103 protein-coding genes, 1 tRNA gene and 2 riboswitches (1 of these 106 only partly in view) are annotated in these 113,781 nt (G+C 63.7%); of the genes, 66 read left to right on the top strand and 38 right to left on the bottom strand.

Translation table 11 applies throughout. From position 1 onward, the window contains the following. The 4 genes from FJ946_RS17940 to FJ946_RS17925 form a co-directional block, all read right to left on the bottom strand. Positions 1-3,277: the 5' portion of a cobaltochelatase subunit CobN gene (locus FJ946_RS17940; RefSeq protein WP_140564187.1), read on the bottom strand. 467 nt of this gene lie to the left of the window's left edge; the window shows 3,277 of its 3,744 coding nt (coding positions 1-3,277); its start codon is at positions 3,275-3,277; the stop codon falls past the left edge of the window. A 16-nt stretch (positions 3,278-3,293) separates the two neighbouring features. After that, positions 3,294-4,346 (bottom strand): cobalamin biosynthesis protein CobW, encoded by a 1,053-nt coding sequence (cobW, locus tag FJ946_RS17935; RefSeq protein ID WP_140495572.1) that lies wholly within the window; start codon positions 4,344-4,346, stop codon positions 3,294-3,296. Between the two features lie 2 nt (positions 4,347-4,348). After that, positions 4,349-4,795 carry a DUF1636 family protein gene (locus FJ946_RS17930; RefSeq protein WP_140495573.1) on the bottom strand — a complete coding sequence of 149 codons (447 nt, stop codon included), beginning with the start codon at positions 4,793-4,795 and terminating at the stop codon, positions 4,349-4,351. A 37-nt stretch (positions 4,796-4,832) separates the two neighbouring features. Further along, a riboswitch (cobalamin riboswitch) is annotated at positions 4,833-5,037 on the bottom strand. 29 nt (positions 5,038-5,066) lie between these two features. Further along, positions 5,067-6,266, bottom strand: a complete 1,200-nt coding sequence (locus FJ946_RS17925) for a winged helix-turn-helix domain-containing protein (protein WP_140564186.1) — start codon at positions 6,264-6,266, stop codon at positions 5,067-5,069. Between the two features lie 333 nt (positions 6,267-6,599). Here FJ946_RS17925 and FJ946_RS17920 point away from each other — a divergent pair, with 333 nt between their 5' ends. The 24 genes from FJ946_RS17920 to FJ946_RS17805 all read left to right on the top strand — a co-directional run bounded on the left by FJ946_RS17920 (position 6,600) and on the right by FJ946_RS17805 (position 32,247). Beyond that, positions 6,600-6,965 carry an NADH-quinone oxidoreductase subunit A gene (locus FJ946_RS17920; protein WP_140495575.1) on the top strand — a complete coding sequence of 122 codons (366 nt, stop codon included), beginning with the start codon at positions 6,600-6,602 and terminating at the stop codon, positions 6,963-6,965. After that, positions 6,956-7,537 carry an NADH-quinone oxidoreductase subunit B gene (locus FJ946_RS17915; RefSeq protein ID WP_140495576.1) on the top strand — a complete coding sequence of 194 codons (582 nt, stop codon included), beginning with the start codon at positions 6,956-6,958 and terminating at the stop codon, positions 7,535-7,537. The genes FJ946_RS17920 and FJ946_RS17915 overlap by 10 nt, the downstream gene beginning before the upstream one ends. 4 nt (positions 7,538-7,541) lie before the next feature. Beyond that, positions 7,542-8,144 (top strand): NADH-quinone oxidoreductase subunit C, encoded by a 603-nt coding sequence (locus FJ946_RS17910; RefSeq protein WP_140495577.1) that lies wholly within the window; start codon positions 7,542-7,544, stop codon positions 8,142-8,144. A 34-nt stretch (positions 8,145-8,178) separates the two neighbouring features. Then, positions 8,179-8,556 (top strand): four helix bundle protein, encoded by a 378-nt coding sequence (locus FJ946_RS17905; protein WP_032919635.1) that lies wholly within the window; start codon positions 8,179-8,181, stop codon positions 8,554-8,556. Positions 8,557-8,622: 66 nt separating this feature from the next. After that, positions 8,623-9,813, top strand: a complete 1,191-nt coding sequence (locus FJ946_RS17900; protein ID WP_140495578.1) for an NADH-quinone oxidoreductase subunit D — start codon at positions 8,623-8,625, stop codon at positions 9,811-9,813. Further along, positions 9,814-11,091, top strand: a complete 1,278-nt coding sequence (locus FJ946_RS17895; protein WP_140495579.1) for an NADH-quinone oxidoreductase subunit E — start codon at positions 9,814-9,816, stop codon at positions 11,089-11,091. A 10-nt stretch (positions 11,092-11,101) separates the two neighbouring features. Continuing rightward, positions 11,102-12,406: an NADH-quinone oxidoreductase subunit NuoF gene (gene nuoF, locus FJ946_RS17890; RefSeq protein ID WP_140521143.1), complete on the top strand. Its 1,305-nt coding sequence runs from the start codon at positions 11,102-11,104 to the stop codon at positions 12,404-12,406. A 76-nt stretch (positions 12,407-12,482) separates the two neighbouring features. Further along, the gene (locus FJ946_RS17885) at positions 12,483-13,178 is read left to right on the top strand and encodes an NADH-ubiquinone dehydrogenase (protein WP_140521142.1); all 696 of its coding nucleotides are present in this window, start codon (positions 12,483-12,485) and stop codon (positions 13,176-13,178) included. Positions 13,179-13,251: 73 nt separating this feature from the next. Then, the gene (gene nuoG / locus FJ946_RS17880; RefSeq protein WP_140564185.1) at positions 13,252-15,333 is read left to right on the top strand and encodes an NADH-quinone oxidoreductase subunit NuoG; all 2,082 of its coding nucleotides are present in this window, start codon (positions 13,252-13,254) and stop codon (positions 15,331-15,333) included. A 2-nt stretch (positions 15,334-15,335) separates the two neighbouring features. Next, complete coding sequence (nuoH, locus tag FJ946_RS17875) at positions 15,336-16,379, top strand: NADH-quinone oxidoreductase subunit NuoH (protein WP_140495583.1); 1,044 nt, start codon at positions 15,336-15,338, stop codon at positions 16,377-16,379. Beyond that, positions 16,379-16,870 carry an NADH-quinone oxidoreductase subunit NuoI gene (gene nuoI / locus FJ946_RS17870; RefSeq protein WP_140495584.1) on the top strand — a complete coding sequence of 164 codons (492 nt, stop codon included), beginning with the start codon at positions 16,379-16,381 and terminating at the stop codon, positions 16,868-16,870. Before nuoH ends, nuoI begins: the two co-directional genes overlap by 1 nt. 226 nt (positions 16,871-17,096) lie before the next feature. After that, the gene (locus tag FJ946_RS17865; protein WP_140495585.1) at positions 17,097-17,717 is read left to right on the top strand and encodes an NADH-quinone oxidoreductase subunit J; all 621 of its coding nucleotides are present in this window, start codon (positions 17,097-17,099) and stop codon (positions 17,715-17,717) included. Between the two features lies 1 nt (position 17,718). Continuing rightward, positions 17,719-18,027 (top strand): NADH-quinone oxidoreductase subunit NuoK, encoded by a 309-nt coding sequence (gene nuoK, locus FJ946_RS17860; RefSeq protein ID WP_019858930.1) that lies wholly within the window; start codon positions 17,719-17,721, stop codon positions 18,025-18,027. 10 nt (positions 18,028-18,037) lie between these two features. After that, positions 18,038-20,011, top strand: coding sequence for an NADH-quinone oxidoreductase subunit L (nuoL, locus tag FJ946_RS17855; protein WP_140516407.1), 1,974 nt, complete (start codon positions 18,038-18,040; stop codon positions 20,009-20,011). Beyond that, a complete protein-coding gene (locus FJ946_RS17850) occupies positions 20,011-21,516 on the top strand; it encodes an NADH-quinone oxidoreductase subunit M (protein ID WP_140495587.1) in 1,506 nt (501 codons plus the stop codon). The genes nuoL and FJ946_RS17850 overlap by 1 nt, the downstream gene beginning before the upstream one ends. 19 nt (positions 21,517-21,535) lie before the next feature. After that, positions 21,536-22,972: an NADH-quinone oxidoreductase subunit NuoN gene (nuoN, locus tag FJ946_RS17845; RefSeq protein WP_140495588.1), complete on the top strand. Its 1,437-nt coding sequence runs from the start codon at positions 21,536-21,538 to the stop codon at positions 22,970-22,972. Between the two features lie 4 nt (positions 22,973-22,976). Then, a complete protein-coding gene (locus FJ946_RS17840; protein ID WP_140495589.1) occupies positions 22,977-23,798 on the top strand; it encodes a biotin--[acetyl-CoA-carboxylase] ligase in 822 nt (273 codons plus the stop codon). Positions 23,799-23,892: 94 nt separating this feature from the next. Then, positions 23,893-25,563 (top strand): ribonuclease J, encoded by a 1,671-nt coding sequence (locus FJ946_RS17835; RefSeq protein ID WP_140495590.1) that lies wholly within the window; start codon positions 23,893-23,895, stop codon positions 25,561-25,563. 109 nt (positions 25,564-25,672) lie between these two features. Beyond that, complete coding sequence (mce, locus tag FJ946_RS17830) at positions 25,673-26,077, top strand: methylmalonyl-CoA epimerase (RefSeq protein WP_140495591.1); 405 nt, start codon at positions 25,673-25,675, stop codon at positions 26,075-26,077. Further along, positions 26,074-26,358, top strand: a complete 285-nt coding sequence (locus FJ946_RS17825) for a DUF1467 family protein (protein WP_140495592.1) — start codon at positions 26,074-26,076, stop codon at positions 26,356-26,358. The genes mce and FJ946_RS17825 overlap by 4 nt, the downstream gene beginning before the upstream one ends. 631 nt (positions 26,359-26,989) lie before the next feature. After that, the gene (proS, locus tag FJ946_RS17820; RefSeq protein ID WP_140495593.1) at positions 26,990-28,318 is read left to right on the top strand and encodes a proline--tRNA ligase; all 1,329 of its coding nucleotides are present in this window, start codon (positions 26,990-26,992) and stop codon (positions 28,316-28,318) included. Then, a complete protein-coding gene (locus FJ946_RS17815) occupies positions 28,315-29,601 on the top strand; it encodes a lipoprotein-releasing ABC transporter permease subunit (protein WP_140516404.1) in 1,287 nt (428 codons plus the stop codon). The genes proS and FJ946_RS17815 overlap by 4 nt, the downstream gene beginning before the upstream one ends. Continuing rightward, the gene (locus FJ946_RS17810; RefSeq protein ID WP_181165304.1) at positions 29,598-30,281 is read left to right on the top strand and encodes an ABC transporter ATP-binding protein; all 684 of its coding nucleotides are present in this window, start codon (positions 29,598-29,600) and stop codon (positions 30,279-30,281) included. The genes FJ946_RS17815 and FJ946_RS17810 overlap by 4 nt, the downstream gene beginning before the upstream one ends. Before the next feature lie 718 nt (positions 30,282-30,999). Continuing rightward, complete coding sequence (locus FJ946_RS17805; RefSeq protein ID WP_140564184.1) at positions 31,000-32,247, top strand: site-2 protease family protein; 1,248 nt, start codon at positions 31,000-31,002, stop codon at positions 32,245-32,247. Between the two features lie 16 nt (positions 32,248-32,263). Here FJ946_RS17805 and lipB read toward each other — a convergent pair whose 3' ends face one another. Next, positions 32,264-33,007, bottom strand: a complete 744-nt coding sequence (gene lipB / locus FJ946_RS17800; RefSeq protein ID WP_140564183.1) for a lipoyl(octanoyl) transferase LipB — start codon at positions 33,005-33,007, stop codon at positions 32,264-32,266. A 180-nt stretch (positions 33,008-33,187) separates the two neighbouring features. Between lipB and FJ946_RS17795 the strand changes: the two genes are divergently transcribed. From FJ946_RS17795 to FJ946_RS17785, 3 genes are all read left to right on the top strand, one after another. Further along, positions 33,188-33,272, top strand: a tRNA-Leu gene (locus FJ946_RS17795). A gap of 195 nt (positions 33,273-33,467) precedes the next feature. After that, the gene (mgtE, locus tag FJ946_RS17790; protein WP_140495597.1) at positions 33,468-34,886 is read left to right on the top strand and encodes a magnesium transporter; all 1,419 of its coding nucleotides are present in this window, start codon (positions 33,468-33,470) and stop codon (positions 34,884-34,886) included. A 125-nt stretch (positions 34,887-35,011) separates the two neighbouring features. Then, a complete protein-coding gene (locus FJ946_RS17785; RefSeq protein ID WP_006203215.1) occupies positions 35,012-35,398 on the top strand; it encodes a MerR family DNA-binding transcriptional regulator in 387 nt (128 codons plus the stop codon). Between the two features lie 299 nt (positions 35,399-35,697). Here the strand turns inward: FJ946_RS17785 and FJ946_RS17775 are convergent, their stop codons facing one another. After that, positions 35,698-36,174 (bottom strand): isoprenylcysteine carboxylmethyltransferase family protein, encoded by a 477-nt coding sequence (locus FJ946_RS17775; protein ID WP_140516398.1) that lies wholly within the window; start codon positions 36,172-36,174, stop codon positions 35,698-35,700. Next, positions 36,171-37,175, bottom strand: coding sequence for a DUF1624 domain-containing protein (locus FJ946_RS17770; protein ID WP_140555007.1), 1,005 nt, complete (start codon positions 37,173-37,175; stop codon positions 36,171-36,173). Before FJ946_RS17770 ends, FJ946_RS17775 begins: the two co-directional genes overlap by 4 nt. A gap of 231 nt (positions 37,176-37,406) precedes the next feature. On the opposite strand from FJ946_RS17770, the gene FJ946_RS17765 reads away from it, so the two are divergent. After that, positions 37,407-38,606: an MFS transporter gene (locus tag FJ946_RS17765; RefSeq protein WP_140564182.1), complete on the top strand. Its 1,200-nt coding sequence runs from the start codon at positions 37,407-37,409 to the stop codon at positions 38,604-38,606. A gap of 3 nt (positions 38,607-38,609) precedes the next feature. Here the strand turns inward: FJ946_RS17765 and FJ946_RS17760 are convergent, their stop codons facing one another. After that, a complete protein-coding gene (locus FJ946_RS17760; protein ID WP_140564181.1) occupies positions 38,610-39,779 on the bottom strand; it encodes an aromatic ring-hydroxylating dioxygenase subunit alpha in 1,170 nt (389 codons plus the stop codon). A gap of 134 nt (positions 39,780-39,913) precedes the next feature. After that, positions 39,914-40,110: riboswitch (cobalamin riboswitch) on the top strand. A 35-nt stretch (positions 40,111-40,145) separates the two neighbouring features. Here FJ946_RS17760 and FJ946_RS17755 point away from each other — a divergent pair. The 4 genes from FJ946_RS17755 to cobO are packed head-to-tail and all read left to right on the top strand — an operon-like array spanning position 40,146 to position 42,262. Continuing rightward, positions 40,146-40,325, top strand: a complete 180-nt coding sequence (locus tag FJ946_RS17755; RefSeq protein WP_140495602.1) for a CbtB domain-containing protein — start codon at positions 40,146-40,148, stop codon at positions 40,323-40,325. A 15-nt stretch (positions 40,326-40,340) separates the two neighbouring features. Then, positions 40,341-41,138, top strand: coding sequence for a CbtA family protein (locus FJ946_RS17750; protein ID WP_140555010.1), 798 nt, complete (start codon positions 40,341-40,343; stop codon positions 41,136-41,138). Next, the gene (cobU, locus tag FJ946_RS17745) at positions 41,131-41,646 is read left to right on the top strand and encodes a bifunctional adenosylcobinamide kinase/adenosylcobinamide-phosphate guanylyltransferase (RefSeq protein WP_140564180.1); all 516 of its coding nucleotides are present in this window, start codon (positions 41,131-41,133) and stop codon (positions 41,644-41,646) included. Before FJ946_RS17750 ends, cobU begins: the two co-directional genes overlap by 8 nt. A 1-nt stretch (position 41,647) precedes the next feature. Further along, entirely contained in the window at positions 41,648-42,262 is a 615-nt protein-coding gene (cobO, locus tag FJ946_RS17740; protein WP_140555012.1) for a cob(I)yrinic acid a,c-diamide adenosyltransferase, read from the top strand. 333 nt (positions 42,263-42,595) lie between these two features. Here the strand turns inward: cobO and cbiB are convergent, their stop codons facing one another. Next, positions 42,596-43,564 carry an adenosylcobinamide-phosphate synthase CbiB gene (gene cbiB, locus FJ946_RS17735; RefSeq protein WP_140555013.1) on the bottom strand — a complete coding sequence of 323 codons (969 nt, stop codon included), beginning with the start codon at positions 43,562-43,564 and terminating at the stop codon, positions 42,596-42,598. Here cbiB and cobD point away from each other — a divergent pair. Together cobD and FJ946_RS17725 are read left to right on the top strand one after the other, a co-directional pair. Next, positions 43,563-44,609, top strand: coding sequence for a threonine-phosphate decarboxylase CobD (gene cobD / locus FJ946_RS17730; RefSeq protein ID WP_140564179.1), 1,047 nt, complete (start codon positions 43,563-43,565; stop codon positions 44,607-44,609). The genes cbiB and cobD overlap by 2 nt on opposite strands. Further along, positions 44,606-45,115, top strand: a complete 510-nt coding sequence (locus FJ946_RS17725; RefSeq protein ID WP_140564178.1) for a tyrosine phosphatase family protein — start codon at positions 44,606-44,608, stop codon at positions 45,113-45,115. Before cobD ends, FJ946_RS17725 begins: the two co-directional genes overlap by 4 nt. A 2-nt stretch (positions 45,116-45,117) precedes the next feature. On the opposite strand, the gene FJ946_RS17720 is transcribed toward FJ946_RS17725, so the two are convergent. Continuing rightward, a complete protein-coding gene (locus tag FJ946_RS17720; protein ID WP_140564177.1) occupies positions 45,118-45,921 on the bottom strand; it encodes a creatininase family protein in 804 nt (267 codons plus the stop codon). Between the two features lie 54 nt (positions 45,922-45,975). Beyond that, positions 45,976-46,359 (bottom strand): RidA family protein, encoded by a 384-nt coding sequence (locus tag FJ946_RS17715; protein WP_140495610.1) that lies wholly within the window; start codon positions 46,357-46,359, stop codon positions 45,976-45,978. Positions 46,360-46,628: 269 nt separating this feature from the next. Between FJ946_RS17715 and FJ946_RS17710 the strand changes: the two genes are divergently transcribed. The 7 genes from FJ946_RS17710 (at position 46,629) to FJ946_RS17675 (ending at position 53,465) form a co-directional block, all read left to right on the top strand. After that, positions 46,629-47,633, top strand: a complete 1,005-nt coding sequence (locus tag FJ946_RS17710) for an ABC transporter substrate-binding protein (RefSeq protein ID WP_140495611.1) — start codon at positions 46,629-46,631, stop codon at positions 47,631-47,633. Positions 47,634-47,644: 11 nt separating this feature from the next. After that, positions 47,645-48,466 (top strand): ABC transporter ATP-binding protein, encoded by an 822-nt coding sequence (locus FJ946_RS17705; protein ID WP_140564176.1) that lies wholly within the window; start codon positions 47,645-47,647, stop codon positions 48,464-48,466. Then, positions 48,453-49,301 carry an ABC transporter permease gene (locus tag FJ946_RS17700; RefSeq protein ID WP_140516383.1) on the top strand — a complete coding sequence of 283 codons (849 nt, stop codon included), beginning with the start codon at positions 48,453-48,455 and terminating at the stop codon, positions 49,299-49,301. The genes FJ946_RS17705 and FJ946_RS17700 overlap by 14 nt, the downstream gene beginning before the upstream one ends. A 4-nt stretch (positions 49,302-49,305) precedes the next feature. Then, positions 49,306-50,607 carry a cytosine deaminase gene (locus FJ946_RS17695; RefSeq protein WP_140564175.1) on the top strand — a complete coding sequence of 434 codons (1,302 nt, stop codon included), beginning with the start codon at positions 49,306-49,308 and terminating at the stop codon, positions 50,605-50,607. Continuing rightward, positions 50,607-52,010, top strand: coding sequence for an FAD-binding oxidoreductase (locus tag FJ946_RS17690; RefSeq protein WP_140564174.1), 1,404 nt, complete (start codon positions 50,607-50,609; stop codon positions 52,008-52,010). Before FJ946_RS17695 ends, FJ946_RS17690 begins: the two co-directional genes overlap by 1 nt. Positions 52,011-52,296: 286 nt before the next feature. Then, on the top strand, positions 52,297-52,878 hold the full coding sequence (locus FJ946_RS17680) for an NAD(P)H-dependent oxidoreductase (RefSeq protein WP_140564172.1): 582 nt from the start codon (positions 52,297-52,299) through the stop codon (positions 52,876-52,878). Further along, a complete protein-coding gene (locus FJ946_RS17675; protein ID WP_140521127.1) occupies positions 52,878-53,465 on the top strand; it encodes an NAD(P)H-dependent oxidoreductase in 588 nt (195 codons plus the stop codon). The genes FJ946_RS17680 and FJ946_RS17675 overlap by 1 nt, the downstream gene beginning before the upstream one ends. 46 nt (positions 53,466-53,511) lie before the next feature. Here FJ946_RS17675 and FJ946_RS17670 read toward each other — a convergent pair whose 3' ends face one another. The 4 genes from FJ946_RS17670 to FJ946_RS17655 are packed head-to-tail and all read right to left on the bottom strand — an operon-like array spanning position 53,512 to position 60,175. Then, positions 53,512-55,971, bottom strand: coding sequence for an FAD-dependent oxidoreductase (locus FJ946_RS17670; RefSeq protein WP_140564171.1), 2,460 nt, complete (start codon positions 55,969-55,971; stop codon positions 53,512-53,514). Further along, positions 55,968-57,149: a pyridoxal phosphate-dependent aminotransferase gene (locus tag FJ946_RS17665; protein WP_140495619.1), complete on the bottom strand. Its 1,182-nt coding sequence runs from the start codon at positions 57,147-57,149 to the stop codon at positions 55,968-55,970. Before FJ946_RS17665 ends, FJ946_RS17670 begins: the two co-directional genes overlap by 4 nt. Further along, complete coding sequence (locus FJ946_RS17660) at positions 57,149-59,602, bottom strand: FAD-dependent oxidoreductase (RefSeq protein WP_140564170.1); 2,454 nt, start codon at positions 59,600-59,602, stop codon at positions 57,149-57,151. Before FJ946_RS17660 ends, FJ946_RS17665 begins: the two co-directional genes overlap by 1 nt. A 30-nt stretch (positions 59,603-59,632) precedes the next feature. After that, a complete protein-coding gene (locus tag FJ946_RS17655) occupies positions 59,633-60,175 on the bottom strand; it encodes an XRE family transcriptional regulator (RefSeq protein WP_181167629.1) in 543 nt (180 codons plus the stop codon). 224 nt (positions 60,176-60,399) lie between these two features. Between FJ946_RS17655 and FJ946_RS17650 the strand changes: the two genes are divergently transcribed. Next, the gene (locus FJ946_RS17650; RefSeq protein ID WP_181167630.1) at positions 60,400-61,104 is read left to right on the top strand and encodes a nitroreductase; all 705 of its coding nucleotides are present in this window, start codon (positions 60,400-60,402) and stop codon (positions 61,102-61,104) included. Positions 61,105-61,128: 24 nt separating this feature from the next. Here the strand turns inward: FJ946_RS17650 and FJ946_RS17645 are convergent, their stop codons facing one another. From FJ946_RS17645 to FJ946_RS17625, 5 genes are all read right to left on the bottom strand, one after another. Beyond that, positions 61,129-62,571 (bottom strand): MFS transporter, encoded by a 1,443-nt coding sequence (locus tag FJ946_RS17645; RefSeq protein ID WP_140564168.1) that lies wholly within the window; start codon positions 62,569-62,571, stop codon positions 61,129-61,131. A 159-nt stretch (positions 62,572-62,730) separates the two neighbouring features. Beyond that, positions 62,731-63,318 carry a sarcosine oxidase subunit gamma gene (locus tag FJ946_RS17640; RefSeq protein WP_140564167.1) on the bottom strand — a complete coding sequence of 196 codons (588 nt, stop codon included), beginning with the start codon at positions 63,316-63,318 and terminating at the stop codon, positions 62,731-62,733. Then, complete coding sequence (locus FJ946_RS17635; protein WP_140564166.1) at positions 63,311-66,304, bottom strand: sarcosine oxidase subunit alpha; 2,994 nt, start codon at positions 66,302-66,304, stop codon at positions 63,311-63,313. The genes FJ946_RS17640 and FJ946_RS17635 overlap by 8 nt, the downstream gene beginning before the upstream one ends. Further along, on the bottom strand, positions 66,301-66,597 hold the full coding sequence (locus tag FJ946_RS17630) for a sarcosine oxidase subunit delta (protein WP_140564165.1): 297 nt from the start codon (positions 66,595-66,597) through the stop codon (positions 66,301-66,303). Before FJ946_RS17630 ends, FJ946_RS17635 begins: the two co-directional genes overlap by 4 nt. A 54-nt stretch (positions 66,598-66,651) precedes the next feature. Further along, entirely contained in the window at positions 66,652-67,911 is a 1,260-nt protein-coding gene (locus tag FJ946_RS17625; RefSeq protein ID WP_140495627.1) for a sarcosine oxidase subunit beta, read from the bottom strand. A 452-nt stretch (positions 67,912-68,363) separates the two neighbouring features. On the opposite strand from FJ946_RS17625, the gene FJ946_RS17620 reads away from it, so the two are divergent. The 15 genes from FJ946_RS17620 (at position 68,364) to FJ946_RS17550 (ending at position 86,292) form a co-directional block, all read left to right on the top strand. Continuing rightward, on the top strand, positions 68,364-70,853 hold the full coding sequence (locus FJ946_RS17620) for a mechanosensitive ion channel family protein (protein WP_140564164.1): 2,490 nt from the start codon (positions 68,364-68,366) through the stop codon (positions 70,851-70,853). Between the two features lie 152 nt (positions 70,854-71,005). Then, positions 71,006-71,269 carry a hypothetical protein gene (locus tag FJ946_RS17615; RefSeq protein WP_140495629.1) on the top strand — a complete coding sequence of 88 codons (264 nt, stop codon included), beginning with the start codon at positions 71,006-71,008 and terminating at the stop codon, positions 71,267-71,269. A gap of 206 nt (positions 71,270-71,475) precedes the next feature. Then, positions 71,476-72,909, top strand: coding sequence for a UbiA family prenyltransferase (locus FJ946_RS17610; RefSeq protein ID WP_140564163.1), 1,434 nt, complete (start codon positions 71,476-71,478; stop codon positions 72,907-72,909). A 2-nt stretch (positions 72,910-72,911) separates the two neighbouring features. Then, positions 72,912-74,264: an FAD-binding oxidoreductase gene (locus FJ946_RS17605; protein WP_140564162.1), complete on the top strand. Its 1,353-nt coding sequence runs from the start codon at positions 72,912-72,914 to the stop codon at positions 74,262-74,264. 123 nt (positions 74,265-74,387) lie between these two features. Next, positions 74,388-74,837: an EamA family transporter gene (locus FJ946_RS17600; RefSeq protein ID WP_140521117.1), complete on the top strand. Its 450-nt coding sequence runs from the start codon at positions 74,388-74,390 to the stop codon at positions 74,835-74,837. Continuing rightward, positions 74,834-75,841 carry an NAD(P)-dependent oxidoreductase gene (locus FJ946_RS17595; RefSeq protein ID WP_140564161.1) on the top strand — a complete coding sequence of 336 codons (1,008 nt, stop codon included), beginning with the start codon at positions 74,834-74,836 and terminating at the stop codon, positions 75,839-75,841. The genes FJ946_RS17600 and FJ946_RS17595 overlap by 4 nt, the downstream gene beginning before the upstream one ends. Before the next feature lie 104 nt (positions 75,842-75,945). Further along, positions 75,946-77,376 carry an aspartate aminotransferase family protein gene (locus FJ946_RS17590; protein WP_181167642.1) on the top strand — a complete coding sequence of 477 codons (1,431 nt, stop codon included), beginning with the start codon at positions 75,946-75,948 and terminating at the stop codon, positions 77,374-77,376. A gap of 11 nt (positions 77,377-77,387) precedes the next feature. Continuing rightward, positions 77,388-78,620, top strand: a complete 1,233-nt coding sequence (locus tag FJ946_RS17585) for a hypothetical protein (RefSeq protein ID WP_140564222.1) — start codon at positions 77,388-77,390, stop codon at positions 78,618-78,620. Then, a complete protein-coding gene (locus FJ946_RS17580; RefSeq protein ID WP_140495635.1) occupies positions 78,617-79,375 on the top strand; it encodes an FkbM family methyltransferase in 759 nt (252 codons plus the stop codon). The genes FJ946_RS17585 and FJ946_RS17580 overlap by 4 nt, the downstream gene beginning before the upstream one ends. A 148-nt stretch (positions 79,376-79,523) precedes the next feature. Continuing rightward, the gene (locus FJ946_RS17575) at positions 79,524-82,085 is read left to right on the top strand and encodes an FAD-dependent oxidoreductase (protein WP_140564159.1); all 2,562 of its coding nucleotides are present in this window, start codon (positions 79,524-79,526) and stop codon (positions 82,083-82,085) included. 100 nt (positions 82,086-82,185) lie between these two features. After that, positions 82,186-83,031, top strand: coding sequence for a DUF1194 domain-containing protein (locus FJ946_RS17570; protein ID WP_140564158.1), 846 nt, complete (start codon positions 82,186-82,188; stop codon positions 83,029-83,031). 210 nt (positions 83,032-83,241) lie between these two features. Further along, the gene (locus FJ946_RS17565; protein ID WP_140495638.1) at positions 83,242-83,586 is read left to right on the top strand and encodes a peptidase inhibitor family I36 protein; all 345 of its coding nucleotides are present in this window, start codon (positions 83,242-83,244) and stop codon (positions 83,584-83,586) included. A 140-nt stretch (positions 83,587-83,726) separates the two neighbouring features. Continuing rightward, positions 83,727-84,671, top strand: coding sequence for an ABC transporter substrate-binding protein (locus FJ946_RS17560; RefSeq protein ID WP_140555034.1), 945 nt, complete (start codon positions 83,727-83,729; stop codon positions 84,669-84,671). 62 nt (positions 84,672-84,733) lie between these two features. After that, positions 84,734-85,510, top strand: coding sequence for an ABC transporter permease (locus FJ946_RS17555; protein WP_140564157.1), 777 nt, complete (start codon positions 84,734-84,736; stop codon positions 85,508-85,510). Continuing rightward, the gene (locus tag FJ946_RS17550; RefSeq protein ID WP_140559610.1) at positions 85,507-86,292 is read left to right on the top strand and encodes an ABC transporter ATP-binding protein; all 786 of its coding nucleotides are present in this window, start codon (positions 85,507-85,509) and stop codon (positions 86,290-86,292) included. Before FJ946_RS17555 ends, FJ946_RS17550 begins: the two co-directional genes overlap by 4 nt. A gap of 9 nt (positions 86,293-86,301) precedes the next feature. Here FJ946_RS17550 and FJ946_RS17545 read toward each other — a convergent pair whose 3' ends face one another. The 3 genes from FJ946_RS17545 to FJ946_RS17535 form a co-directional block, all read right to left on the bottom strand. Further along, on the bottom strand, positions 86,302-87,303 hold the full coding sequence (locus FJ946_RS17545) for a GlxA family transcriptional regulator (RefSeq protein ID WP_140495642.1): 1,002 nt from the start codon (positions 87,301-87,303) through the stop codon (positions 86,302-86,304). 272 nt (positions 87,304-87,575) lie between these two features. Then, positions 87,576-87,710, bottom strand: coding sequence for a hypothetical protein (locus FJ946_RS31460; RefSeq protein ID WP_127853696.1), 135 nt, complete (start codon positions 87,708-87,710; stop codon positions 87,576-87,578). A 358-nt stretch (positions 87,711-88,068) separates the two neighbouring features. After that, positions 88,069-88,254 carry a hypothetical protein gene (locus FJ946_RS17535; protein WP_140495643.1) on the bottom strand — a complete coding sequence of 62 codons (186 nt, stop codon included), beginning with the start codon at positions 88,252-88,254 and terminating at the stop codon, positions 88,069-88,071. Positions 88,255-88,471: 217 nt separating this feature from the next. Here FJ946_RS17535 and FJ946_RS17530 point away from each other — a divergent pair, with 217 nt between their 5' ends. After that, positions 88,472-89,371, top strand: a complete 900-nt coding sequence (locus FJ946_RS17530) for a LysR substrate-binding domain-containing protein (protein WP_140564156.1) — start codon at positions 88,472-88,474, stop codon at positions 89,369-89,371. On the opposite strand, the gene FJ946_RS17525 is transcribed toward FJ946_RS17530, so the two are convergent. The 11 genes from FJ946_RS17525 to FJ946_RS17470 form a co-directional block, all read right to left on the bottom strand. Beyond that, positions 89,372-90,352: an alpha/beta hydrolase gene (locus tag FJ946_RS17525; RefSeq protein ID WP_140564155.1), complete on the bottom strand. Its 981-nt coding sequence runs from the start codon at positions 90,350-90,352 to the stop codon at positions 89,372-89,374. 247 nt (positions 90,353-90,599) lie between these two features. Continuing rightward, positions 90,600-90,785 (bottom strand): hypothetical protein, encoded by a 186-nt coding sequence (locus tag FJ946_RS30800; protein WP_181167631.1) that lies wholly within the window; start codon positions 90,783-90,785, stop codon positions 90,600-90,602. A 223-nt stretch (positions 90,786-91,008) separates the two neighbouring features. Further along, on the bottom strand, positions 91,009-93,159 hold the full coding sequence (locus FJ946_RS17515) for an ASKHA domain-containing protein (RefSeq protein ID WP_140564221.1): 2,151 nt from the start codon (positions 93,157-93,159) through the stop codon (positions 91,009-91,011). After that, on the bottom strand, positions 93,110-94,084 hold the full coding sequence (locus tag FJ946_RS17510) for a methyltetrahydrofolate cobalamin methyltransferase (RefSeq protein WP_140564154.1): 975 nt from the start codon (positions 94,082-94,084) through the stop codon (positions 93,110-93,112). Before FJ946_RS17510 ends, FJ946_RS17515 begins: the two co-directional genes overlap by 50 nt. Before the next feature lie 81 nt (positions 94,085-94,165). Beyond that, the gene (locus FJ946_RS17505) at positions 94,166-95,257 is read right to left on the bottom strand and encodes a methylenetetrahydrofolate reductase (protein WP_140551353.1); all 1,092 of its coding nucleotides are present in this window, start codon (positions 95,255-95,257) and stop codon (positions 94,166-94,168) included. Beyond that, positions 95,254-95,877, bottom strand: coding sequence for a methylenetetrahydrofolate reductase C-terminal domain-containing protein (locus FJ946_RS17500; protein WP_140564153.1), 624 nt, complete (start codon positions 95,875-95,877; stop codon positions 95,254-95,256). The genes FJ946_RS17505 and FJ946_RS17500 overlap by 4 nt, the downstream gene beginning before the upstream one ends. Then, positions 95,870-96,172, bottom strand: a complete 303-nt coding sequence (locus tag FJ946_RS17495; protein ID WP_140551355.1) for a virulence factor — start codon at positions 96,170-96,172, stop codon at positions 95,870-95,872. The genes FJ946_RS17500 and FJ946_RS17495 overlap by 8 nt, the downstream gene beginning before the upstream one ends. A 202-nt stretch (positions 96,173-96,374) precedes the next feature. Beyond that, complete coding sequence (locus FJ946_RS17490; RefSeq protein ID WP_140564152.1) at positions 96,375-97,157, bottom strand: formyl transferase; 783 nt, start codon at positions 97,155-97,157, stop codon at positions 96,375-96,377. 93 nt (positions 97,158-97,250) lie between these two features. Next, entirely contained in the window at positions 97,251-97,826 is a 576-nt protein-coding gene (locus tag FJ946_RS17485) for a DUF4893 domain-containing protein (RefSeq protein ID WP_140559617.1), read from the bottom strand. Between the two features lie 249 nt (positions 97,827-98,075). Beyond that, positions 98,076-98,702, bottom strand: a complete 627-nt coding sequence (locus FJ946_RS17480; protein WP_140564151.1) for a DUF1638 domain-containing protein — start codon at positions 98,700-98,702, stop codon at positions 98,076-98,078. 285 nt (positions 98,703-98,987) lie between these two features. Continuing rightward, positions 98,988-99,686, bottom strand: a complete 699-nt coding sequence (locus tag FJ946_RS17470; RefSeq protein ID WP_140495658.1) for a B12-binding domain-containing protein — start codon at positions 99,684-99,686, stop codon at positions 98,988-98,990. A gap of 289 nt (positions 99,687-99,975) precedes the next feature. Between FJ946_RS17470 and FJ946_RS17465 the strand changes: the two genes are divergently transcribed. The 6 genes from FJ946_RS17465 to FJ946_RS30795 all read left to right on the top strand — a co-directional run bounded on the left by FJ946_RS17465 (position 99,976) and on the right by FJ946_RS30795 (position 106,466). After that, positions 99,976-101,550, top strand: coding sequence for a trimethylamine methyltransferase family protein (locus FJ946_RS17465; protein ID WP_140559618.1), 1,575 nt, complete (start codon positions 99,976-99,978; stop codon positions 101,548-101,550). A gap of 89 nt (positions 101,551-101,639) precedes the next feature. Continuing rightward, on the top strand, positions 101,640-102,329 hold the full coding sequence (locus FJ946_RS17460; RefSeq protein WP_140564150.1) for a 4Fe-4S dicluster domain-containing protein: 690 nt from the start codon (positions 101,640-101,642) through the stop codon (positions 102,327-102,329). A gap of 105 nt (positions 102,330-102,434) precedes the next feature. Next, positions 102,435-103,172, top strand: coding sequence for a dienelactone hydrolase family protein (locus tag FJ946_RS17455; RefSeq protein ID WP_140516327.1), 738 nt, complete (start codon positions 102,435-102,437; stop codon positions 103,170-103,172). Between the two features lie 147 nt (positions 103,173-103,319). Then, on the top strand, positions 103,320-103,880 hold the full coding sequence (locus FJ946_RS17450) for an RNA polymerase sigma factor (protein ID WP_140564149.1): 561 nt from the start codon (positions 103,320-103,322) through the stop codon (positions 103,878-103,880). 2 nt (positions 103,881-103,882) lie between these two features. Beyond that, positions 103,883-105,997 carry a VWA domain-containing protein gene (locus tag FJ946_RS17445; protein ID WP_140564148.1) on the top strand — a complete coding sequence of 705 codons (2,115 nt, stop codon included), beginning with the start codon at positions 103,883-103,885 and terminating at the stop codon, positions 105,995-105,997. A gap of 205 nt (positions 105,998-106,202) precedes the next feature. Continuing rightward, positions 106,203-106,466, top strand: a complete 264-nt coding sequence (locus tag FJ946_RS30795; RefSeq protein ID WP_181167632.1) for a hypothetical protein — start codon at positions 106,203-106,205, stop codon at positions 106,464-106,466. Between the two features lie 15 nt (positions 106,467-106,481). Here FJ946_RS30795 and bmt read toward each other — a convergent pair whose 3' ends face one another. Together bmt and FJ946_RS17430 are read right to left on the bottom strand one after the other, a co-directional pair. Beyond that, entirely contained in the window at positions 106,482-107,504 is a 1,023-nt protein-coding gene (bmt, locus tag FJ946_RS17435) for a betaine--homocysteine S-methyltransferase (protein WP_181167633.1), read from the bottom strand. Positions 107,505-107,619: 115 nt separating this feature from the next. Next, complete coding sequence (locus FJ946_RS17430; protein ID WP_140495665.1) at positions 107,620-108,477, bottom strand: helix-turn-helix transcriptional regulator; 858 nt, start codon at positions 108,475-108,477, stop codon at positions 107,620-107,622. 229 nt (positions 108,478-108,706) lie between these two features. Here FJ946_RS17430 and FJ946_RS17425 point away from each other — a divergent pair, with 229 nt between their 5' ends. Both FJ946_RS17425 and FJ946_RS17420 read left to right on the top strand, forming a co-directional pair. Continuing rightward, entirely contained in the window at positions 108,707-109,714 is a 1,008-nt protein-coding gene (locus tag FJ946_RS17425) for a fatty acid desaturase (protein ID WP_140564146.1), read from the top strand. 91 nt (positions 109,715-109,805) lie between these two features. Further along, entirely contained in the window at positions 109,806-110,636 is an 831-nt protein-coding gene (locus FJ946_RS17420) for a PhnD/SsuA/transferrin family substrate-binding protein (RefSeq protein WP_140555052.1), read from the top strand. Here FJ946_RS17420 and FJ946_RS17415 read toward each other — a convergent pair. Beyond that, positions 110,601-111,956 (bottom strand): Xaa-Pro peptidase family protein, encoded by a 1,356-nt coding sequence (locus tag FJ946_RS17415; protein ID WP_140564145.1) that lies wholly within the window; start codon positions 111,954-111,956, stop codon positions 110,601-110,603. The two genes, FJ946_RS17420 and FJ946_RS17415, sit on opposite strands and share 36 nt — an antisense overlap. Before the next feature lie 9 nt (positions 111,957-111,965). After that, positions 111,966-113,781, bottom strand: a 1,816-nt coding sequence (locus FJ946_RS17410) for an FAD-dependent oxidoreductase (protein ID WP_140732253.1), incomplete at its 5' end; no start/stop codon positions are given.

The following is a 113,781-nucleotide window of genomic DNA, read 5'->3' as shown; positions in this document are numbered from 1 at the left end:
CGGCGGAGCCTTCGAGGATGTCGCGGCCGGGATCGTCGCCGGTGTGGACGAGAAGATCGGCCTCGGCGATGCGGTTCTCGAAAGCGCCGGGCGCGGCGATCCCTTCACCGCCGGCGCCGCCATAGGCATGCGATGTGGCATCGAGATAGGCGCGGCCGATTTCCTCGCGCGCCGCCCAGTCGCCGCTCGACAGGATTTCCTCGACGCCAGCGCCGTAAGTGCCAGGCGAGGTGCCAAAGATGCGCGGGCTGATCTTGCCCTCGGCGCGGGTCCTTGCGGCGAGCGGATTTTCCGAATCGTCCTCGTCGCGCGCGGCAACGGCGTTGGCAGCGGCATCGATCAGCGCGATCTGGGTCGGGAACATGTCGCGGAACAGGCCCGATATGCGCCAGGTGACGTCGACGCGCGGGTGGCCAAGCGCTGCCGGCGCCAACACCTCGATGCCGGTGACGCGGCCTGTGGCGGCATCCCATTGCGGGCGGCAGCCCATCAGCGAAAGCCCCTGCGCGATCTCCTCGCCGCCGGTGCGCAAAGACGCCGAACCCCAGAGGTCGATGATCAGCGAGCGCGGCCAGTCGCCATGCGATTGCATATAGGCGCGCACCACTTCCTCGGCGGCAGCCTTGCCGATGTCGTAAGCCGTCGGCGTCGGCATGGCGCGCGGGTCCGACGTGAACAGGTTGCGGCCGGTGGGCAGAACGTCGGAACGCCCGCGCGCGGGCGCGCCGGCCGGGCCCGCGGTGACATGACGACCGTCGAGCGCGGCAAGAAGGGCGGCCTTTTCGGCCTCGGCGCTTTGCCGGCGCATAAGGTCGGGCTCTTCGTCGGGCGCGCGGCCGTAGACATGCAGCCCATCCTTGATAGCGAAATCCTTCAGGTCGCAGAGCCAGGCATCGATGCGGCGCAGGGCCTCGTCCGGCGCGTCGGTGCGGGCAACGCCGGCCTCCGCGGCGAGGCCCGTCGTCTGCGCGGTTTCGACGATCAGACTGGCCAGACGGTCGCGGCGGCGGCGGTCGAGACCGTCAGCCTGGGCGTATTCGTCGACCAGCCGTTCGAGCCTGTGCTGGTTCTTGTCCAATCCGGCGCCGGTGAGCGGCGGCGGCAGATGGCCGAGCGTGACGGCGGCGATCCGCCGCTTCGCCTGCGCCGCCTCGCCGGGATTGGAGACGATAAAGGGATAGATGACGGGCAGGGGACCGGTGACGATCTCGGGGAAGCAGCTTTGCGAAAGCGCAACCGTCTTGCCCGGCAGCCATTCCAGCGTGCCATGCGCGCCAACATGGATGAGCGCATGGACGCCGAGCAATTTGCGCAGCCACAGGCCGAAGGCGAGCAATGCATGGCGCGGCGGCAGCGTCGGGTCGTGATAGTCGGCGCGGCGGTCGGCCGAGCGGCCGCGATCGGGGGCGAGGGCCACGGTGATGTTGCCGAAGGTCGCGGCGCGGAAGGGGAATTTGGCGGCGGGCAGCGCTTGAACACCCCCCTCTGTCCTGCCGGACATCTCCCCCGCAAGGGGGGAGATTGGCAGTTTAGACGCTGGAGCTACTCTTGCAACGTTGGAGATTGGCGAAGACAGAGATGACGGCGTAATCTCCCCCCTTGCGGGGGAGATGTCCGGCAGGACAGAGGGGGGTGCCTCGCGCAAACCTGTCTCGCCTTCGGCTTTGCCCCAAGCTGCTTCTACGGCAGCAATTGCTGCGCCCGGCAATTCCGTTGAGAAGGCAAGGTACTCATCCAACTCCAACCCAGCCTTGCTGCGCTCCAGCGCATCCAGCAACGCACGCGACGTTTGGGGAATTCCCTCAACTACATAGCCCTGTTCCTGGAGGTCGTGCAGCATCGCCAGCACGCTGGATGGCACATCCAACCCGACCGCATAGCCGGTGCGGCCGGGAGCGCTCGGGTAATCGGGGATCAGAATGGCGACCTTGCGCTCGGCGCGCGGCGTTTCCCGAAGCCTGATGAAGGCCGCGACCCGGTCCGCCACCTGTTCGACGCGATCGGGCTCCGGCCGGTTGGCAAAGGCGCGGTGGCCGAGCGCGGGGTCGGTCTCGCTTTCGCCCTTGAACGAAACGGCGCCGGCGAGGATGCGGCCGTCCAGTTCGGGCAGAACGACATGCATGGCGAGGTCGGCGGGGGCCAGCCCGCGCTGGTTCTTCTCCCATACGTCGCGGCGGGTGGTGGCGACGATGACCTGGAAGACGGGAACGCCGGCGCGGTCGAACAGGGTTTCGACGCCGGGTTCGGCGCCGGACGCGAAAGCGGTCGCGGTGATGATGGCGGCGGGCTTGGGCTGGGCAATCGCGGTTTCAACAAAAGCCAGAGATTCCGGGTCTTTCAGGCTGGAGACAAAGATCGGCACCGGCAGCATGCCGCGCTGCCGTAGCGCCTCGAAAAGCGCGTCGATGGGCGCGACATCGGCGGCGAGCAGCATCGAGCGGTAGAAGAGGATGGGAATCACGGGTGGGTTGACGTTGCCGGCGTCGAGTTCCGTCACACCCCCCTCTGTCCTACCGGACATCTCCCCCGCAAGGGGGGAGATTGCTCTTTCATCGACGATTTCGCCTATCGCGGATGGTCGAGATAAATCCCTGTCCAAGGGGACAGAAGAGGAGCCGGCCTTGATGACAGCCGATCTCCCCCCTTGCGGAGGAGATGTCCTGCCGGACAGAGGGGGGTGTGAAGGATCGTCAACATTCGATAAGTACGGCTTCTCCACGACTCCGCGCCCCGGCTCATAAAACCCGGCTTTCGGCACGCTTACCGGCTCGGCAATCTCGCCATCAGACCCCGCCAACCGCGCCAGCCTGCGCACCAGCGCGCTCATATTGGCCGGGCCGCCCTGGCGGAAATAATTGAGCAGCCCGTCCAGTTCCTCGCGCGGCAGCGTCGAGGCTTCGATCAGCCTGATATCCTCGTCGTGGCTTTCACCGGGAAGTAGTGCCAGCTTTATGCCGCGCTCACGGGCAACCACGGCCAACTGGTCGCAGCCGTAGCGCCACCACTCGTAACCGCCGAGAATACGCACCAGAATGACTTTGGCGTGACGGGCGACGCTGTCGATCCAGAGGTCGACGGACATGGGGTGGCGCAGGTCGCGCAGCGCGGCCAGCCGCATCGTGGGCAGCCGATCGGCGTCGCCTTTCCAGGCCGCTGCCAGTCCGGCCAGGTCGCTGTCCGTAAAGGACAGCGCCACCATTTCCGCCGGCGTCTGCCGCAGATCGACCGGCTCGGCGAGATCGTCGAGCGAGGCGGATGTGGTGGTGAGGATGTGCATCGCGGTCGGTGTTGCCTCAGCCGGCGAGGATATGCTCGATCGCCGGGCGGTTCAGCCCCTTGAGGCCGATGACGACCAGGCGCGAGCGGCGGTCGTCGTCAGCCGTCCAGGCGCGGTCATAATAATGATTGACGCGCGGACCGACCGCCTGCAGCAACAGCCGCATCGGCTTGCCGCCGACCTCGACGAAGCCTTTCACCCGCAGCACGTTCTCCTGTTCGGCGGCGGTCGCGACGCGCTTTGCCAGGTCGTCCGGGTTGGCGATCGAGGGGATGTCGACGATGAACGTATCGAAGTCGTCGTGCTCGTGGTCGAAGGCGCCGTCATGATGGGACTTGCGGTTCTCGATGTCGTCCTCGACGGCGAGGCCTAGCCCGAGCAGCACGGACGGATCGACCTTGCCATGAGCCGTCGGCACGACCTTCACGGCGCGGGCGGAGTGTTCGCCAATGATGGCGTTGGCGCGAGCCGAACCTGCGGCATCCATCAGGTCGCTCTTCGACAGGATGATGAGGTCGGCGCAGGCGATCTGGTCCTCGAACACCTCCTCGACGGGGTCGTCGTGGTCCAGTGTCTGGTCCTGCGCGCGTTGCGCCTGCAGGGCGTCCATGTCGTTGGCGACGCGCCCCTCGGCCAATGCCGGACCGTCGACCACGGCGATTACGCCGTCGACTGTCACCCGGCTCTTCACTGTCGGCCACTGGAAGGCCTGGACCAGCGGCTTGGGCAGAGCCAAGCCTGAGGTCTCGATCAGGATGTGGTCGACCTTCGGCGTCAGCGACAGGATCTGGTCGAGCGCCGGGACGAAATCGTCGGCGACGGTGCAGCAGATGCAGCCATTGGCCAGTTCGACGATGTTTTCCTCCGGGCAGGTGTCGATGCCGCAGCCCTTGAGGATCTCGCCGTCGATTCCGATGTCGCCGAATTCGTTGACGATGATGGCGATCCGCTTGCCGCCCGCGTTCTCCAGGAGATGGCGGACCAGCGTGGTCTTGCCGGCACCCAGGAAGCCGGTGACCACGGTACAGGGGACGCGGGAGAGAGTGGCGGCGGAAACTGCGGCGGTCATGATCAGTCCTTCAGCATGTCGAGGGGAGGAATGCGGGCGACGAGGCCGCGCTTGAGGGAATCCGGGCGACCACGCCACGGAATGAGGCCGTTGGTCGAAGCGGCGAAGAGTTTCGCGCCGGTGACGAGATCGGCGCCGCTGGCGATGTTCAGGTCGCCGAAGACATAACTCCAGCAGCCGTCGCGAAGAATCGCCGCACTGAGACGGCGCTTGCAGTTGCCGAGGCATTCGACGGTGCGGACACGGACATTGTCGGCCGTTGCGGCTTGGCGCGTATCTTGAGCCAAAACTTCGCCGGCGCGGGGATGGGCATCGGAACCGGTCTCGTCGCGGCAGGAAGCGCAGATGATAACAGTGACGCCGGCCAAGGCGTCGCTATCGCCAGACAAGTCGCTATCGCCAGACAAAATGTCCGCTGTTTCAGCCGGGAAACTGCTGTCGCGTTCCAAATCGGGCTCCTTGCCCGGAAAACCCGCCGGGCGATCGGATTCTTATGTCTCAGACGGCAGGTCTCCTGGCTCGCGGGTCATCGCCTTCGTGCCGCCTTCCCGGGACCGTCCCAGTGGTTTTCGGCCTTGGCTCGTCGCTTACAGTTGCGGGGACAGCCGCGGATTTGAAATCGAGATTTCGCACCGCATTCCCTCTTGGCTCCTCCCTTTGCCGAGAGGAGACCGTCTGGAATGGATTTAGGCTCTTGCAGGCGGCGGTGTCAACGCGCGTCTACGACACGGCAATGTCGGCGAGCGGCTGCCCAAGGTCGCCGGCGGGCGTAACCTCGATCCGTTCGAGGCCGAGCCAGCCCTGCATCTGCGTCAATTCCTGGAAGAGTTGCGCGGCGGTTTCAGGCGGCGCGCTGGGCTCGGCATAGGCCGCGTGGACGCGTAGCACGCTGGCCGGCCGGTCGGCCTTGAGGTCGACGCGCGCCACGATCCTGTCGCCGAGCAGGAACGGCAGGACGTAATAGCCGTATTGCCGTTTTTCGGCAGGGGTGTAGATTTCTATGCGGTAGTGGAAATCGAACAGCCGCTCCGTGCGCGAGCGCTCGAAAACGACCGGATCGAACGGCGCCAGCAAGGCGCGGGCCTCGATTTTTCGTGGAATACGGGCCTCCTTATGGAGGTAAGCCGGTTTGTTCCAGCCCTCGACACGCACCGGCACCAGCTCGCCTGTTTCAACCAGCTCCTCCAGCCGGCCCTTCATGTCGGCCGGCGACAGGCGGAAATAGTCGCGCAGGTCGCTTGCTGTCGCGACGCCATGAGCGCGGGCGGATATCCGCAGCAATTCCCGATGCGCGTCCTCGGCAGACGGCACCGGCAGATCGAGGATCGCCCGCGGCAGTACGCGCTCGGGCAAATCATAGAAGCGTTCGAAGCCACGGCGGTGCGCGGTGGTGATGCGTCCTGCCCAGAACAGCCATTCGAAGGCATGCTTGGCGTGGCTCCAGCCCCACCAGCCGCCGGATCCTTTCTGGCCTTCGAGCGCGGAAGCGGCGATCGGGCCGCGCTCCGCGACCTCGCGGTAGATCTCTTCTATATAGGCGGCGTGCTCGCGGCCCCATTTGGCGAGACCCAGATACATTTCATCGCCACGCTCGGCGCGCTGCATGCGCCAACGCATCAGGGGATAGGTCTCGACCGGCAGGAAGGAAGCCTCGTGCGCCCAGTATTCGAAAACCGTGCGCTTGCGCGTGACGGCGGCGTTGTCGAGCAAGGCGAACGGGTAGGGACCAAGGCGCGAATAGAGCGGCATGTAGTGAGCGCGCACCACCGCGCTGACGGAATCGATCTGCAGCAGGCCGGTACGCGAGAGCACACGGGCGAAGTGGCGTCGGTCGGGCGTGCCGGCGGGGCGGGGATCAGTGAACCCTTGGGCGGCGAGCGCGATACGCCGGGCCGCGGCGAGCGAGATATTTTCCTTCATTCGGATGCGACTCTGATGGCTTGTTGAGCGTGGTTCGGACAGTTGATTCCGGCCATGCTAGCAGGGTTTTGGCGGCAACTCTGTCAGGAGAGAAAAGTGGAGTAAAAAGCGAAGGAAATCAAACAGGAGCGGATCGGACCAGTTTCTTCCCTTATGCCGTCCAGGCCAGTGTTTTGAACAAGGTTTGACTTGCTTCGCCGGAAGCGCTGCGCTAACCCTCGCCGCGTTGCAGCAAAGGCCCCTTAAAACGGTTCAGCGGTTAAACTGTCACGCTTCCGCAATGGGGTCTGGTGCTGTAATCAAAATGGATTGGCGCCAACGGAAAGCCGCAGCATGAACGCACTTCTCAGTTCGTACCTGCCCATCGTCCTGTTTATCGCAGTGGCGGCGGCTGTCGGCGTCGCGCTCATCGTGGCGCCGTTCCTGGTGGCCTACCGCAATCCCGACCCGGAAAAGCTTTCCGCCTACGAATGCGGGTTCAACTCGTTCGATGACGCCCGTATGAAGTTCGACATCCGCTTCTACCTGGTGTCGATCCTGTTCATCATTTTCGACCTGGAAGTGGCCTTCCTGTTTCCGTGGGCGGTGTCGTTCTCGAAGATCGGCATGCTCGGTTTCTGGTCGATGATGGTGTTTTTGGCGGTGCTGACCATCGGCTTTGCCTATGAATGGAAAAAAGGAGCGCTCGAATGGGATTGAGCGACAGTTCCGGCACGCTCGTCGCGCCGAAGCCCAAGGGTCTGATCGATCCCAATACCGGCAGGCCGGTTGGGTCCGATGATCCGTTCTTCCTCGAAATCAACAACGAACTCGCCGACAAGGGCTTTCTCGTCACCTCGACCGAGGCGCTGATCACCTGGGCGCGCAGCGGCTCGCTGATGTTCATGACCTTCGGCCTCGCCTGCTGCGCCGTCGAGATGATCCACACCTCGATGCCGCGCTACGATTCGGAGCGGTTCGGTGTTGCTCCTCGCGCGTCTCCGCGCCAGTCCGACATCATGATCGTTGCCGGCACGCTGACCAACAAGATGGCCCCGGCGCTGCGCAAGGTCTACGACCAGATGCCGGAGCCGCGCTACGTCATCTCGATGGGCTCCTGCGCCAATGGCGGCGGCTATTACCACTATTCCTATTCGGTGGTGCGCGGCTGCGACCGCATCGTGCCGGTCGACATCTATGTGCCCGGCTGTCCGCCGAGCGCCGAAGCGCTGCTCTATGGCATTCTTCTGCTCCAGAAGAAGATCCGCCGCACCGGCACGATCGAACGGTAAATCCATGGCCGCATCCCTGAGCGAACTGTCGACCTATCTCGGCGAAAAATTGATTGGCCGCGTCAATGAAGCAGTGTTCGCCTATGGCGAACTCACCATCCATGTCGAACCGCGCGATCTGATCGAAGTGGTGACTTTCCTGCGCGACGATCCGCGCTGCCAATTCATCTCGGTCATCGATGTCTGCGGCGCCGATTATCCGTCACGGGCCAAGCGCTTCGACGTCGTCTATCACCTGTTGTCGCCGAAGCAGAACGTGCGTATCCGCATCAAGGTGCAGGCAGACGAGGAGACGATGGTGCCGTCGATCACCGGCGTCTATCCCGGCGCCGACTGGTTCGAGCGCGAGACCTACGATCTCTATGGCGTGCTGTTTTCGGGTCACCCCGATCTGCGGCGCATCCTCACCGATTACGGTTTCGACGGTCACCCGCTGCGCAAGGATTTCCCGCTGACCGGCTTCGTCGAGGTGCGTTACGACGACGAAGCCAAGCGCGTCATCTACGAGCCGGTGGAACTGAAGCAGGAATTCCGCAATTTCGATTTTCTGTCCCCATGGGAAGGCACCGATTACGTGCTGCCAGGGGATGAGAAGGCGAAACAGTGAATAGGGAAGTAGTCAGTAGTCAGTAGGGGAAGAATTGGAGCAACGGATCGAATCCTATCGGGACTTGAAAGTGTGGCAATCAGCGATGACGCTTGCTGAAGACTGCTACCGTTACACCAAGGAATTTCCGAAGGAAGAGATCTACGGCATGACCTCTCAGATGCGCCGATCGGCGGTTTCGATCGCAGCGAACGTCGCAGAGGGATACGGTCGGGAAAACAGAGGGTCGTTCGTTCAATTTTTGCGCATGGCGCAAGGCTCGTTGAAGGAACTGGAAACACACATACTGTTGGCGTGCCGGGTGGGCTTGCTGCGAAAAGACAATGAGATTGAACTGCTGCTGCGATGCGAAGAGATTGGAAAAATGACGAGATCTCTTATCCGAACAGTGCAGGCCAAGCAGGCGGAATGAAGCAGGCATTGAGATTGATGATCACTACTCACTACTCACTACTGACTCTTCGCCAGAGGCGCCAGAATGGCTGAAACCTCCGTCCGCAATTTTAACATCAACTTCGGACCGCAACACCCTGCCGCGCATGGTGTTTTGAGATTGGTTCTGGAGTTGGACGGCGAAGTGGTCGATCGTGTCGATCCGCATATCGGGCTCTTGCATCGCGGCACCGAAAAGCTGATCGAGCACAAAACCTACCTGCAGGCAGTGCCTTATCTCGACCGGCTCGACTATTGCGCGCCGATGAACCAGGAGCATGCCTTCGCACTGGCCGCCGAGCGCCTGCTCGGCATCGAGGTGCCGAAGCGCGGTCAGCTGATCCGCGTGCTTTACTGCGAGATCGGCCGCATCATGTCGCACATCCTCAATGTGACGACGCAGGCGCTGGACGTCGGCGCGCTGACGCCGCCTCTGTGGGGCTTCGTCGAGCGCGAAAAGCTGATGGTGTTCTATGAGCGCGCCTCGGGTTCGCGCATGCATGCCGCCTATTTCCGTCCGGGCGGCGTTCACCAGGACCTGCCGCAGAAGCTGCTCGAGGACATCGGCAAGTGGATCGATCCGTTCCTGAAGTCGATCGACGACCTCGATCAGTTGCTGACCGGCAATCGCATCTTCAAGCAGCGCAATGTCGATATCGGCACGGTTTCGCTGGCCGACGCCTGGGCCTGGGGTTTTTCCGGCGTCATGGTGCGTGGCTCGGGCGCTGCCTGGGACCTGCGCAGATCGCAGCCCTATGAATGCTATTCGGAGCTCGATTTCGATATTCCGATCGGCAAGAACGGCGACTGTTTCGACCGCTACCTCGTGCGCATGGAAGAGATGCGCCAGTCGGCGAAGATCATGCGCCAGTGCATCGATCTCCTGCTCGGCAAGGAAAGCGCCGGGCCGGTGTCGAACCTCGACGGCAAGGTCGTGCCGCCAAAGCGCCAGGCGATGAAGCGCTCGATGGAAGCGCTGATCCACCACTTCAAGCTCTACACCGAGGGCTACCGCGTGCCGGCCGGCGAGGTCTATGCGGCGGTCGAGGCGCCCAAGGGCGAGTTCGGCGTCTATTTGGTCTCCGACGGCACCAACAAGCCTTATCGCTGCAAGCTGCGCGCCCCCGGTTTCGCGCATCTCCAGGCCATGGATTTCCTGTGCCGCGGTCACATGCTGGCCGACGTCACCGCCGTCCTCGGCTCCCTCGACATCGTGTTTGGTGAGGTCGATCGCTAAATGTCAGTCCGTCGTCTCGCAGAAGCCAGCGTCCAGCCAGCATCCTTCGCCTTCAACCGGGCGAACGCGGCCGCGGCCAAGCAATGGATCAAGAAGTACCCGAAGGGCCGGGAACAGTCTGCGATCATTCCACTGCTGATGCTGGCGCAGGAGCAGGAAGGCTGGGTCACCAAGGCGGCGATCGAGACGATTTCGGACATGCTCGGCATGCCGCGCATCCGCGGGCTCGAGGTCGCGACCTTCTACACGCAGTACCAGCTGAATCCTGTCGGCACGCGGGCGCACATCCAGGTTTGCGGCACCACGCCCTGCATGCTGCGCGGCTCGGAAGCGCTGATGGACGTGTGCCGCTCCAAGATCCACCATGACCAGTTCCACACCAACGACAAGGGAACGCTGTCGTGGGAAGAGGTCGAATGCCTCGGCGCCTGCGTCAACGCGCCGATGGTCATGATCTTCAAGGACACGTTCGAAGACCTGACGCCGGAACGGCTGGCCGAAATCATTGATCTCTACGATGCGGGCAAGGGGGCCTCGGTGACGCCGGGGCCGCAGAACGGCCGCACCGGCTCGGAGCCGGCCGCCGGCCTCACGACGCTGAAAAGCGAGAAGGCGATCCTCAAGTCGACCCGTGACAGGGAGGCCAGGGAAGCCGCCAAGGCCGCCAAGGCGGCACCCGACGCGATCATCGCGGCGCCGGTGCCAACGCCGGCCGCCACCCCTGTCGCGCCGTCCAATGCCAGCAAGCCGAAAACCGATGCGGCTGAAACCAGCCCGGCGCTGAAAACGCCGTCGCCGGCCAAGGTCGCGTCGGCAACGGAAAAAGCGGCGAGCGTCGCGGCTCCCCGCCACTCGGCGACAAACGCCAACAAGGCGGCGCCCGAGGTCGAGAAAGTTTTGAAGCCGCGCAGCGGCCCCCTGAACAAGGCTGAGCCGGCTTCCGCGTTCAAGTCGCCGGAAACCAAGCTTCCCGCCAAAGCGGCCAAGCCTTCGTTGGAAGACAAGAACCGGCCGGCCGGCATCGCCAGGCCGGCGCTGGTCGACGATCTCAAGCTGATCTCCGGCGTCGGCCCGAGGACCGAGAGCATCCTGCATTCGCTCGGCATCTTCACCTTCGCCCAGGTTGCGTCTTGGAAGAAGGCCGAACGGGAGTGGGTGGACAGCTATCTCTCCTTCCGCGGCCGCATCGAGCGAGACGACTGGGTCAAGCAGGCCAAGGCGCTCGCCAAGGGCGGCGTCGCCGAATATATCCGCGTCTTCGGCAAGAAGCCGGTCTGAGGGACGAACAATGCTTCAGGACAAAGACCGCATCTTCACCAACATCTACGGCCTCTTCGACAAGTCGCTGGCCGGCGCAATGGCGCGCGGCGCCTGGGACAACACGCCCGGCATCGTCGCCAAGGGGCGCGAGTGGATCGTCAACGAGATGAAGGCGTCGGGCCTGCGCGGCCGCGGCGGCGCCGGTTTCCCGACCGGCTTGAAATGGTCGTTCATGCCCAAGCAGAGTGACGGCCGGCCGAGCTATCTCGTCATCAATGCCGACGAATCCGAGCCCGGTACCTGCAAGGACCGCGACATTCTGCGCAACGATCCGCACACGCTGGTCGAAGGCGCCTTGCTCGCCGGCTTCGCCATGGGCGCGGTCGCGGCCTATATCTATGTGCGCGGCGAGTTCATCCGCGAGCGCGAGGCGCTGCAGCGTGCCATCGACGAGGCCTATGAGGCCAAGCTGATCGGCAAGGGCAACACTTCAGGCTACGATTTCGACGTCTATATGCACCATGGCGCCGGGGCTTATATCTGCGGCGAGGAGACGGCGCTGCTCGAAAGCCTCGAGGGAAAGAAGGGCCAGCCCAGGCTGAAGCCACCATTTCCGGCCAATGTCGGCCTTTATGGCTGCCCGACCACCGTCAACAACGTCGAATCGATCGCGGTGGCGCCGACGATCCTGCGCCGGGGCGCGGCCTGGTTCTCATCCTTCGGCCGGCCCAACAACGTCGGCACCAAGCTGTTCTGCGTCTCCGGCCACGTCAACAATCCGTGCACCGTCGAAGAGGCGATGTCGATCCCATTCCGCGAGCTGATCGAGACGCATTGCGGCGGCATCCGTGGCGGCTGGGACAATCTTCTGGCGGTCATTCCTGGCGGCGCCTCGGTGCCGCTGGTGCCGGCCGAGCAGATCATCGATACGCCGATGGATTTCGACGCGCTGCGCGACCTCAAATCCGGCCTCGGCACGGCGGCCGTCATCGTCATGGACAAGTCGACCGATGTCGTCAAAGCCATCGCGCGGCTGTCCTACTTCTACAAGCATGAGAGCTGCGGCCAATGCACGCCGTGCCGTGAAGGCACCGGCTGGATGTGGCGGGTGATGGAGCGGCTGGTGCGCGGCGAGGCGCAGAAGCGCGAGATCGACATGCTGCTCGACGTGACCAAGCAGGTCGAAGGCCACACGATTTGCGCGCTGGGCGACGCGGCCGCTTGGCCGATCCAGGGCCTGATGCGGCACTTCCGCGGCGAGGTGGAGCGGCGCATCGACGAATTTTCGCGCAACGCGCACCGGGCCGAGCCGGTGTTGGTGGCGGCGGAATAGAGAAGCATTGAATGGGCGATAGCCCGGAGCGAGAAGAACGGGGCGGGGCGAACGAAGAAACGACCAGGAGAATTCTATGGCGCCGTATTCGACACCCCACCCGTTGATGCCCAATTTGGACCAGATCGAGAAGATGAACCAGGACCTGACCAGGATGATGCCGAAGGAGATGGCCGGCGCCGTCAACCTTCTGGCGCACCCTGTCGCGGGCGCGGCGGCGATGTCGGCTCTGGGACTTGGGCTCGCCAACCACGCTTTCGGCGTCTGGTTGGGCGCGCTGTCGGGCGCAGCCGAGGCGTCGCAACGCCTCATGCAGCCGCTCATCGAGGATTTCGAGGCGCGCGTCGAACAATTCGAGGATGCGAGCCTTTCATCCACCAGAGCGCGGGCGACGGCCAAGACCCTGATTGCGGAGGCGCAGTCCTTCGCGCAGGAAGTCACCGACATTGCCGCCAGGGAGGCCACCACCACGGTGCCGGCGGCACAGGCGGGGCGGTCAGCGGACGAGCTTCCGGATGTGCTGCTGCCCGAGGATTTCAGGCAGCCCAAGGCTGTGGACAGGCCGGCGAAGCCTTCGGATCTCAAGAAGATATCGGGCATCGGCCCGAAGCTGGAGACGGTGCTCAACGGGCTCGGCATCTGGACGTTCCGCCAGATCGCCGACTGGTCACCCGAAGAGATCGCCTGGGTCGACGACTACCTGTCGTTCAACGGCCGTATCGTGCGCGACGACTGGATTGCCCAGGCGGCTGTGCTGGCCGCGAAGAAGTGAGTGAAATGCCGGGCGCCGCGTCTGTCGCGCCCGGGAAATGAGATTGCGGGAAATCCGCAGAGGTTTGAGGCGAATGGCAAAGCTCAAGGTCGACGGGAAAGAAATCACTGTACCCGACCATTACACGCTGCTGCAGGCGGCAGAGGACGCGGGCGCGGAAGTGCCGCGCTTCTGCTTCCACGAGCGGTTGTCGATCGCCGGCAATTGCCGCATGTGCCTGATCGAGGTGAAGGGCGGGCCGCCCAAGCCGCAAGCGTCCTGCGCCATGGGCGTGCGCGACCTGCGTCCCGGTCCGAACGGAGAAGCGCCGGAAATCTTCACCAACACGCCGATGGTCAAGAAGGCCAGGGAAGGCGTGATGGAATTCCTGCTGATCAACCATCCGCTGGATTGCCCGATCTGCGACCAGGGCGGCGAATGCGACCTGCAGGACCAGGCGATGGCCTTCGGCGTTGATTCCTCGCGCTATCACGAGAACAAGCGCGCGGTCGAAGACAAGTATATCGGCCCGCTGGTCAAGACGGTGATGAACCGCTGCATCCACTGCACGCGCTGCGTTCGCTTCACCACCGAGGTTGCCGGCATTTCCGAACTCGGCCTGATCGGCCGCGGCGAGGATGCCGAGATCACCACCTATCTCGAGCAGGCGATGACCTCGGAGCTGCAGGGCAATGTCATCGACCTGTGCCCCGTCGGCGCGCTGACCTCCAAGCCTTTCGCCTTCCAGGCACGGCCGTGGGAACTGACCAAGACCGAATCCATCGACGTCATGGATGCCGTCGGCTCGGCGATCCGCGTCGACAGCCGCGGCCGCGAGGTGATGCGCATCCTGCCGCGCGTCAACGAGGCGGTGAACGAGGAGTGGATCTCCGACAAGACCCGCTTCATCTGGGACGGCCTGCGCACGCAGCGTCTCGACCGGCCCTATGTACGCAAGGACGGTAAGCTGGTCCCGGCGAGCTGGGCCGAGGCCTTCACGGCGATCAAGGACGCCGTGTCGAAGACTACGCCCGAGAAGATCGGCGCCATAGCGGGCGATCTTGCCGCGGTCGAGGAAATCTACGCGCTGAAGCTCCTGATGGCCGCACTCGGTTCGAAGAACATGGATTGCCGCCAGGACGGCGCCGCGCTCGACCCGTCGCTTGGCCGGGCAAGCTACATTTTCAACCCCACCATCGAAGGCATCGAACAGGCGGACGCGGTGCTGATCATCGGCGCCAATCCGCGCTTCGAAGCCTCGGTGCTCAACGCCCGCATCCGCAAGCGCTGGCGGGTCGGCAATCTGCCGGTCGGCGTCATCGGCGATGTCGGGGATACACGCTATGACTACGAACTGCTGGGCGCAGGACCGGAATCGCTCAAGGATCTGGCCGACGGTGATGGCAAGTTCTTCCAGGTGCTGAAGAAGGCCACGCATCCGCTCATCATCGTCGGCCAGGGCGCGCTGGCACGCCCCGATGGCGCGGCGGTGCTCGGCCAGGCAGCGAAGCTCGCCATGGCCGTGAACGCCGCGCGCGCGGACTGGAACGGCTTTGCCGTGCTGCACAATGCGGCTGGACGCGTCGGCGGCCTCGACCTTGGCTTCGTGCCGAGCGAGGGCGGCAGGAACGTCGCCGGCATGCTGGGCGAGACGGACGTGCTGTTCTTGCTGGGCGCCGACGAAATCGACATGGCAAAGACCGGCGGCGCTTTCGTGGTCTATGTGGGCACCCATGGCGATGCCGGCGCGCACCGCGCCAACGTCATCCTGCCGGGCGCTGCCTACACCGAGAAGTCGGGCACCTATGTCAACACGGAAGGGCGCGTGCAGCAGACCAACCGCGCCGGCTTCGCGCCGGGCGACGCGCGCGAGGATTGGGCCATCATCAGGGCATTGTCGGATGTACTGGGCAAGAAGTTGCCGTTTGATTCGCTGCCGCAGCTGCGCGCTAAACTCTACGGCGAATACCCGCATCTTGCCCGCATCGACCAGGTTGCTGCGGGCAATGCCGAGGATATCGCCAATGTGGCGAAGCTTGGTGGACGGCTGAACAAGGGCACGTTCACGTCGCCGGTCCAGGATTTCTACCTGACCAACCCGATCGCGCGGGCCTCTGCCGTGATGGCGGAGTGCTCTGCGCTGGCCAAGAGCGGCTTCAAGCAGGCGGCGGAATAAGCATGGACACCTTCTTCTCCTTCTACGTGCTGCCGGCGCTGATCATCGTGTTGAAGTCGGTCGTGCTGATCGTCGTGCTTCTCATCGCCGTCGCCTACCTGCTCTATGCCGACCGCAAGATCTGGGCGGCGGTGCAACTGCGCCGCGGCCCGAACGTCGTCGGCCCCTGGGGCACGCTGCAGGCCTTTGCCGACCTGTTGAAGTTCGTCTTCAAGGAGCCGGTGATCCCGTCCGGCGCCAACAAGGGCGTGTTCCTTTTGGCGCCGTTGGTATCGGCGGTTCTGGCGATCTCGGCCTGGGCGGTCATTCCGGTCAGCCAGGGCTGGGCCGTCGCCAACGTCAATGTCGGTATCCTCTATGTCTTCGCCATCTCCTCGCTCGAGGTCTATGGCGTGATCATGGGCGGCTGGGCGTCCAATTCGAAATATCCGTTCCTCGGGGCGCTGCGTTCGGCCGCACAAATGGTGTCCTACGAGGTCTCGATCGGCTTCGTCATCGTCACCGTGCTGCTTTGCGTCGGCTCGCTCAACCTGTCCGACATCGTGCTGTCGCAGCAGGATGGGCTCGGCACCAGGCTCGGCCTGCCCAACACCTTCCTCGACTGGCACTGGCTGTCGCTGTTGCCGATGTTCGTCATCTTCTTCATCTCGGCGCTAGCCGAGACGAATCGCCCGCCTTTCGACCTCGTCGAAGCCGAATCGGAACTGGTCGCCGGCCACATGGTCGAATATTCGTCGACGCCGTTCCTGCTGTTCTTCCTCGGCGAATATGTCGCCGTCGTGCTGATGTGCGCGCTGGCCACCATCCTGTTCCTCGGCGGCTGGCTGCCGCCGTTCGACTTCGCGCCCTTCACCTGGGTGCCGGGGGTGATCTGGTTCGTGCTCAAGATCTGCCTGATGTTCTTCATGTTCTCCATGGTGAAGGCGTTCGTGCCGCGTTACCGCTACGACCAACTGATGCGGCTTGGCTGGAAGGTGTTCCTGCCGATCTCGTTGTTCATGGTGGTGCTGACCGCCGCCTTCCTCAAGATCACGGGGTTTGCGTGATGTCCGCTCTGTCCCAGGCCGCCAAATCGCTGCTGCTGAAGGATTTCGTCAGCGCCTTCTTCTTGTCGATGCGCCAGTTCTTCGCGCCGAAGGAGACGATCAATTATCCGCACGAGAAAGGGCCGGTGAGCCCGCGCTTCCGCGGCGAGCATGCCTTGCGCCGTTATCCCAATGGCGAGGAACGCTGCATAGCCTGCAAATTGTGCGAGGCGATCTGCCCGGCGCAGGCCATCACCATCGAGGCCGGCCCGCGCCGCAACGACGGCACGCGCCGTACCGTGCGCTACGACATCGATATGGTGAAGTGCATCTATTGCGGCTTCTGCCAGGAAGCCTGCCCGGTCGACGCCATCGTCGAGGGGCCGAATTTCGAATTCGCGACCGAGACGCGCGAGGAACTCTACTACGACAAGGACAGGCTGCTGGCGAATGGCGACCGGTGGGAGCGCGAACTGGCGCGCAACATCTCGCTGGACGCACCGTACCGCTGATATCGCATGGACAGGGGCGAGGGCCCTTGTCCGGGGATGACCCGAAGCATTTCAGGCAAGGTCATCCCTCAGGACTTCAGAGTTGCCCATGTTTCTTTGCGCCGGGTCTTTCAACCCGGTTGGAACATGGGCTAGGACAACGCGGCTTCGCACCGGAGGCGGAACGAAGCCACAGACAACAAACAGGACGAACGTCCTGTTTGGACAGGAACCCGGGGGAACCCCAATGCTGAGTGGACTAGAGGCGGCCTTTTTCTACCTCTTCGCCTTTGTCGCCGTGGCGTCGGCGTTCATGGTCATTTCGTCGCGCAACCCCGTGCATTCGGTGCTGTTCCTGATCCTGACCTTCTTCAACGCCGCCGGCCTGTTCATGCTGACGGGCGCCGAGTTCCTGGCGATGATCCTGCTCGTCGTCTATGTCGGCGCTGTCATGGTGCTGTTCCTGTTCGTCGTCATGATGCTCGACGTCGACTTCGCCGAGATGAAGGAGGGCGCTCTGCAATATGCGCCGATCGGCGCGCTGGTCGGACTGATCCTGGCGGCGGAACTGATCGTGGTGCTCGGCGGCTATACCTTCGCGCCGCAGCTCGCCTCGACGGTATCGAAGCCGATTCCCGATCTCGCGGCGCGCTCGAATACGGCAGCGCTCGGCGACATCCTCTATACGGACTACCTCTACTACTTCCAGATCTCGGGCCTCGTGCTGCTGGTGGCCATGATCGGTGCCATCGTTTTGACGCTGCGCCACAAGGAAGGGGTCAAGCGGCAGTCGATCGCAGCCCAGGTCGCCCGCACGGCGGCGACGGGCATGGAAATCCGCAAGGTCAAGTCGGGCGAAGGAGTCTGAGATGGTCGTCGGCATCGCACATTATCTGACCGTATCGGCGATCCTTTTCACGCTCGGCGTGTTCGGCATCTTCCTGAACCGTAAGAACGTGATCGTCATCCTGATGTCGGTCGAGTTGATCCTGCTTGCGGTCAATATCAATTTCGTCGCCTTTTCGGCGGCTCTCGGCGACCTCGTCGGCCAGGTGTTCGCGCTGTTCGTGCTGACGGTCGCGGCGGCGGAGGCCGCCATCGGACTTGCCATTCTCGTCGTCTTCTTCCGCAACCGCGGCTCGATCGCGGTCGAAGACGTGAACATGATGAAGGGTTGACGGAACCACCATGTACCAGGCCATCGTCTTCCTTCCGCTGCTCGGCTTCCTGATCGTCGGCCTGTTCGGCACGTCGCTCGGCGCCAAGGCGTCCGAATACATCACCTCCGGCTTCCTGGTGATCGCGGCGGTGCTGTCGTGGGTTGCTTTCTTCACCGTCGGCTTCGGCCATGGCGAGGTGTTCACCGTGCCGGTGCTGCGCTGGATCCAGTCCGGCGGACTGGAGGCGTCCTGGGCGCTCAGGATCGACACTCTGACGGTGGTCATGCTGGTGGTGGTCAACACCGTGTCGGCGCTGGTCCATATCTACTCGATCGGCTACATGCACCACGATCCGAACCGGCCGCGTTTCTTTGCCTATCTGTCGCTGTTCACCTTCGCCATGCTGATGCTGGTGACGGCCGACAACCTCGTGCAGATGTTCTTCGGTTGGGAAGGGGTGGGCCTGGCGTCCTACCTGCTGATCGGCTTCTGGTACAAGAAGCCCTCGGCCAACGCCGCGGCCATCAAGGCCTTCGTCGTCAACCGCGTCGGCGATTTCGGCTTCGCGCTCGGCATCTTCGGCGTGTTCGTGCTGTTCGGCTCGGTCAATCTCGGCACCATCTTCGCCAATGCGGCGACGTTCATCCCGGCTGAAGGCGCCCCGCAAGGTGCTGCGGTGCTGACCTTCCTCGGTTATGCGCTGGATAAGCAGGCAGCGATGACGATCGTCTGCCTGCTGCTGTTCATGGGTGCCATGGGCAAGTCGGCGCAGGTGCCGCTGCACACCTGGCTGCCGGACGCCATGGAAGGCCCGACGCCGGTCTCGGCGCTCATCCATGCCGCCACCATGGTGACGGCCGGCGTGTTCATGCTGGCGCGGCTGTCGCCGCTGTTCGAGCTGTCGCATTCGGCGCTGACGGTGGTGACCTTCATCGGCGCCTTCACCGCCTTCTTCGCGGCGACCGTCGGCCTCGTCCAGAACGACATCAAGCGCGTCATCGCCTATTCGACCTGCTCGCAACTTGGCTACATGTTCGTGGCGCTCGGCGTCGGCGCCTATGGTGCGGCGATCTTCCACCTGTTCACGCATGCCTTCTTCAAGGCGCTGCTGTTCCTCGGCTCGGGCTCGGTCATCCATGCGGTTTCCGACGAGCAGGACATGCGCAAGATGGGCGGCCTGAGGACGCTGATCCCGACGACCTACTGGATGATGGTAATCGGCACCCTGGCGCTGACCGGCGTCGGCATTCCGGTCACCGTTATCGGCACCGCCGGGTTCTTCTCCAAGGATGCCATCATCGAGACGGCCTTTGCCGGGCATAATTCCGTGGCGGGCCTCGCCTTCGTGCTGCTGGTGATCGCCGCCGGCTTCACCTCCTTCTATTCCTGGCGGCTGATCTTCATGACCTTCCACGGCAGGCCGCGGGCGAGCCATGAGGTGATGCACCATGTCCATGAATCGCCGCCGGTGATGCTGGTGCCGCTGTTCGTGCTGGCGGCGGGCGCGCTGTTTGCCGGCATCATCTTCCACGGTGCCTTCATTGGCGAAGGCTATGCCGAATTCTGGAAGGCGTCGCTGTTCACACTGCCGGACAATCACATCCTGCACGACATCCACGAACTGCCGCTATGGGTCGAGCTGTCGCCGTTCATCGCCATGCTGATCGGCCTGGCGCTGGCGTGGAAGTTCTACATCCGCTCGCCGGAAATGCCGGTCAATCTGGCCGCCCAGCATCGCGGGCTCTATGCCTTCCTGCTCAACAAATGGTATTTCGACGAGCTCTATGACTTCCTCTTTGTGCGGCCGGCCAAACGCCTCGGTTCCTTCCTGTGGAAGACCGGCGACGGCACCGTCATCGATGGTCTCGGGCCTGACGGCATTTCGGCACGCGTCGTCGATGTCACCAACCGCGTCGTCAAGTTGCAGACCGGCTATCTCTATCACTATGCCTTCGCCATGCTGATCGGCGTTGCCGCATTCGTCACCTGGATGATGCTCTGATGACCGCTTGGCCAATTCTCTCGCTGGTCACCTTCCTGCCGTTGGTTGGTGTGCTGCTCATCCTGTTCATCAACGACGACAGCGAAAACGCACGCCGCAACATCCGCGCCATCGCGCTGCTGACGACGACGTTCACCTTCATCGTCTCGCTGTTCATCTGGACCGGCTTCGACAATTCGCAAGCCGGCTTCCAGTTCGTCGAGAAGGTCGCCTGGCTCGATTCCGGCATCTCCTACCATATGGGCGTCGACGGCATTTCGATGCTGTTCGTCATTCTGACCACATTCCTGATGCCGCTCTGTATCCTGGCGTCGTGGGAAGCGATCGAGAAGCGCGTCAAGGCCTACATGATCGCCTTCCTGCTGCTCGAAACGCTGATGATCGGCGTGTTCTGCGCGCTCGACATCGTGCTGTTCTACGTCTTCTTCGAAGCCGGCCTGATCCCGATGTTCATCATCATCGGCGTCTGGGGCGGCAAGCGCCGCGTCTATGCCTCCTTCAAGTTCTTCCTCTACACGCTCGCCGGCTCGGTGCTGATGCTGCTCGCCATCATGGCGATGTTCTACCAGTCCGGCACGACCGATATCCCGACGCTGTTGACGCACAATTTCCCCGCCAACATGCAGACATGGCTGTGGCTCGCGTTCTTCGCCTCCTTCGCGGTGAAGATGCCGATGTGGCCGGTGCATACCTGGCTGCCGGATGCGCATGTCGAGGCGCCGACAGCCGGTTCGGTGATCCTGGCCGCCATTCTGTTGAAGATGGGCGGATACGGCTTCCTGCGGTTCTCCTTGCCGATGTTCCCGCTGGCCTCCGAGATGTTCGCGCCGCTGGTCTTCGCACTTTCGGTCGTCGCCATCATCTACACCTCGCTGGTGGCGCTGATGCAGGAGGACATGAAGAAGCTGATCGCCTATTCGTCGGTCGCCCATATGGGCTTCGTGACCATGGGCATCTTCGCCATGAACCAGGAAGGCGTGCAGGGCGCGATCTTCCAGATGCTCAGCCACGGCCTGGTCTCGGGCGCGCTGTTCCTGTGCGTCGGCGTCATCTATGACCGCATGCACACGCGTGAGATCGCCGCCTATGGCGGCCTGGTCAACAACATGCCGAAATACGCCACCGTGTTCCTGATCTTCACCATGGCCAATGTCGGCCTGCCGGGCACGTCAGGCTTCGTCGGCGAGTTCCTGACCATGCTCGGCGTGTTCCGGGTCAATACCTGGGTGGCGTTCTTCGCTGCCACCGGCGTCATCCTGTCGGCCGCCTACGCGCTTTGGCTCTACCGCCGGGTGATCTTCGGCGCGCTGACCAAGGACAGCCTCAAGGGCCTGCTCGACCTGTCGACACGCGAGAAGGCGATCATCTATCCGCTGGTTGTGCTGGTCATCTTCTTCGGCGTCTATCCCGCTCCCGTCTTCGACGCGACGGCCCAGTCGGTCAAGTCGCTCGTCACCAATGTCACCGCATCCATCGGCGCCGCGCAGACCGCGGCGGCGAACTGACCCAGGGGTTTTGCGAACCATGACGCCGGACCTTCTCTCCAGCCTGTCGCTCTCGACGCCCGAGCTGATCCTTGCCATCGGCGCGCTCGCGCTGCTGATGGTCGGGGCCTATTCGCGCGCCAACACCGCCAACACCGTGACCGGCCTTGCCGTTGCCGTGCTGGTGATATCGGGCGCCTGGCTGATCTTCTCCACCGGGCAGGGCAGCGCCTACGGCAATGCCTTCATCCAGGATTCCTTTGCCCGCTTCATGAAGCTGCTGGCGCTGGTGGGCTCGGCGGTGACGCTGATCATGTCGATGCGCTTCGCCAGGGCGGAGCGGTTCGACAAGTTCGAATATCCGGTGCTGATCCTTCTGTGCACGCTCGGCATGATGCTGATGATCTCCGCCAACGGCATGATCGGGCTCTATCTCGGCCTCGAGCTTCAGTCGCTGGCGATCTATGTCTTGTGCGCGATCAACCGCGAGAACCTGCGCTCGACCGAGGCGGGCCTGAAGTACTTCGTCCTCGGCGCGCTGTCGTCGGGCATGCTGCTCTATGGCATCAGCCTGGTCTATGGTTATACCGGCAACACCGGGTTCCAGGAGATCGCGACGGCGCTGGGCGGCGGTGAGCGCCAGCTTGGCCTCGTCTTCGGCCTGGTCTTCGTGCTGGCCGGCCTCGCCTTCAAGATCTCGGCGGTGCCGTTCCACATGTGGACGCCCGACGTCTATGAGGGCGCGCCGACACCGGTGACGGCTTTCCTGGCGGCGGCACCCAAGATGGCGGCTATGGCGCTGATCGTGCGCGTCACCATGGGCGCGTTCAAGCCGATCGCTTCCGACTGGCAGCAGATCATCGTCTTCATCTCGATCGCGTCGATGGCGCTCGGCTCTTTCGCGGCGATCGGCCAGACTAATATCAAGCGCCTGATGGCCTATTCCTCGATCGGCCATATGGGCTACGCGCTGGTTGGCCTTGCCGCCAACAGCCAGGCCGGCGTGCGCGGCGTCGCCATCTACATGCTGATCTATCTGGTGATGACGCTCGGCACCTTCGCCTTCATCCTCGCCATGCGGCGCAAGGAAGGCAATGTCGAGCAGATCAGCGACCTGGCAGGCCTGTCCTCGACCAACCCGATCATGGCGACAATCCTGACCATCCTGATGTTCTCGCTGGCCGGCATCCCGCCGCTCGCCGGTTTCTGGGGGAAGTGGTACGTCTTCCTCGCCGCCATCAATGCCAACCTCTACGCGCTGGCGATCATCGGCGTGCTGGCCTCGGTGGTGGGCGCCTATTATTACCTGCGCATCATCAAGATCATGTGGTTCGACGAACCGGTCGGCGGCTTTGTGCCGATGGCCAGTGAATTGCGCCTCGTACTCGGTGTCTCCGGCGCTTTCGTGCTGTTCTATGTGCTGATCGGCGGGCCGATCGGCACCTATGCCGAAGCCGCCGCCAAGACATTTTTCTGACGGGATGGCATTTCGGCTGGCTCCAACCTCGGCGTCGGAAGGATTCCGGCTGGAGGCGCATGACAGCGTCGGCTCCACCAATGCGCTGGCGCTGGATCACGCCCGGGCCGGCGACCCCGGCAGATTGTGGGTCGTTTCCAAGAAACAGGAAAGCGGGCGCGGGCGGCGCGGCCGCGTCTGGGCGACACCCGAGGGAAATCTGGCGGCGACGCTGCTCGTCCTCACCGGGGGCGAGCTTCGACTCGCCGCGACGCTCGGTTTCGTCGCCGGCCTGGCGCTGGCCGATGCGCTCGATGCCGTGGTGCCGGCGGGCCGGATCGCCATCGGCCTCGACGGCGGCAAGGAAGGCAAGAACCGTTTCGAGCTGAAATGGCCGAACGACGTGCTCGCCTCCGGCGCCAAGCTCGCCGGCATCCTGCTGGAATCGGCCATGCTGGACGGCGGCCGTTTCGCGGTGGCGGTCGGCATCGGCGTCAATGTTGTGGCGTACCCTGAGGATTTGCCGTATCCCGCGACGTCGCTTCACGCACTGGGTGCGGCATGCGATGCCGAAACGCTGTTCCTGGCGCTGTCGGATGCCTGGAGCGAGAATGCCCGCCTGTGGGACGACGGGCGGGGACTTGCCGCCGTCAGGCGGCGCTGGCTGGCACGCGCGGCAGGGCTTGGCGGCGAGGTTGCTGTCAGAATTGACGGTAATGTGGTGCGCGGGGTGTTCGAGACCATTGACGAGGACTGCCGTTTCGTGATCCGCGACGATGAGGGCTCGGTTTTGACGATCGCCGCCGGCGATGTGCATTTCGGCGCGGTCGCATCCGCCCGGGTATAGTTTTGTTTTTGCGCAATTCCAGACGGAAAACCGTTACAGACTTTTCCCGGAATTGCTTCAATGGCTTGGCCTGAGGGCCAGGAAGGAAAAAATCATGGCGAAAGCGGAAAACGCCGAACTCGTCTTCGTGCCGCTGGGCGGCGTCGGCGAGATCGGTATGAACTTCGCTCTCTACGGCTATGGTCCGCCGAGCGCGCGCGAATGGATCGTCATCGACGTCGGCGTCACCTTTCCCGACGCGGCGCATCCGGGCGTCGACCTGATCCTGCCCGACACGCGCTTCATCGAAGAGAACATCGCCAATTTGCGCGGTATCGTGATCACCCACGCGCATGAGGACCACTATGGCGCGCTGCTGGATATCTGGCCGAGGCTCAAGGCGCCGGTGTGGATGACGCCGTTCAGCGCCGGGCTGCTGGAAGCCAAGCGCCAGGGCGAGCAGGGCGCGCCGAAGATCCCGCTGACCATCTACCGCGCGGGCGAAAAATTCACTGTCGGTCCGTTCGAAATCGAGGCGATCCCGGTCGCGCATTCGATTCCCGAACCGATGTCGCTGGCCATCACCTCGCCGGCAGGCACCGTCATCCACACCGGCGACTGGAAGATCGACCCGGCGCCGACGATCGGACCCAAGACCGACGAAGCACGGTTCCGCGCCTATGGCGACAAGGGCGTGCTGGCGCTGGTCTGCGATTCGACCAATGCTATGCGCGAAGGCGAATCGCCATCGGAAGTCGCGGTCGGCGAGGGGCTGAAAGGGGTTATCCAGGCCGCCAAGGGCCGCGTCGCCGTCACCACCTTCTCGTCCAATGTCGGCCGTATCGTTTCCATCGCCAAGGCGGCGCGCGATGCCGGCCGTCAGTGCCTGGTGCTCGGCCGGTCGCTGAAGCGCGTCATCGATGTCGCCGGCGAACTCGGCTACATGGACGGTCTGCCTGAGTTCATCGCCGAGGAGGATTTCGGCTTCATTCCGCGCGAAAACCTGGTCGTCATCTGCACCGGCAGCCAGGGCGAGCCGCTGGCGGCGCTTGCCAAGCTCTCGCGCGACGAGATGAAGTCGGTGTCGCTGACGGCCGGCGACACGGTGGTGTTTTCCTCGCGCACCATTCCCGGCAACGAGAAGGCGATCCTCGAAATTAAGAACCGCCTCGTCGATCTCGGCATCAAGATCATCGAGGACGGCGATGCGCTGGTTCATGTCTCCGGCCATCCGCGGCGCAGCGAATTGCGCAAGATGTATGAATGGGTACGGCCGCAGATCGGCGTTCCAGTGCATGGCGAGGCCGCGCATCTGGTGGCGCAGGGCTCGCTGATGTCGACGTCGGGCATCGGCCAGGTGGCGCAGGTGCGCGACGGCGACATGCTGCGGCTTGCTCCCGGCCCTGCCACGATCATCGACCAGGTGCCGTTCGGCCGCATCTACAAGGACGGCAGGTTGATCGGCACCGACCAGGCGATGGGCATTCGCGACCGTCGCAAACTGTCCTTTGCCGGCCATGTCGCGGTCAATGTGGTGCTGGACGAGAAGTATGAGCTCGCCGGCGATCCCGATCTGGTCGCAATCGGCGTCGCCGAGGCCGACGCCAGAGGCGAGACGCTGGAGGACCTGATGATCGATGCGGCAATCGGCGCGGTGGACTCCATCCCCCGTCAGCGCCGAAAAGACCTCGATCTGGTGCAGGAGGCGGTACGCCGTGCCGTACGTGGCGCCGCCAACGAAGCCTGGGGCAAGAAACCGCTGGTGACTGTATTTGTCACGCGGTGACGAATAGGGAATAGGGGAATAAGGCAGTAGGGGAGTAGGGGAGAATGAGCCGTTGCTTTTCTTCTGTCTTGTTTCCCTACTCCCTTACTCCCCTAAAGCGGAGCGCTCTATGCTTGGACGCCTGAACCATGTCGCGCTTGCGGTGCCGGATCTGGCTGCGGCTGTCGCTTGCTATCGCGACACGCTAGGCGCCGAAGTGAGCGAACCACAGGCGCTGCCCGGGCATGGCGTCACCGTGGTGTTCGTCAATGTCGGCAACACCAAGATCGAGTTGCTGGAGCCGCTCGGCGAGGGTTCGCCGATCGCGGCTTTCCTCGAGAAGAACCCGTCGGGCGGCATGCACCATCTCTGCTATGAGGTCGACGATATCCTTACCGCGCGGGACCGGCTCCAGGCGGCCGGCGCCCGGGTTCTGGGCGACGGCAAGCCGAAGACCGGCGCGCATGGCAAGCCTGTGCTGTTCCTGCATCCGAAGGATTTCTTCGGCACGCTGATCGAACTGGAGCAACCATGAGCTGGGTTTCGTTCACCGCACTGTTTTTCGCGACCTGGTGGGTGGTGCTGTTTGCCGTTCTGCCGTTCAGCGTCAGGACGCAGGATGACGATCGTGACGTGACGCTGGGCACGGTGCCTAGCGCGCCGCGCGGACCACATATGCTGCGTGCGGTGATCCGCACCACCGTCGCCACGGCGGTGCTCATGGGCATTTTCTACGGCCTGACGCACGGGCTGGGATATAGCCTCAACGACATCCCGCACATCGTGCCGGAATTCGGCCAGGCCACGGCAAAATAGCAGCATTCAAACCGGCTCTTGCGCTTCGGGCGAGGTCATGCCGCCATTCGGCGCCGGCTCATCTGTTCAGGCTTCAAAAATCATGACGCAGGGTAAGGTGGTTTGGCAACGCATTGCGCTAAGCAGGTGATTGCACAAAAAAAATGCAAGGCACAAGGCCTTGCAATTTAAACGCGTCCGATCTGTTTCCGGTTTCCGGCGGCAGCGAGTAACCGCGCCTAGATCGCATCCTCCCAAGACTTTGACCGCGTAGGAGAACAGATTTTTCTCTGCTCTCTCGGTTATCGGGGCACATTAGCCCAACGGAAATGAAAATGTCACGAAGAATTTTGCCTTGAAACGGGCATTCTCGTGCTGCACTGCACAATAGTACGGCAGGCTTTGCTTGGGAAACCACCAGCCGGGCGTTTTATGCAACCGTGGCTCCTTCGATCGTCCAGCATTCGCGGCGCGCGCGAGGGGTGCTCAAAACGTTTTCATTCCGCGCGCCACGCCGTTCGTAAGCTGAATTTCCGATTTCCGGGTCGATGCGTCCGGGTTCCCATTGCGCCATGAAATGGCTATGAAGCCGGGGCAAGCAAGCCTGCGTCGCACCGATTCTGGCGCGGCCTCCTCATTCACGGACCAGTCCATGCGTTTGTCGCGCTATTTCCTGCCCATCCTCAAAGAGAATCCGCGCGAGGCGGAGATCGTCTCGCATCGGCTGATGCTGCGCGCCGGCATGATCCGCCAGCAGGGGCAGGGCAGTTTTTCCTGGCTGCCGCTGGGCAAACGGGTCCTGGACAAGGTCTGCCAGATCATCCGCGAGGAACAGAACCGCGCCGGCGCGCTGGAAATCCTGATGCCGACCATCCAGTCGGCCGACCTTTGGCGCGAAAGCGGCCGCTATAACGACTACGGCAAGGAGATGTTGCGCATCAAGGACCGCCAGGACCGCGACATGCTTTACGGCCCGACCAACGAGGAAATGGTCACCGAGATCTTCCGCGCCTATGTAAAGTCCTACAAGGACTTGCCGCTCAACCTCTACCACATCCAGTGGAAGTTCCGCGACGAGGTGCGGCCGCGCTTCGGCGTCATGCGCAGCCGGGAATTCCTGATGAAGGATGCCTACTCCTTCGATCTCGACTTCGAAGGCGCGAGAGCCGCCTACAACAGGATGTTCGTGTCCTATCTCCGGACCTTCACCCGCATGGGCCTACAGGCGATCCCGATGCGGGCCGACACCGGTCCGATCGGCGGCGATCTCAGCCATGAATTCATCATCCTGGCCGACACCGGCGAGAGCCAGGTGTTCTGCCATCGCGATTATCTGTCGCTCGGCGTGCCCGGAGCCAACACCGATTTCTCCAACGACGCCGAGATATCAGGCATCGTCAAGACCTGGACGACGCCTTACGCCGCGACCGACGAAATGCATGACGAAGCGGCCTGGGCTGAGGTTCCCGACAGCGACAAGGTTTCGGCGCGCGGCATCGAAGTCGGCCATATCTTCCATTTCGGCGAGAAATACTCCAAGCCGATGGGCGCCAAGGTGACCGGGCCCGACGGCAAGGACCATTTCGCTTCCGGCGGTTCCTACGGCATCGGCCCGTCGCGGCTGGTTGCGGCGATCATCGAAGCCAGCCATGACGAGAACGGCATCATCTGGCCGGAAGCGGTGGCGCCGTTCGACATCGGCCTGATCAACATGAAAGCCGGCGATGCCGATTGCGACCGTGTCTGCGATGAACTCAACGCAGCTTTCACTGCCGCCGGCAAGGATGTGCTCTATGACGACACCGACCAGCGGCCGGGCGGCAAGTTCGCCACCGCCGACCTGATCGGCCTGCCCTGGCAGGTGATCGTCGGACCGCGCGGCGTGGCCGCCGGCGAGGTCGAGATCAAGAACCGCAAGACCGGCGAGCGCGTGACGCTGCCGATCGCCGATGCGAAAAAACGCTTCGGTGCCGCCGCATGAGCGAGGCGGCGGCAGCGAGACCGGCAGGCGCCGGACCGTTTTCCATCTTCGAACGCACGGTGGCGTGGCGCTATCTGCGCTCGCGACGCAAGGAGACGGTGATCTCGGTCATCGCCTCGATCTCCTTCCTCGGCATCATGCTGGGGGTGGCGACGCTGATCGTGGTGATGGCCGTCATGAACGGGTTCAGGGCCGAGCTGCTCACCCGCATTCTCGGCGTAAACGGCCATCTGATCGTGCAGCCGCTGGATTCGCCGCTTGAGGACTATGCGCAGGTCGCCGGCCGCATCAACGGCGTGGCCGGCGTCAAATACGCCATTCCGCTGATCGACGGCCAAGTGCTGGCGCAAGGCAATGTCGGCGGCGGCTCCGGCGCGCTGGTGCGCGGTATCAGGGGCGAGGACCTGGGCAAGATCGCCATCGTCGCCAGCAACATCAAGCAGGGCTCGATCGCCGATTTCGACACGGGCGAGGGCGTCGCCATCGGCAAGCGCATGGCGGAGAATCTCGGCCTGGCGCTCGGCGACACGATCACGCTCATCTCGCCGGACGGCGACGTGACGCCGCTCGGCACGACGCCGCGCATGAAGGGCTACAAGATCGCGGCGATCTTCGAAGTCGGCATGTCGGAATATGACGCCTCCATCGTCTACATGCCGTTCTCGGAAGCGCAGCTTTATTTCAACATGGACGGACGGGCGCAGACGATCGAGATCTATGTCGACAATCCCGATGATGTCGACGCGCTGAAGCCGAAGGTGGAAGAAGCGGCGCAGCGACCCATCGACCTCGTCGACTGGCGGCAACGCAACGAGACCTTCTTTTCCGCCCTGCAGGTGGAGCGCAACGTCATGTTCATGATCCTGACGCTGATCGTGCTGGTGGCGGCGCTCAACATCATCTCCGGGTTGGTCATGCTGGTGAAGGACAAGGGGCACGACATCGCCATCCTGCGCACCATGGGCGCCTCGCGCGGCGCCATCCTGCGCATATTCCTGATGACGGGCGCGGCGATCGGCGTCACCGGCACCATCGCCGGCGTGCTGCTCGGCGTGATCATCTGCCTCAACATCGAATCGATCCGCGAGTTCTTCTCCTGGATGACCGGCAAGGTGCTGTTCAATCCGGAGCTCTATTTCCTCAGCCAGTTGCCGGCGAAGATGGATCCGCGCGAGACGACCTATGTCGTCATCATGGCGCTCGGCCTGTCCTTCCTGGCGACGTTGTTTCCGGCATGGCGGGCGGCCCGCCTCGATCCGGTCGAAGCGCTGAGGTACGAATGATGGCGCAGGCCATTATCGAGTTGAAGAGCGTCGAGCGGCACTATGTCCAGGGGCCGCGCAAGCTCACCATTCTGAACGGTGCGGACTTCTCGCTGAAGCGCGGCGAGATGGTGGCGCTGGTGGCGCCGTCCGGCACCGGCAAATCGACGCTGCTGCATACGGCAGGGCTCTTGGAACGGCCCGACGCCGGCGACGTGATTCTCTCCGGCCGGGCCTGCGGCCGGCTATCCGATGACGAGCGCACCTCGATCCGCCGCAACGATGTCGGCTTCGTCTACCAGTTCCACCATCTGCTGCCGGAGTTTTCGGCGCTGGAAAACATCATGATGCCGCAGCTCATCAAAGGTCTGCCGCGCAAGGAGGCGGCCGAGCGCGCGGCGCAGCTGCTCGACTACATGCAGATCGGCAAGCGTGCATCGCACCGGCCGTCCGAACTGTCGGGCGGCGAGCAGCAGCGCGTGGCAATCGCGCGTGCGGTCGCCAATGCGCCGCTGGTGCTGCTGGCGGACGAGCCGACCGGCAATCTCGACCCGGTCACTGCTTCCTATGTGTTCGAGGCGCTGGAGGCATTGGTGCGGCAATCGGGCCTCGCGGCGCTGATCGCCACCCACAATCACCAGCTGGCAGCGCGCATGGACCGGCGCGTCACCCTGGCCGAGGGCAAGGTGGTGCCGCTGTAGAACTCTGATGTCCGCTGCGAGATTGGGTCCAACCTTAACAACGTCCAGCGAGATTTCCGCGGGTTTAGTTTCCCGTCGGGGATACTGATCCCTCCGGGATCAGAACCGCCAATGAGCCTTCAGTGCGATCAGGGTGGAAGAGATCGCGATCATCACCAGGATGAGCAGCCAGGTTACAAAGCTGCGCGAGAGGCGCCACCGGTGGCCTTGCCTCATGCGCTTTCGCCAGCGATCAGCTTGATTGGCGCCTTGGTGTTGCCTCACGTCCATCACTCGGCAGTCTTAGCTTACCCACTATTGTCTCGACTGACGTTGAGTGCAAGCAGGCGCTCATCCCATACGCTAACTGACGATAGCGTCGCCGACATCTTCCTGACCTGTTGATAGGTCCCGCGCCGTCAACCTTTTCTTAACCCTGCCGGTTTGATCGCTCGAAAATTCCGGCAGCGGACGGATTCCGCTCGTTGACTTTGAAACAAAATTAGAACAAATTGCGAACATATCAACAACAGGAGAGAGTTATGACCGATCTGGTTCAGGATGTCATCTCGCTGGTTTGCATGAGCACCTTCCTCATTTCCATGGCGATCTGGATCGGAGCCATGTGAGGTGACTGTCTCTGCCGTCGCTGTTCCGGCGGACGAAAGTCCGCTTTGCCGTTAAGCCTTTCTTGCCGCCCATGGCGCTAGGGTGTCGCTCCTGAAAGCAGGAGCGCCGCGTGTCGCCCATCGTCGCCGCCTTCCTCGTGGCCAGCAATCTAGGGCTGATTTTTCTCCTGATGAGCGTGCCGCTTGGTTTGCGCACAATCAGGCTCAGCCGCACGGTCGCGGCCGACCGGCAGCGTCTGTGGCAGGCGCTGTGGCCGCTCGGGAGCAATGCCGGCTGGTCCGGCGAAATCCTCTCGGCGGAGATGCTGGGCGAGGGAGTGGTCCGCACCAGAATGTCCTGGGAGGGCCGGGACGGCCTGCCGATCGAACGCAAGGCCCTGCTCGAGAATGTCGTGCATGGCAGGTGCTTTTCGATGCGCGTCATCGAGGACACGGCGCTCGATCCGTCTTTCTGGGCGCATTATCGGGAAACCGCGCAGTTGGTCTCGATTGGCGAGGCCACCCGGGTTACGCTCACCCAGACCGACCGTTACCGCGGCGTGGCCTTCCTGGCGTTCCGCTATTTCGCCATGCGCCGCGAACTCGCCAAGCTGGATGGCTGGGCCAGGACAGGGCGGTATCGCAAGGGCGGCTGGTTCGAACATCCGCTGAGCCAGCTCGGCTTCGCCGCTCTCTCGGCATTCATCCTGTGGCCGTTCTTCGGGCTTCACCGCGGCGGGCTTGCTCTGGCCGCGATCCTGACTTCCGTTGTCGCCCTGCACGAGCTCGGCCACATGGCGGCATTCCGCCTGATGGGCCATCGCAGGGCGCGCATGATCTTCATCCCGCTGCTCGGCGGCCTCGCCATTGGCGGCCGGCCCTATGACAGCCGTTTCGAAGTTGCGTTCGTGGCGCTGATGGGCGCCGGGTTCTCTGCTTTCCTGGTGCCGTTGGCGATGATGGGCAGCACGTTTGCAAGCGCGGAAGGGCACTGGCTTACCGCGACATTGCTGGCGACACTGGCGGGCTGTGCTGCGCTCTTCAACATCGCCAATCTGGTGCCGGTGTGGAAATTCGATGGCGGCCAGGTGCTGCGCCAGATCTGCCCAGGGCCGGTCGCGCTGGCGCTGGCCTCCTTCTTCCTGCTCTCGGCCTTCCTGGCGCTTGGCTGGCGGGCCGGCTTTTCCATTGGCTTTCTGCTCGTGGCCGGCGCGGTCTTTGCAATCCTAAGCCTTCTGACCGCGGGCAGCGGGGTGAAGCCGCGCCACGAACTGAAGCCGATCCGCACAGCCGACCGTTTCGTCATCGCCGGCGCGCTGCTGGCGGTGTTCCTCATCCACGGTTATGGAGTGCTCTGGGCGTCGGCACGGCTGATCTGAGCTGTCCGGGAAGCGTTCAGCCGGCCTCGCGGGCTGTTTCCACGGGCAAGGCCGTGGCTGGGCCGAAGACATCCTCGAACGCTGATTTCAGCGCCAGGTCGAGATCGGCCATCGTCACCGGCAGCCCGAGATCGACGAGGCTGGTGACGCCGTGGTCCTGCACGCCGCACGGCACGATACCGCTGAAATGGCCGAGGTCCGGCTCGACATTGATGGCGATGCCGTGAAAACTCACCCAGCGCCTGAGCCGAATACCTATTGCCGCGATCTTGTCCTCGGCGGCAGAGCCGTCCGGCAGGGCAGGGCGATCGGGCCGCACCACCCAGACGCCGACGCGATCCTCACGACGCTCGCCATTGACGTTGAAGGCGGCGAGCGTGCCGATGATCCATTGTTCGAGGGCGGCGACGAAGGCGCGCACATCCTCCCGGCGGCGTTTCAGGTCGAGCATGACGTAGGCGACGCGCTGGCCCGGCCCATGATAGGTGTATTCGCCGCCGCGGCCGGCCGAAAACACCGGGAACCGGTTGCCGTCGATCAGGTCCTCGCTGCGCGCACTCGTGCCGGCGGTATAGAGCGGCGGATGCTCGACCAGCCAGACCATCTCGCCGGCGGCCCCGCTGCGGATCGCTTCGGCGCGCGCCTCCATGAAGGCAAGCGCCTCGGGATAGGCGGTGAGGCCGGGCTCGATCGCCCATTCGACGGGCGCCGAACCGGGCAAAGGCAGGAACGACGTGGCGATCTGGCTGCGTTCTGGCATGGGATGTCTCTTGTTGTACTCCATATGGCGATATCGGGCCGAAACGTCCAGTTCGCGGTGCATTTTGGCGCTTTGATCCGTTATGGCAATTCCCAGCGATTAAATGCTCGGGGCGCACTTGTTTCGCCGGAAACGATTTGCTACACGCCGCGAGCCGGTCGGTTCCGGCTCCTACCACGTGCGGTCGTGGCGGAATTGGTAGACGCGCAGCGTTGAGGTCGCTGTGGGGCAACCCGTGGAAGTTCGAGTCTTCTCGACCGCACCATTCTCTCTCCCCAGAATCTGATTTGTAGCGGCACCTCCAGCCCTACGGGCACCGCGCATTTCGTTTGATATTCCCGCGCGTTACGCCAGTTTCTTTTTGGGCGTCGGATTTTCCCGAAACCGGTTTCCACTTTCGGGTCCGATGTTCTAGACCTGAGATGCACCTTTTCCAGGATTGCAATGGCGGGAGGCGCTGGTGGAAGGCCAGGACGAACGGACGACCGGCGCTGGGGTCGCTGACGAACACCGCGCCGACATCTACGGTGAGGACGGCGCTGTCCTTTCGTCCTTTCTCGCCCAGATCGGCGCGGCGATCGCCGACCGCGATACGCTCACGCTCAAGCGTGAGGTCGACGACCTGCACCAGTCGGAAATGGGCGACCTGATCGAGGCGCTGCATCCCGACCAGCGGCGCGCCCTTGTCGAGCTTTTGGGGGCCGACTTCGATTTTTCCGCGCTGACCGAGGTCGACGAGGCGATCCGCATGGACATCGTCGACAATCTGCCCAACGCGCAGATTGCCCAGGCGGTGCAGGAACTCGATTCCGACGACGCGGTCTACATCCTCGAGGATCTCGAACCGGAGGACCAGGACGAGATCCTGTCGCAGCTGCCGTTTACCGAGCGCATCAGGCTACGTCGCTCGCTCGACTACCCCGAGGAGACCGCCGGGCGGCGCATGCAGACGGAGTTCGTCGCGGTGCCGCCGTTCTGGACAGTCGGCCAGACCATCGACTACATGCGCGAGGACAAGAACCTTCCCGACCGCTTCAGCCAGATCTTCGTCATCGACCCGAGCTTCAAGCTGCTTGGCGCCATAGACCTCGACCAGATCCTGCGCACCAAGCGCTCGGTCAAGGTCGAGGAGGTCATGCATGAGACGCGGCACGCCATTCCGGCCACGATGGACCAGGAAGAGGCCGCGCGGGAGTTCGAGCAATATGACCTTCTGTCCGCCGCCGTCGTCGACGAGAACGAGCGGCTGGTCGGCGTGCTGACCATCGACGACGTCGTCGACGTCATCCAGCAGGAAGCCGAGGAAGATCTCCTGCGCATGGGCGGCGTCGGCGACGAAGAGCTTTCCGACAGCATCTTTTCGACCTCGCGTTCGCGTGTGCCATGGCTGCTTGTCAATCTCCTGACCGCCTTCCTTGCGGCATCGGTGATCGGCCTGTTCGACCACACGATCGAGCGCATCGTGGCGCTCGCCGTGCTGATGCCGATCGTGGCCGGGATGGGCGGCAATGCCGGTTCGCAGACCATGACCGTCACCGTGCGGGCGCTGGCGACAAGGGATCTCGACATCTACAATGCCGGCCGCATCATTCGCCGCGAGATAGGCGTGGGCTTCATCAACGGCATCGTTTTCGCCATATTGATCGGCATCGTAGCCGCCGTCTGGTTCCGCGATGCCAATCTGGGCGGCATCATCGCCGCGGCCATGATCATCAACATGTTCGTTGCGGCCCTTGCCGGCATCCTGATCCCGCTGCTGCTCGACCGCTTCAAGGTCGATCCCGCGGTCGCTTCGGCGGTCTTTGTCACCACGGTCACCGACGTCGTTGGTTTCTTCGCTTTTCTGGGCCTTGCCACGTGGTGGTTCGGCGTCCATTGATCCGGCTCAATTGACTTTTACGTAAATGCCGTGCGAGGCTCGGCGACAGGCAGACTGCGGCCGATTCCGGCAGGTCTGCCGCGGACGGAGAGCAGCAGTCGCCAATCTCCGGCTATGGGGCGAGAATGCGGGAATATTATTCGATCACCGAGCTGACGCGCGAATTCGACGTGTCGACGCGGACGCTGCGGTTCTACGAGGACGAGGGACTGGTGCAGCCGGTGCGGCGGGGCCGCACGCGGCTGTTTCGTCCATCCGACCGACACTTGATCCGGCAGATCATGCGCGGAAAACGGCTCGGCTTCTCGATCAACGAGATCCGCGAAATCATCCAGATGTACAAGGAACCGCCCGGCGAGGTCGGCCAGCTCAAGCTGATGATCAAGCGCATCGAGGAAAAGCGCGAGGATCTGAGGCAAAAGCGCCGCGACCTCGAGGAGACATTGGCCGAACTCGACCAGGCCGAGGAATCCTGCGTTGAGCGGCTGGTCGAGCTCGGGGTTAATACGTAGCGGCCTTCCAGGCAGGACAATCGCTTTAGAGTCGGCGCCGCCCCTCATCGCCCTGCCGGGCACTTCTCCCCGTATAGTGACGGGGAGAAAGGGGCTGACCGTGATCTCGGTCTCTTTCCTGCAACGCTGGTGGCTGGCGAAACCGCTGATGACAGCGCCCCTCTCCCCGTCACTATACGGGGAGAGGATGCCGGCAGGCAGGTGAGGGGCGGCGCCGACATCGACAAATTGTTGGTCTCCGCCACAAATCGGAAACCGTTATCTTCCCGATATGGCTCTGGCAGCCGGCGTTCAGATGCTCAAATCCAGCGCCGCACTCTTTTGGCATAGTCGCGGTATTTTTTGCCGAACTTTGCCGACAGCATCTTTTCTTCCTTTTCCACCGCGACCTTCTGCGTGACGAAGGCGGCGACGAAGGCGAGCGGCAGGAACCAGACGATCCCGGAGATGAAGGCAACGCCGATCAACAGCAGCGTGTTGGCGAGGTACATCGGATTGCGGGTGATGCCGAAAGGACCCGTGGTGACGAGATGGTCCGGCACGGCGTTGGGGTTGAGCGTGGTCTTGGCCCGCGTCATGGTGCGGATGGCGGTGAACCAGAGTGCGGCGACGCCGAACAGCGCCACCCAGCCGGCCGCGTAGAGGAGGTCGCCCAGGAGGTCGCCGATCCAGGGCAGGGGAAAGAGCAGGCCGAGCGCGATGCTGATGGCGATGGCGGCGATGTAGATCAGCGGCGGCCACGGTATCAGCCCAGGTTTGGGCGGGGTCTCGGTCATTCGACACCTTCCTCCGTCATCTTGCTGTCGGTCTGGGCCGTGCAGGTGCCGGCGAGATCCGCCAGATGCGCTCTCCATTCGGCGGTCTGGTCGTTCTTGTAGAGCCGATCAAGCGTTGCCTCGCCCTCCAGCGTGTCCAGCATGCACCCACAATAGCTCGAACAGAACTTGCTGTCGCGCTGCTGCTCGCACGAGATCTGGCAGGTCTTGAGAAAGTTCACCTGCGGGGTTTCGACCTTGGCCGGCATTACTTGCGAGAACAACCAGACACTGCCGATCAGCAGCGGCTGATGGATCAGGTAGAAGGCCAGGCTGTGCCGACCGATGAAGACCAGCGGGTTGGACCAGCGCCCGGGCGCCACATCCGCCAGGCGCGCCAAGACGCCGAAGCGGGAGGCAAGCTTGGTCGCTCCGAGGCCCACAAGCACCGCACCGAACCACGGGAACAGCGGGACATAGTCGTTGGAGTGTGGGTTGACCGCGGAAAGACCGACCCACCACAGCCAGGGGTGATCGAATGATTCCAGCCGAAAATAGAAGGGAATGGCGATGACCGCCGCGGCGATCGGCAGTGTAAGCAGCGCCGGCAGGCGCAGGAATGCCAGCCCGAGCAGGCTCGCCAGCGCGATCTGGTGCAGGATGCCGAAGAAGATCCACCCGTCCGGCGTGGCGATACGGGTGGCGACCGAAATGGCGATCGCCGCTCCGGCGACCATGGCGAAGCGTCTCCAGAAGCCGTTCCAGCGGATCTCTTTGCCATGGGCGAGATACAGGCTGACGCCGACCAGGAATAGGAAGGTCGAGGCGATGCAGCGAGCATAGAACTTCCACCAGCCGAAGGCGGTCAGGCCGGGATCGGTGTAGCCGAAGAATTCCAGGTCCCAGGTGAAATGGTAGCTCGCCATGGCGATCAGCGCGATGCCGCGCAGCATGTCGACGGCGACGATGCGCTTGGTCTTCGGCAACTCCGCGGCGGGCATGGTCGGCGTCTGGATGCTCATGGTCTCGCGATCTGATTCAGCCCCGTACGAGGACTATCACGGTTACGCCGGACAAAAGAAGGCCGTGAGCTTCGATACAGACAGTCAGCCGGCGCTGCATCAGGCACCCCTTTAGGCCAGCACCGGAAAGCCTTTGACCGGCTTCGTTTTAACCGGGGCACGTCGGTTTCCTGTTACCGGTCGCGAAATGATGGCCGCAGATTTGGCTGGTGATTCTGCTTTGGGGAAGCAATGTCCACGCATGTGCGCCATCCGATCTGGCTACCGGCCCTCAAGGCCGCGGATGCCCGCACCTTCGCCTCGCTCTACGCGGTCGAATCCTTCGCTCGCGCCACGGTGTCGAGCGTCATCCCGATCCAGGCCTACGAGATCCTCCACAACGAGCAGATCGTCTCGATCCTCTACACCATCGTGGCGATGCTCGGCGTGTCGGTGACCCTGTTCATGCCGATGCTGATCCAGCGCTTCGCGCGGCGCTGGGTCTACACGGCGGGCGCCTGCCTGCTGGCGATCGGCTCGCTGTTCTTCGTCACGCATACGCTCGCAGGGCAATTGGCCGGCATGCTGTGCCGTGTCATGGGCGCCAGTGCGCTGTCGATCACGCTCAACCTCTACATCATGGACCACATCCGCAAGACCGATTTCATGCAGGCCGAATCGCTGCGCATGGCGTGGTCGATGTTTGCCTGGACGGGTGGGCCGACGCTCGGCATCTTTCTCTACACGCGCTTCGGCATCTATGCCGCGCATGGCGCGGTCGCCGTATTCGCCTTGGCCCTGCTGGCGTTGTTCTGGACCTACCGGCTCGGCGACAATCCCTCGATCCGGCCGGGCAAGACGCGCCCGGTCAACCCGCTGGCCAATATCGGCCGCTTCGTCGCGCAGCCGAGGCTGAGGCTGGCCTGGCTGATCGCCTTCGGCCGCTCCTGCTTCTGGACGACATTTTTCGTCTATGGCCCGCTGTTCATGGTCATCACCGGTGAGGGCGAACTTGCCGGCGGCATTCTGGTTTCGGCAGGCAACGCGCTTTTGTTCATGGCGATTTTCTGGGGCAAGGCCGGCAAGCGCTTCGGCGGCCGCAGGACCATGACTTTTGCCTATTTCGCCATGTCGGTGGTGCTGCTGGCGGCGGGTGCCGTCGGCGAAAGCGCGCCGCTCGTCACCGGCGCCTTCCTGCTGTGCGGCGCCTTCTTCACCATCGCGCTCGACGCGCTGGGCTCGACCGCCTTCATGCGCTCGGTCCGCTCTTATGAGCGGGCGCAGATGGCTGCGGTCTACCGCACTTATCTCGACTTTTCCGAACTGACGCCGCCGCTGGTCTACTCGGTGGTGCTGGCCTTTTTCGGACTGGGCTCGGTTTTCGTCACGCTCGGCCTGCTTGCGGCGGTCTGCGGTTATGTCACCTGGCGGTATCTGCCGAAGTCGCTGTGAAGCTTACGGCACAAGCGCAGCATGTCGTTCGCGTACCCAATCGTGGAAGCGGTGGAGGTCGTACTCCTCCGGCATCAGCACGCCGGCCTTATGGCGCATGGAGCGCAGCCCTTTCTGGTTGACCTCGCAGATCGCGGCATCCTCCTCCAGCACCTGGGTGCCGAATCCGACGATGTTGTCGATGTCGGTGGCGGCGAGCGCGTCGGGCGCGAACAGCCATTCGGCGGTCAATTCGGTCTGCTCGGGGCCAAGCGGCACCAGCCGTACGGACCTGACATAGTCGACGTGGCCGACGATGAACATCGAGGGCAGGCTGGTGGCGTAGGTCTGGCCGGCGGCGCGCTCGGCCGGCGTCAGGCCCGAAAAGACCGGCCCATGCGCCTGGCCGTCACGTGACCATGTTTCGGCACCCGCCCGCAGCCCGCCGGAAAATTCCGGCGCGTCATTGTCGGCATGGCGGGTCCATTCGGGGTCGTCATGCCGGCCCATCAGGCCGCGGCCGTAGATCGGCACCAGCCGCGACAGGTCCTTGTGGACGCCGGGGCAATGCAGGCATTCGTTGAAGTTTTCCCAGAAGATCTTCCAGTTGCAGTTCATCACCTTGCGCAGCACATGGCCCGATACCAGCGATTCCAGCGGCCAGTTGCCGAGATCGCCGGAGGCCGGGTCGAAGGATGAGTGCGCCGAGCCGGCGGCATCTTCCGCGAGATTGACGAAGACGAAGCCGCGCCAGACCGACAGCGCGACGCGATAGAGCGGATGGTCCGCCTTGTCGAAACCTTCGGGCAGCGTTTTCGATGGCACGCGCACGAGCTCGCCGCGCAGCGAATAGGACCATGCGTGGTAGGGGCAGGTGATCAGCCGCGCCTTCAGCCGCCCCTCGCGTTCCTGGCAAAGCTGCGAGCCGCGATGCCGGCAGGTGTTGTGGAAGGCGCGCAGTTCGCCGGTATCGTCACGCAGCACGACGATCTCCTGGCTGCCGACACGGAAGGTGCGGAAAGCCAGCGGTTGGGCGAGATCAGCTTCACGGCAGACGAGCAGCCAGTTCCTGTACCAGATGGCGTCGAGGTCGCGCTGGTAGGCCGCCGCATCCCAATAGGCCGAGGACGGCAATGTCGGCTCGGCCCGGGTGAGGCCGTTATAGGGGGCGTGCTGGCTCTGGACGGGCTGCATGGCTGGCCTCCTGTGAGGATGGCAGCCGACACCCGGCCACGGAAATTGTCAATTGCAGCGGAGCAAGCGGCCGGACGGCGCTAAAGCGCTTGTCGCCGTCGGAATTTGGTTTGCCGGATGCGGCGATTTTCCCTATAGTCACCTTCGTCGTCGGTTCCGATTGGAGCCAAGAGGGAATGCGGTGCGGGCAGATTTGTTGCCCAATGCCGTGGCTGCCCCCGCAACTGTGTGCGGTAGTCCTCTCCATATGCCACTGAAGATTTTCTTCGGGAAGGTGGGGAAGGGCGCTGATCCGCGAGCCAGGAGACCTGCCGGCGACAGGAAACTGACTTCGATGCCCTCGGGTGGAGGGTGAAAGGACAAGACATGAATACCGCTTCCGTCTCCCTCGGCGCCTCCATCTCCTCGCAGTCGCGCCTCCTGCAGCTCGCGCTCGCGGCGCTGCTCGGCGTTTTCGTCGTAGGCTTTGTCGGTTTCTCGCATATCGACGCGGTCCACAATGCCGCGCACGACTATCGCCACTCGATGGCGTTTCCCTGCCACTGATAGGGATTTGACATCATGAACCTGTTTCGCAACGTCGTGTTCATCGCGGCGATCGCAGGGCTCGTGGCCGGTGTCGTTCTCGCCTGCATGCAGGCCTATGCCACCGTGCCGTTGATCCTGAAGGCGGAAGTCTACGAACAGGCCGGCGGCGGCCACCACCACGACCATACCGCACCGGCCCCGACCGACAACAACGCCATGAACTCTGCCGCCCCGGCGGGCAATGCCATGAGCTCCGCCGCGCCGGCAGCCGCTGAAGCTGTTCCGGCTGAAGAGGAAGGCTGGGCGCCGGCCGACGGCTTCGAGCGTTTCGCTTTCAGCGTGCTTGCCAACATCGTCACCGGCATCGGCTTCGCGCTGGTCCTGGTCGCGGTTTCGGAATTCGCCGGCGGCATCGGCAACTGGCGCCAGGGCGTGTTCTGGGGACTGGCCGGCTTTGCCGTGTTCACGCTGGCGCCGGGCCTCGGCCTGCCGCCGGAACTGCCGGCCATGCCTGCCGCCGAGCTTCTGCCACGCCAGATCTGGTGGACGGCGACGGTGGCGGCGACGGCGATCGGCCTTGCCCTGATCGCCTTCCGCAAATCACTGCCGCTGGCGATTCTGGGTGTGGTGTTGATCGTCGCGCCGCATATCGTCGGCGCGCCGCAGCCCGACAGTTTCGAGACGCCGATCCCGGAAGGCCTGCACCATCAGTTCGTGGTGGCGGTGACAGTGACGAACCTGGTGTTCTGGCTCGTGCTGGGCGCTGTCGTCGGCGTGGTGCGTGGACGCTTCACCGGCAGCGCGACGAGCCTGCGCGACAGCTTTGCCTGATCGCGGAAGACTGACCTTCATCATCGGCGGTGCGCGCTCCGGCAAGAGCGCGCACGCCGAAACGCTGATGACCGCCTTGCCTTCGCGATGGGCCTACATCGCCACGGCGCAACCTTATGACGACGAGATGCGGCAGCGCATCGCGTTGCACCGGTCGCGGCGCGGCGAGGGCTGGACGACCATCGATGCACCGCTAGACCTTGTCGGTGCACTCGAGGCCCTACCGGAGGACCAGCCGGTGCTTGTCGACTGCCTGACGCTCTGGCTGACCAATCACATGCTGGCCGATCATGATGTAGAGGCCGAATGTCGGCGGCTGGCTGACATGCTGTCGCGGCCGCGCGGACCCTGGTTCGTGGTATCCAACGAGGTCGGGCAAGGCATCGTGCCCGACAATGCGCTGGGGCGCCGGTTCCGCGACGCCGCCGGCCGGCTCAACCAGCAGGTCGCGGCGATTGCCGAGACCGTGCTTTTGATGGTGGCGGGGCTGCCGCTCAAGGTGAAGTGACATGACCGACATCGACGAAAAGGACGAAGAGCGCCACCGCGCCAAGATGGCCAAGCGCAAGGCGGTCCAAGACGCCGAGGTGGCGAGCAAGACGGTCGAAAAGGGGCTGCTGATCGTCAACACCGGCCCGGGCAAAGGCAAGACCACGGCTGCCTTTGGCCTGGCGCTGCGGATGCTCGGCTACGGCAAGCGCGTCGGCGTCGTCCAGTTCATCAAGGGCAAATGGCATACGGGTGAGAAGGAGGCCTTCGCCGCCTTCGGCGACCGCGTCGTCTGGCACGCGATGGGCGAGGGGTTCACCTGGGAGACACAGGATCTGAAGCGCGACATCGCGGCGGCCGAGGCCGCCTGGGCCAAGGCGCTGGAGCTGATGGCCGATCCGTCGATCAGTCTCGTCGTGCTCGACGAACTCAACATCGCGCTGCGCTACGAGTATCTCGATCTGGACAAGGTGGTTGTCGCGCTGAAAGCGCGCCGCGAGGGCCTGCATGTCGTCGTCACCGGTCGCAACGCCAAGCCGGCGCTGGTCGAGGCGGCCGACCTGGTGACCGAGATGGGGCTGACCAAGCACCATTTCGCGGCGGGCGTGAAGGCGCAGCAGGGGGTGGAGTTTTGAGAGCTGTTGTCCCCTTTTGTGGATGAGCATTCAAGTCTGGTCGCCAAACGCTTCCAGCAGGGCTCACTTCCTTTCCCTCCGGAGGGGGGAAAGGTGGCGCTGCGAAGCAGCGACGGATTGGGGGAAGGCGGTTATCGAACGCGCGGTCCGCAGACAGGCAGGCGCAACCCGGCGGGTGCGAGAAACGCGACTGCCGAGCTCGTCGACCCCCACTCCGTCTCGGCTCGCCGAGCCACCTCTCCCCCGATCGACGGGGGAGAGGAAAGGCGCGAACCTGTTGCAGCCCGGCTCCCTTCCTCCCCTTCGGGAGAGAACTCACGGGGGGGGGTGAGATCATGCCAGAATGACGATCGCCGAAACCACGCCGAACAGCGCGATCAACAGGCAGTCGGCGACGCGGTAGAGTTTCAGCGCCCGCCTTATGTCGATGCTGTCGGCTTCGCGCCGGCCGCCTTCGCCCATGAACGCGTCGTCGACCGTTACGCCGCCATAGCTGCGCGGCCCGGCGAGCGCCAGGCCAAGTGCGCCGGCCATCGCCGCCTCCGGCCAGCCGGCATTGGGCGAGCGGTGCTTTTTCGCGTCGCGCCGCACCGCCTGCCATGCGGCTTTCGCGTCGGCGCCTTTCACCAGGAAAGCCGCCAAGGTGATGAGCAACGCCGTCAGCCGCGACGCCGGCAGGTTGATCCAATCGTCGAAGCGTGCGGCTGCCCTGCCGAATGCTTCGTGGCGCGGCGTGCGATGGCCGATCATCGAATCGGCGGTGTTGGCGGCCTTGTAGGCGGCGCCGCCGGCGAGGCCGCCGACGCCCGTCCAGAAGGCGGGGGCAACGATGCCGTCGGAAAAATTCTCGGCCAGGCTCTCGATCGCCGCGCGGCAGACGCCGGCCCTGTCGAGGGTTTCGGGATCGCGGCCGACGATGCGCGAGACGGCGGCGCGGCCCATGTCGAGGCCGCCCGAGTCGAGCGCATCGGCGACGGCCTCGACATGCTCATAAAGGCTCCGCTGCGACAGGAACGATGTTGCCAGAAGGGCGGTGATGAACAGTCCCAGGGGAATGAACCAGAGCAGGATCTGCACGCACAGGCCAATTAGCGCCGGCACCAGCACGATGACCAGAAGCGCCTGGACACCACGTTGGCGACGCAGTGCGTCGGGATCAGTGGCGCGGTTGAGCCTGCGATCGAGAAAGGATATCAGCCTGCCAAACCACGTCACGGGATGGCCGATGGCGCGAAACAGCCAGTCGGGGTAGCCCAGCGCGGATTCGATGGCCAATGACAGGAAAGCGATCAGGACTGACATGAAGCTTCTTGAAGGAGCGGTGGACCATGGTGGAAGTCTCGGCCGGGCAAGGGCGCTTTTCCCCAACGCCCCCCAGCCTTTCGTCGACCTCTCGACCGGAATCAATCCGCACTCCTACCCGCTTTTCGAGCTGCCCGCCACCTCGCTGTCGCGATTGCCGGAAGCGGGGCGGACGCGTGAGCTGACGGCGATCGCGGCCATTAGCTATGGTGCGCCCTCGCCAGCCAATGTCGTCGCTGCGCCCGGTACGCAGATCCTGCTGCCACGCGTGGCTTCGCTCATCGCACCGGGCAGGGCGCTCGTGCTGGGGCCGACTTATGCCGAACATGCCCGCGCGGCGGCAATCACGGGGCACGAGGTGACCGAAGTCAGCGATTTCGCTGATCTGGCGGATGCCGACCTGGCCATCGTGGTCAATCCGAACAACCCGGATGGGCGCATCGTCGAGCGCGACCGGCTGCTGGCGCTGGCCGCCGGTTTGCGCGCCAAGGGCGGGCTGCTGGTCGTCGACGAGGCGTTCATGGATGTCGGCCCGCGCGAACACAGCCTTGCCGGCTATGTCGGCCAGGGCGGCATCGTCGTGCTGCGCTCTTTCGGCAAGTTTTTCGGGCTGGCCGGCCTGCGGCTTGGATTTGCGCTTGCCGATGCGCCGACGGCCCAGCGGCTGGAAACGCAATTCGGACCTTGGGCTGTCGCCGGCCCGGCGCTGGAATATGGCATTCGCGCACTTGCCGATATCGGCTGGCAGGACGCGATGCGCGCGTCGCTGGCGGAGGCATCGGCTCGGCTCGACGGACTGTTCGGTCGTTTCGGCGTGCCTGCTGCGGGCGGCACCACATTGTTCCGCTATTTCAGCCTGCCGGATGCCGCCGGCTTGTTTGCAGCGCTTGGCGAGCGCGGCATCCTGCTTCGCCATTTCACCGACCGCCCGCACGTCCTGCGGGCAGGCCTGCCGGGGAACGAGGAGGAGTGGCTGCGGCTCGAATCCGCCCTTGCCGAATGGGCGGCGCGGCGCGAGGATCGAGCGAAAGGTATCGAACCATGATTCATGTCTGCTCGCTGGCAAAGGTCGAGGAAACAGTGGCGAGGACCGGCGCCGAGCGGCTGCTGTCGCTGTTGGCCGCCGGCACCGATGTGCTCCGCCCGGCCGCGATCATGAGGGAAAACCATCTGCACCTGGTCATGCACGACATCGCGGCGGCGCAGGATGGCATGACCATGCCGGGCGAGGAGCATGTGCGCAATCTGCTCGATTTCGCGCGCCGCTGGGACCGCGCAAGGCCAATGGTCGTTCACTGTTATGCCGGCATCAGCCGCTCGACAGCCTCCGCCTATATCATCGCTGCCGCGCTGGCGCCGAAACGCGACGAGGCCGAGCTGGCCCGGACGTTGCGGACGCTGTCGCCTTCGGCGACGCCCAATCCGCGGCTGATCGCGGTGGCCGACGCGCTGCTTGGTCGAGGCGGCCGCATGATCGCGGCAATCGAAGCGATCGGGCGCGGCGCCGATGCCTTTGAAGGCACACCGTTCGAACTGAAGATCGATATGTAGGGCTACTTCAGCCAATCGGCGAGCTTCGCCTTGCGTACGTCCCTAAGCAGGCTGACAAAACCATCAGCCTGATGTTCCGCTGTCAGCCGGCCTTTTTCAGCCGTGGCAATGCTGGCGTCGCCGACCACGCCGTTCGGATTGAGATCGCTGGCGACCCAGGCGAAGGCGTGGGTGCCGGTGTGGCGCAGGAGCGAAAATTCCTGCTCCGCGTTGGCGACGTTGGAGACGAAATTGTCGGCCTTGGTCATGTCGACGAGATCCGGCCGGAAATGCAGCATCAGCGAGGTCTCGACGTCGCCGCCATGGATGCCGTGGCGGTCCTCGAGTTCGGTGTACATGCCGGCCGGGCGGCCGAAGCGTTGCCAACTGGTCTTCACCGCCAGCATCTTTTCGCTCACCCGCAATTCGCGCGTGACGATGCCCATGATCTCCTCGTTGCCGCCATGCGAGTTGACGACGACCAGCTTGCGCACGCCTGCCCGCGCAATCGACACGCCAAGCTCGGTCCAGGCGTCCGCCAGCGTCGTTGCCGGCAAAGTAAGCGTGCCCGGCGCGTGAAGATGCTCGTTCGATTTGCCCACCGCCTGGACCGGAAGGATGCGGATGTCGAGATCGTCGGGCAGGCGGGCGATCACCGTGTCGAGCATGCCGTTCATGATCGAGGTGTCGGTCGAGACAGGCAGATGCGGTCCATGCTGCTCGATCGCCGCCACCGGCAGTACGGCGATCGTCGCTTCGGGATCGATCGAGGCATATTCGGTGGTCCGATAGTCACCCCACCACACACGTCTTTTTGCTACGGTCATGTCATGCCTCTTCGATGAACGGTGAGACCTAGCGCGAGATACACGGCGTGTCGATCACCCGGCCGCGATGGCCTCGACCTCGACCTTGAATTCAGGCCGGGCAAATCCGCTGACGATCATCAGGGTCGAGGCCGGCGCGGGGTTCGAAAAAAGCCGGTCGCGAACATCCATATAGGGTCTCAGATGCGCGCGGTCGGTGACATAGGCGTTGATGCGAACGATATCGCCGAGCCCCAGCCCCGCCTCGCCGAGGATCGCGGCGATGTTCTTGAAGCAAAGCTCGGCCTGGGCGCCGGCGTCTTCGGGGATCTGGTCGTCCGCCGTGATCGCGACCTGGCCTGAACACAACACCAGCCGCTTGCCCGGGGGCACTTCGACGCCGTGACTGTAGCGGGCAAAAGGCGGCTTGATCGACTTCGGGGTGAGGAACTTGAACATGGCAATCTCCTGGATACCGCCAGCCTAAGACTGGATTCATCACAGCTTCAAGATGGCGGTGCATGTCGCCGGTGCGATTGTGGACAGGCGTTTAAAAAATAGGCACGATGCCTCCGGTGCAGCACGACCTTTCCGGCGTTCGCAGATGGCTGTGGTGCAGGCGGGCGGGTCCCGGCGCGAGACGCCGGTGGCATGTGTCTTGCTTCTTGAATCTCTGGTGTCGAGCCTGGCGCGTGGCGCGCCGGAGCAAACAAAGGGTGGTGGTGTCGATGTACGGAAAACTGAAGATGTCGGTAGCGGCGGTGGCCGTGCTTGCAGCGAGCACGCTTGGTGCCGCGGCAAATGAAAAAGTCACCTTCGGCACCAACTGGCTGGCCGAGCCGGAACATGGCGGCTACTACCAGGCCGTGGCCGACGGCACCTATGCCGCCTGCGGCCTCGACGTCACCATCATGCAGGGTGGCCCGCAGGTCAGCGGCCGGCCGATGCTCCTGGCCGGCAAGATCGATTTCTACATGGGCGGCAACCTGCTGTCGGCCTTCGACGCCGTCCAGCAAGGCATTCCGATGCGCGTGGTGGCGGCGGACTTCCAGAAGGATCCGCAGGTCATCATGTCCCATCCCGGCGAGGGGCTGGACAAATGGGAGGACCTGAAGAACGCCGAGCAGTACATTCTGGGTGACGAGGGCGCGCAGACCTTCTTCCAGTGGATGATCATCGAGCTCGGCTTCGACGCGGCCAAGCGCGTGCCCTACACCTACAACACTGCTCCCTTCCTCGCCAACAAGAAGTCGATCCAGCAAGGCTATGTCACGTCCGAGCCGTTCGCGGTCAAAAAGGAAGGCGGCTTCGTGCCCAACCAGTTCCTGCTCGCCGACTATGGCTGGGACACCTATTCGACGACGATCGAGGTGATGCAGGACACCATCGACAAGAAGCCGGAGGTGGTCCAGTGCTTCGTCGATGGCTCGGCCAAGGGCTGGTACAAATATCTCTACGGCGACAACAAGGCCGCCAACGACATGATCAAGAAAGACAATCCTGACATGACGGATGAGCAGATCGCTTTCTCAATCGAGCAGATGAAGAAGTTCGGCCTAGCCGATTCCGGCGACACCGAGAAGCTCGGCATCGGCGCCATGAACGAGGCGCGGATCAAGAGTTTTTACGACAAGATGGTCAAGGCCAAGGTCACGCCCGCCGGCATCGACATCACGAAAGCCTACACGCTGGCCTTCGTCAACAAGGGCGTCGGGCTCGAGCTGAAGAAATAGGCCGTCCCGGCATGATGCAGGAAAAGGTGGCGCAAGCGCCAGTGAAGACTTCGGTCTCCTTGTTGGCGCTGCGGGGCGTCGGCAAGGTCTTTTCCAATGGCGTGACGGCGCTCGCCGACGTCGACCTGACGATCCGGGAAGGGGATTTCCTCAGCCTGCTCGGGCCGTCCGGCTGCGGCAAGTCGACGGCGCTGCGGCTGATCGCTGGCCTGTCAACGCCGACCTCCGGCATGCTCGACTGGCGTGCGGGCGGTTCGCTCGACCGCTCGAACATCGGCTTCGTGTTCCAGGAGCCGACATTGCTGCCCTGGGCCAGCGTCTTCGACAATGTCTGGCTGCCGCTCAGGCTGAAGGGCGTCAGCCGCGCCAAGGCGGCACCGGTGGTGACCGAGATGCTGGCAAGGGTTCATCTCACCGGTTTCGAGAACGCGGTGCCGCGCGAACTGTCGGGCGGCATGAAGATGCGCGTCTCGATCGCACGGGCCCTGGTGACCAAACCGCGCGTGCTTTTGATGGATGAGCCGTTCGCGGCCCTCGACGAAATCACCCGCTTCAAGCTCAACAACGATCTGCTGGAGTTGTGGCAGGACGAGCGCTTCACCGTCGTCTTCGTCACGCATAGCGTCTTCGAAAGCGTGTTTTTGTCCAACAGGGTTGTCGTGATGGCGGCGCGGCCAGGCAGGATCTTCGACGAGCTTGCCATCGATGCGGCCTATCCGCGCGACGAGGCCTTTCGCACCTCCCCCGATTATGCGGCGCTGTGCCGGCAGACGTCCGACGTGCTGGCCAAGGCCATCAATTCAATTGCAGGCTCGCATCATGACGACCCTTGACGGTGCATTGAAACTCGACCCCGAGGAAGCACGCCGCGCGCGCCAGGAGCGGCTCGAGCGGATCGGCCGCTGGGTTCTGCCGCTGGCGATCATGATCCTGGCGATCTGGCTGTGGGACCGTATCTGCGTGTGGAATGAAATTCCGCAATACATCCTGCCGCGTCCCGGTGTGGTGCTGGCAACGCTCTACAACGACGCCGGCCTGCTGTTCTCCGCACTGCTGGTCACCTTGCGCATCACCTTCCTCAGTCTGCTCCTTGCCGTCATCGGCGGCGTCGGGCTGGCGGTGCTGTTCGCGCAGTCGAAATGGGTGGAGATGTCGTTCTTTCCCTTCGCCATCGTGCTGCAGGTGACGCCGATCGTGGCCATCTTCCCGCTGATCAACATCTATGTCGACAACCAGACGACCAAGCTTCTGCTCTGCGCCTGGATCGTCGCCTTCTTTCCGATCCTCTCCAACACCACCCTCGGCCTGAACTCGGTCGACCGCAATCTGCGCGACCTGTTCAAGCTCAACGGCGCAACGCGCTGGCAGCAATTGCGCTATCTCAGGCTGCCGGCGGCGATGCCGTATTTTCTCGGCGGGCTGAAGATCGCCGGCGGCCTGTCGCTGATCGGCGCGGTGGTGGCCGAGTTCGTCGCCGGCGCCACCGGCCAGTCTTCGGGCCTCGCCTCGCGCATCATCGAGGCCGGCTACCGGCTGAACGCGCCCAGGCTGTTCGCGGCGCTGTTCCTGATCTCGCTGACCGGCATCCTGATCTTCCTCGTGCTGTCGCTGATTTCGCATCTCATCTTACGGCGCTGGCACGAGAGCGCGCTGAAGCAGGAGCGGTAGCGCCTTGATTCCGAACACAGGTTCATACCGGCTCGCCAACGCACGCGTTCATCGGTCCGTCACGCCTGGCCTTGCCGCGCCCTTCGACGGCGACGGTTTCGCACTTGCCGACATCGCGGTGGGCGACGGCAAGATTTCCAGCATTGCTGTTCCTGGCAGATCGAACGCACCTGCCGATGCGATCGACCTCGGCGGGCGGATTCTGCTGCCGTGCTTCATCGATTGCCACACCCATATCGACAAGGGCCATATCTGGCCGCGAAAACCCAATCCTGACGGCACTTTCATCGGGGCGCTGAATGCCACAGGTGCCGACCGCACTGACCGCTGGAGTGCCGAGGACGTGGCGCGGCGCATGGATTTCTCGCTGCGCTGCGCCTACGCGCATGGCACCAAAGCACTGCGCACGCATCTGGACAGTGTCCCGCCGCAGGAGGAAATCTCCTGGCCGGTGTTCGAGACGATGCGCGAGAGGTGGCGCGGCCGCATCGAGTTGCAGGGCGCCTGCCTGATTGGCGTCGAGGGCGTGCGCGACAAGAATTGGTTCGACAGGCTGGCCAAAAGGGTGGCCGCCGCCAAGGGCGTGCTTGGCGTCGTCACCTACATGGTGCCGGATCTGGAAGAACTGCTCGACCATGTCTTCTCCCAAGCCGTCAAGCATGGCCTCGATCTCGATTTCCATGCCGACGAGACCGACGACGTCGCGGCGATCTCGCTGAAGAAGATCGCCGAGGCGTCGCTGTGGAGCGGCTTCGAGGGCAAGATCCTCGTCGGCCACTGCTGTTCGCTGGCGCGCCAGCCGGACCTCGAGGTGCTGGACACGCTGGACAAGGTGGCGAAAGCCGGGCTGGCGATCGTCTCGCTGCCGATGTGCAATCTCTATCTGCAGGACCGGCGGCGCGATCAAACCACGCCGCGCTGGCGCGGGGTAACGCTGCTGCACGAGATGAAGGCGAGGGGCATTCCGATCGCGGTCGCCTCCGACAATACCCGCGATCCGTTCTATGCCTATGGCGATCTCGACATGCTGGAGGTCTACCGCATGGCGACGCGCATCCTGCATTTCGATCATCCGGTCGCCGATTGGCCGCAGGCCGTCACGGCAACGCCGGCTCACGTGATGCGGCTCGATGGTTTCGGCACGCTTGCCGCCGGCGCCGATGCCGATTTCATCGTCTTCAAGGGCCGCAGCTGGACGGAATTGCTGTCGCGGCCCGAATCGGATCGCATCGTGGTGCGCGCCGGGCGGGCGATCGACCGGCAACTGCCCGACTATGCCGAACTCGACGAGCTGATGGTGGACTGATGGATATCGCCGCGCTGAAACGCGATCTCGACGGGATAAAACTCGACGACAATCCGGCCATCGTCCAGCAGAAAAGCCGCGATTTCTACTGGTACAGCCCGGTGCTGAAGCAGCAGCTCGATCACGTCACCGGCGATCTTGTCGTGACGCCCAAGAACGAGGCCGAGCTGATCCGCGTGCTCGCCGCCTGCCACCGGCATGGCGTGCCAGTGACGCCGCGCGGCAGCGGCACAGGCAATTACGGCCAGGCGATGCCGCTCTCGGGCGGCGTCGTGCTCAATCTCGCCGAGATGAACGAGATCAAGTCGATCGCGCCGGGGCGTGTGGTGACCGGGCCGGGCGCTGTGCTGGCCGACATCGACAAGGCAACGCGGGCGCATTCCGGCCAGGAACTGCGGCTCTCACCCTCCACCTACAACACCGCCTCGATCGGCGGCTTCATCGCCGGCGGTTCGGGCGGCGTCGGTTCGATCAATTTCGGCGGCTTGCGTGATTTCGGCAATGTGCTGCGCCTGCGCGTGGTAACCATGGAGGCCGAGCCGAGGGAGCTCGAACTCACCGGCGAGGATCTGCACAAGGTGACCCACGCCTACGGCACCAACGGTATCATCATGGAAGTCGAGATGCCGCTGACCGCGGCCTATGAGTGGATCGACATCATTGTCGGCTTCGACGCCTTCATGAATGCGGCGCGCTACGGCAACGCGCTGGCCTGCCAGGACGGCATCCTGACCAAGCTGATCACGCCGATCGCGGCACCGGTGCCGCAGCTCTATTTCAAACGGCACCAGAAATTCCTGAAGGATGGGCAGAGCATCTGCGTCGTCATGGTGGCGCGGCATGGGCTGGACGCCTTTCTCGCTTTCACGCGGCGGGCTGGAGGCGAGGTGGTCTTCAATGCCGCGACGGCGACGCCGGAGGAGAAAAAGGGTCTGCCGCCGGCCTATGAGCTGGCCTGGAACCACACGACGCTCAGGGCGCTGCGGGTCGACCCCGACATCACCTATTTGCAGTCGCTCTATCCCTTTCCCAACCAGCTGGCGCTGGTCGAGAAAATGGACGCGATGTTTCCGGGCGAAGTGTTCTCGCATCTGGAGTTCGTGCGGCTGGATGGCAACATCACCTGCTTCGGCCTGCCGCTGGTCAAGTTCACCACCGAGGCGCGGCTCGACGAGATCATCCGCCTGCATGAAGAGAATGGCTGCCCGATCTTCAACCCGCATCGTTACACGCTGGAAGAGGGCGGCATGAAGCAGACCGATGCGGTGCAACTCGCCTTCAAGCGCGAGACCGACCCGCAAGGACTGCTCAATCCCGGCAAGATGATCGCCTGGGAAAACCCGGATTATGACTACCGTTCGGGACGAACTTTTCTGTTCAAGGGGCTGCAGAGGACGGGATGAGGAGAGGCTCGCGCTTGAACACCCCCCTCTGGCCTGCCGGCCCGGGCCCTTCGCTGTCGCTTCGGGCGTTCGTCGCTCGGAAAGCCAAGAAATTGGCTTCCCGTCCGCTGCGCGGACCACTCCTCACCCCCCGCATGGGGGGAGATCGGCAGCTTAAGCGCTGCCGCCAACCTGCCGCGCTGACAATTGGCGAAAGCAGGGAGATAATCCGATCTCCCCCCTTGCGGGGGAGATGCCCGGCAGGGCAGAGGGGGGTGCCTCGCGCTGACCCAGGCAATGCTCCGCCATGAACATCCTCGTCGTCCACGCCCATCCGGTCGAAACCAGCTTCAATGCCGGCCTGCACCGGACGATCGTCGAGCGACTGACGGCTGCCGGCCATGCGATTGACGACTGCGACCTCTATGCAGAGGATTTCGATCCGCGGCTCTCTCGCCAGGAGCGGCTGGACTACCACAATCCGCGCGGCTCCGCCGACCCTGCGGCGCCGTATGTCGAACGCCTGCTGCGCGCCGATGCGCTGGTGCTTTCCTATCCGGTCTGGAACTACGGCTTTCCGGCAATCCTGAAAGGGTTCTTCGACCGCGTCTTCCTGCCCGGCGTGTCGTTCAAGCTGGTCGACGGCAAGGCGCAGCCGTCGCTGCACAACATCAGGAAGATCGCGGCGGTCACCACCTATGGCGGCAGCCGGTTCCGCGCCATGCTGATGGGGGACCCGCCGCGCAAACTGGTCCAGCGCGTGCTGCGCGCCACGGTCAAGCCGGGCGCTTCGGTTTCCTATCTGGCGCATTATTCGATGAACATTTCGAGCGACGAGACGCGCAAGGCGTTCTTGGCCAAGGTCACGGCCAGCATGGACAGATTCTGATGCGCGCGCTGGTGGTTTATTGCCATCCGGTGCCGGAGAGTTTTTGCGCCGCTATCCGCGACACCGCCGTGGAGGTGCTGACGCGAAAGGGCTGGGAGGTGCGGCTGCTCGACCTCTATGCCGAGAAGTTCGATCCGGTGATGAGCTGCGAGGAACGGCGTTTCTACAACAACCAGGCGCCGCAGGACCTTGCGCTGAAGCCGCATTTCGAGCTGCTCAACTGGGCCGAGGCAATCCTCTTCGTCTATCCGACCTGGTGGTACGGGCTGCCGGCGATGCTGAAGGGTTGGCTCGACCGGGTGTGGGCGACGGACGTCGCCTTCAAGCTGCCGGCCGGCAAGGGGCGGATCAAGTCGCTGATGCGGCATGTGACCAAGGTCGGCGTCATCACCACCTGCGGCGCGCCGACATGGTGGAGCGTCGTCGTCGGCCAGCCCGGGCGCAAAACCTTGCTGCGCGGCATGCGCGCGCTGTGCGCCACGCGCTGCCGGACCTTCTTCCTGGCGCACTATCTGATGGACGCCTCGACGCCGAAGACGAGGGCCGCGTTTCTGGCGAAGGTGCGGGCGAAGCTGGAGCGGTTTTGAGGGGGCGAACTGCCCTTCTCCCCTTGTGGGAGAAGGGAAAACCGCGCTACGTCTTCACCCGTTCCGATTTCGGATCATACATCGGCTTCAGCGATGCCTCTGCCGCAAACCGCTCGCCGGCGATCTCGATCTCATAGGACGAGGCCAGCACATCCGCCTCGGTCTCGCCCTGGCAGGGCACATAGCCCAGCGCGATCGCGCCGCCGAGATGGTGGCCGTAATTGCCTGAGGTGATCGGACCGACGATCTTGCCGTCGCGCAGGATCGCCTCGTTGTGGAAGAGCAGCGGTTGCGGGTCCTTCAGCCGGAACTGGACCAGCCGGCGGCTCAATCCGGCTTCCTTCTTCTTCAACACCGCGTCGCGGCCGATGAAATCGCCCTTGGCCGTCTTCACCGCGAAGCCGAGGCCGGCTTCCAGCACATTGTCTTCGTCGGTGATGTCGTGACCGAAATGGCGGAAAGCCTTTTCGATACGGCAGGAGTCGAGCGCATGCAGCCCGCACAGCTTGAGGCCGACATCGGCGCCGGCCGCTTCGATGGCTTCAAAGACGTGGGCCGCCTGGTCGGTCGAGACATAGAGCTCCCAGCCGAGTTCGCCGACATAGGTGACACGGTGGGCGCGGGCGAGGCCCATGCCGATTTCGATCTCCTGGAAGGTGCCGAACGGGTTGTTCTCGTTGGAGAAGTCATTCGGGCTGACCTTCTGGATCAGTTTTCGCGCATCCGGGCCCATCAGGCAGAGCACGCTTTCGGCAGCGGTTACATCGGTGATGACGACAAACGCCTCATCGACGTGCCGGCGTAGCCAGGCGAGGTCGCGCTGCAGCGCGGCGCCGGGCACGACGAGGAAATAGGCGGTGTCCGACAGGCGCGACACCGTGAGATCGCTCTCGATGCCGCCGCGCCGGTTGAGCATCTGCGTGTAGACGATCTTGCCCGGCGCCACGTCTATGTTGTTGGCGCAGAGTTTTTGCAGGAACGCGCAGGCGTCGCGGCCCTCGACGCGGATCTTGCCGAACGAGGTCATGTCGAACAGGCCGACCTTGTTGCGGACGGCGAGGTGCTCCTCGCGCTGGTTGTCGAACCAGTTCTGCCGCTTCCAGGAATAGCGGTACTCGCGCTCCTGTCCCTCGCGCGCGAACCAGTTGGCGCGCTCCCAGCCGGCGACCTCGCCGAACACGGCGCCGCGCGCCTTCAGATGCTCATGCAGGGGTGAACGGCGCACGCCGCGCGATGTCGCCATCTGGCGATAGGGGAAATGGTCGGCATAGAGCAGGCCGAGCGTTTCGGAGACGCGCTCCTTGAGGTAACGGCGGTTCTTCTGGAAAGGCTGGGCGCGGCGGATGTCGACTTCCCACAGGTCGAACGGTGCCTCGCCGTCGTTGATCCACTGTGCCAGCGCCATGCCGGCGCCGCCTGACGAGACGATGCCGATCGAATTGTAGCCGGTCGCCATCCAGTAGCCACGCAGTTCCGGCGCCTCGCCGAGATAGTAGCGGTCGTCGGGCGTAAAACTCTCGGGGCCGTTGAAGAAGGTGTGGATGCCGGCGGTCGCCAGCATCGGCATGCGGTTGACGCCCATTTCCAGGATCGGCTCGAAATGGTCCATGTCCTCGGGCAGTTGATCGAAGCAGAAGTCCTCGCGGATGCCGTCCATGCCCCAGGGCTTGGCCACCGGCTCGAAGGCGCCGAGCATCATCTTGCCGGCGTCTTCCTTGTAATAGGCGCACTCGTCGGGCACGCGCAGCACCGGCAGGCGGCTCAGCCCCGGGATCGGCTCGGTGACGAGGTAAAAATGCTCGCAGGCGTGCAGCGGGATGGTGACGCCGTTCTGGGCGCCCAGTTCGCGCGCCCACATGCCGGCGCAGTTGACGACGATGTCGGCCTCGATCGTGCCTTGCTCTTCGCCCTGCGCCCAGGACACGCCGGTGACGCGGCCCGCCTTGGTGTGGACCTTGGTGACCTTCACATTCTCCACGATGGTGGCGCCGCGTTGGCGCGCGCCCTTCGCCAGCGCCATGGCGATGTTGGCGGGGTCGCACTGGCCATCAAGCGGCAGATGCACGGCGCCGACGACGTCGGACACGTTGAGATGCGGGTACATCTCCTTGACTTCCCTGGGCGAAATCTCGCGCACGTCGACATCGAAGGCGCGGGCGAGTGACGCCTGACGATAGATCTCGTGCTTGCGCTCCTCGGTCAGCGCGACGGTGATCGAGCCGACTTGGCGCATGCCGGTGCCGACCTCGGTCTCGGCTTCCAGCTTGACGTAGAGGTCGGCCGAATATTTCGCCAGCCGCGTCATGTTCTGCGAGCCGCGCAACTGGCCGATCAGGCCGGCGGCATGCCATGTCGTGCCCGAGGTCAGCTGCTTGCGCTCCAGAAGGACGATGTCGGTCCAGCCGAGCTTGGCCAGGTGATAGGCGACCGAGCAGCCCGAAACGCCGCCGCCGATGATGACGGCCCTTGCCTTGGCGGGAATGGTTCTGGGGGAAGGGATGTTCATGCGGCCTCGCGGCGGTAGCTGGAGACAAAGCGGCGCAGCCGGAGTGCTGCTTCCCGCAAGACGGGTTCCGGCTGGCACAGGCTGACGCGGATATGGCCTGCCGCGGCCTCGCCGAAGCTGGAGCCGGGCATGACGCCGACCTTCTCCTTGTCGAGGAAGGCGAAAGCGAATTTCTCGTCGTCGGATTCGACGGCCGATATGTCGAGCATGACATACATGCCGCCTTCGGAGCCGCGCACGCCGACATCGTTCATGCCTCGCACGGCGTCGAGCAGGACGGCGCGTCGCGCCGCATAGCGTTCGGCGATTTCCTTCACGCCATAACCCTTCTCCAGCGCCTCGGTGCAAGCGATCGAGATGAAGGCCGGGAGGCCGTAGGTCGTCACCAGATTGAGGTTGGTCAGCAGCGAGATCATCTCGCTGGGGCCGGTCAGCCAGCCCATGCGCCAACCGGTCATGCCGTGGCTCTTGGACATGGAATTGATGACCAGCGTGCGCTCGGCCATGCCGGGCAGGGAACGCGGCGAGATGTGCTCGCCACCGCCGAGCGTCCAATAGACTTCGTCGGACAGCAGCCACAAATCGTGCTCGCGGCAGACCTCGGCCAGCTGTTCCAGCCGTTCGCGCGAATAGACGGCTCCGGTCGGGTTGTTCGGCGTGTTGATCAGGATGGCGCGTGTGTTCGGCCGAAGTGCCGCGCGGATCATGTCGGCGCGGGGCTGGAAACCGTCCTCGGCCGGCGTCTCGACAACCGTGAAGGTCGCGCCCGCGGCGCTGAAGGTGTTGGGGTAGGTCGCGTAGTATGGCGCGACCACGATGGCGTGGTCGCCCGGGTCGAGCACGGCCTGCACGGCGGCGTAGAGCGCCGCCTGGCCGCCCGGCGTGGCGATGACCTGGTCCGGCGTCGTCCCGACGCCCGTGCAGGCGACCGAGGCCGCCGCCATCGCCTTGCGCAGGCGCGGCAGGCCGGGCAAAGGGGTATAGTGGTGATTGCTGCCGCGAACCGCGGTCACGCAGGCCTCGATCGTTTCGGAAGGTGTGTCGAAATCGTGATCGCCGACCGACAGCATGATGATGTCCTCGCCGGCTTCCTTGCGGGCCCACGCGGCGAAATGGACTTCCCAGCCATCCTTGCCCGACGGCACGATGCCTGAAATGCGCGATGATGGTTTTGGCATCAGGCTCTCAACCTTTCGTTTTTCGGATCCCACAAAGGCTCATCGTTCTGCACGACCGCCTTGAAACGGTCGCCGAAGATCTCGATCTCCACGGCGGTGCCGGGCTCCGCCAGATCGGCACGCAGCATGCCGAGCGCGATCGACTTGCCGACGCGATGGCCCCAGCCGCCCGACGTCGTCTCGCCGACGATCTGGCCGTCATGCCACAGCGTCGACATGTAGGGGGCGTCGCAATCGCCGGGGTTTTCGACCACCAGCGTGACGAAGCGCTTCCTGACGCCCTGCTGCTTCTCGTTCTGGAGCGCCGCCTTGCCGCGGAACTCGGGCTTGTCCCATTTGACGAACCGCTCGAGCCCGCCTTGCAGGATCGAGTAGTCGGTCGAGAGGTCGCCTTTCCAGGTGCGATAGCCCTTTTCAAGCCGCAACGAATCCAGCGCGTACATGCCGAATGGTTTCAGGCCGTGCGGCTGTCCCGCCGCGCAGATGGTGTCGAAAACGGCGGCGGTGTCGTCGACCCTGGTGTGGATTTCCCAGCCGAGTTCGCCGGCGAAGGAGACGCGGACCAGCTTCGCCCAGCGCCCGGCGATCTTGGTTTCCTGATGCGTGAGCCACGGCAAGGTCAGGTCGGCCTCACAGACGGCGGCGAGGATTTCTCGCGACTTGGGTCCGGCCAGGATTTGGGTGGAGAATTCCTCGGTCCGGTCGATCAGCTTGAAAGTCGCGTCCACGGGCATGTGCGATTTCAGCCATTCGAAATCATGCCATTGCGCCACCGCCGCGGTGATCAGCGTCATGGATTCCTCGCCGTGGCGCACCACCGACATTTCGGTGACGATGCGGCCCTTGTCGTCGGAGAAATAGACGAGACCGATGCGGCCGGGCTTCGGCACGAGGCCGGTCACTTGCCGGCTAAGCCATTCGGCGGCGCCCGGACCTTCGAGGTTGAAGCGCGAAAAACCCGGCAGGTCGAGGATGCCGGCGGCGTCGCGGACGGCCAGGCATTCCTCGCGCACGCGGTGCTGCCACGGCCCGTCGCGGCGGAAGGTGAGCGTTGCTTCCTCCGAGACGTCGTCGCCATCCTGCGCATACCAGGTGGCGCGCTCCCAGCCATTATAGGCGTCGAAGCGCGCGCCGAACGCCTTCATGCGATCATGGATCGGCGACAATTTCCTGTCGCGTCCCGCCGGCCAGGCATGGCGCGGAAACTGGATGGCGTATTCGTTGCCGTAGATCTCCATGCCTTTGGCAACGCAGTAATCCGGAGCCGAAGCGAAGGACGTGAAGCGGCGCGGGTCGCAAGACCACATGTCCCATTCGGTCTGGCCTTGCGTGACCCATTCGGCCAACACCTTGCCTGCACCGCCGCCTTGCGCGATGCCGAAGGTGAAGACGCAGGCCTCGAACGCATTGGGGACGCCCGGCATCGGCCCGATCAGCGGATTGCCGTCCGGCGCATAGGGGATCGGGCCGTTGATGACCTTGGACAGGCCGGCGGTGCCCAGGATCGGCACGCGGGCGACGGCGTCTGCCAGATAATGTTCCAGCCGGTCGAGATCGTCGGGGAAAAGCTGGAAGGAAAAATCCTCCGGCATCGGATCGTTGTGACCCGCCCAATGCGCGCGGCAATTGCGCTCATAGGGGCCGAGATTCATGCCGTTCTTTTCCTGGCGCAGATAGTAGGAAGTGTCGACGTCACGCAGCAGCGGCAGCTTCCTGCCCTGTTCCTTCGACCATGCGGCGAGCTCGGGGATCTCCTCGAACAATATGTACTGATGGCTCATCACCATCATCGGCACCTCGCGGCCGAACATTTTTCCAACTTCGGCGGCACGGTAGCCGGCGGCGTTGACGACGATCTCGCAGCGGATCTCGCCTTGCGGCGTCACGACCACCCATTCGTCCCTTTCGCGGCGCACGCCTGTCACCGGGCAGAAGCGTATGATCCGGGCACCCATGTCGCGCGCGCCCTTGGCCAGCGCCTGGGTCAGCTGCGCCGGGTCTATGTCGCCGTCGCTCGGGTCGTAGAGGGCGCCTTCCAGCTCATGCGTCTCGATGAAGGGATAGCGGCGCTTGATCTCGTCCGTGCCGACGATATCGATGTCCATGCCCTGGTAGCGGCCCATGCCCTTGGCGCGCTGGAACTCCTGCATGCGCTCTTGCGTGTGGGCAAGCCGCAGGGAGCCGGTGACATGGTAGTTCATCGGATAGTCGACGGCCTCGGCCAGCCCGCGATAGAGCTCGGTCGAATAGCGCTGCATGTTCATCAGCGACCAGGACGAGGAGAAGGTCGGCACGTTACCGGCGGCATGCCAGGTCGAGCCGGAGGTGAGTTCATTCTTTTCAAGGAGAACGCAGTCGGTCCAGCCCGCCTTGGCGAGATGGTAGAGCGAGGAGGCGCCGACGACACCGCCTCCGATGATCACCACGCGTGCCGTGCTCGGCAAACCGGCCATGTTCTTCTCCAACCCTTGGTCCAATTTCATTCAATAAACTGGCGGCGAAACCACCCAGATGACGACCGCCGGCTCCATTCCCGGATTGCGCCAGCGGAATGGCTTGCCCTCGAAGCGAAAGGAATCGCCTTCGCCGAGCCGGTGCCATGTCCCCGATATTTCGATGTCGAACGTCCCCGACACGACATATCCAGCCTCTTCGGTTGGCCGGCGCGCCTCGCTCTTGAGCTCAGCGCCCGGCGCGAAGACGGAACGCAGCATCTCGAAGCTACCGCCGAGATCAGGCGACAGAAGCTCCTCCATGAGGCCGGATTCGCTTGTGCCAAGGGTGCGGCGGCTGCCGGCCCGCACGACCGCGCCGCGCTCGCTTTCGACAGGCACGTCGTGGCCGAAGAACAGGCTGACCGGCACGCCGAACAGTTCGCCGAAAGCCCGGAGATCACTGAGCGACGGTGTCGACAGGCCGCGTTCGACCTGGCTGACCCAGCCGACCGACCGGCCGAGTTTCAGGGCGATCTCGGCGAGCGTCAACCCTCGCGCCTTGCGCAGCGCCCTGATGTCGCTGGCCAGCAATCGCTCGTAATTTCCCTGCAATGCTTTCGCTGTAGTTGGAGGCAAATCGCGCTCTCGTGAAAAAATCCCATCAAATTTCATGAGATGCCGGAGCGGTGAAAAAATCAAGCGGATTTTCACGGGTGCACAAGATTTGCTTGCGCGATTTTGGCGGTTCATGCAAAGGCTCGGCCGCGAGCGGCGAGTGGGGACGTCCGATCGGGACACAGGGTAAGGGACGGCCCATGCTTGGGAAGAAGGCTCGAATCACGGTTGATGCCGAGATCGTCGACGACGCGATCGTATCGCGCCGGTCGGTGCGCGCTTTTCTGCCCGACATGGTCGATGACGATACAATCCGCGACATACTGGCGGTTGCGGCACGCGCTCCCTCCGGCACCAATATGCAGCCATGGCGGGTCTATGTCACCAAGGGTGACACCAAGCAGCGGATATCGGATGCCATCCTGAATTCCGGCATCCGTGCTGAAAAGGCCGATTGGGACGAATATCGCTATTATCCCACGCAGTTCTTCGAACCCTACCTGACCCGCCGCCGCGCCAACGGTTTCGGGCTCTACGGCGCGCTCGGCATCGGCCGCCGGGAGGTCGACAAGATGCGTGCCCAGCACGACCGCAACTTCGTCTTCTTCGACGCGCCGGTCGGCATGATCTTCACCATCGACCGCCGGCTTAACCAGGGTTCCTGGATCGACTACGGCATGTTCCTGCAGAACATCATGGTTGCCGCGCGGGGCAGGGGCTTGCACACCTGTCCGCAGGCGGCGTTCGCGCCCTATCACCGGCAGATCAGGCCGGTGCTCGGCATTCCCGACGAGGAGATCGTCGTCTGCGGCATGGCGCTCGGTTATGAAGATACGTCGAAGCCCGAAAACGCCTTCCGAACCGACCGCGTGCCGCTGGAGGAATGGGTGACGTTCAGCGAGTAGGCCGCTGCTGCGCTGCGACATCCGCTATTCCGTGTTCATCTGGGCGCCATGGCCGCTGACATGGGCGCCATCCTGCGGCGTCAGCTTGAGATAGGCTGATAGCGCGCACAGCGTGATGACACCCTCGATCACGAACAGTATCCGGAAGTCATTGGCGACGGCCGGGCCGCCGCCGGCCAGAAACGATAGTGCCGCGGCGGCCAGGCCGACGCTGATCGCCACCGCCAGTTGCCACAATATGTAATAGAGCGCGCTGAAGCGGGCGAGCTGATCGGGCGCGATGTCGGAATAGGCAAGGTTGCCGGTCGACGCCCATTGCGCGGAACGGAAGACGCCGAAGATGAAGATGTAGGCAAGCACGATCCACACCGGTGTGGTCGCCTGCATCAGGGCAAAGCCCGCAACCATGGCCGCGACGACGGGCGTGTTGAAAACCAGCACGCGGCGGAAACCGAAGCGGTTGAGCAGGCGAGGCATGAAGACACGCATGACCACCGACCCGACCGCGGCGACGAAGGTCAGCGATCCCGCCTGTACCGCGCTCATGCCGAAGCCGAGCTGGAACATCAGCGGCAGCAGGAAGACGACGGAGCTGAGGCCGATCGTGTCCAGACCGCCGCCGGTGAGGAAGGAGATGCGGAAGGTGCGGATGCGCAGGAGCTTGAGGTCGAGCAAGGGATTGCGCACGCGCAGGCAATAGAACGAGGCGACCGTCAGGATGACCAGCGCCAGGACAAGCTCGGCCGCGATCACGCCGGCGGCCGCATCTTTCGCCGCCAGCGAATCCATGCCGAAGACAAGCAAGACCATGCCGCTGCCGACCAGCAGGAAGCCCGGGAAATCGAACGGCGTGCGCACGGGTTTGGTCACCGTCGGAAACAGCGAGGCGGCAAGGACAGCCGCGGCCAGCGCGAAGGGCACGTTGATGAAGAAGATCCAGCGCCAGGAAATGTAAGTGGTCAGCGCGCCGCCGACGAGCGGACCGACCAGCGGCCCGGACTGGCCGGCCAGCGAGATATACATGTTGATCTTCAGCGTCCGGCTTCGAGGGAAGGTCGACAGGATGACGACCTGGCCGAGCGTGCCCATCAGTGCGCCGCCGAAGCCCTGCAGCGCGCGGGCGCCGACCAGCGTCCAGATATTGTTCGATAGGCCGCACAGCGCCGACGAGGCGGCGAATACCAGCAGCGCAAAGCAGTAGACGTTGCGCAGGCCGAAGCGGTCGGCAGCCCAACCGCCGAGCGGCATCGAGATGATCAGGCTGGCGACGTAGACCGTGATCAGCAGGCCAAGCTGGCTCGGTGGACGGCCAAGGCTTTCGCTGATGCCGGGCAGCGCCGTCACCACGACATTCTGGTCGAGACTGGTCATGAACACGCCGCAGGCGACCGTCAGCGGCAGCAGGAGCAGGGCTCTGGCTGGCACATCGGCGCGATCGGTGACGCCGGCGGATATTTCTGCGGTCATGGAGATATTCGAACCAAACGGATGCGCGGATTCTGGAGACGGGTTTTGTTACCCTTCGGACCGGCTTGACGGCCATATCACGCCATTATGGCGGCCGCCGGCGCATTGCTGTAGCGTCAGAGCCGGCCGGCCTTGATGCCAGAATCCCTCGAGGCGCGCCTACTGGACCTCGTAGCCGACTTCCTCGCTGGCGTGACACAGCGCCTTCCAGAAGGAGCGCGCGAAAGAGCGGAAGACGTAGATGTCGAACTGGTCGCCGCCGGTGCGTTGGATCTGGGCGAAGACATCGTGATGGGTGGTCGAGCGGCCGGCGCCGAGCGGGAAGGCAGGCAGCGCGAAATCGATTGCGAAGAACTTCGCCAGCACCCATTCGGCCTTCGGTCCGGCGATGCGGATCGCGCTGCGGCCATGCGAAAGATCGGTCACCGTGCCGATGGCGGGGGTCACCACGCCCGCGAAAGCCGCGGCCAGCCCCTCGGCTTCGTCGGCTACGGTGAACTTTCCCGGTGCGAAACCGAATGCCGATTTGGCGCCATTGGTGGCGCCACCGCCGGCACCGTCGGGCAGCGCAAGCCCGGTGACGGCGCGGATGCATGATATCAGTTTCTTCTCTTCGCCCGGCCAGGCGGCGAGCTGCACGATCGAGCCCGGTCTCGTCTCGGTCAGGATGACCTCGACACCATGTTCGAAATTGCCGTGCGAGCCGACATGGAATTCCGGTTCCAGCGGTGAAAGGCGCTCAACCATGCATGCGGCTCCCGTCCGGATCGTAGAAGTGGTTGGAAACGATCTCGACCGGTCCGAACCGGTTGCGCAGCGGATCGGAGACATGGGCGCGCGAGCCGTGCCTGGCCTTGCCGCCTTTGACCAGCGCCAGCGCGATGTGCTTGCCGAGCGCCGGCGAATAGCAGCATGCCGTGATGTGGCCGATGGAGCCGTGCGGGTTGGACTCGTCAAGCTCCTCGACGATATGCGCGCCGCCGTTGAGCGGCCTGTTGTCGAGCGCGACCAGGCCGACAAGTTCCAGCCGGTCGGGCGAGATGAGGCCCTCGCGGTCCATCATCGCCGAGCCGATAAACGGTTTCTTCTTCGACAGCATCCAGTCGAGATGCAGGTCGCGCGCCGTGGTGCGGCCGTCGATCTCGGCGCCCGTCACATGGCCTTTCTCGATGCGCATCGTGCCCAGCGCTTCCAGTCCGTAGGTTGCCAGGCCGAACGGCTTGCCGGCCTCGACAAGCGTTTCCCAGACATGGGTGCCATGGTCGGCGCCGCAATAGACCTCGAACGCCATTTCGCCGGAGAAGGACAGCCGGCAGATCATCACCGGCACGCCAGCGATCTGGCCATGCACGATGCCCATGAACGGCAGCGCCGCATTGTCGACAGCGGTGCCGGCGACGCAGCCGGCCAGGATCTGCCTGGCTTTCGGCCCGCCGATCGCAGCGCCCGCCCACTGGTCGGTCACGGAGGTGACATGAACCTTGAGCTCCGGCCAGACCACATCGAGAAAATATTCCAGATGCTGCATCACCTTGCCGGCATTGGCCGTGGTGGTGGTCATCAGGAAATCCTGTTCGCCGAGCCGCCATGTGGTGCCGTCGTCGAAGGCCAGCCCGTCCTCGCGCAGCATCAGTCCGTAGCGCGCCTTGCCCACGGCCAACGTGGAAAACATGTTGGTGTAGACACGGTCGAGGAATTCGGCCGCGTCCGGACCCTGCACCGCGATCTTGCCGAGCGTCGAGACATCGACGATGCCGGCGCTTTCGCGCGTCGCCCTGGCCTCGCGCACATAGGCCTGCTCGACCGTTTCGCCGGCAAGGCCGTAGATCATCGGCCGGTACCACAGGCCGGCGGAATACATGGTCGCGCCATTGGCGACATGCCAGTCATGCATCGGCGTCAGCCGTTCGGGCTTGAGGTCGCCGAAGCGCTCCGCCGCCAGTGATCCGATCGAAACCGGTGCAAAAGGCGCCCGGAAGCGTGTCGTGCCGACTTCCGGGATCGGCTTGCCCAGCGCCTCGGCCATGATGGCCAGGCCGGGGACGTTGGAATTCTTGCCCTGGTCGGTCGCCATGCCGAGCGTGGTGTAGCGTTTCAGATGCTCGACCGAGACGAAGCCTTCGCGGTGCGCCAGCCGCACGTCCTCCGACGTCACGTCGTGCTGGAAGTCGACGAAGCTCTTGCCGCTGGCCCTGATCTCGAACACCGGCGCCGGATCGGGATCGCAAGCTACGGCTTCGACCGGGGGCAGTGCGGCCGGCGTGGCTTGCGCGCCTGCCGCGGCAAGGCCCGCGGCGCGGCCCTCGATCATTGCTTCGGCCGTGGAAAAGCTGCCGGTGAAGGCGCCGGCGCCAATCCAGTTCTGCGTCGGCTTCGGCGGCAGGAAGGCTTGTCGGGCGGCATTCCACTCCGCCTTGGCGCCGGCCTGGCTGGCCAGATGGATGGTTGGCGACCAGCCGCCCGACATCAAGAGGCAGTCGGCATGGATGCTGCGAGAATCGCCGGTGAGCGTGCCGTTGGTCATGTCGAAGCGCTGCAGCTTGACGCCTGAGAGCGCCTTGCCGCCCTCAGTGGCGATCACGGCATGGCCGGGAAAGATCTCGGCTTCGGTCTCCTCGGCCAGCTTGCGCATTTGGCCAGAAAGCTCGGGGCGGACATCGACAATCGCGGCAATCCTTGCGCCGGCCTTCTTCAGCGCCAGGGCGCAGCGATAGGCGCTGTCATTGTTGGTGAACAGCGCGACCGTCTGCCCCGCCAGCACGCCGAATTCGTTGGCGTAGCGCTCCGCGGCATGCGCCAGCATCACGCCCGGGCGGTCATTGCCCGGAAATACGAGCGGCCGTTCGAAAGCGCCGGTGGCCAAGACCACCGATCGGGCGCGGATCGCCCAATAGCGATGGCGCGGTTCGCCCTTGCCGGGTGTCTCCTTGTGATCGGTGACGCGCTCAAGGGCGGCAAGCGTATTGCTGTCGTAGTAGCCCCAGACCGTGGTGCGCGGCAGAAGCCGGACGTTGTCGTAACCCTCGAGCTGGGCCACGGTTCGCCTGGCCCAGTCGGCCGCCGGCAGGTCATCGATCGTCTCGTTCGACCAGTTGGCAGAGCCGCCGAAACGCGGATCGAGTTCGGCAAGCATGACGCGCGCGCCCTGATCAGCAGCGGCCTTGGCGGCCGTCAGCCCGGCAGGGCCGGAGCCGACCACCAGCACGTCGCAAAAGGCGTTCATGCGCTCATAGCGCGCCGGGTCGGCGGTGGAACCGGCCCGGCCGAGGCCGGCGGCGCGGCGGATGAAATGCTCGCAGAACATCCAGAAGCGCGTGCCCTTCAGCGGACCGATCACCGGACCCATGAAGGTCTTGTAGTAGAAGCCGGCCGATAGGAGCTTGCCGCCGAGCTGGTTGACGGCGCTGACGTCCCAGGCCAGCGACGGAAAACGGTTCTGGCTGACGGCGACCAACCCGTCATGAATCTCGACCATGGTCGCCGCGATGTTGGGCTCGCGAACCTCGCCCTTCAGCACCGTCACCAGCGCGTTCGGCTCTTCCACGCCTGCTGTCAGGAGGCCGCGCGGGCGGTGGTATTTGAACGAGCGCCCGTAAAGCGTGACGCCGTTGGCCAGCAGTGCCGAAGCCAGCGTATCGCCGGCATGGCCGGTGTAGGACGCGCCATCAAAGGTGAAGCGGATGGTCTTCAGCCGGTCGATGCGGCCGCCGGTCTCGGTCCGGCGCGGGCTCACGATCTGCCCTCCGCCTTGCGCCGCGCGACCGAGCCGTGGTCACCGCGTGCGAAGGCTACGTTGGAAATCTCATGCGTCAGCGTGTTGCGCACGACCCTGAGATGCGCGCGGCAGCCGCCGGAATGCTGCCAGATCTCGTTGTGGTCTCCGGCCGGGTTCAGCCGGTCATAGACATAGGCGTTCCAGGCTTCGAAGTTCTGCGAGGCGGGGTCGGGACGCTCGCGGTTGCCGTCACCCTGGTAGGTGAACTCGATGACGTCGCGCGGGCCGCAATAGGGACAAGTGATCAACATCGGATATTCCTGGTGCAGCCTTGCTCGGTGAAGCCTTGCTTGGAGAGATATTGTTCAGTGCAGTCTGGGATTGGCGCCCTGGCCTTTGTCGTCGATCACCAGGCCGCGATGGAAGCGGTCGAGCGTGAAGGGGGCGTTGAGGTCATGCGGCTCGTCCTTGGCGATGGTCCAGGCAAAGCACCAGCCGGAGGCGGGCGTCGCCTTGAAGCCGCCATAGCACCAGCCGCAGTTGAGATACATGCCGGGCAGGGGCCCGGTGGTGATGATGGGCGAGCCGTCCATCGACATGTCGCAGACGCCGCCCCAGGAGCGCAGCATGCGCACGCGGGCAAGCCCCGGGAACAGCGCCAGCATCTCGCTCATCACCTCGTCGACGATGGGCAGGTTGCCGCGCTGGGCGTAGCTGTTGTAGCCGTCGATGTCGCCGCCGTAGACGAGGCCGCCCTTGTCCGATTGCGACATGTAGAAATGGCCCATGCCGAACGTGACGACCGTATCGATGAAGGGCTTCAGCGATTCGGTGACGAAGGCCTGCAGCACATGGCTCTCGATCGGCATCGTCTCGATGCCGGCAAGCTGCATCACCCGGCCGGTGCTGCCGGCCACCGCGACCGCCACCTTCTTGGCGCGGATGTCGCCGCGTGATGTGGTGACGCCGGTGATGCGGTCGCCGTCGCGCAGGAAGCCGGTGACCTCGCAATTCTCGATGATGTCGACGCCGCGCCGGTCGGCGCCGCGCGCATAGCCCCAGGCCACGGCGTCGTGGCGGGCGGTGCCGGCGCGCCGCTGCATCAGGCCGCCGACCACGGGGAAGCGTGCATCACTGGAAATATCGAGCGCGGGGATCAGGCGCTTGATTTGCGCCGGCGTCATCAGTTCGGCGTCGACACCGAGATGGCGCATGGCGTTGCCGCGCCGTGCATAGTCGTCGAACTGGGCCGGCGTGTGCGCCAGGTTCAGGCAGCCGCGCTGCGAGAACATGACGTTGTAGTTGAGATCGTGCGACAGGTTCTCCCACAGCTTCATCGAATGCTCGTAGAAGCGGGTGTTGGCGGGCAGCAGATAGTTGGAGCGCACGGCGGTGGTGTTGCGGCCGACATTGCCGGAGCCGAGCCAGCCTTTTTCCAGCACCGCGACATTGGTGATGCCGTGTTCCTTGGCGAGATAATAGGCGGTCGACAACCCGTGCCCGCCGCCACCGATGATGATGACGTCGTAGGATGCCTTCGGGTCCGGCTTGCGCCAGGCCGGCTTCCAGTCCTTGTTTCCCTTGAGCGCGTTCGCGAGCAGCGAAAGGGCCGAGTACTCTGCCATGGATATGATGTCCGTTTCGGGCGATGCGGCAGACTATAGAGCAGGCCGCACGCGCAAAGCCAATATTGCGCCATCGCCTTTCGACTGGCCGACGCTCCGGCCACCGTCAGATCAGCGCAGGTGCGGTCGGATCAGGCGACGAGTCCGGGTGACGGGGTCCTTCGCCGGCGCGCTGTTGATGGAGCATTGAACGAAAAAACCCGCCTGTGCGGCGGGTCGTTGGCGCAACTCAGCACCATGACTGAATATCTACCATAGCTGCCTTCACCCAGTCAAGAAAAAATTCCTATCATAAAGCTGCCGGCACAACGGGACTGGCGGTCGTCAGGTCTTTGTTGCCCCGAGTTCGGAGCCCTGGCGGTCGGATGCGACGGCTTGCCCCATGATATGGCCGTCTTTATCAAGGACAGGCAAATTCAATTGCCATTGCCGCCTTGAGTCGCCAACAAATCATGTTTTTCAAATTGCTTCGTCTCGTCTTGATGTTCGCGCTTGTCGTTTCGGCGCCGCTTTCGTTCGATGCGTCGGCGCAAGGGCTTGGCCAGGCGCCTGCCGGACTGGTCGCCGACCAGCAGAAAATCCTTCAGGACCTGACGACCAAGACCGATAATTTCGACAAGAAGATCCAGCAGGACGGCGACGACGACGCCACTCTCGTCGATATCCGCCTGCAACTCGAGGAACTGTCGCGGCAATCGCTGAACAGCGCGCTGGCCTTCCGCACCCGCCTTAGCGAGATCAACAGCCGGCTCGAGCAGCTTGGCCCGGCACCCGCCGCAGGCCAGCCGCCGGAACCCGACATCGTCAGCACCGAGCGCCAGGCGCTGGTCTCCGAAAAGGCCGAGATCAACGCGGTCATCGCGCAGGCGCAGACGCTGTCGATCCGCATCAGCGGGATGATCGACAAGATCGGCAACATGCGCAGCGCGCTTTTCCGCAATCTCCTGACCAAGCGCTATGTGCTGTCGGATGCGCTGAGCCCACAGGTCTTTTCCGACGCCCGCGACGAGTTCGGCAATTTCTACAAGGCGGTCTCGTCCTGGCTGAGCTTCGCCTTCAGGTTCAAGTTCCAGGCCATTCTGGCGGCAACCTTCGTGGCGCTCGGGCTGGCCTTGGTGCTTCTGGTCGGCGGCAGGCGGTTGTTTGGACGGGTGTTCGAAGCCGATCCGTCCAATGAGGACCCGTCCTATCTCAGCCGCCTGTCGGTGGCCTTCTGGTCGACATTGCTGCCGACGCTCGCAGTCGGCGCCTTTCTTGGGTCGACGATTTTCTTTTTCAACTATTACAACGTTTTGCGCGGCGACATTGGCCTTTTCCTCAACGCGCTGGCGACGGTCATCGGGGTGGTGTTCTGCGTCAATCGGCTGGCCAATGCGGCGCTCGAGCCGAGGCTGCCGAACTGGCGCCTGATCCCGGTCGAATCCGGCCCGGCGCGCTGGCTGGTGCGCCTGACTACCGCCATGGCCGTGGTCATCAGCGTCAACACCTTCCTGTCCGTCATCAACGACAAGATGGGATCGCCGCTGTCGCTGACGATCGCGCGCAGTTTCGTGGCCACCATCGTCGTCGGCATCATCCTGATCCTGATGGCGATGCTGCGGCCGTTCAAGGCCCGTGACGGCAGCTGGCGGCCTTGGCCGGCATGGCTGCGCTACCTGGCGCTGGCTCTGGGGCTCTTCACCATCATAGCCGCCTTGCTTGGCTATATCGGCCTTGCGCTGTTCGTGTCGCTGCAGGTGGTGGTCACCGGCACGGCGCTCGTCACCGCTTATATCGGCTTCCTGTCGGCACAGGCGATCGGCGACGAGGGCGCCTTCGCCAATACGTCGGTCGGGCGCTGGCTGTCGGTCAATTCCAGCTACGAGGACACCGCGCTCGACCAGCTCGGCCTTGTGGTCAGCGTGGCCATCAACGTGATGATCGTGCTGGTCTTCCTGCCGCTGATCCTGTTGATGTGGGGCTTCCAACCGGGCGACATCCAGGCCTGGGCGTACAAACTGGCGACCGGGATTAATATCGGTTCGGTGACGATTTCGGTCACCGGCATCCTGTCGGGCATCGTCGTCTTCATCATCGGCTATTTCCTGACGCGCTGGTTCCAGGGCTGGCTCGACGGTTCGGTGATGGCGCGCGGCAAGGTCGACACGGGGGTGCGCAACTCGATCCGGCTGGCCGTCGGCTATGCCGGCGTGGCACTTGCGGCACTGATCGGCATCTCGGCGGCGGGCATCGACCTGTCCAGCCTGGCGCTGGTCGCCGGCGCGCTTTCCCTCGGCATCGGCTTTGGCCTTCAGAACGTGGTGTCGAACTTCGTCTCGGGCCTGATCCTGCTGGCCGAGCGGCCGTTCAAGGTCGGCGACTGGATCGTCGCCGGCGACATCAGCGGCACCGTCAAGAAGATCAGCGTGCGCGCCACCGAGATCGAGACCTTCCAGCGGCAGTCGGTGATCCTGCCCAATTCGAACCTGATCAACAACGCCGTCGGCAATTGGACGCACCGCAACAAACTCGGCCGCATCGACATCAAGGTCGGCGTCGCCTATGGCAGCGACGTCAAGCAGGTGCACGCAGTGCTGCTCGAGATCGCCCGCGGTCATCCGCTGGTGCTGAAGAACCCCGAACCGTTCGTGCTGTTTTCCAATTTCGGGCCTGCCGCGCTGGAATTCGAGATCCGCCTGTTCCTGGCGGATGTGATGAACGGCAATATCGTGCAGAACGACATCCGCTTCACCGTGCTGGAAACATTCAGCGATCAGCATATCGAGATACCCTCGACGCCACGCGCGGTCGTCGAGCCCAAGCATGTCAAGGCCTGGCCGACCGACGACGACAAGATCGAGGCCGACTTCGCCGAACAGGAACGAGCAAAGGCGGAAGCCGCGGCCGAGGCCAAACGTCTCTCCAGATCAGGACGCAAGGCGAAGAAGCCTGATCCGGATTAGATCGGCGGTCGTAAGGTTCAGGCCATCAAACCAATTGCGGCATGAATGCGGCATTCAGTTGCGGTTCAGCTTCCATCTCATATAAGCTCCCATGCAAAGGCGAGAATGCCTTGCGAAATGCAACAGAGGCGGTGGGAACACCGATATTGCACATGTGGAAGTCTCTCGTCGCTGCCGTCGCCTTGCTCGCCGTGAGCGGGTCGGCCCATTCCGCCAGCGCGGTCAACAAGGACGCCGAGACCCGCACGCTGATCGTGACGGAAGGCGGCAGCAAGACCGACCTGGCGCTGGCCGCCGGCGAAACCGTGGAATTCTGCCCGAATGGCTGCTTCGTCACCTTGCCCAATGGCGATCTCGAAGCCCTGACCGGCTCGGAAACGGTCGAGATCTCGGGCGGCATCGCCCGCATCAAGTAATTTTTGTCCACATCTCTTGAGAGGCCGGACATTTGCCCGGCCTTTTATTGTTTCCGGTAGCGGTTGTTTAACAATGACACGGGAAATACCGCGGTGACAGCCGCCCACAACCCGGCGTTTTAACGTTCGTTACGCCGTCTCCCCGCTATACGTCTTGTGAAGACGCCGACAAACGGCGCGACGGGTTCGAGGCAGGGCAGGACGACATGGACGCGCGGTCCGACGGAAACGCAATACCGCTTGCGGTCGATCTCGACGGCACGCTGATCGCGACCGACCTGCTATGGGAAGGACTGTTCATCCTTCTCAAGAAGAACCCGCTCTACATTTTCCTCGTGCCTTTCTGGGCCGCCGCCGGGCCGGCCCGGCTGAAGCAGGCCATCGCCCAGCGCGTCGATATCGATCCCGCGTCGCTGCCTTACCGCGCGCCATTGCTCGACCGCATACGGGCCGAGCATGCCGAAGGCCGCAAGATCGTGCTGGCGACAGGCACGCCGCGCAAATTCGCCGACGCCATCGCTCGCCACCTCGGTGTCTTCGACCGGGTGCTGGCGACGGACGGGGTCGACAATCTGACTTCCGGCAAGAAGCGTGCCTCGCTTGTTGCGGCCTATGGCGATGGCGGCTTCGACTATGCCGGCAACAGCCGCCATGATCTCCAGGTTTTCGATGCGGCACGCAGCGCGATCGTGGTGGCGCCGGATCGCCACGCCGCGCGCTGGCAGGCGGCGCATGGCGCCGAAACCATGTCGGCGCCGAAACCGAAATTGCGGACCATCGTCAAAATGCTGCGCGTGCATCAGTGGCTGAAGAATTCGCTGATCGCAGTGCCGATGGTGCTGTCGCACGAATATTTCAACGCCGGCATGATCTGGGAGTGCGTGCTGGCGTTTATCTCGTTCAGCGCGGTGGCGTCGGCCATCTATATCCTCAACGACTTCTTCGACCTGGCGCTTGACCGCAAGCATGCCACCAAGCGTAACAGGCCATTCGCCAGCGGCGCGCTCTCCATCCCGTTCGGGATCGGCGCGATCGCGGTGCTGCTGGCGATCGGCATCGGCACAGGACTGTTTCTGGCGCCCGAATTCCTCGCCGTGCTCGGCGGCTACATGGCTGTCACCACGGCTTACTCGCTGTCATTCAAGCGCATGCTGCTGGTCGACGTGCTGACGCTGGCCGGCCTCTACACGATCCGCGTTCTGGCGGGCGCGGCCGCGACCGGCGTCGAGGTCTCGTTCTGGCTGCTCGCCTTCTCGATCTTCTTCTTCCTGTCGCTGGCGCTGGTGAAGCGCTTCGTCGAATTGCGCACCACGGCCATTCCACCCGGCGAGCGCATTGCCGGGCGCGGATATCGCACCGAGGACCAGGAGATCGTCGCCCAGGCCGGCATGGCTTCGGCCTTCTCCTCGGCACTGGTGCTGGCGCTCTACATGGATAGTGTTGCGGTGCGTGAGCTCTACCCGCATCCCTGGCTGATCTGGCCGCTGCCGCCGATCGTGCTTTATCTCACCATGCGGGTCTGGATCCTGGCGCGTCGCGATGAGATGCATGACGATCCGGTCGTGTTCATCATCCGCGACTGGCGCAGCCAGATCGTGGTGCTGATCGGCGCCGTGCTGCTGGTGATTGGGGGCTGGTAGACATGGCCGGCGAGCGCTTCGACAGCTTCGGGCGCGCGACGTTGCCCGCGCCCCGCGTCATCGGCATCGATGACGCGATCGTGTTGCTGAAGGGCGGCCAGGCCAGGCAAGCCTCGCTGCTTGCCTATGGCAATGGCAGATCCTACGGCGATTCCTGCCAGAACGAGGCCGGCGCGGTCGTCGACATGCGGCCGCTGAACCGCATCCGCGCCTTCAATGCCGAGACCGGCCTTCTCGAAGCGGATGCGGGCGTGCTTTTGTCCGACATCATTGCCCACGCCGCGCCCTACGGCTTCTTCCCGGCAGTCGTTCCGGGCACGCAGTTCGTCACGCTCGGCGGCGCCATAGCCAACGACGTCCACGGCAAGAACCATCACCGGCGCGGCACGTTCGGCTGCCATGTCGAAAGTTTCACGCTGCTGCGGTCCAATGGAAGGACCTACCGCTGCTCCGCGACAGACAATCCGCGGTTGTTCCGGGCGACGATCGGCGGCATGGGGCTGACAGGCCTGATCCTGTCGGCCTCGATCCGGTTGATGCGGGTGCATTCCCTCGACATCATCGAGAAGGTGACGCCGTTTCGCGACCTGGGCGAATTTTTCGAGCTGGCCGAGGCGGCGGACCAGGCCAATGAATATGCGGTCGCCTGGATCGATCAACTCGCCGGCGGCCGGCGCAGCGGGCGCGGCCTGCTGTTCACAGGCAACCACGCCGAGCATGGCTCGCATACCGCCGCGCGCGCCGGCAGCAATTTCGCGGTGCCGTTCCAGCCGCCGTTCAATGTGCTCAGCCGACCGTTCCTGAGCGCCTTCAATGCGGCCTACCGATGGCGGAAGGGCCGCTCTGCCGCGCCGCGCCAGGTCGGCTACCAGGGCTTCTTCTTCCCGCTGGACGGCGTGCGCGATTGGAACAGGCTTTACGGTCCGAACGGGCTGTTCCAGCACCAGAGCGTTGTGCCGGAAGAAGCCGCGCGTGAAGCGGTGCCGGCGCTGCTCGCGGCTGCCAGGCGGGCCGGGCAGGGCTCGTTCCTCACCGTTCTGAAACGCTTCGGCGACGTCCGATCCCCGGCGCTGCTCTCCTTCCCGCGGCCTGGCTACACGCTGACGCTGGATTTCCCCAACAGGGGAGCCGCGACCCTGGCGTTGCTGGACGAACTCGACCGCATCGCCATCGGAGCCGGCGGGGCAGTCAACCCCTACAAGGATGCGCGCATGAGTGCCGCAACCTTCGCCGCGTCCTTTCCGGAGTGGTCGCGGCTGGAGGCGCAGCGCGATCCGGCCTTCATGTCCGGCTTCTGGGCGCGCACAGCCAAAAACATCGACCTGCGCAGGCGGGGCGCCGAGGCCGCCGAATAGATAAAATTGAAATGGATCGTGGTTAGCGATCGGTTAACGAGAAGATTTACTCAAAACGTCCTTGTGAGTTCACGAAATCTTTTCGGGTTTGTAATAGAAGGCGTCACGGGTGGGTGAGCTGACATGAAATATATCGTCTTCATTCTCTTTACGGTCATGACGAATGCGGCCGCGCAGCTGATGCTGAAGCAAGGCATGATGTCGCTTGGGCCGATCTCGTTCGAAGGCGCCAACCCGCTTATCAGGCTTTTGCAGATCGTCTTCAGCCCCTGGGTGTTCCTCGGCCTGTGCACCTTCGTCATTTCCATGGCCTCGCATCTCTACGTGCTGTCCAAGGTCGAGCTTTCCTTTGCCTATCCGTTCCTTAGCCTCGCCTATGTCGCCGTCGCGGTCTTCGCCTATTTCGTCTTTCGCGAGGACCTCAATGGCTGGCGCATCGCGGGTATCGGCTGCATCTGCGTGGGCACAGTGCTGATCGCCCAAAGCGGCCGAGACCTGGGTGACCACGGGCATGACGAGCAGACCGTTTCCATCACCTCCGACAAGATCGGCACCAGCGAGATCGTTCGATGAGACATGTGATTTTCGGCGGCGACGGCTTTGTCGGTCGCCACCTTGCCCCGAAGCTCGTGGCGGATGGCGAGGAGGTTGTCGTCGCCGACATCGTCAAGAGCGACCTGGCGCATTATCGCAACGCCGGCTTCGTCCATTGCAACGTGGCCGATCCAGCATCGGTGGCGGCGGTTGGGCTAAAGGCCGACGACATGATCTACAATCTGTCGGCAAAGATGCTGTCGCCGATCCAGGCGCGCGCCAAGCGGCACGATTTCTTCTTTCCGGTCAATTTCCATGGCACCGAGCATATCATGCAGGCGATGGACAAGGCTGGCGCACCCAGGCTTGTCCACTACACGACCGACATGATCTACGGCCACACGGTCACCCAGCCGATGACCGAGGAGCATCCGGTCGCGCCGCTCGGCGAATATGGCTGGTCGAAGCAGAAGACGGAGGAACTGGCCGCCGAATGGCGCAAGCGCGGCATGTCGATCTCGCTGTTTCGCCCGCGACTGATCATCGGGCCCGGCCGCCTCGGCATCCTTGAAAAGCTGTTCAAGCTGATCGACTGGAACCTTCCGGTGCCGATGATCGGCTCGGGCCGGAATCCATACCAGTTCATTTCTGTTTTCGATTGTGCCGAAGCGGCCCGCGCGGCCTGGAAAGCCGGCGTACCGAACGAGGCCTATAATCTGGGTTCGCTCAACCCGCCGCCGGTCAGGAAATTGCTCGGCGACCTGATCAGGCATGCCGGTTCGAAATCGATCCTGATTCCGACGCCGGGCTGGGCGGTGAAGCGCACGCTCGATCTGCTCGACCTCATGAACCTGCCGATCATGGATCCGGAGCAATATCTGATCGCCGACGAGGAGTGCGTGCTCGACGTCTCTAAAGCGGGACGCCAGCTCGGCTGGGTGCCGCAACATCGCGACGAGGACATGCTGATCGCCGCCTACAGTGAATACCGCGCCAGGAAGGCCGGCCACGCCGTCGCCACCAAACATGTGCCCGCCGAATAGCAGTCCACCAACAGTTTCATTTGCGCACGATCCCCGATCCTGCGCGCGGACAGGAGATTGAAATGACCGTCATGGCCAAGCCCGATCAGGCGAGCGCGCGCACCATGGTCAGCGCGCCGGCGCTGTCGCCAGCCACCATCGCCAAGCCTGACCTGATCAGCGTCGAGCAGGCCAAGGCGATGGACGTCGCTGCGATGACGGACCTGTTCAAGGCGCATCTCAACCCGGGCCAGCTGCATTTCATGAAGCTGCTCGGCTTCCACAAGGTCAAGATCGAGCGCGCCGAGGGCATGTTCTACATCGACCAGAACGGCCGCAAGATCCTGGATTTCTTCGGCGGCTTCGGTTCGCTGGCCTTCGGCCACAACCATCCGCGCATCCTCGAAGCGCGGAAAAAATTCCAGGAGGAGAAGCGCCAGGAGATCGCCATCGCCTTCATGTCGCAATATGCGGCCGCGTTGGCCCACAACATCGCCAAATGTTCGCCCGGCGATCTCGACATGGTGTTTCTGGGCTCGTCCGGCTCGGAAGCGATGGAAGCGGCGGTAAAACTCGCCGAGCGTGCCGCCGGCCCGAAGCGGCCGAAAATCGTCTATGCCGAGAATTCCTTCCACGGCAAGACCAAGGGTGTGCTGGCGATCACCGACGGCCAGCTCTACCGCGCCGATTTCAAGGTGGCGGACAATGCGGTCCGGATTCCGTTCGCGGACATCGAAGCGGTCGAGCGCGCATTCCGCGCCGATCCCGAGATCGGCGTGATCGTGCTGGAAACCATCCAGGGCGGCGGCGGCATCATCCAGGCGCCCGCGGAATATTGGCGGAAGCTGCGCGCATTGTGCGATCAATACGGTGTGCTGTGGGTGGCCGACGAAGTGCAGTGCGGCTATGGCCGCTCCGGCCGCTTCTATGCCTTCGAACATTATGGCGTCGTTCCCGACGTGACGGCGCTCGCCAAGTCGCTCGGCGGCGGCAAGGCGGCGGTCGGCGCGATGGTCGCCAGGCGCGAGATCTATATGAAGGCCTACGGCACGCCGAAGACGGCGATGATCCATGCCATGGCGACTTTCGGCGGCATGGGCGAGGCCTGCGTCACCTCGATCGAAGCGCTCAACGTTCTCTATGACGAGGGCCTGATCGACAATGCCGCCGCTACCGGCGAGTACCTTTTGCAGCGCCTCCAGGCACTGAAGGACAAATACCCCAAGGTCATCAAGGACGTCCGCGGTAAGGGGCTCATGATCGGGCTCGAGTTCCATGATTTCTCGCAGACCTTGCCCACGGTGTTGCGGCCGGTGGTCAGCGTGCTTGACGACAAGCTGAAGGGCTCGCTGTCGGGCTTCATCGGCGCGCTGCTGCTGCGTGACTATGACGTGTTGGTCGCCTTCACCGAGTACAACCGCAACGTCATCCGGCTCGAGCCGCCGCTGATCTGCCAGCGCGAGCATGTCGACCGGTTTGTCGACGCTTTCGACAGCCTTTTGTCGCGCGGCATTGTGGGAATCGTGAAGGATTTCGTCAAAAGCCAGGTTCGTTGAGCCCCACGACGATGCTGACCAAGTCGCCCACTCCGCAAAACCCGCTCGACCGGCTCACAGCGGCCGGCCTGGCGTGGGGCGAGGGGACCTATGCGCGGCTGGCGGCACCCATCGGCGCGGCGGCTTTCGCGCTCTACATCCTTTTGACGGCGCTGACGGCCTGGGTGATGCCCGATTCTAATTGGGACATGCTTCCCTATCTCGCCATATCAGAGGAAGGCACATACCCCGATGCGCAGGCGCTGCATGATTATGCCTACAACACCGTCAAGGCCGGGGTCTCGGCAGGTGACTACAAGACGCTGACCGATGATGGCGGCGGCTTCCGCAGCCACATGGCGGAGAATGCCGCCGACTTCCATTCGCTGCTCGGCATGTACCGGATCAAGTTCCTCTACGCCGAGATCCTGTCGACGCTGAGCGCGGCGATGTCGCCGGTCGAAGCGATGCGGCTGGTGCAGGTGGCCTCGGTGCTGCTGTTCGGCGCGATCACGCTGCTCTGGCTGCGCTCGGAAAAGGCCTTGGCGCTGGCGCCGGTGATCGGCGCGGTGTTGATCATGGCCGATTTCGGCGATGCGGCGCGCGCCTCGACGCCGGATCTGCTGACTTCGGCGCTGCTGCTCGGCGGGCTTTACGCCTATGTCAGGGGCCGCGAGGCGGCGACGGCGATCCTGCTCTTCCTCGCCTTCATGGTGCGGCCGGACAATATTGTCTTTCTTGCCGTTTTCGCCGTTCTGCTCATCGCCTTCCGGCAGCAGGCATGGGGTGCGCTGGCCGGTTTTGCGGCGTCCTTCGTCGCGTATTTCGCCATCTCGCACTGGGCGCATCATCCTGGCTGGTGGCCGCATCTGTGGTTCTCCAGCGTCGCGCAGCACTACAATATGGACGGGTTCGAGCCGCCGTTCTCGGTCGTTGCCTATCTCAAGGCATTTGCCGCATCGCTGTTGCGCGCCGTCAACCTGAACAGCTGGGTCGGCGTCTCGGTGCTGGCGCTGGCCGGCTGGTACGCGGCCGGCCGGACCGGCTTCCGGCTCGACCGACGCGCCGGCATTCTGTTCGCCGCGCTCGTGCTCGGCGCGCTGGCTAAATTCACCGTCTTCCCGATCCACGACACGCGCATCTATTTCCCGCATCTGGTCCCGCCATTCCTGCTGCTGGCCACCCCTTTCATGGCGCTGTGGGCGACAGTCGCCCGCGGCCGGCACCGCGCCGCCTTGCATGCCATTCCCGGAGACACGCCATGAGTTCGCTGTCCAGCCTGACGCGCATCGCGCTGTCGCTTGGCCTTCCGGCCGGTTTGCTCGACCGGGGGCCGTCGCTGCGCGGCACGAAATTCCTGGCCGGGGCGGCATTGAAAGCGCGCCTCGGCGGGACAAGGCGGCCCTTCCAGATGGTCAATGTCGGCGCCTGCGACGGCGCGCTGTTCGACGACGTCACGCCCTGGCTGCATCGTATTCCAGGCGCCCGTGCCCTGCTGGTCGAACCGATCCCCTATAACCAGAAGCGCCTGCGCGCCAACTATCCCGATACCAACCGGTTCATCATCGAGCCGGTTGCCGTCACGAAAACAAGGGGGACGATCACCGTCCACACCTTCGATGCCGCCGCGCTCGAGGCCGGCACGCTGCCGATCGAGTTCATCGGCTGCTCCTCGGTTACCGACACCAACCTGATGTCGGGCAAGAATGCCTGGGGCGAGGATGACGTGAATTTCAACAAATTCGCGCCCTATCTCAGGGACATCGAAGTGCCGTCCGAGACCTTGCAGACATTGCTCGACCGCAACGGCATCAGCCATATCGACGCCTTCCTCGTCGATTGCGAGGGCGCAGACTGGATGGTCTTCGAGCAACTCGATCTCCAACGCTACCGTCCGGGCATGATCAAGGTCGAGGTCGGCGCACTGCCCGCTCCGGAGATCGGCCAGGTCGTGGTCAAGCTCAAGACCGCCGGCTACCAGGTCGGTTTCCAGGCCGAGGACATCTGGGCCTTCGCCTGACGGCAGCGATTTTCCTGATCCAAATCGGGTCGCGACGCATTCGCGGCGTGTCGCAAACAGGCGGTAGCGCGCTCATCGTCGTCTGCATATTGTGCGCCGATCAGACGGGCGCCGACGCCGCCCGCAACAGCACCTGGAGTCGCGGGCAATGGCAGAGTTTCCGAACAAGGCGAAGGTCGTCATCATCGGCCTGGGTGGCATTGTCGGCGCGTCGATCGCCCATCACCTGATCGAACGCGGCTGGGACGACATTGTCGGTATCGACAAATCAGGCATCCCGACCGACATCGGCTCGACGGCGCACGCTTCCGACTTCTGCTACACCACCAGCCACGATTTCCTGTCCTGCTGGACGACGCTCTACTCCATCGATTTCTACGAGAAGATGGGCCATTACGCGCGCATCGGCGGCCTCGAAGTCGCGCGCGTCGGCGATGACAGCCGCATGGCCGAAATCAAGCGCAAGATCGCCTCGGCCAAGGCTTTTGGCACGCGCGCCCGGCTGATCGAACCGGCCGAGATCAAGGAGAAATTCCCGCTCATCGAAGAGACAATGGTGCAGGGCGGCCTGTGGGATCCCGACGCCGGCCTGGTCATCCCGCGCTCGCAGACGGTCGCCGGCAAGCTCGTCGACCAGGCGGAAGCCTCGGGCAAGCTCAAATCCTTCGCCAACACGCCGGCCCGGTCGCTCGTCGTCAAGGACGGCCGCATCAGCGCCGTGGTGACCGACCGCGGCACTATCGAGGCCGACTACGTCATCGTCTGCGCCGGCATCTGGGGGCGGCTGATCGCCGAGATGGTGGGCGAGGACCTGCCCGTCATGCCGATCGACCATCCGCTCACCTTCTTCGGGCCCTACAATGAGTTCGCCGGTACGGGCAAGGAGATCGGCTGGCCGCTGCTGCGCGACCAGGGCAATTCCGCCTATATGCGCGACACCGGTGATCCCAAGACCGCCGAGGGCGGGCAGATCGAGTGGGGTTACTACGAAGAGACCAATCCACGTCTTTGCCATCCGCGCGACCTGCTCGAGAAGGACCAGGCCCGGCTTTCGCCTTCGCAGCGCGACCTCGACATGGAGCAGATCCTGGCGCCGCTGGAGCGCGCCATGGAACTGACGCCGATCCTGGGCGAACTCGGCTACAACGAAAGCCATTCCTTCAACGGCCTGCTGCAGGTGACGGCGGATGGCGGTCCGTCGATGGGCGAGAGCCAGAAGGTGAGGGGGCTGTGGTATGCCGTCGCCATCTGGGTCAAGGACGGCCCCGGCATGGGCAAGCTCATCGCCGACTGGATGACGGACGGCCGCACCTCGATCGACCATCACGCGATCGACTATGCGCGCTTCTATCCGCACCAGACCAAGGAGCAGTTCATCTGGGATCGCTGCACCGAGACGGCGATGAAGGTCTACAATCCTGCCGTGCATCCGCGCGAGCCCTTCTCCAAGGGCCGCAATATCAGGCGCTCGCCGTTCTGGGAGCGCGAGAAGGAACTCGGCGGCTATTTCATGGAGCTGGGCGGCTGGGAGCGCGCGCACGGCTATGCCGCCAACGAGCATCTTCTGGAGAAATACGCCAACCGGGTGCCGGTGCGCGAGAACGAATGGGACAACCGCCATTTCTGGCGCGTGTCCAATGCCGAGCATCTGGCGATGAGCGAAGACTGCGGCATCGTCAACCTGTCGCACTTTTCGATGTATGACATCGAGGGACGCGACCACGTCGCGCTGCTGGAGTGGCTGTGCGCGGCCAAGATCGGCGGCGACAACAATATCGGCAAGGGCATCTACACCCACTTCCTCGACGAGGAAGGCATGGTGCGCGCCGACTTCACGGTCATCCGCATGGCCGACCGCTGCCGTTTGATCGATGGCGCGGACGCCGGCCCGCGCGACTTCCAGTACATGCGCCGCACCGCGCAGGATAAAGGTTTCGATGTCACCATCACCGATGTGACGGAAAAATACGTCACCATCGGCATCTGGGGCCCGAACGCGCGAGCAACCCTGCAAAAGGTGGTCGAGAATCCCGAGGGCCTTGCGCTGGAGAATTTCCCGTTCGCCGCGATCAAGCCGATCCGGATCGCCGGCAAGGACGTCACCGCCTTCCGCATCTCCTATGTCGGCGAACAGGGATGGGAACTGCACATGCGCTACGAGGACGGCCTGGCCGTCTGGGATGCGCTGCGCTCGACCGGCGTCATGCCGTTCGGCGTCGAGACCTATGCCAATACGCGGCGCATGGAAAAGAGCCTGCGTTTGCAGAATGCCGATCTGCTCACCGAGTACAACCTGCTCGAGGCCGATCTTGCCCGCCCGAAAGTCAAGGAGAACGACTTCTGCGGCAAGGCCAAGCACCTGGAATACCGCGCCCGCGAGCACCAGCCGGCGATGCTGTGCACGCTGGTGATGACCGAAAACACCGATTCCAAGGGTGTGGCGCGTTATCCGGTGGGCACGATGCCGGTGCTGGACCCCGAGACCGGCGAGACGCTGGTCGACGAACTCGGCCGCCGTTCCTTCACCACGTCGGTCGCTTACGGCCCGACCATCGGCAAGAACATCGCGCTCGCCTATCTGCCATGGGCCTATGCCCAAGAGGGCCGCAAGCTGAAGGTGGAGTATTTCGGCGAGACCTATCCGGTCGAGGTCGCCGGGGTCGGCTACAAGCCGCTCTACGATCCGGAGAATCTGAAGCCGAGAAGCTAGGCAACCTCCCAGCAGGGCTCGTGAGCAAATTTTGATAAGCCCGGCGGCTATGGTCGGGCTTTTCTCTTTTTCGGCTGGCGATTCTGGCTTACCCTGCGGCATGTCTGCTTTTGCTCGCGCAAGACATCTGCTTTCAGGCGCCGCCGCCCTGGCGCTGATGCTGTGGCTGGCCCCGGTGTCGCTCGCGGACGAACCCGTCGACGTCGAACTGGTGCTGGCGGTCGACGTCTCGCTGTCCATGTCGGCGGACGAGCTCGAGATCCAGCGTCGCGGCTACGCTGCTGCATTGACGCACGATCATGTGCTGCAAGCCATCGCCGCCGGCGCTTATGGCAGGATCGCCGTTACTTATGTCGAATGGGCTGGCACCAACTCGCAGCACGTCATCGTGCCGTGGACGGTGATCTCCACTCGCGCCGACGCCGAGCAGGTGGTGGCGCGGCTGTCCGCCCAGCCTCCCAACAGCGCGCGGCGCACGTCTATCTCCGGCGCGCTGGAATTCGGCGCGGACCTTTTCGCCGAAAGTGGCTTTCAAGGGACGAAGCGGGTCATCGATATTTCCGGCGACGGCCCCAACAACCAGGGCGCGCCGGTCGATATCATCCGCGACGAGGTGGTCAAGCAAGGCATCGTCATAAACGGCTTGCCGCTGATGACCCGCGGCGGTTTCACCAGCGCCTACGATGTCAACGATCTCGACCGCTATTACAGCGACTGCGTCATCGGCGGTCCCGGAGCCTTCATGGTTCCGGTCAACGACTGGACGCAGTTTCCCGAAGCTATCCGCCGCAAGCTTGTGCTTGAGCTCGCCGGCCCGGCCTCGCCGCGGTCGGTTGACCAGGCCAATCGTCCGCCGGTGGTGCTGGCGCAGGCCGAACAAACCAGCGATTGCCTGGTCGGCGAAAAGATGTGGCGCAACCGCAATTGGATGCTCGATAGCCGCTGAGAAATTCCAGAAAAAGCGCATAGCGCTTTGCCGGTACGCGCGTAACGCTTTCCCTTTGGAATTGATTGAAAAAAATAGTCAAAGCGGTTCGGCGTTTCCGTGGAATGCCGAACTGTTCCAGGCTTGCCAGTCCGGCAGAAGCAGTGGCAAACTGATCTTGCCGCGCCATCCGGCGGGCGGGGTGACGCGGTCAAACCGAGGAAACACCAGATGAGACGTCTAGCTATCCTGACTGCGGTCGCGTCCATGCTTTACGCCGACGGCGCCAGCGCCCAATACGACGATCAGGCCGCCTGCATCATGTTCGAAAATGGCAATTTTCGCGGACGGTCGATCGCGCTCGGGGCCGACGATTCGGTCAATTTTCGCGGCCGCGAGTTCTGGAACGACCGCGTGTCGTCGGTGATCGTTCGCCGAGGCTGCACTCTCGTTGCCTATGAGGATTCGCGCAGGGGAGGCCGATCGATCGAGATCAGGCGCAGGGTCCGCGATTTCGGCGGTAGCGACTGGAACGACCGAATCTCGTCCGCGGAGTGCTACTGCGACCAGTATTGACGACAAGGTCCTCGGCCTTGCCGTTTTGTGGCGGCAAGGCGAACCTTCGTCGCCGACGATGTGGGCAAACACGGCCCTGTTCATTGACAGCCGGGCGGCGTCCGTGAACATTCCCCCAGAGAAAACAAAGGGGAACTGACATGAACAGGACCATTATCCTTACGCTGGCGCTTGCCGCCGGCTTGTCCGCGCCGGCGACGGCCGCCACATCGGTCACTATCGGGATCAGCGGCTGGACCGGCTTCGCGCCGCTAACGCTCGCCAAACAGGCGGGACTCTTCGAGAAGCACGGCCTCGACGTGACCTTGAAGAAAGTGCCGCAGGCCAGCCGCCCGCTCGCCATCGCCAGCGGCGACCTGCAATGCGCCGCCACCACGGTCGAGACGTGGCAGGTGTGGAACGCCAGCGGCGTGACCACCAAGCAGATCTTCCAGCTCGACAAATCCTACGGCGCCGACGGCATCGTGGTGCGCAACGACATCAAGACCGTCGCCGACCTCAAGGGCAAGACTGTCGCGTCCTCGGCGCCGGGCACCTCGCCCTATTTCCTGCTGGCCTGGGTGCTGAACAAGAACGGCATGTCGACAAAGGATGTCACGGTCGTCAATCTCGAGCCGGACGCGGCGGCGCAGGCCTTCCTTGCCGGCCAGAACGACGCGGCCGTCACCTATGAGCCGTTCATCTCGGCGGTGCGCGACAAGGCCGACCAGGGCCACATATTGGCGACCACGCTCGATTACCCGATGGTGCTCGACACGGTCGGCTGCACGCCCGAATTCCTCAAAGCCAATCCGGACGCCGCCAAGGCGCTTGCCGACAGCTATTTCGACGCGCTCGACCTGATCAAGAAGGACCCGCAGAAATCCTACGGCATCATGGGCGCGGACGTGAAACAGTCGGCCAAGGAGTTCGAGGATTCGGCGAAGTACCTGAAATGGGCCGACCGGGCGGAGAACAAGCAGTTCTTCACCAAGGAGTTCCAGGATTTCTCCAAGACCGCCGGCGAGCTTCTGCTGCAGATGGGGCTGATCAAGGAAGCGCCTGACGTCTCCACGCTGGCCGATACCAGCGCCGTGGCGAACTGAGCGGCCGCTGTCTTGCGGCGGCGCCCCGCGCCGCCGTTTCGCTTCCACAAGGACCGTTGTAAATGCCGCGCCCCCTGCATCCGATCTCGCCGGGCACGCGAACCGTGCTCGGCATTTCCTTCTTCGTGCTGTTCGTCGTTTTCTGGGCGTGGATCACGCTTGGCGGCCACGTCAACCGCATCTTTCTCGCCGATCCGCTGTCGATGCTGCGGGATGGCTGGCGGCTGCTGGTCGAGGACCGGTTCTGGCTCGACATACTGATCACCATCTGGCGCGTCTTCGGCGGCTTTGTGCTGGCATCGGCCGTCGCCGTGCCGCTGGGCATAGCGATGGGCGCGTGGAAACCTGTCGAGGCGTTCCTGGAGCCGTTCGTCTCCTTCGCCCGCTACCTGCCGGCCTCGGCCTTCATTCCGCTGCTCATCCTTTGGGCCGGCATAGGCGAACTGGAGAAGCTGCTGGTCATCTTCGTCGGCTCCGTGTTCCAGATCATGCTGATCATCGCGGTAAAGGTCGGCTCAACGCGCCGCGATCTCGTCGAGGCGGCCTACACGCTCGGCTCCACGGACAACGGCATCGTCAAGCGTGTAATCATGCCCGCCAATGCGCCCGAGATCGCCGAGACGCTGCGGCTGGTGCTCGGCTGGGCTTGGACCTATGTCATCGTCGCTGAACTGATCGGCTCGTCGTCGGGCATCGGCTACATGATCATCAACAGCCAGTCGCGACTGGCAACCGGCCAGATCATCTTCGGCATCATCGTCATCGGGCTGATCGGGCTGTTGTCCGATCTTGCCTTCAAGGCGCTTAATCGCTGGCTCTTCCCATGGAGCCTGGCATGAGCAAGCTTCTCATCGAGGGCGTCTCGCGCACGTTCGCCGGCGTGCGCGGCGGCTCACCGGTCCAGGCGCTGATGCCTGTCGACCTGGCGGTCGCGGCCAATGATTTCATCACCATCCTGGGACCTTCGGGATGCGGGAAGTCGACGCTCTTGCGCATCGTCGCCGGGCTGGAGGCGCCGAGCGAAGGGCGCGTGCTGCTCGACGGCAAAGCGGTGATCCGGCCGGGGCCGGATCGCGGCATGGTCTTCCAGTCCTATACGCTGTTCCCATGGCTGACGGTCGCCGAAAACATCGCCTTCGGCCTGCGGGAACGCGGCATGGCCGAGCGGGAGAGGGGCGAAATCGTCGCCTCCTATATCGACCTCGTCGGGCTGAAGGGCTTCGAGAACCACTGGCCGAAGCAACTTTCCGGCGGCATGCAGCAGCGCACGGCGATCGCCAGGGCGCTGGCCAATGACCCCGCGATCCTTTTGCTGGACGAGCCGTTCGGCGCGCTCGACAACCAGACGCGCGGGCTGATGCAGGAGTTGCTGCTCGGCATCTGGGAACGGCGCAAGAAGACGGTTCTGTTCGTCACCCACGACATCGAGGAGGCGATCTTCATGGCATCGCGCGTGGTGGTGATGACGGCCAGGCCCGGCCGGATCAAGTCGGACGTCGCCATCGACCTGCCGCACCCGCGCCACTACACGCTGAAGACCAGTCCGGAATTCTCCGTGTTGAAGGCGCGGCTGACCGAGGACATACGTGTCGAGGCGATGCGGTCGGCAGAGGCGCTCTGAGGCGCGCCTCTATGCCGCCAGCAGCTGCTTGCGGTCGACGCGTTCCTGCTGCGGCGAGCGGGCGTAGAGCTCGCGGTAGCATTTCGAGAAATGCGAGGCCGAAACGAAGCCGCAGGCGACCGCCACCTCGACCACCGGCATCGAGGACTGGATCAAGAGATGCCTTGCACGGTCGAGGCGGATTTCGAGATAATAGCGGGCCGGCGAGCGTCCCATCTCGGTGCGGAACAGCCGCTCGATCTGGCGACGCGACAGGTCGACATGGTCGGCGATCTCGATCAGCGACAGCGGCTCCGACAGATTGCCTTCCATCAGTTCGATGATGGTCAGCACTTTCGAGTTCTGTACGCCGAGCCGGGCGCGCAGCGGCAGGCGCTGGCGGTCGGTGGGGCTGCGCACACGGTCGGTCAGCACCTGTTCGCAGACGCGGTTGACGAGATTCTCGTCGAAATCGTCGCCGATCAGCTTCAGCATCATGTCGAGCGCGGCGGTGCCGCCGGCGCAGGTGTAGATGTTCTGGTCGATCTCGAACAGGTCGGCAAAGACATTGGCCTTCGGGAATGCCTCGGAGAAGCCCGGCAGGTTCTCCCAATGGATGGCGCAGCGCTTGTTGGACAACAGGCCGGCAGCGGCCAGAACATGCGCTCCGGTGCACAGGCCGCCGACGGAGACGCCACGATTGTATTCCTCGCGCAGCCAGGCGAAAGCGGACTTGTTCTGATAGCGCTCGACATTGGTGCCGCTACAGACGATGGCCATGTTGGGGCGATCCGGCCCTCCCATTTTCCTGCGCTCCTCCTCCAGCGAGGTGTTGACCGCGCATTCGACACCGTTCGAAGCGCGCACCGGCTTGCCGTCGATGCTGGCGAGGCGCCATCGATAGGCCTCGTAGCCGAGCATGCGATTGGCCGAGCGCAGCGGGTCGAGCGCCGTCGCAAACGCGATCATGGTGAAGTCGGGAATGAGAAAAAATACAAACGATCGCTTGATCGGATGCTTAACGGCGTTCACGGGAACCTCACGCAGCCATGGCGCGAACAGAATGTCGCGAATAGCATAGCGACAACAGGAAAAACCATCCTTGTCAATCGGCTAAGGAGCTTTAGCAAAATTTAATTTGCGACATGGGTCGCAAATGGGCAATCGTGTTGCGATGCCGCGCAGCCGCGGCGCCGTCCATGATGGAAGCGCCGTCAGGGGTGTGCAAACAAACGCCGCCTCGGCGGAACCGGGCGGCGTCATCTATTCAGGCAGCGCGAAGGAGCGCTGCCTGCGGGATCGGTTCAGGCGACGAAACCGAGGCGTGCGGCAGCCATGGCGCCGGTCTGGCCGGGCATGGTGTTGGCAAGGCGCTGGCGCTCGAGGGCCGTGGTCAGGTTCATTTCGCGGCGAGGGAAAAGGCGGGCAAAAAGCTTCATGTTCATCTCCAATCGGTTGCTCAGACGGGTCGCCTTCGCTTGATGGAGTGGGGCAGCTCGTTTGCTGGCGTGGATATAGGCTTGTGTAAGTAAAAACTAAATCGCAAAAGCGAAGCACTTCATATGAAAAGCGACACGCAAGGCGGGAGCCTTTGTAGGCACTCCCGGATTTTTCGTTAGCTTACAAAGCGTTAGCTCAAAACCCAGCCGCTATGCGGCTTGTTCATATGCGCCATGCAGCGGCAGCATGGCTCCGAAATTCATGTGAACGCAAATAAAACGGCAAAATAGGTCGGTAAAACAAGAAGACCTGCCCGGCGGTTTGCGCGGCAGGCCTTCAATGCATGATACACACGGTTTACTTTGCTCCAGCCCAGGATCCGACGCCGGCGCGTATGCCGGCCTTCGTGTCGGCCGCTTCAGGCCAGCCAATATCCTTCTGCAGCTCGATCGGCAGGGAGCGGATGGCGCGTTCGGTCTGGTAGCGGGCGCGGGCCGCGCTGAATTCGGTCGCAAGCCGACCGATGGATGACAGGATAGACATTTCGATCTCCTCGTGTCGGGGCGGAAGTGCCCGGCAATGCCTTACGTCAGGTCTGTATCAGCTTCATTGCATGTCGAAGGCAGGTCTGTGTCGTGATCGTTTCGTGGCTGCCTTGGCAGCATCCTGCTTCGATGGAGTTGACTATGCGCCCGAACTGATGTTCAATCAAACGAAATGGAATGATAGTTTGCATCAGAAAAATTGAAGGTCGATCGTCATGAACGCCCCACTCAATCATCCGCTGCCGCTGCTGGACCTCGACGTGCTGCGCACTTTCGTGGCGATCGCCGAAACCGGCAGCTTCACCACCGCGGCCAATGCCGTCTTCCGTACGCCCTCGGCGGTCTCCATGCAGATCAAGAAGCTGGAAGATATTCTGGGCCGCTCGGTGTTCGCGCGCGATGCGCGCTCGGTGACGCTGACCACCGACGGGGAAATGCTGCTGGGCTATGCCCGTCGTATGCTGTCGATCAATCGCGAGGCGGTGTCCAAGTTCATCATTCCCGACATTGTCGGCGTGGTGCGGCTGGGTTCGCCGGACGATTATGGCGAGCGCGTGCTGCCGCATGTGCTGAAGCGTTTTGCGCAGTCGCATCCATCGATCGCCGTCGACGTCACCATCGACCAGAGCAGCAATCTGCGCCGGCGCATGGATGACCGGGCGCTCGACATCACGCTGCTCACCAATTCCTACAAGACCAGTGCGCTCGGCGCCGAGGTGCTGTTGACGGAACCGATCGTCTGGGCCGGCGCCAAGGGCGGCTGCGCGCATCTGCGCGAACCCTTGCCGGTGTCGCTGTGGGAAGAGGGCTGCGCCTGGCGGGCAGGGGCGCTCGAAGCGCTGAGCCGCGAGGGCCGCAACTACCGCATCGCGTATATGAGCGCGCATACGGCCGGCCAGCGCGCCGCCATCATGTCCGATCTCGCCGTGGCGCCGCTGCCGAAGTCTTTCCTCGGCAACGACATGGTCGAGCTCTGCCCCAAGGACGGCATGCCCGATATCGGCACCTACAACCTCGCCATGGTGGTAGCGCCGGATGCCAGCGCGCCGGTCAAGGCGGTGGCCGACCACATCCGGGCGACGTTCGAAGTCTTCCGGGAAACCGGCAAGTTCTGATCAACCGGGGTGCTCTGACTGGAGGCCCTGCCCCGAAGCCTCGGTGGACGGCGCTTCGAAGCCTGCTCCGGCGCCTTCAACAGGGGGCGAGGAGTTCTCGGTCAGAAACGCCACGATCCGTTCGCGCGCGCGGCGCGATTCCGGCATATCGATCAGCGGCCAGACGTGGAACATCCCTTCCTCGTGCACGAGCTCTACCTCGACGCCGGCGGCCCGCGCCTTTTGTGCGAAGATCAGATTGTCGGGCGTGAGAAGATCGCGAGAACCCGCCAGGAGCAATGTCCTGGGTAGTACCGAGAGATCGCCATAGACGGGGCTGATATGCCAGTCAGTCGGGTCTATTCCGGCACTGTAGAGCCGGATGGCCTCCCGTCCGCCCGCGATGCCCAGCCAGGGATCGTTCCGCTCCGCCTCGAACACCTCGGGGTTTGCAAGCGAGACGTCGAGGCCGGGTGAGATCAGCACATGGCGCGACGGCAAGGGCAGGCCTTCTTCGGCAGCCATCATGGTGAGCACCACGGCCATGTTGCCGCCGGCGGAATCGCCCATGAAGATTATGTCTTCCGCCTCCGTCTCGCCGAGCATCCGGCGATAGACGTCGCCGACCATGCCGAACATGGCGTGGAAGTCATGCTCGGGCGCGATGGGATAGATGGGCACAGTAAAGGCATAGCCCAGCCGGTCGGCCATGTCGGCGATCAGGTGCCAATGATAGGGCGTGATCTCAAAGACATAGGCGCCGCCGTGAAGATAGAGAATCCGCTTGCGCTCGCCGGCCCTGGGGGCGATCTCGTAGACGGGAAAGCCGTCGACGGTGCGTGTCTCGATGTTGAAGCGCTGCTGCACTGACGCCGGAGGGTGATGGTCCTCCGTCCGGCGCGCCGCAGCGATCCAGCGCTGCAGGTTTTCCGGGCTGGAAAACGCCTTCTTGCGACTGTGCCTGAGCACGAAGGACACGACGTGGCTTTTCAAACTTGGCATGCGGATACACGGGTCTCGGCGGCAGCCGACTAAGAGAAGTCCCCTTCATATTTGAAGATCGTGCCCTGGTCGAAGATGTCAAGATTTACGCTGTGTGCACACGTCGCTGTGATCGGCCCCGCATTTCTCGTGGGAGGGATCAGCGCTGCGGCAGAAGGGCTGCGCGCAGGCGGTTGCTGGTGACGGCCGAAGCCCCCGCGCGGGCTCCGGCGCGTGCCGAGCAGTTTGTATTTTTCGGCGAAGGTCATCAGCGCGCAAAGCCCAAAAGCAGTGCGGCAAGTGCTGCCTGCGGGTCGCTGGGCGGCGAGGCCGGCCAGCCGATGTCCTTCTGGACGTGCGCCGGCAGGCTGTTCAGGGCGCGGACGGCCTTGTTCCTGGCATGGGCCTGCCTGATGGTCGCACCGTAGCGGCCGAGATTTTCAAACATCGACATTTTCATCTCCCCTTGAAGAACGGCGGCGGCCGAGGATTATCTTCGGCCGCCGTTCGATGCCGGGTAAATGCGCCTGCCATGTATCGGTCGGATTTCGCGAAAACGGCGATTTGGTTTCCGGATCAGTCAATCCGGAAACATTTGCATACAAATGAAATGGGCGTTCGATGCCGGTGGCAGGTGGGCGTCAGATAGTGCCTGTGATTCTCCTCGCATGCCCATGCTATTCCCGGCCACGTCGCGCGGCGTGGCCTTCGCGCGAGCGCCGGCGCGGGGTGGCGTCGCCGGCGATGCCGTCTTCGCTCACTGTCTTGCGCGGCGGCAGTTTTACCACCGCCGACAGCTTCGGGAACGGATCGACCTTGTTCGGCAACGCCATCGCATAGACGAAGTGCTCCTGGAATTTGGGCTCCAGTGCGGTCTCGATCTTCTCGATCTGGCTGACCGTCTCCTCGATCTCGCGACGATAGCCGCGATTGAGCAGCGCCATGCGCGCACCCGCGCCGGCGGCGTTGCCGACGGCCGAGACCTTGTCGAGGTCGCAATCGGGGATCAGGCCCAGCACCATGGCGTATTTCGGATCGATGAAGGAGCCGAAGGCGCCGGCGAAGTGGATGCGGTCGACATGGTCCGTGTTCTGCTTTTCCATCAACAGCTTGGTGCCGGCATAAAGCGCTGCCTTGGCGAGCTGGATGGCGCGCACGTCGGTCTGGGTGATGGTGATCTTCGGCCCATCTTCGTTTAATGCGGCGGAGCCTTCCTTCAGCACGTAGGAGAAGGTGCGGCCGTTGGCGACGATACGCGGCGAGCGCATGCTGAGCGATCCGTCGACGACGCCGTCTTCGGAAATGATGCCGGCCAGATACATCTCCGCAACGATCTCGATGATGCCGGAGCCGCAAATGCCGGTGACGCCGGTCGCCTGCACGCTGTCGAGGAACCCCGGCTCGTCGGACCACAGTTCAGAGCCGATGACGCGGTATTTCGGCTCCAGCGTGTCGGGATCGATGCGCACGCGCTCGATGGCGCCGGGCGCCGCGCGCTGGCCGCCGGAAATTTCCGCGCCTTCGAAGGCCGGACCGGTGGGCGAGGAAGCGGCCACGACCCGCGCACGATTGCCGAGCACGATCTCGGCATTGGTGCCGACGTCGACGATCAGCATCATCTCGTCCTGGCGATGCGGGCCCTCCGACAGCGTCACTGCCGCGGCGTCGGCGCCGACATGGCCGGCGATGCAGGGCAGCATGTAGAGGCGTGCGCCAGGGTTGAGCTTGAGGCCGATATCCGAGGCCTTGATGCGCACCGCGCCGGAGACGGCGAGCGCGAAGGGGGCGCCGCCGAGTTCGGTCGGATCGATGCCGAGGAACAGATGGTGCATGATCGGATTGCCGACGAAGACGGAATCCAGGATGTCGTTGCGCTGGACATTGCCTTCGGCGCAGACCTTGTCGACAAGGCCGGAGATCGCCTCGCGCACGGCGACCGTCATGCCCTCACGGCCATCCGGGTTCATCATCACATAGGAGACGCGGCTCATCAGATCCTCGCCGAAGCGGATCTGCGGGTTCGACGTCCCGGACGAAGCGGCGACGCGGCCCGACAGCAGCGACACCAGATGCATGGCGATGGTGGTCGAGCCGATATCGCAGGCCAGCCCATAGGCCTCGTTCTTGAGGCCGGGCCACAAAGCGATGACGCGCGCGATGTCGCTGTCGGCATCCTTGTGGATGGCGGCGGTCGCGGTCCAGTTGCCCTTGCGCAATATGCCCTGCACCTGCGGCAGCAAATAGAAATCGAATTCGAGGTTCTTGAAGTTCCAGTCCTTCATCAGCGCGATCTTGAGCCGGTCGAGGTCGCCTGACGGATTGTGCATGTCGGGTTCTTCGATCTCGACATAGCACATGCGGATCGCCGTATCCCGGGCGATCACCCTGGTGTCGGCATCCTTGCGGATGGTCTGTGCGTTGATGACCGTGTCCTGCGGCACGTCGATGACGAGGTCGCCGAGGATCTGCGCCGAGCAGGAGAGGCGGCGCCGTTCCGGCAGGCCGCGCACGCGTTCATAGCGCTCTTCCTTCGGGCCCTTGGGCGAGATGTGGTCGTTGGAAGAGACGATCTTGTGCTTGGCGAAATTGCCTTCCTGCACCTCGATCTGGCAGCGTCCGCAAGTGGCGCGCCCGCCGCACACGCTTTCGACATAGACGCCGAGCTGGCGCGCGGCGTCGAGCACCGGCGTGCCGACCGGAAACCGCCCGCGCTTGCCCGACGGCATGAACAGCACGAGCGGATCGGTGATGTTGGTATGCGAATTCACGATTGCGCGCCTATCCCCTTGCCATGCGGGCTTCACGGCCGCCACGACGGCGACCACCATTGCCGCCGCCTTCGCCTGGTGCATTGACCGCCGTCGGTGCGGCGACCGCCTGGCCGCCTTCGGCCGGCTTGTAATCCTTATAGGTGCGAATCCAGTTGGTGCAATTCTCGTCGGTGCCGTTCAGAACGTTGGCGCCGCGCACGGCCTCCATTTCCTGCGGGCGCACCGGGTTCATGATCGCCGAGGTCATGCCGGCGCCGATCACCATCGGGATGAAGGCGGCGTTGATGCCGTGGCGGTGCGGCAGGCCGAAGGAGATGTTGGACAGGCCGCATGTGGTGTTGACCTTCAGTTCCTCGCGCAGGCGCCGCAGCAGGGCGAACACCTGGCGGCCGGCATCTCCCAGCGCGCCGATCGGCATGACCAGTGGATCGACGACGACGTCATGGGCGGGAATGCCGAAATCGGCGCAGCGCTGCACGATTTTCTTGGCGACGGCGAAACGAACGTCCGGATCCATCGAAATGCCGGTCTCGTCATTGGAGATGGCCACGACCGGGACGTTGTATTTCTTGATCAGCGGCAGGATAGCTTCGAGTTTTTCCTCCTCGCCGGTGACGGAGTTGACCAGCGGACGGCCCTTGGCGACCTTGAGTGCCGCCTCGATAGCGGCTGTAACCGAGGAGTCGATCGACAGCGGCAGGTCGACCAGGCCCTGCACGATCTCCAGCGTCTGCACCAGCAATGCCGGCTCGGTCGCGTTGGGGTCGACGGCGGTGACGCCGGCATTGACGTCGAGCATGGTGGCGCCGCAAGCGGCCTGTTCGAGTGCGTCCTTGATGACGGTTTCGAAATTGCCGGCGACCATCTCGGCGGCGAGTTTCTTGCGGCCGGTCGGGTTAATGCGCTCGCCAATCACGCAGAAGGGCTGGTCGAAGCCGATGATGATTTCTCGTGTCGCCGAGGCAACGATGGTCCGGGTCATGAAATCTCTCCGTCGTGATATAAAGAGTTCTTTATATCGTTATCTCTTGTCGATCAAGCGAATGGTGGTTCTCCGCGCAAGTCAATGCGCGGTTTTCACCATGTCCACCTGGGTTTCGGTAACATCGTCGTGCAGGATATGGTCGAGCCGGTCGGCGACCATCTGGTCGTCGCGGCGGATCTCGCGCTTCCAGGGCTGGCGGCCCTTCAGCACGCCCGATTCATCGACGATCTCGGCGACATACTCCTCCTGGCGATAGGCCATCACATGGATGCCTGAGACACCGGGGATTTCCTTCACTTCGTTGATGATGTCGATGCAGAGCTGCTTGCCTTCCTTCTTCTGGTCCTGGGCGCCTTCCAGCCGCTTGATGACGGTATCCGGAATATGGATTCCCGGCACGTTGGAGCGGATCCATTTGGCCGTCTTGGCCGAGGCGAGCGGTCCGACGCCGCAAAGGACGAACACTTTCTCCGTGTGGCCGAGATCGCGTGCCTTCTGCATGAAGGTCCTGAACATCGGTACGTCGAAACAATACTGCGTTTGAACGAACTGAGCGCCGGCGGCGATCTTCTTGCCGAGATGGATCGGGCGGAAGTCGAAGGGCGGTGCGAACGGATTGACGGCCGCGCCGAGGAACAGCTGCGGCGGCGTGGTGAGCTTGCGGCCGGACAGGAACTTGCCGTTGTCGCGCATGATGCGGATGGTTTCGAGCAGCGACATGGAATCGAGGTCGAACACCGGCTTGGCGCCGGGCTGGTCGCCGGCCTGTACGCCGTCGCCTGTCAGGCACAGCATGTTGGCGACGCCCATGGCAGCCCCGCCCAGCACGTCGCCCTGGATGGCGATGCGGTTCTTGTCCCGGCAGGCGATCTGCATGATCGGGGCATAGCCCATACGGGTCAGGAGCGCGCAGATGCCGACCGACGACATGTGGCAATTGGCGCCCGACGCATCGACGGCGTTGATGGCGTCGACCCAGCCGTCGAATATCTTCGCCCTGTTGTAGACGTCTTCGGGATCGGCGCTGTCGGGCGGGTTGAGCTCGGTGGTGACCGCGAATTCACCGCGTCGCAGGACGCGTTCGAGCCGGCCGCGCGAGGTGTGGCCGGGCAAGGGGTCGAGCGGCAGATGGATGCCGGCCGGGTTCTCGTCACGCTGGCGGGCGATCATGCGGTCGCTCCGGTCTTCGCATCGGCCGCGGCTTCACGGGCCGCTGCCGCCTGCGCGGTGACGCGCAGCCAGGCGGACGTTTCGCGCAGCGACTGGTCGACCGGCTTCTGCACCGCAAGAATCCTGTCGCCGTGCTCCATGTTGCGCGCCCCCTCCCAGGCCTTGACCCAGACGCAAGGCATGTCAGGCTCGACCTCGCAGTTGCCGTTGGCGCGCACGCCGCCGCAGGGGCCGTTGCGCAGCTGTTTTGGGCAGTTCATCGGGCACGACATGCCGGTCGAGGACAGGATGCACTGGCCGCACATGCGGCAGTCGAACATGAAGCCCTTGACGCGCTTTTCGACAAACTTCACCGGGGCCTCGACACGGCTGTAGCCGATGCCTTTCCACAAGGGATGCAGCAGAAGGAACGTGTCGGCGAAGCGGGCATAGAACCATTCGAGCAGGCGCGAGTGCCGGACCGACCATAATCTCACCGCGAAGGAGCGCTGCACGCGGCGCTGCGGCGACACGTCGGCCGGCTTGTAGTCGGATTTCGGTGCTGCCTTCTTGACCAGGGTGGCCTGGGTGACCGGCTGAAGGACGGCCGGGCTCTCCTTGGCGGGAATGGTTTCAGACATTTTCTTTGCCGCCCGCCTTCACCAGAGCGACCAGCCGCTCGCGGTCATATTTCGCGTCGATCTCCTGGAATGCCTTCTCGACCTCGGCTTCGAGGTCGTCGCCGACCGGAACCGGATCGGCCTTGCGCCATTCGGCCAGATAGTCGTCCGTGCCGCCGGCGCCGGTGCGCATGGCGCACATGTCGATCGCCTCGGTGAAGCGCAACGGCAGTTCGCGCTTGGCGTTCTGGCGGCCTTTCCTGACGATGACCTGGGCAGGGATATCGCGCCAGTAGACGACGATCAGATCGGCCATGAATTCTCACTCCTCGATCTGCGAGCATTGCCGCATGCGCAATTGGGCCGCTTGTTATGGGACGACGCGCGCGCATTCAAAAGCGACGCATTTGGATGTCGTAAAATGAAAGGCGCGTTTATTCGTTCCGGCTTGCGCGTCGGCAGGCTCGAGACGTTGGGATAGCCCTGCCTTCGGCACGCGGCGCCGCACGAGGAATGCGCTACCAGATGCCGGTTCTGATGCCCGTCCAGAGGTAATACCAGATCGTCGGATGGTACCATTGCTTCGACGGCAGGCCTGGATCGAACGTCACGAGTTTTCCGGCCAGCGCGTCGCTGACCGCCTCGACGCAGATGTCGCGCGAAAACGCCGTCTGGCGCAGCGCATAGCTTGAGATGGTGTCGCCTGGTTTCGGCTGGCCGTACGCCTGCTTCAGCACGCCGCCCGTGTCCACGCCGGCATCGACCAGATGCACAGTGGTACCGAAATTCGCGGCATCTCCCGATGCCAGCGCCCAATAGCCGCCATTCATGCCGCGATATTTCGGCGTGATGCCGGCGTGGTAGTTGAGCACCGGGCATGGGATCCTGCCCAACATGTCCTTTGACAACAGTCGGCAGCCGTTAAGCAGGACAACACCGGGCTGGATCTCCCGGATCGCCGCGAGACATTCCGGCCCGTTGGCCGAGGCAACATGGATGATCTCCTGGCCCGGCCGCGGCTCGGTCTCGAGCTTCTCCTGCGCAATCAACCGGGCGGCATGGCTGGCATAGAGCCGCTTGCCCAGCCTGCTCAACACCATCGTGCCGAGCTGGCCGATGGCCTGCAACCAGCCCTGGCGGCGGGCACGGCCAAGCAGCAATCGCTTTTTCGATTCAGGGACTTCCAGGATGACGCTGACAGGGCCGACACGGTCGGCGATGGCGTTGACCATTGCCCATACGTGCTGGCCTCCTCCGGTGACGACCACGATCGGTCTCGGATTCGTTTCCGGTATTGCCATTGATCTTGCCACCCCTGGGACCAACTGCCACGGCCGGACCTTAGGCGAGGCGGGTTAATCCTTGGTATGCCGGAGCAGGCAGGAAGGCTCCGCTCAGCGCTTGAACTCCATGATGTCGAGCTTCGACTCGTAATAGGGAGCGGGGAACTCGATGCGCCATTCCCCGGCGCTATTGCGGAAGGCGTAGCCGACCTGGTCCGTCCGAGGACCGCTGCCATAGGGTTTTGCCTGGTCGTTGTTGACGGAACCGGAACCGAGATAGATCGCGCGCTTTTCGCCGTCGTCGAAGAAGCGGCCCTTGGTGCGCTGCGAGCCGGTGAGCTTTTCCAGCCGCCAGCCGGAGCCGTCGTCGGTCACCCTGCATTTGAACCAGCCATAGATAACGAGCGGGCTCAGCCCGCCCACCTTGATGGTGCGGCATTGCCACTTGCCGGTGAGGTCCTTGTCGGAGAAGGCAACCAGCGGCTTGGCCAGCAAGGCGTCGAGCTGCCTGACCTCGCCAGGATTGCCCGCCTTAGCCTCGGCAAGAGCCGCCTTGCGCGTCTCGCCATATTTGTCCAGCCGCGCCTTGTCGGCGGCGGTGATCAGCTTCTGCACCTCGCCGTCAGCAAGCGCGGGCAAGGTGCAGCAGAGAAGGCCGGCAACGGCAAGCATCGCGCGAAGGGTCATCGGCATTCCTCGTCGGTGTCCGGCAGCCGACCACTGGACGGCGCCTTTGCATGGCTTGCGCGCAATTTACCCATTCGCGGCAGGCTGTCATCCGTGCTTAACAACGAAACCACGCCGCGATCCAAATTAAGGCAATTGGCCTGGGAACAGATCAATCTCCAGTAGAAGGCGGCGATCCGTCCTGTCTTCGCCTTCGGAAAGGGCGATAATAGCCAATCGCCGCGCAAGAGGGCCGCAGCCCAGCCAGCGTCAGACGTCAGCCGCGGCCTTGGCCAGCCCAGCCGTCAGATCGCCATAGCCTGTCGCGCGCCGCTCATAGACGAGGCCAAGCAGTTTCGCGGCCCTTTCCGCGACCTTGTCGAGCTCCGGATCGTCGGTCTGGGCCAGGTAGATCAGCTTCTCGTAATTGCCGAAATAGTCCTTGATCAGCTCCGGATGCCTGTCGAGGCCGAGCGGCTTCATGAAGAAGGCATCGAATTGGCGGCAGAGGAAATCGGTCATGTAGAAGGACATCATGTCGTCGTCGGCGACCTTCGCATAGGCATCCATGCCCTGGTAGAAGGCGAAGCAATGCGGACCGGCCATGCGTTCGACGCCATGCTTCTCGCAGACCCGATCGAGCAGGCCGCCGGTGCCGCAATCGGCGTAACCGACGAAGATGTTGCTGTAGCCTTCCGCCTTGGCCTTTTCGATGGCCTTGTCCATCGCCGGCGCGATGCGGTCCGGATAGAAATGAAACTCGGCCGGGAGGCATGTCAATTCGAGGTGATGGAGCCCGAGCTGTTCCTTGACGGCCAACACCTCGCGCGCAATCATCCCGCAGGCGATGATGAGCAGCTTGTCCGCTTGATTCTGCTTGGGTCTGGGCATCTTCATGAAACCAGCCGAGCCGGCTTTCGTTGCTGTGGGGCGATCTACCGAGAGAGGGATAAACCGTCGATGAAACTGTTACGCATTGCGCCAATCGCAATCCTGGCTTGTGCCTTGGCCCTTTCGGCCTGTGCCAACACCGTCCGCGGCGTCGGCAGGGATATCAAGTCTACCGCCAAGGCCGTTGACGATACCGTCAAGAAACCCTGACCGCCGCTCCCAACATCTGGGAACAAAAAAGCCGCGCTGCAAGGCGCGGCTTCGTTTGTTGAGCGTCCGCCTTGCCTTGTATCAGGCGGAAGCGCGCACATTGTGTTTACGCTTCATGTAGTCCTTGGCCGTCTCGACCGCCACAGCGGCGTCGCGGCAATAGGCGTCGGCGCCGACCGCCTTGCCGAATTCCTCGTTCAGCGGCGCGCCTCCGACCAGGACCACGTAGTCGTCGCGGATGCCCTTTTCCTTCATCGTGTCGATGACGACCTTCATGTAGGGCATGGTCGTGGTCAGCAGCGCCGACATGCCGATAATGTCCGGCTGGTGCTGCTCGATGGCATCGAGATATTTCTCGACCGCATTGTTGATGCCAAGATCGATGACGTCGAAGCCGGCGCCTTCCATCATCATGCCGACGAGGTTCTTGCCGATGTCGTGGATGTCGCCCTTGACGGTGCCGATCACCATCTTGCCCTGCTTGGGCGCGCCGGTGGCGGCGAGCAGCGGGCGCAGGATGAACATGCCGGCCTTCATCGCATTGGCCGACAGCAACACTTCGGGAACGAACAGGATGCCGTCGCGAAAATCCTCGCCGACGATGCGCATGCCTTCGACCAGCGCTTCCGTGAGCACCTTGTAGGGTGCCCAGCCGCGCTCGAGCAGGATGCGCGTGCCTTCCTCGATCTCTTCCTTCAGACCGTCGTAGAGATCGTCGTGCATCTGCTGCACCAACTCGTCGTCGGAAAGCTCGGAGAGGATAATCTCGTCGTCGGACATTGTTTCTCAGGCTCCTTGCTGCCGGGAACGACCATGGCAGCTTAAAATCAACGCGCCAATACCTAACCCGCAAGGGGCGGGTATCCATAGCTGATTTGCGACTTCCCGCAAAAGGAAAGCGACTGAAAAATCTATCGGTTTTCTTGTCGATTTTGCGACAGGCGTTGGCGCGGACGGGCCGTTTCGAATAGGGTGCATGGCTACGATCCGCCGGAAGCCGCGTTCGGCGGCCACAACGGTTCCGGGCCGGGCGCTAGTCAAGCCGGTCCAAATTCAGGGAAGAACGATCATGAGCGAACACGCGGCAGTGGACCAGGAAGCGTCAAACGCGCGACGTGGACGCGGCGCCAGCGGCGGGGCGGCGGCAAGGCGGGCGGCGCGTTCGGGCGGCGGTCCCGGCACCCAGCTCACCTACATCAAGCGCAAGATCAACGTCTATGAAGTGCTGGACGAGGAAGGCCTGGCGCTGATCGAGAAGAACACCGACACGGTGCTCGAAGAAATCGGCATCATCTTCCGCGACGATGCGGAGGCGTTGCAGCTGTGGAAAGAGGCGGGCGCCGACGTCAAGGGCGAGCGCGTGCATTTCCCGAAGGGGCTCTGCCGTTCGCTCTTGAAGACCGCGCCCTCCATCTACACCCAGCATGCCCGCAATTCCGAACGCTCGGTGCAGATCGGCGGCAATGCCACCGTCTTCGCCCCGGTCTACGGACCGCCCTTCGTGCGCGACCTCGACGGCGTCAGGCGTTACGCGACGATCGAGGATTTCCAGAATTTCGTGAAGCTCGCCTACATGGCGCCTTCGATCCACCATTCGGGCGGCACCGTGTGCGAGCCGGTCGACGTACCGGTCAACAAGCGCCATCTCGACATGATCTACGCGCACATCAAATATTCCGACAAGCCGTTCATGGGCTCGGTCACCGCACCGGAACGTGCTGAAGACACGGTCGCCATGGCCAAGCTGGTGTTCGGCGACGACTTCGTCGAAAACAACACGGTCCTGACCAGCCTGATCAACGCCAACTCGCCGATGGTCTTCGACGAGACCATGCTTGGCGCGCTGAAGGTCTATGCGCGCCACAACCAGGCCTGCATCGTCACGCCGTTCATCCTCGCCGGCGCGATGAGCCCGGTGACGGTGGCCGGCACGCTGACCCAGGTGCTTGCCGAGGTGCTTGCCGGCGCTTCGTTCACGCAGCTGATCCGGCCGGGCGCGCCGGTGCTGTTCGGCACGTTCGCCTCGTCGATCTCGATGCAGTCGGGCGCGCCGACCTTCGGCACGCCGGAGCCGTCGCTGGTATCCTACGGCGCCGCACAGCTCGCACGGCGCCTCGGCCTGCCGTTCCGCACCGGCGGTTCGCTCTGCGCTTCCAAAATCCCGGATGCGCAAGCAGCCTATGAAAGTGCCAACACGCTGAACTCGACCATTCTGGCCGGCACCAATTTCGTCCTCCATTCGGCCGGCTGGCTCGAGGGCGGGCTGGCGTCCTGCTACGAAAAATTCATGATGGACATCGACCAGCTCGGCATGACGCAAAAATTCTCCGAAGGCGTCGACCTGTCGGAAAACGGCCAGGCGATGGACGCCATCCGCCAAGTCGGGCCGGGCAGCCACTATCTCGGCTGCGACCACACGCAGGCGAATTTCCAGACTGCCTTCTATCGCTCCAACATCGCCGACAACAATTCATACGAGCAGTGGCTGGCCGAAGGCGAGAAGACCGCGCCGCAGCGCGCCAACGAACTCGCCCGCCGCTGGCTGGAATCTTATGAGGCGCCGCATCTCGATCCGGCGATCGACGAAGCGCTGAAGGACTTCATCGCCAAGAAGAAGGGGTCGATGCCCGACGCCTTCACGTGAAAGGAGCCCGAGTCAGGCGGGGCTAAAGTCGCCAACATCATCCACAAGGAAGTCTGGCGGAGCGCCTTCTCCGATCCGGTCAAGAAGGGATGATTCCTTCGCGCGGCAGGATGGAGGAGATTGCGGCCGCGCTTGGCGCCGACGGCCTCATCCTGCGTGGCGGCTTCACCTTTGGGGACGGCGAGGCGGCGCCTTGTGGCCGCTCCGGTGCACCAACCAGGTCGGCGCTGCTGGTGGGACAGGCGGGGGCAGCACCCTGGCCGCATTTTCTGCGCTGGCGTGAAAAGCAGCCGCGAGCAATCGCCAATCCGCTCGACACCTGGTCCCGGCAGGTCATAGGCGCGGTCGCGGAAGAATTCGGCGCACGCGCCGTGTCGCCGTCCGACAAGCCATATCTGCCGTTCCAGCGATGGGCGATGCGGGCCGAGGGCCTGAAGCCGTCACCGCTCGGCATCCTCATGCATCCGCGATATGGGCTTTGGCATGCCTATCGCGGCGCGCTGCTGTTCGAGGACGAGATCGCGCTCCCGGAGGCTCGCGAGGCGGTCCATCTTTGCGACACCTGTGCCGACAAACCGTGCCTGAAATCCTGTCCGGTCGATGCCTATTCCATCCAAGGCTTCGCCTACCAGGCCTGCCTGGCGCATGTGCGCGGGCCGAGTGGCGGGCCCTGTTGTGACGGCGGCTGCCTTGACCGCAACGCCTGTCCCTATGGCACAGCCTATCGCTACCCCTCAGAGGTGCAGGCCTTCCACATGGCAGCGTTCGCGGGCCGGTAAGCTCGTCGCGCTGCCGCACGAAATGTTGACTGCCAAAATCAGGCAACAGCTTGCCCTGTCGGCGTGCCCGGATATGTATCGCCCAGCAACCGAACGGAGCTGGCGATGGCGAAACAAGACCTTCAGATCAAGACCAGGGACGGTATGGCGAGGGCGGGGCTGTTCCGCCCGGCCAACGCTTCCCCGCCCAAGGCCGGCATCATCCTCTATATGGATGCCTTCGGCCCGCGCCCCGCGCTCGACGGCATGGCCGGGCGGCTGGCGGACGAGGGCTATCCGGTGCTGGTGCCCGATCTCTTCTATCGCAACGCGCCCTACGGTCCGTTCGATGCCAAAACCGCGTTCGTCGAGGAAAGAACCAAGGTGCCGCTGATGGCGCTGATCAGCGCCACGACGCAGGAGATGACGATTGCCGACAGCGGCGCCTTCCTCGACGCACTCGCTGCCGAAGGCGTCACCGGGCCGATCGGCGTTGTCGGCTATTGCATGGGCGGCGCGCGGGCGCTGAACGCAGCCGCCTCCTATCCGGATCGCATCAGGGCGGCGGCCAGTTTCCACGGCGGCAATCTCGCCAGCGACGCGGCCGACAGTCCGCACCGCAAGGCGGGGTCGGTCAAGGCACGCGTCCATGTCGGCATGGCCGGCGTCGACAGGAGTTTTCCGCCCGAACAATCAGCGCGGCTGGCCGAGGCGTTCAGGGCGGCGGAAGTCGATTACGTGCTGGAGAATTATGTCGGCATGGCGCATGGCTGGTGCGTGCCGGACCACAGCGTCTACAACGAAGATGGCGCCGAGCGGCATTGGAACCGGTTGATCACCCTGTTTTCCGAGACGCTCGGGTAAAGCCAATCTTCGAGAGGTCGGCGCCGCCCCTCATCCGCCCTTCGGGCACCTTCTCCCCGTAGAACGGGGAGAAGGAAGAGGTACCAGTAAAAAAATCTTTCCCTCACCCCAAGGATTGGCCATTAGCCTTCGTCCAACAGGCAAATGATGGCGATGATGCTGGATGAGAGCGAAGCCTCCGACACCGAACTGATCGGGCGGGCGAAGGGCGGGGACAGGGGAGCTTTCGGCGCGTTGCTCGAAAGGCACTATGACTTCGTCTATCGCGCCGCCTACCGCTGGTGCGGCCGGAAGGCGGATGCCGAAGACATCGCCCAGGAAGTCTGCGTCCGGCTCGGCAAGGCGATCCGCGACTATCGCGGCGGCAGTGCCTTCACCACGTGGCTCTATGCCATGACGCTGAACGCCGCGCGCGACATGATGCGCAAGAGCGCCCGCGAGACGGTCAAGACCGAAGCCTATGGCGTCCATGCGCTGATTTCGGGCGAGGATCCTGCCGAGAACGAGAATCCTGCCGAGGCGATGTGGGTCGCGGTGCGGCAACTGCCCGACAAGCAGCGCGACGCCGTGCTGCTGGTCTATGGAGAGGGCTTGAGCCACGCCGCCGCCGCCGAGGCGATGGCGATCTCGGAGACGACGGTTTCCTGGCACATCCATGAAGCGAAGAAACGGCTGAAGACGCTCATGCGTTCAGCCGGGGAAGTGTGACCATGGTCGACGAGAACGAACTCAAGAGGCTGCGCGACATAGTGATCCCGGCTCCCGGCGAGAGCGCGAAGGCGCGCGCCTTCGAGGCGGCCTTGCGCGCCTATGATGAGGAAAATATTTCCGCTGTCAGCCAAGGATCGGTCGGCGGTCTTCGTCTCACAGAGCGAGCACGAAAGCTCTGGAGCGAAATCATGCAAAAGAAACTCATTGCCACGCCGGCTATTGCCGGGCTCGTCGCCCTGCCGATTGCCGGATACGCCACTTTCCATATGCTGAGGGAACAGCCGTCCACTTTCGGCGGCGGCGAAAAGATCACCGAGACGCTGGCCGACAAGCCCGCCACGGTGAAGCCGCTGGCTAAACAGGCCACGGGCGATCAGGCGATCGACAAACCGCTCGCAACGAGCGCGCCTGAGAAAGACAAGAAGACCGACGCGGAAAGCCGCGACGAAACGGAGGCCTTGGCGGCGCCGAGCAAATCCGAATCGGCCGTTGCTGGAGGCCTGGCGCCGCAGAATGCGCAGGAACAGGTTGCGCCGGCGGAACCTGCGCCACCTGCGCCAACGGGCGAGTTCGCCCTGGATAGCACTGCCGCGCCCAGCACGTCGCGAGCCGCACGCATGTCCAAAATGATAGCACCGCAGCAGCCCGCCATGGCGCCGGCGGACCAGATCGCACCACAGGAGGAAAACCGCGATCGCGTCCAGGATTTTAAGACCAATCCGGTACATTCGGCACTCGAGGACCCGGTCTCGACCTTTTCGATCGACGTCGACACCGCCTCCTATTCCTTCGTGCGCCGTTCGCTGAAGGAGGGCTTCCTGCCGCAGGCCGACACGGTGCGGGTCGAGGAGATGATCAACTACTTCCCCTATGACTGGAAGGGGCCGGATGCGGCGTCGACGCCGTTCAATTCGACCGTCAGCGTCATGCCGACGCCGTGGAACGCGCACAGCAAGCTGATGCATGTCGCCATCAAGGGTTTCGACGTCAAGCCGGCCGAGCAGCCCAAGGCCAATCTGGTGTTCCTGATCGACGTCTCGGGCTCGATGGACGAACCGGATAAATTGCCGCTGCTCAAGGCGGCATTCCGGCTGCTGGTCAGCAAGCTGAAGGCCGACGACACCATCTCGATCGTCACCTATGCCGGCGATGCCGGCACGGTGCTGATGCCGACAAAGGTTGCCGAGAAGGACAAGATCCTCAACGCCATCGACAATTTGCAGCCGGGTGGCTCGACGGCCGGCGAGGCCGGCATCAAGGAGGCCTACAAGTTGGCCGAGCAGTCCTTCATCAAGGACGGGGTCAACCGCGTGATGCTCGCCACCGACGGCGACTTCAATGTCGGCCAGAGCGACGACGACGATCTCAAGCGCCTGATCGAACAAGAGCGCAAGAGCGGCGTCTTCTTGTCGGTGTTCGGCTTCGGCCGCGGCAATCTCAACGACGAGATGATGCAGACCATCGCCCAGAACGGCAATGGCACCGCCGCCTATATCGACACGCTGGCCGAGGCGGAAAAGGTGCTGGTCGAGGATGCCTCCTCGACGCTGTTCCCCATCGCCAAGGACGTGAAGATCCAGGTCGAGTTCAATCCGCAGAAGGTCTCGGAGTACAGGCTGATCGGCTATGAGACCCGCGCCTTGAACCGCGAGGATTTCAACAATGACCGCGTCGATGCCGGCGAGATCGGTTCGGGCCATTCGGTCACCGCGATCTACGAGATCACGCCCAAGGGCAGCGGCGGCGAACAGATCGAACCGCTTCGCTATGGCCAGGCCGCGGTGAACAATGGTGGCGTCGCCAATGCGGACGAATACGCCTTCGTCAAGATACGCTACAAGCTGCCCAACGAGGACCTCTCGAAGCTGATCACCACGCCGGTGACGTCGGCCAACGAGGTTGCGTCTTTCGACCAGGCCACCACCGACCAGCGTTTCTCCGTCGCGGTCGCGGCCTTCGGCCAGAAACTGCGCGACGAGGATGCGACGGCGAAGTTCGGCTATGACAGGATCATGGAGATCGCCACTGCCGCCCGGGGGGCCGACCCGTTTGGGTACAGGTCCGAGTTCCTCTCGCTTGTGCGCCTTGCCTCGGCGCTGGGCGGCAATCGGTAGTGATGACGGCCGGTTTCTTTCAGATGAGATCGTTCTGACGTGAGAAACCGAACCACGGGCGGGTGAGGCAGGCCGGCGAGGGGACATTCCTGCCGGCCTTTTCTTGCGGAATTTGCGATCCGTTAAATTGCGCGGCATTTCCGGTACCGGATCGCAATTTCCTCTTGTTACGCCGGATAGGTGTGTGGGGCTGAGGGAGCCGGAATTGCAGATCAGGACTACCGCCAACTCGACACCGCCGGCACGGGACGCTTCGACGGCCGCCCAATCAGCCGAATCCAGGCGCATCGGCGACGATGTCGCGCAGGCGCGCCACACCGCCATGTCGGCTCTGACCAACGACCGTTTCCGCATTATGCTGGAGCAGATCACCGATCCGGTTTCATCCGGAGCGCTGATGACGATGCGCGGCGACAATGTCGTCGATCTCAAATCGGCGCAGTCGAGCTACGCCGACAACAGCGAGTGATCTAACCCGACCAAGTCAGGCCCGGCTGCGGCGACGCTCGCGGCGGGCCTCGCTGGTCTCGGCGGTGTTCGCCGTGGCCACCTTGTTGCGCATCGGACCGATGCGCTCGACGATCGTCTCGACGGTCGGACGATCCGCCTTGCTGTGGGCGTCGAGCGCCTTGCGCATGGCGGCCAGGTGCTGGAACGAGGTGCCGCAGCAGCCGCCGATGATTTTCGCGCCGCCGTCGACAGCAAGGCGCACATAGTCGGCCATCAGTTCGGGCGTGCCGGAATAGTGGATCTCGGTGCCGCGGAATTCGGGAATGCCGCAATTGCCCTTGACGATCACGGTTGCCTCCGGCTTCGCCTGCGTCATGTCGAGCAGCGAAGCGAGGATGTCGGAAGCGCCGACGCCGCAATTGGCGCCGACGCCGAGCGGTGCTTGCGACAAGCCATCGGCGACGCCGTGTATGTCCTTCGGCAGCAGGCCCATCATGGTGCGGCCGGCGGTGTCGAAGGAACCGGTATAGGTATAGGGCAGGCCGACGCGGATCGCCGCTTGGGCGGCGGCACGGATCTCGTCGGGCGCCGACATGGTCTCGATCCAGGCGACCTCGGCGCCGCCCTCCTTGAGGCCTTCGATCTGCTCGGCGAAGGCGTCTACCGCCTCGTCATAGGTCATGGCGCCAAGCGGCACCAGCAACTCACCAGTCGGGCCAACGGAGCCGGCAACGATCACCTTGCGGCCGGCCTTGTCGGCGACCGCGCGGGCGATCTCGGCGGCGCGCTTGTTCAGGGCGTGCACGCGGTCCTGCGCATGATGCAGCTTCAGCCGGTGACGGGTGCCGCCGAACGAATTGGTCAGGATGATGTCGGCGCCGGCGTCGACGAAATTCTGGTGCAGGCGGGTGATGGTGTCGGGCGCGGTCTCGTTCAGCAACTCAGGCGCCTCGCCAGCCTCCAGACCCATTGCGAACAAATTGGTGCCCGTGGCGCCGTCGGCCAAAAGCACGCCTTTTTGCGCCAGCAGCGCGTCGATCGGGTTGGTCGTCGTCATCGGATTGGCTTTCACATTCTGAAGTCGAATAAGGATATAAAGAAGTCTTTATGTCCAGTCAATGAAATAGCGACGGCGGAGTCGCAGTTGAAGGGCGCGGTTACGGGTGCCGCTGTCATGCGGAACCTGATGGAAACGACAGGCCAGCCAGATTGCGCGCGAAGCTTGCTGCCTCATGCGGGTTGACGTCGGCGGCCCGGATCAGATTGTCGAAATGCCGGGTCAAGGCCTGGACCGGCTGGGTGGCATTCAGCACGACGTACATGTCGCCGACATAGATGGCGGCGCGGTAAGGTCCGAAGATGGTGAGCGGGATCGAATAGCGCATGCGGCCGTCGTAGAGAAACAGCCGGAAAGTCGGATAGAGATCGTCAAGCAGCGTCGCCATATGGGCGAGTTGCTGCCGACGGTCGGCCTCCGGAAAGCGGTCCCAGACGCCGAGGCCGCGTGCGAAAATCTCCAGCGTGTGTCGCGGCATGCAGACTTCCATGTCGGTCTCTGGGCGCCGGTTGTATTCGATGCGGTATTGGGTCTCGCTGGCCTGTGCGAGCCTGCTCCTGTTGGTGATGTTTGCCTCATAGTCGACCAGCGCGTGCGTCCGCAGAAGATCGGGGATGCCGGCCGGCACATAGCGGATCTTGGTGCCCGCGGCCTCGGCGAACCATCTGGCCAGAAGCGTGCGGTCGAAACCGTCGGGGGCTTCCTCGATCTCCAGGCTTTCGCGGATTTCACCGGTGACGCCCTCGTCCTGGCTGAGGCCGAGCAGCCAATCCAGCGACACTTTGAACTCGGCCGCGATGTTGAGCAGCGTTTCGGCCCGCGGCAGGCGCGTCGACGCGCCGGACATCAGCTGTGACAGCGCCGACCGATCGATGCCGACGGCGGTGGCGAAGGCGGACTGGTTGAGGTCGGACCTTGTCAGGAGCAACTTGAGACGCTCCCGAAAGATTGCTGACAGATCTCGTTTGTCCATCTTCCAAGTCTCCGAATCATGAGGAAAAATTTTCGCCGAGACGTCCTGACGAGGCGCTCCAGGCGTAAATGAATCCCTGGGTCTGTTTACAATCTGTAACATGTGCGGTTGAAAATGCGCAATCGCAACATTTTGTACACTTTGTCTCGTTGAGTGGAATCGTTTCTCCTGACACTATGCTGTCAGGAGCCGCTGGGGTTCCGGCGACTGAGGGGCAGTGGTCGATAGCATGACTGGCAAGAGCATAAGGCGACGCAATACACCGGCCATCGAGTGGCCAACCGCAGCCCTCGCTTTCTTCTGTTACGGAGCATGGCTTGCCACCGGTCTACTGCTCTGGCCGTCCTATCCGATCTTCGCGCTCGCTCTCCTCGGTTTCATCCTGGCACTTCAGTCGTCGATCATGCACGAAGTGCTGCACGGCCATCCGACGCGCAATGCCCTGATCAACGAGGCTTTCGTCTTCCTGCCGATCGGTCTGGTCTGGCCGTTCCGCCGCTTCAAGACGCTTCATCTGCGCCACCATGCCGACGAGCGCCTGACCGATCCGCTCGACGATCCGGAAAGCTACTACCAGGCGCTTTGGCAGCATGACGACCTGCCGCGAGCAATGAAATTCCTGCTCAGGATCAACAACACCATGGCCGGCCGGTTCTTTCTCGGTCCCTGGCTGTCCTGCATCGGCTTCTTCATCGACGACGCCAAGCACATAATGGCCGGCGACAAGGCCATCCGCAAAGCCTGGCTGCTGCATGCGATCGGCCTCGCCGTCGTGGCGCCGATCGTGCAGTTCGGCTTTGGCATTCCGCTTTGGCTCTATATTCTCCCGGTGTGGCTCGGCCAGTCGCTGATCGCGATCCGCACCTTTGCCGAGCATCAATGGTCCGAGCATCCCGAAGGCCGCACGGTGATCATCGAGCGCTCGCCGCTGTCGTTCCTGTTCCTCAACAACAATTTGCACTTCGTCCACCACAAGACCCCAACGGTGGCCTGGTACAGACTGCCTCAGCTGTTTCGCGAGCGTCGCGAGGAATGGCTGCGGATGAACAATGGCTATGCCTATCCCAACTATTTCGCGCTGATCAGGTCCTATGCTTTCAAGGCCAAGGAGCCGATCGTGCATCCGGTGTTGCGGCGCCAGCCGGAGCCGGGCAGGGCGTTCAAGCCGCGCGTCAGGGCGCGCAGCATCAGCGGGCTCGGCACCGCGCCAGTCCCGGCCGAGCCGCCCAAGGAATGAAGCCCGCGACACGACGGACGGTGTCGGCTATCTCAAATCCGACGCCGCGTTTTTGTGAACCTCTCTCCAGATTTAATGGTCAGATCCCGGCATGAGCGAATTCGTTGCAGCGCTGCCGATGTATGACTGGCCGGAAGTGCGTCGCGAGGTCGACGACCAATGGGCACTGCTGCGCGATGCCTTCCGTCAAGGGGGGATAATCGATGCGCCGGAGACCGTCATTCGCCGCAACGGCGATCTGCCGCCGGTGCCGGGTGGCATTCATAGTGGCACCGGCGTTCTGATCGCGCCCGACCCCGCGACATTGCCGCCGGACGCGCTCGATTTTCACCAGCTCTGGCTGCATCCCGCACTGCTGTTCGCGCAGACCTGCTGGGGGCCGATGGAGCTTGGCCTGGCCGGCCATGTGCAGGTTGTCGGCCAGCCGAGCTATGACGTCTACGAAGGCGGCCAGGGCGAGCTTTATTCGAGCGCGCTGGTGATGCGGGCGGACGGCAAGGCGTCGGTGCCTGCGCCTGGCAATGGCAGGCCCGTCATCCCGCTCGATCTGATCCGGGGCAAGCGCTTCACCTTCAACAGCCTCGATTCAATGTCCGGTATCATTGCGCCGACGCGAGACCTGGAGGCGCTGGGCGAAAGCCTCGACATATTTTCCTCGCGCAGCGAAAGCGGCGGACATCGCGCTTCGATCGTCGCCGTGGCCGAGGGCAGGGCCGATGTCGCGGCGATCGACTGCGAGAGCTGGGCGCTGGCGCAGCGCTTCGAGCGGGCCGCCCGGCAAGTGAAGGTCGTCGGCTGGACGGGCCTGCGTAAGGGCCTGCCCTTCATCACCGCGAAAACGACGCCGGAAAAAACGGTTGCCGCGATGCGCGAGGCCCTTGCCGGCTTAGCCGAGCAGCCTCGCATCCAGCGGATAGGTTGAAAGCTTTTCGTTGCCGGTGCCGGTGACCAGGATCTGTTCCTCGATCTTGACACCCTCGCGCCCGCCGAGCCTGCCGATATAGCTCTCCACGCACAGCACCATGCCTGGCTCGATCACGCCGTCGGGCGTATCCGATGTCCAGTCGTCGGCATGCGGCAAGGTCGGGTATTCGTCCGCCAGCCCGACGCCATGGTAGAGCACACCATAGCGGATCGGGAAACAGTCGCCGGGCGGCACCGCCGAGCGGTCGACAAGGTCGCGGAAGGCGGTGCCCGGCTGTATCAATTCGGTATTGTGCGCGATCTGGTCGGCAGCGATGCGGAAAAGATCGCACTGTTCGTCGGTTGGCTTCACATCCCCGCACAGCCAGGTGCGCGACAGGTCGGCGCAGAAGCCGTAGGGGCCGATCAGGTCGGTATCGAAGGCGACGAGATCGCCCGCCTCGATGAGGCGCGAGGAGCATTCCTGGAACCATGGATTGGTGCGCGGGCCGGATGCCAGCAGCCGCGTCTCGATCCATTCGCCGCCGCGGGCAATGTTGCCGCGGTGCAGTTCGGCCCATAATTCATTCTCAGAGATGCCGGGCTTCAGCGCCTGTTCCATCTCGCCCATTGCCGCCTCGCAGGCGACGATGGCGCGGCGCATGGCAAGGATCTCGTCCGGCGATTTGACCAGCCGGGCATTCTCCATCACCGCTTCGCCATTGCCGATGGAAATGCCGCGGCGCGCAAGTTCCTCGGCGCCTTCCGGATCGATGTGGTCGACCGCGATGCGGCTGTTGCCGCCGCCATGTTCCCGCACCAGATCGGCGATCCCGGCCGCCCAGCGGCGGACCTTCTGCTCGGTGAGTTCGCCGCTGTAGAGATACATCCACGAGACGGCGGGGCGAACCTCGTCGACGACGCCGGAATGGTCCGACAGATGTTCGCAGGAGAAATAGTCGAACAGCACCACCGGCCCTTCGGTGGCGACGAAACAATGCCGTGTCGGGTTGTGCGCCACCCAAAGCTGCATGTTCGTGGAATCGGCCGCATAGCGGATGTTGACGGGATCGTAGAGCAGCGCGCCGGCGTAGCCCCGGCGCCTCAGCTCCGTGCGGATGCGCTCCAGCCGATATTTGCGCATTTCGGCCAGGTCGGGGGCGGCAATGCCTGCCGCCGCCCATTCCGCTTCGGCTGTCGCGCCGTAGCCCAGCACATGCTGGTTGAGATCAGCCGCCTTCCGGCGGGAGGCCTCGCGCAGCGCCTCGATCGAGCCCGGCACAAACGGCATGATCTTGCGGTGGCGGCCGAAGCTCCCCTTTGGCGCCGCGCTGTCCATGGCGAAACCTCAGCTCCGCATCTTCTCGCCGCTCGGGTCGAACGGCGCCTCGACATTGATGCGGGCCGGACGGCGATGGCCGAGAATCTCGATCTCGAACAGGCCGGCGCTTTCATCCTGGGCCAGCGCCGCCGGCACGTAGCCCTGCGCCATCGACTTCTGGACGTAGTGGGCATAGCCGCCGGAGGTGACCCAACCGACCACGCGCCAGTCGCCGTCGACGATGCCGCGCACGGCGGATGCGCCTTGTGCCGCCTTGGAGCCCCGCACTTCCTTGCCGGCCGCATCGAAGCGCGGCGCGCCAAAGCCATGCGGCTTTTCCACCGTACCGTAGTCCTTGCCGACCTTGGCCCAGATCGGCTCGTCACCCATCACGTCGGCGTCGGCCGCCTCGACGATAAAGGACACGCGGCGCAGCTTCGGTCCTTCGGCCCGTTCCCTGGCGGCCGCGTCGCGGCCGATAAAGTCGTTCTTCTCCAGCTTGATGAAGCGGTCCATCGAGCCTTCGAACGGTCCGTAGATCGGGCGCAATTCGCGGAACCAGGTCGGGAAGTTCTTTTCCAGGCGCATGGAGAGCAGGGCGCGCATGCCGAAATCGACCAGGCCGAATTCTTCGCCTGCGTCCCTGATCGCCTTGTAAACCAAGCGCTGATAGGCCGGCGCCATCCAGATCTCGTAGCCGAGGTCGCCGGTATAGGTGATGCGGTTGACCATGCAGGGCGCGCCGCCGACCGCCATTTCGCGGAAATCCATGAAGCGGAAGGCCTTGGTCGAGATGTCGACATCGACCAGCTTCTGCAGGAGATCCCGCGACTTCGGTCCGGCAATCGACAGGCCGACAAGCGTCTGGTCGAAGCGGTGGATGCGCACCTCTGACGCCCTTCGACCATCTTTCGGCAGGTGCTTTTCGAACCAGCGCATGTGATATTTCTGCGCGGCCGACGAGCCCCAGATCATGAAGCGGTCTTCCGCGGCCTTGGCGATTGTGAAGTCGCCGATCAGCTTGCCGAATTCGTTGATCATCGGGGTCAGCACGATGCGGCCCGCCTTCGGCATGCGGTTGGTCATCAGCCGGTTGAGGAAATCCTCCGCCCCCGGTCCGGAGACCTCGTATTTGGCGAAGTTGGCGATTTCGGTAACGCCGACGCGCTCGCGCGTGCCGCGCACTTCCTCGCCGATCGGGCCAAAATCGTTGGAGCGGTGGAAGGAGACGATATCCTTGGGCTCCTTGCCCTTCGGCGCGAACCATAGCGGGGTCTCGAGGCCCCAGGAGTCGCCCATGACGGCGTTGTTGGCGAGCATGGTGTCATAAAGCGGCGTCGTCTGCGCCGGGCGTGCTGCCGGCAGTTCCTCATTGGGGAAGCGGATTGAGAAGCGGCGCGAATAGTTCTCGCGCACCTTGGCGTTGGTGTAGCGCAGGCTCGCCCATTCGCCGAAGCGGGCGACGTCCATGCCCCAGACGTCGAAGCCGGGATCGCCATGCACCATCCAGTTGGACAGCGCCAGGCCGACACCGCCGCCCTGGCTGAAGCCGGCCATGACGGCGCAGGCGCACCAGAAGTTGGTCAGGCCCTGCACCGGGCCGACCAGCGGATTGCCATCCAATGCGAAAGTGAAGGGACCGTTGATGATCTGCTTGATGCCGGCCTTCTCGATGCCGGGGAAATGCTTGAAGCCGACCTCCAGCGACGGCGCGATGCGGTCGAGGTCGGGCTGCAACAGCTCGTGGCCGAAATCCCAGGGCGTGTTGACCGGCGACCACGGCTTGCACGCCTTTTCGTAAGTGCCGAGCAGGATGCCGTTGCGCTCCTGGCGGGTGTAGATC

The sequence above is a fragment of the Mesorhizobium sp. B2-4-7 genome (assembly GCF_006442685.1).
In the GTDB taxonomy this organism is placed as follows: Bacteria; Pseudomonadota; Alphaproteobacteria; order Rhizobiales; family Rhizobiaceae; genus Mesorhizobium.
The sequence above is the reverse complement of the archived record's forward strand: the minus strand, read 5'-3'. Positions and strand labels throughout refer to the sequence as shown.

What these genes read in the sequence shown, in the direction of transcription:
- cobW (WP_140495572.1), bottom strand. Translation starts at nt 4,346, where the DNA reads ATGACCGCCGCAGTTTCCGCCGCCACTCTCTCCCGCGTCCCCTGTACC.
- FJ946_RS17925 (WP_140564186.1), bottom strand. Translation starts at nt 6,266, where the DNA reads ATGAAGGAAAATATCTCGCTCGCCGCGGCCCGGCGTATCGCGCTCGCC.
- FJ946_RS17920 (WP_140495575.1), top strand. Translation starts at nt 6,600, where the DNA reads ATGAACGCACTTCTCAGTTCGTACCTGCCCATCGTCCTGTTTATCGCA.
- FJ946_RS17915 (WP_140495576.1), top strand. Translation starts at nt 6,956, where the DNA reads ATGGGATTGAGCGACAGTTCCGGCACGCTCGTCGCGCCGAAGCCCAAG.
- FJ946_RS17910 (WP_140495577.1), top strand. Translation starts at nt 7,542, where the DNA reads ATGGCCGCATCCCTGAGCGAACTGTCGACCTATCTCGGCGAAAAATTG.
- FJ946_RS17900 (WP_140495578.1), top strand. Translation starts at nt 8,623, where the DNA reads ATGGCTGAAACCTCCGTCCGCAATTTTAACATCAACTTCGGACCGCAA.
- FJ946_RS17895 (WP_140495579.1), top strand. Translation starts at nt 9,814, where the DNA reads ATGTCAGTCCGTCGTCTCGCAGAAGCCAGCGTCCAGCCAGCATCCTTC.
- nuoF (WP_140521143.1), top strand. Translation starts at nt 11,102, where the DNA reads ATGCTTCAGGACAAAGACCGCATCTTCACCAACATCTACGGCCTCTTC.
- FJ946_RS17885 (WP_140521142.1), top strand. Translation starts at nt 12,483, where the DNA reads ATGGCGCCGTATTCGACACCCCACCCGTTGATGCCCAATTTGGACCAG.
- nuoG (WP_140564185.1), top strand. Translation starts at nt 13,252, where the DNA reads ATGGCAAAGCTCAAGGTCGACGGGAAAGAAATCACTGTACCCGACCAT.
- nuoH (WP_140495583.1), top strand. Translation starts at nt 15,336, where the DNA reads ATGGACACCTTCTTCTCCTTCTACGTGCTGCCGGCGCTGATCATCGTG.
- nuoI (WP_140495584.1), top strand. Translation starts at nt 16,379, where the DNA reads ATGTCCGCTCTGTCCCAGGCCGCCAAATCGCTGCTGCTGAAGGATTTC.
- FJ946_RS17865 (WP_140495585.1), top strand. Translation starts at nt 17,097, where the DNA reads ATGCTGAGTGGACTAGAGGCGGCCTTTTTCTACCTCTTCGCCTTTGTC.
- nuoK (WP_019858930.1), top strand. Translation starts at nt 17,719, where the DNA reads ATGGTCGTCGGCATCGCACATTATCTGACCGTATCGGCGATCCTTTTC.
- nuoL (WP_140516407.1), top strand. Translation starts at nt 18,038, where the DNA reads ATGTACCAGGCCATCGTCTTCCTTCCGCTGCTCGGCTTCCTGATCGTC.
- FJ946_RS17850 (WP_140495587.1), top strand. Translation starts at nt 20,011, where the DNA reads ATGACCGCTTGGCCAATTCTCTCGCTGGTCACCTTCCTGCCGTTGGTT.
- nuoN (WP_140495588.1), top strand. Translation starts at nt 21,536, where the DNA reads ATGACGCCGGACCTTCTCTCCAGCCTGTCGCTCTCGACGCCCGAGCTG.
- FJ946_RS17840 (WP_140495589.1), top strand. Translation starts at nt 22,977, where the DNA reads ATGGCATTTCGGCTGGCTCCAACCTCGGCGTCGGAAGGATTCCGGCTG.
- FJ946_RS17835 (WP_140495590.1), top strand. Translation starts at nt 23,893, where the DNA reads ATGGCGAAAGCGGAAAACGCCGAACTCGTCTTCGTGCCGCTGGGCGGC.
- mce (WP_140495591.1), top strand. Translation starts at nt 25,673, where the DNA reads ATGCTTGGACGCCTGAACCATGTCGCGCTTGCGGTGCCGGATCTGGCT.
- FJ946_RS17825 (WP_140495592.1), top strand. Translation starts at nt 26,074, where the DNA reads ATGAGCTGGGTTTCGTTCACCGCACTGTTTTTCGCGACCTGGTGGGTG.
- proS (WP_140495593.1), top strand. Translation starts at nt 26,990, where the DNA reads ATGCGTTTGTCGCGCTATTTCCTGCCCATCCTCAAAGAGAATCCGCGC.
- FJ946_RS17815 (WP_140516404.1), top strand. Translation starts at nt 28,315, where the DNA reads ATGAGCGAGGCGGCGGCAGCGAGACCGGCAGGCGCCGGACCGTTTTCC.
- FJ946_RS17810 (WP_181165304.1), top strand. Translation starts at nt 29,598, where the DNA reads ATGATGGCGCAGGCCATTATCGAGTTGAAGAGCGTCGAGCGGCACTAT.
- lipB (WP_140564183.1), bottom strand. Translation starts at nt 33,007, where the DNA reads ATGCCAGAACGCAGCCAGATCGCCACGTCGTTCCTGCCTTTGCCCGGT.
- FJ946_RS17785 (WP_006203215.1), top strand. Translation starts at nt 35,012, where the DNA reads ATGCGGGAATATTATTCGATCACCGAGCTGACGCGCGAATTCGACGTG.
- FJ946_RS17775 (WP_140516398.1), bottom strand. Translation starts at nt 36,174, where the DNA reads ATGACCGAGACCCCGCCCAAACCTGGGCTGATACCGTGGCCGCCGCTG.
- FJ946_RS17770 (WP_140555007.1), bottom strand. Translation starts at nt 37,175, where the DNA reads ATGAGCATCCAGACGCCGACCATGCCCGCCGCGGAGTTGCCGAAGACC.
- FJ946_RS17765 (WP_140564182.1), top strand. Translation starts at nt 37,407, where the DNA reads ATGTCCACGCATGTGCGCCATCCGATCTGGCTACCGGCCCTCAAGGCC.
- FJ946_RS17760 (WP_140564181.1), bottom strand. Translation starts at nt 39,779, where the DNA reads ATGCAGCCCGTCCAGAGCCAGCACGCCCCCTATAACGGCCTCACCCGG.
- FJ946_RS17755 (WP_140495602.1), top strand. Translation starts at nt 40,146, where the DNA reads ATGAATACCGCTTCCGTCTCCCTCGGCGCCTCCATCTCCTCGCAGTCG.
- FJ946_RS17750 (WP_140555010.1), top strand. Translation starts at nt 40,341, where the DNA reads ATGAACCTGTTTCGCAACGTCGTGTTCATCGCGGCGATCGCAGGGCTC.
- cobO (WP_140555012.1), top strand. Translation starts at nt 41,648, where the DNA reads ATGACCGACATCGACGAAAAGGACGAAGAGCGCCACCGCGCCAAGATG.
- cobD (WP_140564179.1), top strand. Translation starts at nt 43,563, where the DNA reads ATGAAGCTTCTTGAAGGAGCGGTGGACCATGGTGGAAGTCTCGGCCGG.
- cbiB (WP_140555013.1), bottom strand. Translation starts at nt 43,564, where the DNA reads ATGTCAGTCCTGATCGCTTTCCTGTCATTGGCCATCGAATCCGCGCTG.
- FJ946_RS17725 (WP_140564178.1), top strand. Translation starts at nt 44,606, where the DNA reads ATGATTCATGTCTGCTCGCTGGCAAAGGTCGAGGAAACAGTGGCGAGG.
- FJ946_RS17720 (WP_140564177.1), bottom strand. Translation starts at nt 45,921, where the DNA reads ATGACCGTAGCAAAAAGACGTGTGTGGTGGGGTGACTATCGGACCACC.
- FJ946_RS17715 (WP_140495610.1), bottom strand. Translation starts at nt 46,359, where the DNA reads ATGTTCAAGTTCCTCACCCCGAAGTCGATCAAGCCGCCTTTTGCCCGC.
- FJ946_RS17710 (WP_140495611.1), top strand. Translation starts at nt 46,629, where the DNA reads ATGTACGGAAAACTGAAGATGTCGGTAGCGGCGGTGGCCGTGCTTGCA.
- FJ946_RS17705 (WP_140564176.1), top strand. Translation starts at nt 47,645, where the DNA reads ATGATGCAGGAAAAGGTGGCGCAAGCGCCAGTGAAGACTTCGGTCTCC.
- FJ946_RS17700 (WP_140516383.1), top strand. Translation starts at nt 48,453, where the DNA reads ATGACGACCCTTGACGGTGCATTGAAACTCGACCCCGAGGAAGCACGC.
- FJ946_RS17690 (WP_140564174.1), top strand. Translation starts at nt 50,607, where the DNA reads ATGGATATCGCCGCGCTGAAACGCGATCTCGACGGGATAAAACTCGAC.
- FJ946_RS17680 (WP_140564172.1), top strand. Translation starts at nt 52,297, where the DNA reads ATGAACATCCTCGTCGTCCACGCCCATCCGGTCGAAACCAGCTTCAAT.
- FJ946_RS17675 (WP_140521127.1), top strand. Translation starts at nt 52,878, where the DNA reads ATGCGCGCGCTGGTGGTTTATTGCCATCCGGTGCCGGAGAGTTTTTGC.
- FJ946_RS17670 (WP_140564171.1), bottom strand. Translation starts at nt 55,971, where the DNA reads ATGAACATCCCTTCCCCCAGAACCATTCCCGCCAAGGCAAGGGCCGTC.
- FJ946_RS17665 (WP_140495619.1), bottom strand. Translation starts at nt 57,149, where the DNA reads ATGCCAAAACCATCATCGCGCATTTCAGGCATCGTGCCGTCGGGCAAG.
- FJ946_RS17660 (WP_140564170.1), bottom strand. Translation starts at nt 59,602, where the DNA reads ATGGCCGGTTTGCCGAGCACGGCACGCGTGGTGATCATCGGAGGCGGT.
- FJ946_RS17650 (WP_181167630.1), top strand. Translation starts at nt 60,400, where the DNA reads ATGCTTGGGAAGAAGGCTCGAATCACGGTTGATGCCGAGATCGTCGAC.
- FJ946_RS17645 (WP_140564168.1), bottom strand. Translation starts at nt 62,571, where the DNA reads ATGACCGCAGAAATATCCGCCGGCGTCACCGATCGCGCCGATGTGCCA.
- FJ946_RS17640 (WP_140564167.1), bottom strand. Translation starts at nt 63,318, where the DNA reads ATGGTTGAGCGCCTTTCACCGCTGGAACCGGAATTCCATGTCGGCTCG.
- FJ946_RS17630 (WP_140564165.1), bottom strand. Translation starts at nt 66,597, where the DNA reads ATGTTGATCACTTGTCCCTATTGCGGCCCGCGCGACGTCATCGAGTTC.
- FJ946_RS17625 (WP_140495627.1), bottom strand. Translation starts at nt 67,911, where the DNA reads ATGGCAGAGTACTCGGCCCTTTCGCTGCTCGCGAACGCGCTCAAGGGA.
- FJ946_RS17620 (WP_140564164.1), top strand. Translation starts at nt 68,364, where the DNA reads ATGTTTTTCAAATTGCTTCGTCTCGTCTTGATGTTCGCGCTTGTCGTT.
- FJ946_RS17615 (WP_140495629.1), top strand. Translation starts at nt 71,006, where the DNA reads ATGTGGAAGTCTCTCGTCGCTGCCGTCGCCTTGCTCGCCGTGAGCGGG.
- FJ946_RS17610 (WP_140564163.1), top strand. Translation starts at nt 71,476, where the DNA reads ATGGACGCGCGGTCCGACGGAAACGCAATACCGCTTGCGGTCGATCTC.
- FJ946_RS17605 (WP_140564162.1), top strand. Translation starts at nt 72,912, where the DNA reads ATGGCCGGCGAGCGCTTCGACAGCTTCGGGCGCGCGACGTTGCCCGCG.
- FJ946_RS17600 (WP_140521117.1), top strand. Translation starts at nt 74,388, where the DNA reads ATGAAATATATCGTCTTCATTCTCTTTACGGTCATGACGAATGCGGCC.
- FJ946_RS17595 (WP_140564161.1), top strand. Translation starts at nt 74,834, where the DNA reads ATGAGACATGTGATTTTCGGCGGCGACGGCTTTGTCGGTCGCCACCTT.
- FJ946_RS17590 (WP_181167642.1), top strand. Translation starts at nt 75,946, where the DNA reads ATGGTCAGCGCGCCGGCGCTGTCGCCAGCCACCATCGCCAAGCCTGAC.
- FJ946_RS17585 (WP_140564222.1), top strand. Translation starts at nt 77,388, where the DNA reads ATGCTGACCAAGTCGCCCACTCCGCAAAACCCGCTCGACCGGCTCACA.
- FJ946_RS17580 (WP_140495635.1), top strand. Translation starts at nt 78,617, where the DNA reads ATGAGTTCGCTGTCCAGCCTGACGCGCATCGCGCTGTCGCTTGGCCTT.
- FJ946_RS17575 (WP_140564159.1), top strand. Translation starts at nt 79,524, where the DNA reads ATGGCAGAGTTTCCGAACAAGGCGAAGGTCGTCATCATCGGCCTGGGT.
- FJ946_RS17570 (WP_140564158.1), top strand. Translation starts at nt 82,186, where the DNA reads ATGTCTGCTTTTGCTCGCGCAAGACATCTGCTTTCAGGCGCCGCCGCC.
- FJ946_RS17565 (WP_140495638.1), top strand. Translation starts at nt 83,242, where the DNA reads ATGAGACGTCTAGCTATCCTGACTGCGGTCGCGTCCATGCTTTACGCC.
- FJ946_RS17560 (WP_140555034.1), top strand. Translation starts at nt 83,727, where the DNA reads ATGAACAGGACCATTATCCTTACGCTGGCGCTTGCCGCCGGCTTGTCC.
- FJ946_RS17555 (WP_140564157.1), top strand. Translation starts at nt 84,734, where the DNA reads ATGCCGCGCCCCCTGCATCCGATCTCGCCGGGCACGCGAACCGTGCTC.
- FJ946_RS17550 (WP_140559610.1), top strand. Translation starts at nt 85,507, where the DNA reads ATGAGCAAGCTTCTCATCGAGGGCGTCTCGCGCACGTTCGCCGGCGTG.
- FJ946_RS31460 (WP_127853696.1), bottom strand. Translation starts at nt 87,710, where the DNA reads ATGAAGCTTTTTGCCCGCCTTTTCCCTCGCCGCGAAATGAACCTGACC.
- FJ946_RS17535 (WP_140495643.1), bottom strand. Translation starts at nt 88,254, where the DNA reads ATGTCTATCCTGTCATCCATCGGTCGGCTTGCGACCGAATTCAGCGCG.
- FJ946_RS17530 (WP_140564156.1), top strand. Translation starts at nt 88,472, where the DNA reads ATGAACGCCCCACTCAATCATCCGCTGCCGCTGCTGGACCTCGACGTG.
- FJ946_RS17525 (WP_140564155.1), bottom strand. Translation starts at nt 90,352, where the DNA reads ATGCCAAGTTTGAAAAGCCACGTCGTGTCCTTCGTGCTCAGGCACAGT.
- FJ946_RS30800 (WP_181167631.1), bottom strand. Translation starts at nt 90,785, where the DNA reads ATGTCGATGTTTGAAAATCTCGGCCGCTACGGTGCGACCATCAGGCAG.
- FJ946_RS17515 (WP_140564221.1), bottom strand. Translation starts at nt 93,159, where the DNA reads ATGGTGGTCGCCGTCGTGGCGGCCGTGAAGCCCGCATGGCAAGGGGAT.
- FJ946_RS17510 (WP_140564154.1), bottom strand. Translation starts at nt 94,084, where the DNA reads ATGACCCGGACCATCGTTGCCTCGGCGACACGAGAAATCATCATCGGC.
- FJ946_RS17505 (WP_140551353.1), bottom strand. Translation starts at nt 95,257, where the DNA reads ATGATCGCCCGCCAGCGTGACGAGAACCCGGCCGGCATCCATCTGCCG.
- FJ946_RS17500 (WP_140564153.1), bottom strand. Translation starts at nt 95,877, where the DNA reads ATGTCTGAAACCATTCCCGCCAAGGAGAGCCCGGCCGTCCTTCAGCCG.
- FJ946_RS17495 (WP_140551355.1), bottom strand. Translation starts at nt 96,172, where the DNA reads ATGGCCGATCTGATCGTCGTCTACTGGCGCGATATCCCTGCCCAGGTC.
- FJ946_RS17490 (WP_140564152.1), bottom strand. Translation starts at nt 97,157, where the DNA reads ATGGCAATACCGGAAACGAATCCGAGACCGATCGTGGTCGTCACCGGA.
- FJ946_RS17485 (WP_140559617.1), bottom strand. Translation starts at nt 97,826, where the DNA reads ATGACCCTTCGCGCGATGCTTGCCGTTGCCGGCCTTCTCTGCTGCACC.
- FJ946_RS17480 (WP_140564151.1), bottom strand. Translation starts at nt 98,702, where the DNA reads ATGAAGATGCCCAGACCCAAGCAGAATCAAGCGGACAAGCTGCTCATC.
- FJ946_RS17470 (WP_140495658.1), bottom strand. Translation starts at nt 99,686, where the DNA reads ATGTCCGACGACGAGATTATCCTCTCCGAGCTTTCCGACGACGAGTTG.
- FJ946_RS17465 (WP_140559618.1), top strand. Translation starts at nt 99,976, where the DNA reads ATGAGCGAACACGCGGCAGTGGACCAGGAAGCGTCAAACGCGCGACGT.
- FJ946_RS17460 (WP_140564150.1), top strand. Translation starts at nt 101,640, where the DNA reads ATGATTCCTTCGCGCGGCAGGATGGAGGAGATTGCGGCCGCGCTTGGC.
- FJ946_RS17455 (WP_140516327.1), top strand. Translation starts at nt 102,435, where the DNA reads ATGGCGAAACAAGACCTTCAGATCAAGACCAGGGACGGTATGGCGAGG.
- FJ946_RS17450 (WP_140564149.1), top strand. Translation starts at nt 103,320, where the DNA reads ATGGCGATGATGCTGGATGAGAGCGAAGCCTCCGACACCGAACTGATC.
- FJ946_RS17445 (WP_140564148.1), top strand. Translation starts at nt 103,883, where the DNA reads ATGGTCGACGAGAACGAACTCAAGAGGCTGCGCGACATAGTGATCCCG.
- bmt (WP_181167633.1), bottom strand. Translation starts at nt 107,504, where the DNA reads ATGACGACGACCAACCCGATCGACGCGCTGCTGGCGCAAAAAGGCGTG.
- FJ946_RS17430 (WP_140495665.1), bottom strand. Translation starts at nt 108,477, where the DNA reads ATGGACAAACGAGATCTGTCAGCAATCTTTCGGGAGCGTCTCAAGTTG.
- FJ946_RS17425 (WP_140564146.1), top strand. Translation starts at nt 108,707, where the DNA reads ATGACTGGCAAGAGCATAAGGCGACGCAATACACCGGCCATCGAGTGG.
- FJ946_RS17420 (WP_140555052.1), top strand. Translation starts at nt 109,806, where the DNA reads ATGAGCGAATTCGTTGCAGCGCTGCCGATGTATGACTGGCCGGAAGTG.
- FJ946_RS17415 (WP_140564145.1), bottom strand. Translation starts at nt 111,956, where the DNA reads ATGGACAGCGCGGCGCCAAAGGGGAGCTTCGGCCGCCACCGCAAGATC.